Source organism: Pseudomonas sp. p106, from assembly GCF_003936645.1.
Taxonomy (GTDB): domain Bacteria; phylum Pseudomonadota; class Gammaproteobacteria; order Pseudomonadales; family Pseudomonadaceae; genus Aquipseudomonas; species Aquipseudomonas putida_E.
In genome coordinates, this window is sequence record NZ_RHQR01000006.1 from 1 (window position 1) to 115343 (window position 115343).

Genomic DNA, 115343 nt, shown 5'->3' on the forward strand with positions numbered 1-115343 from the left:
GTTCGATCAGCCAGACCAACTTCCTCGGTACCGGTAACAAGGTGTCCATCGGCCTGACCCGTTCGGAATACCAGACCAAGTACAACTTCGGCTTCACCAACCCGTACTTCACCGAAGATGGCGTGAGCCTGGGCTACAACCTGTTCTACAGCAGCACCGACTACAGCGATTACTACGATGACGGCGTTTCCTACTACGCCATCAACAGCTATGGCGCGGGCGTGAGCCTGGGCTACCCGATCAGCGAAACGTCGCGCCTGACCTACGGCCTGACCCTGCAACACGATGACATCTCCCCCGGCACCTATAGCGCCGACGAGATCTATGACTTCATCCAGCGCGAGGGCGAAAGTTTCAACAACCTCAAGGCTTCGATCGGCTGGTCCGAGTCGACCTTGAACAAGGGGGTGCTGGCGACCCGTGGCCACTCACAGAGCCTGACGCTGATGGCCACCACGCCAGGCAGCGACCTGTCCTTCTACAAGCTCGACTACAGCGGCCAGACCTACCTGCCGCTGAGCGAACGCACCACATTGCGCCTGCATACCAGCCTGGGCTACGGGGATGGCTACGGCTCCACCGAGGGCCTGCCCTTCTATGAGAACTACACAGCCGGTGGCCAGGGTTCGGTACGCGGCTTCAAGGATGGCTCGCTGGGCCCGCGCAATACGCCGGCGACCGGTACCTATGCAAGTGCCGGTCAAGCCTATTACTCCGACCGCGATACCGATGCACTGGGCGGCAACATCCTGGTGACCGGCGGCGCCGAGTACATCTTCCCGATGCCCTTCATCAAAGACCAGCGCCAGCTGCGCAGCTCGGTGTTCGTGGACGCGGGCAACGTGTTTTCCGACACGTGCTACCTGTCCACCACGCAGGGTTGCGGCAGTGTGGGCCTTGACCAGCTGGCGGTGTCGCTGGGCGTCGGCGTGACCTGGTACAGCCCCATGGGGCCGCTGACGTTCAGCCTTGCCACACCGGTAAAGAAGCCGGAGAACGCCGAGACGCAGATATTCCAGTTCTCGCTGGGGCAGACCTTCTGACTTATCCAGGAGCGGGTTGTGTCGTGCCGGCAGCGGTCGCGAGCAGGCCGCTTCACGGGAAGCGGGTCTTACCCGCTTTTACCCCGGCTTAACCCAAGTTGACAGTCCGTTTGCCTAAGCTGACTCCCCCTAGAACTCGCCTGGCAGGTACCCCTTCATGCTGCAAGAACAACTACCCACCCCGCTGCTGGAGCAGGTGCAGCAACGCCTGGCCAGGTTGCTCGGCCCAAGCTGCATCGTGACGCTGGCCAGCAGCGAAAACGACCAGGGCGTGAGCCACTACCATCTGGCGATCCAGCACGAAGGTCATGGAATATCCCTGGAAGACAGCGGCATCATCAGCGCAGATTTCGCCGATCGCCTGCTTGCCATGGTCGGCCAGGTAAGCACCTTGCTCGATTCAGAAACACTCAAGCGCATGGCCAGCGCTGAGCCATCGCGCCCGCTCGTGTGGATCAGCGACCGGTCAGGACCGTGTCAGACGCAACCTTCGGCCAGCACCTGAGCCCGGGTGATGACATTACCGAAGTGATGCTTCCACAGCTCGATGCCCATTTTCCCTGAACGATCCAGGGAAGACCCCACCGTCAGGTCGGTAATCAACGTCGGCATGAGCCCTTCGTCGAACAGGGCAAAGCCGGCGGCAAGCACGCACGTCTCGGTCTGCAACCCGCAGACCAACACCCGCTCCGCGCCCAGCCCCCTGATGTACTCGATGGTCTCGGCAGTCTGCCTGTAACCCTGTTTGACAAAGACCTTGTCAGCCTCGACAAGGCACTCGTCTTCTGCTGCAGGGTGCCAGCCAAGCTGCCGCTCGAACGGCGTGACCTGTTCATCATGCAACTGGACCGAGGCAATGGTCGGGATCGTCGCAGACAACGCGCGCACACCATCGACCAGCCACTCGGGCGGGCTGAAGGTGGACTGTACATCGACGATGAGTAAAACCTGCCGCATGGCTGTCTCCGGGGCGCTGGCAAAGGTACGGAGTATACCGTTGCTGGTAACCGATGACGCCCTTGACCAGCACCCCGCGTTGCACCACTGATGAGTCAAGTTGCGGTTTTCTAGAACTTTTTTCGGTTTGAAGGTCTATGTGAACAGGCAGATGAAGATTGCCGGCTCCCTCAGGGTTTGCCCGCGACGTCATGGCCAACGTCCCAATGTCTATCAGAGGTTGTCTTCGCTCATGAAAATCCATGTCCCACGGATAGTGCTCCTGGGCCTGTTCGCGTTCGCGGCAATGGGCTCGGCATCTGCAACACCGGCGAAGGCGTCAATGCCGCTGCTCGCAACCAAGGCCACCTCTTCTCAGGCCCACATCGAGGACGCCAACAGCCCTTGGCCGAGCCTGGCGAGCGTAGCAGCCGCGCAACCCGCTACGCTGCTTGCCCATGATGACCGTTACCGGCGCGACGGCCACTGGCACGACCGTAGAGACGACTGGCGTCGTGACCAATGGCGGCGCGACCAATGGCGCCGTGAGCAGGCGCGCCGTGAAGCGGAACGCCGCCGCGACTGGCAGCGCCGCCATGAGCGGGCCATGCACCACCGCTACGAAGCCGATCACCACTACTATCGCCGCTGATTGTGGTTGGAATCAAAGCCTCATGGGTCTTTCGTGCAGCCTGGTCCCGAGCACCACGCCTTGAGATTTGAGATTTATCAACAGTTCAAGTCCCAAGGTTTCAACGGTGCCCGGTTCGATGCCGGCACGTGCTGCCAACCCTGCCAGGTGTTCACGCCCGCTCACTTGCCTTTCCTGCAAAGACACCAGCAACGCATGGGCCAGCGGCGCAAGGCGCGAGAAATGCACCTTGTGGTCTGCGCCGCGGCAGGCCAACAGAAGGGTCGGCGTTGTCGGCACCTGCGATGGAATACGCCCAGGGCCGATATGGCTGACCGGCCACGCGTAGGCAAGTGGTGCAGCAAGGCAGGACAATAACGGTACGCCCTGAAGCAGGTCACCGTTCGGGTCATGCGCCAGGTCTGTGCCATCACTGAGCATCAGCACCGTCTCGATCCATTCATAATGGGCCAGTTCGGCCACCCAGCCCCGCTGGTCGGCACGGTTTTGCAGGTATTCGACCAGCTCGCCAGCCACTTCGGTGAACAGCGGCATCTGGCAGCGATGGTTGGCGTAGAAGCTTTCAATCAGCGCCAGCCACCGCTCAGGTCCCAGGCTAGCCTGCAGCACCGGAAAGCTGCCGGCCAGCAGCGACTGCACATTGCCGAAGAACAGCCGCCGATACACCGCCAGGCGCCGCGCCTCGATGCCCGGTGGCGGCGGGTTGGACTGCGGGTCACGGATGAACCGGGCCATCCGCATCTGCTGCTCGCGCAAGGTATCAGCCATGGCGCACCTGCGGCGCGCTTGCAGCGGTTTGCAGGTCGCGAATGTAATCCACCTCAAGCAACAGTTCGGCCAGCGGCGGCAGGTTGAAATCGCGCTCCAGCAGGGTCGGCACAGCACCCAAATGCTCATAGGCACGGGCCAGCAAGCGCCACACGTCCTCCTTCACGCTCGCACCGTGGGTATCGATCTTCAGATCCGGTGCTTCATCGTAGTGCCCGGCCACGTGCAGGCACACCACCCGCTCGGCCGGCACGCGGGCGAGGAAATCGGCAGCGTCATAGCGGTGGTTGCAGGCATTGACGATCAGGTTGTTGATGTCAAGCAACAGGTCGCAGCCGGCTTCTTCGAGCACGGCGCTCAGGAACTCGATTTCGCTCATCGCCTGGTACGGTGCAGCGTAATAGGAGATGTTTTCCACCGCGATGCGCCGGCCGAGCGCGTCCTGCACCTGATGGATGCGCTCAGCGGTATGGCGCACGGCTTCGTCGGTGAAGGGCATGGGAATCAGGTCGTAGAGATGACCGTCATCGCTACAGTAGCTCAGGTGCTCGCTGAACAGTGGCACGCGATAACGGTCGAGAAAATCGCGGATCTGCCGTAGAAAAGCGCGATCCAGAGGCTCAGGCCCGCCCAACGACAGGGACAAACCATGACAAGCCAGCGGGAAACGCTCAGCCAGGCGCTCCAGGCCTTTGCCATAACTGCCGCCTACACCGATCCAGTTGTCAGGGGCGCATTCGAGAAAGTCCACGGCACCGGGGGCCATGGTCAGCAACTCAGGCAGCAGCGCCCGGCGCAGACCAAGGCCGGAGCCTTGCAAGGGAAGGGATGTGCTCATGGCGTGCTCCTTGAAGCGACCACCCTCCCGGGCCTATCAGCGCAGGGAGGATAGCGCTGGTGGTCAGTCCTGGCCTGGCTCAGTCAGCTACAGATGGGGCACGCGAGGCATCGCCACACTTGCCTTCACCACACTTGCCTTCGGCCTGGGTAGCCTTGGCCTTGGCATCGCTGGCGCCACATTTGCCCTCGCCGCATTTACCTTCGGTCTGGGTGGCCTTGGCATGGGCGCTGTCGGCGCCGCACTTGCCCTCGCCACATTTGCCCTCCCCGGCCTTTTCGGCAGCAGCGAGCTGGTAGCCCTGCGGCAGTGCTTCGACAGCAAAGGCCGATGCGGTCAGGTTGATGCCGCCCACCAGTGCGATGCTGAGCAGGCCAAGGCGGGTCTTGTTGGGGAACTGGATACGGGACATGGTGCTTCTCCGGATAGGTGCGCGGCCAAGCCGCGCGGTCATGCCTCAAGGGCGATTGCGCCAGAACTACAGGCCGTCGGGCTGTTCATTCGGGTTGGCTCATTTGGCCTGAGGCATGTATCCGTGACGTATCGGCAGAACGAGGCATTTGTAAGCAAGTGGCTTGGCAAAGCGCCTTGATACAGAGTGATACACAGGCGTGTCTGCCAAAGCGAAACCGACAGGCCGCGTCAGGCCCTCACAACACCCATCATCGAGTGCCTCTATCAAACCATCCAGCCTATCGATTTGACTGCGTCAAATTGCCTCAGATAACGTGCGCCGCTCTACGAAGTCGATCGAGCTTGTCTGTTTTGCCCTTCTTCTGAATACCTCGCTAACTGCCCTGCGCGCTCTCTGTTAATCCCGACCCGCTGCATGCCTCACGGCGTGACCGTCGTCCTTGTGTTCGAGTTACTGAAATGTCCGTCAATACGCCCTCCCGCATCACCGAGCTGGTCATCGAAGCCGGCACCCGCAAAGCCCACCTGCCCGCCCGCGCCACGCTCATCCTGGGTTTTCTGGCGGGCGCATTCATTTCAATGGGGTTTCTGCTGCACATCCATGTCAGTACCATGATTCCTGCCCCCTGGGCCTCGTTGGGCAACTTGCTGGGCGCCGCGGTATTTCCGATCGGGCTGATCCTGGTCATCCTGGCCGGCGGCGAATTGCTCACCGGCAACATGATGAGCCTGCCCCTGGCGATGTTCGCCCGGCGCATCCGCCTGGTGGACGTCGCGCGCAACTGGCTGCTGGTGACCGTGGCAAACCTGCTGGGCGCGCTGTTCGTGGCGTACTGCTTTGGCCACTTGCTGGGGCTCACTGAAGGTGCCTACCTGAACAAGACGCTGGCAGCGGCAACCAGCAAGACCAGCGCCGACTTCCTCCACGCATTCGTTTCGGGCATCGGCTGCAACTGGCTGGTGTGCCTGGCAGTGTGGCTGGCGTATGCCAGCCGTGAGATGAGCGGCAAGATTCTCGGCATCTGGTTCCCGATCATGGCCTTCGTCGCCATCGGCTTCCAGCACGTGGTGGCCAACATGTTCCTGATCCCGGCTGCGATCTTCGCCGGTTACCTGAGCTGGGGCCAGCTGGTGCACAACCTTGCAGCAGTCTTCCTGGGCAACGCCGTGGGTGGGGCGATCTTCGTCGGGTTGGCGTACTACGTCTCCTTCGGCACCTCGGTAGAAGAACAAGCCGCCACGCGTTAAGCCCGCCGTTTGCCATGGATGGCGCAGCCTGCGGTCAAGCAGTGGCCGAGACTGCACACTGCCGCAAGCCCCGAATAAAACCTGAACGTTTGCCGAAAGCCTCCAGTCGCAGGAAATAGACGCACTTGATTGCGCGAATGCATTCCTGACCGTGAGGTTTTCCCATGAACACCAACCCCCAACAGGGTGTCGATGGGCATCCCATCAGCCTGACACTCAACGGCGAACGCACGTCGCTCCACGTCCAGCCCTGGACGACCCTGCTCGATCTGCTGCGTGAGCAACTCGATCTGATCGGCAGCAAAAAAGGTTGTGACCATGGCCAATGCGGCGCCTGCACGGTGCTGCGCGACGGCAAGCGGATCAATGCCTGCCTGACCCTTGCCGTGATGTGCGACGGCGCCGACCTGGTCACGGTCGAGGGACTGGCCCAAGGCGAGCAACTGCACCCCATGCAGCGTGCCTTCATCGCCCATGATGCTTTCCAGTGCGGCTATTGCACGCCCGGCCAGATCTGTTCGGCAGTCGGCCTGGCCCATGAAGGCCGCGCCGTTACCCGTGAAGCCATTCGCGAACACATGAGCGGCAATCTGTGCCGCTGCGGCGCCTACAGCAATATCCTTGCTGCGGTCGAAGAGGCATTGCCGCTGGTGCAGGCGACCGCCAAGCCTCAGGGAGGGCCGAACCCATGACCCCTTTCAGCTACCACAGGCCTGCATCGGTCAGTGAAGCGGTAAACATGGCGGACGAATCCACCCGCTTTATTGCCGGCGGCACCAACCTGGTCGATCTGATGAAGGAGAACGTGGTTAACCCGCAGCGCTTGATCGACATAACCGCCCTGGACCTGCACGGCATCGAGCCCACCGCCAACGGCGGCGTTTTGATTGGCGCATTGGTCAGCAACGCCGACCTTGCCTGGAATGCGGTGATCGAACAGCACTACCCGTTGCTGTCACAAGCCATCCTTGCAGGCGCATCACCGCAGTTGCGCAACATGGCAAGTACCGGGGGCAACCTGTTGCAGCGTACGCGCTGCTATTACTTCTATGACACCGGCACCCCCTGCAACAAACGTGAGCCAGGAAGCGGTTGCCCTGCCCGCTCGGGTCTCAACCGCATCCACGCCATTCTCGGCGCCAGCGATACCTGCGTTGCCACGCACCCCTCGGACATGTGTGTGGCGCTGGCAGCACTCGATGCCGTTGTCCACGTGCAAGGCCGCGCCGGCTCACGGCTGATCCCCTTTACCGACTTCCATAGCCTGCCAGGCAACACGCCGGAGCGTGACAACCAGCTGTCAGCCGATGAGCTGATTACCGCGATAGAACTGCCACCTGCTGAGTTTGCGCAGCACTCCCACTACCTGAAGATTCGCGACCGTGCCTCGTACGCGTTTGCACTGGTATCGGTCGCTGCCGCGTTGAAGTTCGATGGCGACGTCATCCAGGAAGCCCGGGTGGCTCTGGGAGGCGTAGCGCACAAGCCTTGGCGAGACACAGCTGTGGAGAAGACCTTGCAAGGTCAAAGGGCTTCCCACGCCCTCTTCGCGCGCGCGGCCCAAGCATGGCTGCAGATGGCAAAACCGCTGAGCCACAACGCTTTCAAAGTGGAACTCGCCAAACGTGCGATCGTCCGTGCGCTCAGTGAAGCCGCAGGCGACGCCAGCATTCAGAGGACGACGCCATGACCCAGACGACCAATGTGGTGGGCAAACCCCTGGACCGCGTGGATGGCGTTGCCAAGGTCACTGGCAAGGCGCGGTACGCCGGTGAGTACCCCGAGGCCGGGCTGCTTCACGCCAGTGTGGTATCGAGCACCATCGCCCGCGGCCGGGTGCGCTCGATCGACGCTAGCCAGGCACTGCAGTTACCCGGCGTGGTCGCGGTGCTGCACCACGCCAATCGCCCACGCATTTCCAGCTATGACGACGACTACAGCGATGCCGACTCAGCCGAAGGCTCCCCGTTCCGGCCGCTATTCAACGACCGTGTGCTGTATAGCGGGCAACCGTTGGCACTGGTGGTCGCCGAGAGCCTTGAACTGGCCCGCCATGCCGGCGCCCTGGTGCGCATCGACTACAGCGAAGAGCCGCACCAGACCGACCTGTTCGCGGTGCTCGACCACACGCACCCGGCACCCGCCCAAACGCCAGAGCCGCGCGGTGATTTCGCAGGTCATTACGCTCAAGCCGCAGTACGTGTCGATGCCACCTACGACACGCCCATCGAGCATCACAACCCGATGGAGCCCCACGCGTCGACCGTTTTCTACAAAGCTGGAGACTCCCTGGAAATTCATGACAAGACCCAGGGTACGCAGAACTGTCAGGACTACCTGCACAAGGTATTCGGCCTGCCCAAACAGAACATCAGGGTGCTCGCCGCCTTTGTCGGCGGTGCCTTTGGCTCTGGGCTGCGGCCGCAATACCAGTTGCCGTTGGCAGTCATGGCAGCCCTGCACCTGAAACGTTCGGTGCGCCTTGCCCTCACACGCCAGCAGATGTTCACCTTCGGCTATCGTCCCCGTACGCAGCAGCGGCTGCGCCTGGGTGCGGCGGCGGATGGCAAGCTGCTGGCAATTGCCCACGACGCGCTCGGCCAGACATCGCGCTTCGAAGACTTCACCGAACACCTGGTGGAGTGGAGCGGCATGCTCTACCACTGCGACAACGTTGCGCTCGGTTATCGCCTTGCGCCGCTCGACGTCTATACCCCGCTGGACATGCGTGCGCCGGGTGCTGCGTCCGGCGTGCTCGCACTGGAGTGCGCGATGGATGAGTTGGCATGCGCTGCGAACCTCGACCCGCTCCAATTGCGTCGACGCAATTTTGCCAGCCACAATGGCAACGACGGCAAACCCTATTCCAGCAAAGAGCTGTTGGCCTGTTATGACCAGGGCGCCGCGCGCTTTGGCTGGGGTAAACGCACCCCACAACCGCGCAGCATGCGTGACGGTAACCAATTGATCGGCTGGGGCGTGGCCGGCGGAGTCTGGGAAGCGCTACAGATGAAGGCCAGCGCCAAGGCCTGCTTCGACAGCCGCGGGCATTTGACCGTTAGTAGCGCCACCACCGACATAGGTACCGGTACCTATACGGTGATGACGCAGATTGCTGCGGACGCCGCTGGGGTCTTGCCACAGGATGTAACCTTCCTGCTGGGCGACTCCTCACTGCCGACAGCGCCGTTGCAGGGTGGCTCGTTCACGGTGTCTTCAGTGGGTTCGGTAGTGCAGCAGGCCTGCCAGATCCTGCGCACCAAGGTGCTGGAACTCGCGCGCCAGAATTTCCCCGAAATAGCGGCGACGCCGGCAGAGAATGTGGCGTTCGCGCAAGGCTACCTGCAAGCGGGGAAACACCGTATTGCCATCGCCAGCATCGCCGCAACGGCCAAGGACGGCGAGCTGCAGGTGCAGATCGACGCCGAGCCCGGTGCCGGACGCCAGCCGTTCTCCACCGCTACCCATTCGGCCGTCTTCGTAGAGGTACACGTTGACGAAGACCTGGGTACGATCAAGGTCATGCGGGTGGTCAGCGCGGTGGCCGCCGGGCGTGTGGTCAACCCGAAAACCGCCCGTAGCCAGATCCTCGGAGGCGTGGTCTGGGGGTTGGGCATGGCGTTGCAGGAAGAGACGCAAACCGATCATGAACTCGGTCGCATCCTCAACCACAACCTGGCCGAGTATCACATCCCGGTGCATGCCGATATCGCTGACATCGAGGTGATGTTCGTGGAAGAGCACGACGACATCGTCAATGACCTGGGCTCCAAGGGCGTAGGCGAGATCGGCGTCGTTGGAGTCGCGGCGGCGGTTGCCAATGCCGTTTACCATGCTACCGGCAAACGCGTAAGAGCGCTTCCGATAACGCTGGACAAAGTGCTCTAGCAGCGGGCGGGGTTTGCGGGATCGGGCGCCGCGCAGGCGGCGCTCGAGTCAAGGATAGCGAAGAACTCCAGGCATACCTCCACCGCGCCTGAACATCAGAGTTTAAAGCGAACGTGAATGGTGCTTTTATCTGTGCCCCCATCAATCGAGATCGCCGAGCTGCCATAGCCTGAATAACTTCTGACAAGCCGCATGCCAAGGCCCGTTCCGCTAGGTTTGGGATAATTTTCGGGAAAACCGTCACCCTCGTCAGTGACGGTGATCAACGCGTGGTCACCTGCATCCCGCACGCTGACCTCGATGGTGCCTTTGCCGTATTTCAAGGCATTGGTGATCAGCTCGGAAATGACCAGGCCCAACGGCGCCATTCTTGCTGGCAGCAGGGTGAACGCGTCAGCGTCAAGGACGATCTTCCGGTCGGCCAGTGCCCTCCCCAGGTCACCGAGCAAGGCACCAAGGTAGTCGCCGGCAAGCACCTCTTGATCGGCCGTCTGATAGAGCCGTTCATGCACGCTGGCAATGGTCACAACCCGACCCGCTGCCGTTTCCAGTTGCAGCTTGACCGCGGCATCCGGCGTCAGGTTCGCCTGCAATAGCAACAGGGTATTGACCAGATGCAGGCTGTTCTTGACGCGGTGATGGATTTCTTCCAGGTGCAGGTCGTTCTTGTTGAGCCTGGAGTTCTGTGCATCGATCAGCGACAGCAACTGAGCCTCATAATGGTGCCGTTCGGTGATGTCTCTGGATACCGCAATGAGTTTTTCGACCTGGCCATCGGCGTTCAACACGGGGGCAACGGAGACATCCCACCATTTAGGCGCCTGCTGACCGGTAGGGCAGAACCCTTCGAAGCGGGTCGACTCGCCTCTGGCGACTTTTTCCAAGGCCTCCTGGACGACCGGGCCCGACTCGGCGGGCCAAAGCTGCAACCATGGCTGCCCTTTGATCTCTGCCAGGTCGGCGATATGCATCAACGCCAACCCGGCGTCGTTCATGAACTCGATGTGACCGCTGCTGGACAACACGTTCACACAGTCCGGGCTGGCGTTGAGCATGCTTTCCGAATAGGGGTCGGCCAGTTGAGGATCATCCCCAGCGGTCAGCCGCTCAACCGCCATGGAGATAACGTTGGAGATCCCTTCCAGGAACACCAGATCGCTTTCGATGAAATCCTCACCATCGCTACTGTCTGCCTCAAGTACCCCAAACGGCATCAATGCGCCCCTGATAGGCACGTTGATGGCACGCTCGATACCATACTTTTTCAGCAATTCTGGCGTTCTGAAGCGCTGTTCCTGGCCCAGGTGGTTCGAAATCACAGGCCGATAGGTTTGAATGGCAAACCCGGCAGGGCTGGCCTCGTCGGCCCCCACTGTCGCGTGGCCAATATCGGACTCATCCCACCCTACCCCATGCGACAGCAGAAACCTGTCGCTATCGGGAATCGGCATCAGGACCTTGGCGAATCGGGTGTGCATGCCTTTGGCCACCAGTGTGCAAGCCTGGTCAAGCACGTCATCCAGGTTGGTGGATTTAAGCGACATGACCGCGTACTCGACCACCAGCTCGTGCTGCCTGTGCAGCCGGGCTTGGGATTTCCTGAGTGCGGCACGAATGGTCTCGTCAGGGGGCAGCTGCTGCATCAATAGTCTTCCAGGGCGCTGAGAAATGCCGTTCTAAGGTTAGCCTTTGCAGAAACGGCCGTAGGCTACATCAGATCTGGTGTAACACCGCTGATCGCTTCGGTGCAACCACCAACATTGATGTATGCATGCCCCTTGCCTGCGCTTTGATCATGCAAGCTGGATATAAACCGAATAACTGCCCAGCAACAGCCAGAACCCAAGAAAGATCCAAGGCGTACGCAGCGAAAAAAGCAGGGACTTGCGATGCCCTGCACGGGAGGTTTCCGCCTCGCAAAACAGCGGAGATTCGTCATAGGCCAGGCCCATCATGGGTTCACTGAGCAGAAGATGGCTTTGCTTGAGCTGCCAGTGATCGATGATCCGATAGGCCGCGCGAATGCCAGGCCATGCATTGAGCGTACTCATCACGCCCAGCAATGCGAGAAAGGCGGGCACCAGCAATGTGAACATCTCACCCCAGCTCTGGTTCAGGTTGCCCATGGACGACACGTAAGCGATGACCAGAAACGACTGGGCGGCCAGGTAGGCATCGGTGCGGTTGGCCAGGATGGTGGTCTCGTACTGAATTTCCCTGCGGTAGAAGTCCAGCCGCTCCTTAGGCGAACCGAACATCCTCGCATTGTGTTCATCGATCTCGTGTTCAGGGGTGGTAGGGGTGATGATTCGAGGCACGTGGCGACTCCTGGTGTTCGCTGAGCCATACCGGGTGGCGGTAGGCGCTTGAGCGGTAGAACAGCGCGCACAACGAAAATTCAGTCGCCATGCCCAGGCCAACCGTCCGTCGTTCAAACACCGGATCCCGTCCAACAAACCCTTGTCACATCTTTCGAACAGGTATGAGCCTTCCAACTGCAGGAGCTTGCACCATGCGTGACTACCCTACCCCTCCGTTTCCCTCACAACCGCAAAGCGTCCCGGGTTCGCAGCGCAAGATGGAACCCTCCCCGGACTGTGGCGAGCACACCTACACCGGCAACGGCCGACTCAACGGCAAGATAGCGCTGATCACTGGCGCCGACAGCGGGATCGGGCGTGCAGTCGCCATCGCCTACGCCCGCGAAGGCGCAGACATTGCCCTCGCCTACCTTGATGAGCACGACGATGCGCAGGAAACCGCCCGTTGGGTCCAGGCTGCGGGCCGGCAATGCCTGCTGCTGCCCGGGGATCTGGCGCGCAAACAGCACTGCTACGACATCGTCGACAAGACCGTGGAGCAGTTTGGTCGTATCGACATTCTGGTCAATAACGCCGCGTTTCAGATGGCGCACGACAGCCTCGATGAAATCGACGATGACGAATGGGTAATGACATTCGACGTCAACATCACGGCCATATTCCGCATTTGCCAGCGGGCGCTGCCATCGATGCCCAAAGGCAGTTCGATCATCAACACCAGTTCGGTCAATTCCGATGACCCATCGCCCAAACTGCTGGCCTATGCCACCACCAAAGGCGCCATCGCCAACTTCACCGCCGGGCTGGCCCAATTGCTGGGAGACAAAGGGATTCGGGTCAACAGCGTGGCACCAGGCCCGATCTGGACCCCACTGATCCCTGCCACCATGCCCGATGAGGCAGTGAAAAACTTCGGGTCGAGCTATCCGATGGGCCGGCCGGGCCAACCGGTTGAGGTAGCTCCGATCTACGTCTTGCTCGGCTCCGATGAGGCCAGCTACATCTCTGGCTCACGCTATGCCGTTACGGGCGGAAAACCCATTCTTTGACCTGCAAGGCCGTGATTCCACAACCGCGATGAGGTGCACCATGAACGCTATCGATCTGCTGATTCAAGACCACAAACTGGTTAAAAAGCTGCTGGACGAACTGTCTTCAACCACCGAGCGCGCCGTCAAGAAGCGTGCCGAACTCCTGCATCGGATCGAGCAGGAGTTGCAGATCCACACCGCGCTTGAAGAAGAGATCCTTTACCCGGCCATCAAACAAGCCGGGGGCAAGGAAGAAGCGAAGATGTACTACGAGGCAAAAGAGGAACACCGCACGGTCGATGCGCTGGTGTTGCCGGACCTGCTGCACACCGAAACCGGCACGCTCGAATTCGCAGGCCGCGTCAAAGTGATGAAAGAGTTGCTTGAACACCATATCGAAGAGGAGGAAGACGAGTTGTTTCCCACGGCGAAAAAGCTGTTGAGCAAAGATCTGCTGGAAGAAATGGGCCAAGCCATGGAAGCGCAAAAAAAGATGCTCAAGGGTGAGCAGCGTGCCGCTTGAATTCAAAGCAGCCAAGCAAAAGGCATGAAATGCCACTGGCAGATGCTGCAAGGTGCCGCGGGCAGGACTATGACCCCATACGCCTGCCCTGGCCTCAACCTTTGCCTAGCATTCTCGCCAACACGAACGTTGCCAGCACGGCCAGCACCACTGCGCCAGTAATGGACGGTACCGTACCCAGCGGCTCGATCGAGCTTTTCACCGCCAGGTAAAAGCCCAACACCCCCACAGCGCCAATGGCATTGCCACGCACGATCGCACCCAGCTCTTGGTGACCGCCCTGAACATGGGCGAACACCGCCAGCGGCCAGGCAATCACCGGGATGGGTGCCAGCAGGCCGCTGGCCACCGGCCCAAGCCATTGGGCACTGGCAGTGATCGCCACCAACAACAGGGTTGCCGTGAGCATGCGCATGGGGATCACCCAGCGAGGCAGCGGCACAACCTTCGCGGCACCGGCCTGCGCATTGTTCGAGGTAAGGATGATGATCAGCGTAAGCAGGAGCAACGTCACGCCGACTGACACCGCCACCATGCCCAAGCGGCTCATCACAAAGGCGGTGACCGCGTAAACCGCCACGCCCGTGATGCAGCCGATAAAAGCGGACACATGCCGGGTCACCAGGTAGTAGAACAGGTAGGTTGCCTGTACGGCGGCCAACCCCGCCAATGCGCCAGGCACCGCCTGCAACGCAAAACCAGGCCCCTGTTCGAGGCTGAGAAACAACATGACCAGGGCCGAGGTGACCGGCAGCCCGGAGAGCAGCCCACCGATCTGGGTACCCCAGCGCCTGGCTGCCAGCGAGATGGCCAGCATGAGGGTCGGGGTGATCAGGAACTTGAGGTAGAAGGCAGTCATTGAGGGCGGCATCGGGTTCAAAAGACAGGAGTGGGCTTATCGTGCCTGACAGGCGGCCGATAAGCGCCCAATGCTAATGGAACCGCTGGGGCATTACTCAGATTATTAGCGCCCGTTAATAAAGTAGAAAGTCGCCAACCCTGCCCCAGTCATCAGCAAGGAACCTGTGACGTGCAAAGCGATAGAGCCCAGAGCCCATGAAATACGCCCCTCCTGGATGAGAGACACGACCTCTGCGGAGAAAGTGGAGAACGTGGTCAATCCACCGCAAAAACCAGTGATCAGCAGCAGGCGCCATTCGGGGCTGAGCGACGGCGATGCGGAGAAGAATGCGATGGCCAAGCCAATGATGTAGCCACCAAGGAGGTTGGCCAGCAGGGTACCTGGCGGCACGGCGGGGAAAAGTGCATTGAGCTTCATGCCCAGGCCCCAGCGAAGCCAGGCACCGACCATGGCACCAATCCCGATGGCCAATAGCGACTTCAACATACAGCATCGCGCTCCGGGCAAAGAACTGGCAGGCATTCGGTACCGGCATCAGCCGCCAGCTTCAGCCGATCGGCCTTGCAGATGTATTTAGGCTTGTTTCGCGGTGCCAGCTTGGCGGCGGCCTTTTTCTGGTGTGCTTGCAGCAACTGCTTGATCTTCTTGCGACGGTTCATGGTGCCACTCGGTACGGGGTTGATCAGGTAGAACACATCATAAATGATGGAACCAGGCCCTGGGGGCGCGGGTGAATCACTCGTTGCCCTGGCGCTTGGCGTTTTTCTTGACGATGGCCTTCATCCGCGTCGCAGCGCGCTGCACGGTGGCCATCTTCTCCGGGCGTTTCATGCCGCGCCACTTGCGGATTTCCTCACGGGTTCGGCCACAGCTCACGCACAGCTCGCTGTTGAGCTGGCAAAGCGAGACGCAGGGGTTTTCGATGTCTTTGGCCATGGGCTGCTCCGGTCGTGGCCGCGGATGATAGCGCACGACGGCCAGATGCGCCGAGAACAGGGCGCTCCACAGGCCCTCAAGCCGCTGCGGCCCTGTCGGTATCGCTGCTGACCTCGAACTGCCCGACCAGCTTCTGCAGCTTGCTGGCATTGGCCTTCACCGTCTCGGCACTGCTCTGCAGCACCACCGCCGTCTGGCGCATTTCGCTGGAAGACTGGTTGACCTGCTCGATGGTCTTGCCATAAGCCAGGCTGCGCTGGTTGAGCTGCTGAATGATCTGGAACATGCTCTCTACCGCCTGGTGCAACTGTACGTTCTCCGAAGAGGCATCTTCGGCCAGGCGCAAGCTGTCGTCGACGTTATGTACCCCCTCCTCCATGAAACTGACGGCTTGCTGGGTTTCATTCTGCAGGCCTTCGACCATGTGCCGGATATCGTCGGCCGCGCGCGCCGTGCGCGAAGCCAGGCTGCGCACTTCATCGGCCACCACCGCAAAGCCCCGGCCATGCTCACCCGCGCGTGCGGCCTCGATGGCGGCATTGAGGGCCAGCAGGTTGGTCTGGTTGGTGATGTCGCTGATCAGCCCGCTGATGTTGCCGATCTGCGCCATCCTGCTGTCGAGCAACTGCACACTGGAAGCAGAACGCGCTACCACATCCCGAATCGACTGGGTGCCGGCCTGCACCGCCAGGTACTGCTCGCGGGCACGGCTGACCACCTCGTCCATGGCCTGCTTCATCTGCTCTGCGCTGACCGAAGCCTGCTGCAGTTCGCCCAGTTGCTCCTCCATGATGATCATCATCTGGTGCACCGCCTCGGCCACTTCGCTGGAGGTGACGCTCGCTTCGTGGCTGCGCCCGAGCATCATCTGATTGGTGGCGCCCACCGTGCGGCTGGCCTTGACCACTTGGCCCACCACCGAGTCCAGGCGGTCGATGAAGCTGTTGATCCAGCGCGCCATGTCGCCACTTTCATCGTTGGCCATGGTCGTGGTGTCCAGGCGTTGGCGCAGGTTGCCCTCGCCCTCGGCGATGGTGCGCAGTACATCGGTCATGCCATTGAACCTGGCTGCCAGCCGCCTTGGCCCCAGCGCACTGAAAAGCAGTGTGGCAGCCAGCATGCTCACGGCCAGCAGCGCATCGTTGATGCCTTGCGCCAAGCCCGCGTAGTGCTGCACCAGGAAGTTGCAACCAAACAGGCCGGCCATGATCGCGATGTACGGCTTCATCAACCCGTAGCTGAGTGAGCGTCGCCGGTAGACCTCCTCCAGATCGGCTTCGCACATCATGCCCCACCGGTCCGGCGAGCCCGGCAACTGGAATGTGACGCCTTTGCCCACCACTGGCACATGGCGATAGTCCGAATAGCCAGGGTAAGTCACGAACAGGTTGGCGCCCTGGCGGATGGTTTCCCGAACGCCGGGGTGAAGCTCGCGGGTGGCAGGGTCGGTAAAGCGCAGCTCAAGCTCGGTATGGCGCTGGACCTGCACGGTGCTCCATGGCGTATGCACCCCGCTCTTGAGGTTTTCCCCGTGGGTGAAGGTGCCGTCCTCGAAACGTGAGCGCGACAGGGCGGTACCCGGTTTGATAGCGGGGTCGAAATGCGATTGCGCCATGAACAGGTAATTGTCACCGGACTCGGCATAGATATGCCCGGCCTCACGCTGGATCAGGTCGCCCAATACATCGTTGGGCACCCGGCCGCAGAGGCAGCCGTAGACCTTCCCTTGCGCTTTGAGCGGCTGATAGAACATCAGTGTCACTTCGTCGTGAAACCGCGACGACGAGGGGCCGATCTGCAAGGTCAGCGGATCACTGTAGGGGCCGTGCAAAAACGGCGCCTTCAACCCCTGGGCCAAGGCGCCCAGTTGCCCGATGCGTTGGCCGTTACTGCGTTGCGCCCAACTCGACAACACAACCGTGCCACTGGTGTCGATGATGAACAGTTCCGAGAAGTCGTTCGCTTGGGCGAGCTTGTCCAGCAATGGCGTGCGGTCGTGAGCCAGGGCCGGGCCAAGGTTTTCAGCAAGTTCCGCCAGGTGTTCCCACTGTTCTCTCGCCCAGCTTTGCAGCAACTGCATGCGGGTCTGGGCTATGGCTTCGAACGTCTGCTCGATGACCGGATAAGTCGATCGGTTGAGCCCGCAGGACCAGCGCATGCTGAGCTTGCCGGTTTTTCCGAACCACGGCAGCCAATGCTTCTCAGCCGATGACAACTGCATGGAACCACTTGAAAGCGACATTATCTTCACCATACGCGACATCACAGTAGCAAAGTGATAGCAAGTAATACGCCAACTCGTATGCAAGCTAATGATTAGGCAGGTAGCCATGCCTTGAGGTGCGCGGGCCCCGCACCAACGCAGGGCGGATATCGCGAAGCGCGCCAATACGGGGCACCCCTCAGATCCAAAGCAACGGCCCCGTTGTTATTCGAACTCCAGGCTATACCCCACTCCGTACACCGACCGGAGCGGGTCATGCCCCGGTGTGATGGCAGTCAGCTTGCGCCGCAGGTTCTTCACATGGCTGTCCACGGTACGGTCAGCCACCACCCGGTGGTCCTGGTAGATGTGATTCATCAACTGGTCGCGCGACAGCACCTGCCCCGGGCGCGCCGCCAAGGCGGCAAGCATGCGGAACTCCACCGGCGTCAGCTCCAGCGCCACCCCTTTGTAGCGCGCCTGAAACGACCGGGTATCCAGCTCCAGGCCCAGGCTCGGTGCCTGCATGCCACCGCGGCGCAGCACCGCCTTGACTCGGGCGACCAGTTCACGGGGCGAAAACGGCTTGCAGATGTAGTCGTCAGCGCCCAGCTCAAGGCCGAGCAGGCGGTCGATCTCATCGACGCGGGCAGTCATCATGATCAGCGGCATATGGCTGAAACCGCGCAACTCCCGGCAGATATCCAGGCCGTCGCGCCCCGGCAGCATCAGGTCGAGCAGCATCAGGTCGTAATGGCCCTGGCGGATCGCCGGGATGACCGCCAGGCCGTCGGCCATGTGCTCGACCGTGTAGCCGCCCGCGCGCAGGTAATCGGCCACCAGCGCGGCAAGCTTGGGCTCGTCCTCTACCAACAGAATCTGGCTCATGCCTGCTCGCCTGCGCCAGGCAGCGCCACGGCCAATAGTAACCCGCCCATGGCCGACGCCTTGGCCGTGAGCTTGCCACCATGCACTTCGGCGATGCCACGGCAAATCGCCAGGCCCAGGCCGGTGCCGCCACTGGCACGATTGCGCGAGCGCTCGGCGCGGTAAAAGCGTTCGAACAAGCGCGCCAGCGAGGCACTGTCGACGCCGGGGGACGTGTCTTCGCACTGCACCACCACCTGGTCACCCTCCTGGAAGGCGCGCAACACGGTATGGCCACCCGCATCGGTGTAACGACGGCTGTTTTCCAGCAGGTTGTGCAGCAGCTGGCCAAGGCGCGACTCGTCGCCCATCACCCACAACGGCTGCGCCGGCAGTTCCAGGCGCAGTGCCAGGCCACGCTCGGCGAAGCTTGCGCCAAAGGCTTCGGCGACCACCGGCAACAGCACACACAAGTCGATCCGTTCGCGGCGATAAGTCGGGCCACCAACCTCGGCCAAGGACAGGTCGAACAGGTCATCCACCAGCTTGCTCAAGGCCGCTACCTCGCCCTGCAAAGAACGCAGTGCATTGCCATCGAGCGGGCGAATGCCGTCCTCCATGGCTTCAAGCTCTGCCCGCATCACCGCCAGCGGTGTGCGCAGCTCGTGGGAGATGTCGGCCATGAAGTCGCGGCGCAGGCGTTCGTTGCTGGCCAGGGTGGCCGCCATGCGGTTGAAATCACCGGCCAGTTGGCCGGCCTCGTCGGCCGAACGGACCGGCAACTGGATGGCATAGTCGCCCGCCGCCAGGCGGTGGGTGGCACTGGCCACTTCACGGATCGGACGCAGCAGCGCGCGGCTCAGCCACCAGGCGATCACCGCAGTGGCCAGCAGGCAGGCCAGGCCGATCAAAAGGCTGGAGCGCAACTGGTTGAGCTGGAAAAGCCGATCGCCCACGCTGGTGACCGACTGCAACGGCGCCAGCGCCATCCAGCCTACGATCTGCCCCTGGTGGCGGATGGGGCGCAGCAGCATGTCGCTGCCGACGGGCTGGTAGCCGATGATCGGCCGGCGCTGCGCATCGAGCAAGGCAAAGCGCACGAACGCACCGGTGAGGTCCGAGACGGTCAGCAGCCTGGGGTCGAAGGTCTTGTCCGGCTGCGCGTCGTCCGGGCGCAGCAGCTCGAACCACTGATCCTTGTCGCGGCGGATGAAGTCCCAACTGCCATGGCGGGCATAGGCCTGTTCGACGCGCGGCACGATGCGCTCCATGCGCTCCTCCGCCTGCTGGTTGAGGTAGCCGAGAAAGCCGTACTTCAGGCTCAGGTAGGCGGCGAACACCATACCCAGCACGGCGAACGCACAGACGGCGAGCATGGCGCAGAAGAACTTGCTTGACAGGCTGACTTTCATGACACCGCCGACACGCTGGGAATGCCGCCATTGAAGCGCGCCCCTCGTGGGCCCGCAAGGCGTACCGGCCAATCTCCCAGATTTCTGCACATTGCCTGCACAATTGCCGCGCACGCTGGCGCCATCGAAATCATCTGGCTCGGAGCCCGCGATGCCTACTTTATTACAATCCCTGATTCTTGTTCGCTCGCCCCTGGGGCGCGCCCTGCTGCTCACTGCCGGCATTATCGTCATCGGTGGTTGCCGCGAGGGCGACGCCACCGCTGCGCCTGCACCGCTGCAGGCGGTTGCGGTGTATCACGTGAGCAGCGCCCCGCAGGCCGTGAGCACCACCCTGCCCGGCCGCGCCAATGCCCGCCTGATTGCCGAGATCCGCCCGCAGGTGGGCGGGATCATCCAGAAGCGCCTGTTCAATGAAGGCGATACGGTCAAGGCCGGCCAGGCGCTGTACCAGATCGACCCGCAACCCTACCAGGCCGCGCTGGACCAGGCCGATGCCACGGTAAGCTCCGCGCGCGCCACGCTAAAGGCATCTGAACTGAAAGCCCGGCGCGATGCGCAACTGGTGAAGATCGATGCGATCAGCGCCGAAGACAACGAGAGCGCCCAGGCCACCCTGCTCGAGGCACGCGCCAGCCTGCAGTCGGCCCAGGCTGCGCAACGCACCGCCCGCATCAACCTTGACTACACCCGCATCAACGCACCGATCGATGGCCGTACCGCCACCTCGTCGGTCACCCCCGGTGCGCTGGTCACCGCCGAGCAAACCACGGCCCTGACCACGGTGCAGCAACTGGACCCGATCTACGTCGACTTCACCCAGCCCAGCGGTACCCTGCTGCGCCTCAAGCGCGAGCTGGCAGAAGGCAAGCTGGCGCCCAGCGAGCAAAAGGACGCCGCGCGCATCAGCCTGGAGCTGGAAGACGGCAGCACCTATGCCCACGAAGGCACCCTCACCTTCAATGGCGTGAGCGTCGATGAAAGCACCGGCAGCGTAACCTTGCGCGCCCTGGTGCCCAACCCTGAGGGCCTGCTGCTACCAGGCATGTACCTCAAGGCGACACTGCAGGAGGGTGTGCAACAGGACGCCATCCTGGTACCCCAGCAGGCCGTGAGCCGTGATGAACGCGGTGACGCCACCGCGCTGGTAGTGGTGGACGGCAAAGTGCAGCAACGCGCGCTGACCCTGGCCCGGGCCGTGGGCAACCGCTGGTGGGTCAGCCAGGGCCTGGCGGCGGGCGATCAGCTGATCGTGCAAGGCCTGCAGAAGGTTCGCGTTGGCCAACAGGTCCAGGTGCAGGACAGCGCCCTGACCGCCCACAACGAAAGCGACCGAGGCCTTTGACATGGCACGTTTCTTCATTGACCGGCCAATTTTCGCCTGGGTTCTCGCCATCCTGGTGATGCTCGGCGGCGGCTTGGCCATCTTCCAGCTGCCGCTGGCCCAGTACCCCAATATCGCGCCGCCCCAGGTCACCCTGAGCGCGACCTACACCGGCGCCTCGGCCAAGACCATGGAAGACTCGGTGACCCAGGTCATCGAGCAGCAGATGACCGGCCTTGACGGCCTGACCTACATGGCCTCGAGCAGCAGCTCGGCCGGCAGCGCCAGCATCACCCTGACCTTCGAGGCCGGCACCGACATCAACACTGCGCAGATGCTGGTGCAGACCAAGCTGGAACAGGCCAAGGCACGCCTGCCGGATACGGTGCAGCAGCAGGGCATCAAGATTCGCAACTCGGCCAGCGATTTTCTGATCATCCTCTCGCTGGTGTCGGACAACCCCGACGTCAGCGCCACCGACATCAGCGACTTCATCTCCAGCACGCTTTATGACCAGATCAGCCGGGTCAGTGGCGTCGGCCAGGTGACCACCTTGGGCTCGAGCTACGCCATGCGTATCTGGCTCGACCCGGACAAGCTCAAGCAGTACGCACTGATGCCTTCGGACGTGAGCAGCGCGCTGCAGGCGCAGAACATCGATACATCAGCCGGCCAGCTTGGTGCCCTGCCCGCTCGCGCCGGCCAGCAGCTCAATGCAACCATCAGTGCCCGCAGCAAGCTGCAGACCGCCGCGCAGTTCCGCGAACTGGTGCTCAAGTACGCCAGTTCTGGCGCAGTGGTGACCCTGGCCGACGTGGCCCGGGTAGAGCTGGGCAGCGAAAGCTACGACGTGGTCGCCGAGCACAATGGCCGCCCTTCTGGTGGCCTGGCCGTCAGCCTGGCAACCGGGGCCAACGCACTGGATGTGGCCGAGGCGGTACAGGCCAAGCTCGGCGAACTTGAGCAGTTCTTCCCCAGCAAGCTGCAACTGCATAGCGAGGTGGCTTACAACACTGCGCCATTCGTAAAGATTTCAATCGAAGAAGTGGTCAAGACCCTGTTCGAGGCCATCGTGCTGGTGGTGCTGATCATGTACTTGTTCATGCAGAACCTGCGCGCCACGCTGATCCCGGCGATTGCCGTACCGGTGGTATTGCTGGGTACGTTCGGCGTACTGGCTTTGCTCGGTTACTCGATCAATACCCTGACCATGTTCGGCATGGTGCTGGCCATCGGCTTGCTGGTGGACGATGCCATCGTGGTGGTGGAAAACGTCGAACGCATCATGGCCGAAAAGGGCTTGTCGCCCCGCGAGGCGACACGCCAGTCGATGGGCGAAATCAGCGGCGCCCTGGTGGGCATCGCTGTGGTGCTGTCGGCGGTGTTCGTACCCATGGCCTTCTTCGGCGGCTCCACTGGGGTGATCTACCGGCAGTTCTCGGTGACCATGGTCGCAGCGATGGCCCTTTCGGTGCTGGTGGCGATGACCCTGACCCCGGCGCTTTGCGCAACCTTGCTCAAGCCAGTGCGGGCCCATGGCAAACCGGCCGGTGGCTTCTTCGGCTGGTTCAACCGCACCTTCGAACGTACCTCGCTGCGCTACCAGCAAGCCGTGGGCAAGGTGCTGATGCGGCCGTTGCGCGGCCTGGTGGTGTACGTCATGGTCCTTGGCGGCGTCGCGCTGATGTTCCACAAACTGCCTAGCGCGTTCCTGCCAGAGGAAGACCAGGGCATGCTGATGATGCAGATGACCCTGCCTGTGGGCGGCACCGATGAACGTCTGCAAGCCGTCAGCCGTCAGGTCCAGGACTACATGTTGCAACAGCCGGAAGTGGCCTCGTTGCTGACCGTGCGCGGCCTGGGCAACGGCGGCAACGCGCAGAACGCCGGGCGCGCTTTCGTCAAGCTCAAGGACTGGAGCGAGCGCCAGGGTGAGGCGCACAGCGCCGCAGCCGTGGCGCGGCGGGCCAACATGGCCTTGTCGAAGATACTCGACGCCAATGTGTTCGTCATCGCCCCGCCGGCCATTCAGGGCTTGGGCCAGAGCTCCGGTTTCGACGTGCAACTGCAGGACCTTTCCGGCCTCGGCCACGCTCAACTGCTCAAGGCACGTGACCAGTTCATCGCCCTGGCGGCGAAGGACCCGCGCCTGGCCAACGTGCGGGCACAAGGCTTGGAAGATACACCGCAACTGAATGTCGCCATCGACGATCGCAAGGCCGGTGCCATGGGTGTTGCGGCCAGCGACATCAACGACACCCTGAGCACGGTGATGGGCGGCAGCTATGTGAACGACTTCCTCGATGCCGGCCGGGTCAAGAAAGTCTACCTGCAAGGCGAAGCCGACCAGCGCATGCAGGCCGAGGACATCGGCGCCTGGTATGTGCGTAACGACAGCGACGCCATGGTTGCGCTGTCAGCTTTCACCAGCACGTACTGGGGTACCGCCTCGCCACTGCTGGAACGCTTCAACGGCTTTGGCGCCTACGAACTGGTGGGTGAGCCGGCCGCCGGGGTCAGCTCCGGAGAGGCCATGGCCGCCGTCGAGCAGATCATGGCGCAACTGCCGGATGGCATCGGCTACGCCTGGGCCGGGCAGTCGTATCAGGAGCGCCTGGCCGGCAACCAGGCGCCATTGCTGTACGCCATTTCGATCCTTTTCGTGTTTCTGTGCCTGGCGGCGTTGTACGAAAGCTGGTCGGTGCCGCTCGCGGTGATGCTGGTGGTGCCCGTAGGCATCCTCGGGGCATTGCTGCTGACCGGCCTGCGCGGGCTGTCCAACGATGTGTACTTCCAGGTCGGCCTGCTGACCACGGTGGGCCTCGCGGCGAAGAACGCCATCCTGATCGTCGAGTTTGCCAAAGAGGGTTACGAGCGTGGCCAGGACCTGCTCAGTGCCACGCTGGAAGCGGTGCGCATCCGCCTGCGCCCGGTACTGATGACCTCGCTGGCATTCATCCTCGGTGTGCTGCCGCTGGCGCTGAGCACCGGGGCCGGCGCTGGTGGGCGCCAGGCAATCGGCACCGGTGTGCTTGGCGGGATGCTCGCCGCCACCGTGCTGGGCCTGTTCTTCATCCCATTGTTCTATGTGCTGGTGCAACGCCTGGCAGGCCGACGCGCAGCCACCGTTGATACCGTTGCAGGAGAAGCCTGATGCGTCTACCCCCTCTTTTTCTGGCGCTGGCCTTGTCCGGCTGCGTCAACCTGGCCCCCGACTACCAGCGCCCGGCTGCGCCTGTGGCCGACCAGTGGCCGGCCACCAGCGCCAGCAAAACCAGCGCCGATATCGGCTGGCAGGCCCTGTTCATCGATACCCGCCTGCGCGACACCGTGGCCCTGGCACTGGCCAACAACCGCGACCTGCGGGTCGCAGCGCTGAACGTCGAATACCAGCGTGCGCAATACCGCATCCAGCGCGCCGAGCTGTTCCCGGCGGTTTCCGCCAGCGCTGACGGCACCCGCCAGCGCGCGCTGTCCAACGGCAGCACGACGGTCAGCAGCCAGTACAGCGTGGGCCTTGGCATCAGCAACTACGAACTGGACCTGTTCGGGCGGCTGGGTAACCTCAAGGACGCCGCCCTGGAAGACTACCTGGCACTGGAGCAGACCCGCCGCAGCACGCAGCTCAGCCTGGTGGCCGAAGTGGCCAGTGCCTGGATGACCCTGGCTGCCGACCAGCAACTGCTCACGCTGGCCAACGACACCTACGCGAGCCAGCAGAAAACCTATGCCCTGGTGCAGCAGAGCCACGGCCTGGGCGGTGAGTCAGGGGTGAGCCTGGCTCAGGCGCGCAGCACCGTGGAGTCAGCCCGCGCCGATGCGGCGAACTATGCCAGCCAGGTCGAACAGGACCGCAACGCCCTGGAGTTGCTGGTCGGCCAGCGCCTGGGTGACGCCCAGTTGCCGGGCATCACACCGCTCGATGCAGCGTTGCTGGTCAGCGTTCCGGCGGGCCTGCCGTCGACGCTGCTGCAACGTCGCCCGGACGTACTCGCTGCCGAGCACACACTCAAGGCGGCCAACGCCGATATTGGCGCGGCGCGAGCGGCGTTCTTCCCCAGAGTGACCCTGACGGCCACCGGCGGCAGCGCCAGCAGCGAGTTGTCCGGGCTGTTCAAGTCGGGCAGCGCAGCCTGGAGTTTTGCCCCGTCGATCAACCTGCCGATCTTCAATACCGGCAGCAACCGCGCCAGCCTGGATGCTGCCAAGGTCAGCCGCGAGATCGAAGTGGCCACCTACGAGAAGACCTTGCAGACCGCTTTCAGCGAAGTGGCCGATGCCCTCGCCGTGCGCGCCCACGTCAACGAGCGGCTGGACGCCCAGCGCAACCTGAGCGAGGCCACCCATACCAGCTACGACCTGGCCATGGCCTTGTACAAGCAGGGTGCGAACAGCTTTCTCGATGTACTGGACGCGCAGCGCTCCCTGTATTCGGCGCAGCAGGGGCTGATCAGCCTGCAGCTCGCCGAGCAGGTCAACCGGGTGACGCTGTACAAGACCCTTGGAGGCGGCTGGCAGGGATGATTCAGCGCTCTGAGCCTGCCGGTGACAGGGCCGGCATCGACTCAGCGCCAGTACTGCGTGTCATCGACAATCTGTTCATGCCCTGCAAACAGCGCCGGCAACTGCTCCTTGAGGTAATCGATCCAGGTCCGCACCTTGGCATCCAGATAGTGCCGCGACGGGTACATTGCGTACAACGCACACTCACGCAACCGGTAAGGTGCCAACAACCGCCGCAAGCGCCCTTGCTCGATCGCCTGGCTGGCCGTGTAGAACGGCAGCAGCCCGATGCCCATGCCCAGTTCACTGGCCACCAGCATCGCGTCGGCGACGTTGGTCAGGAAGCTGTCGCGCGGCGCGATCACGCAATGGTCCAGCCCTTGGGGAAACACCCAGTCGCCCTCATACATCGGGTACGCCATGCGCAGGCAGCGGTGCTCATGCAGGTCTTCGGGCCGCTCGGGCACACCATGGGCCTCCAGGTAACTGGGCGCGGCGCAGGGGATGCTGAAGATGGTACCCAGCGGCACAGCGATCAGCTGCGAGTCGGGCAACGCGTCGTCCACGGTGATCACCACATCGTGCCCTTCGGCCAACGGGTCGGGGTTGCGCTGGGACAGGGTCAGCTCCACCACCACCTCCGGGCATAGCGCGTTGTAGCCGGCCACCAGCGGCATCAGCAACAGGCCAAGGCCGTGCGGGCAATGCAGGCGCAGCCGGCCACGGGGGGTCAGGTGCGCGCCACGCGCTTCGCCCACCGCCTCTTCGGTCAACAGCATGATTTGCCGCGAGCGCTCCAGAAACCGCTCGCCGGCCTCGCTCATGCGCAAGCGCCGGGTGGTGCGGTGCAGCAGGCGAGTCTGCAGCTGATTCTCAAGCTCGGCGACGATCCGCGATACCTGCGCGGCTGAAATGTCCAGGGCATTGGCAGCCGCAGCGAAGCTGCCGCACTCCACTACCCGGGTGAAGGTGCGCATGGCGTGCAGCATGTCCATGGGGCTCGGCTCCTTGTTCGTTCTTATTCGTACGTTCCAGGCAGGAATCTATCACGGCTTAGCCCATTTATTGTGCACAGCCAAACAATACATCATTGGTAAAACATTGAAGAAGGAGCCTGCCATGAACATCAAACGCTCGATCGCGCTGCTTGCGCTCTCTGCCACCTTCGCCTCGTTCGGCGCCTTGGCCGCCCCAGGCGCCGCCCAGCCGGCCGCCAACGACAGCGCCAACTACGAATACGGCATGCCGCTGGATGTAGCCAAAGTGGTGTCGATCTCCCCGGCCAGCAACATTGCCGATTGCCAGGTGGGCACCGCGCACATGGTCTATGTCGACCATCAGGGCCAGACCCACGAGGTCAACTACCAGGAGATGGGTAACTGCTCGCAGCAGTGATTCAGGCCAGCACCTGGGTGATCCAGCCAACCTGCCTGGCAAAGTCCTGCAGCTTGTGTTGCGCGATCGCATCCCGGGCACGTTCGAAGTTGGCCAAGGTCTGCTGCTTCTGACGCAGCATGCGTTGCCATTTAGTGAGGAACGCCGGGCTTTTCTCCCGCATCAGCACCGGGCCGAAATACAGCTCTTCGGCGCTATAGACGACTGCCTCGCCCGGCTCGGCAACGATGATCTCGTAGTCGAAACGGTTCTCGCGCAACACCTCTTCGCAGACAATCCGGTAGCCGTTGGCCATCAGCCAGGCCCGTAGTTCACCCTCACCGCCATTGGGCTGCAGGATCAACCGCTCGCTGCCGCTCAGGCGTGCCTTGCCCCGCTCCAGGATTTCGCACATGGTGTCGCCGCCCATGCCGCAGATACTCACCGCCGAGATGCGGTCCTGCGCCTGGATCGCCTCCAGGCCATCGGCCAGGCGGATGGTGATGCGCTCCTGCAGGCCGTTGCGGCGTACATTGCGCTGGGCCGAAGCATACGGCGTTTGCGCCACTTCCCCGGCCACACCTGCTTCGATCGCGCCACGCAGCGCCAGCGCCACCGGCAGGTAGCCGTGGTCCGAGCCGATATCGGCCAGGCGCGCGCCTTGCGGCACATGCGCCGCCACACGCTCCAGGCGCATCGACAATGTCTGTTCGTTCAACTCAAGCCCCTTGCTCAACAATCGGCGCGATTCTGACCGCCGTGGCGCGGTATTACAATGCGCGCGGGCCAAGCGGTGCCCTGTGGCTCGACCCCTGCGCCGTGCTCGCGTAGGCTTGCGGCTTTCCTTCCGTCGCAAGTGCACCCTCGCCTACCTCACCCCGCCTAGTACGGTGATCTCAGCGCAAGCCACCTGATTGCATACCCTCAAATGCATTACCAGCGCGGGAGCGACCAAGATGAGCCAAGCCGAAGTCACTGAAAGCCAACGCACCGTCGATGAACTGCTGCCCACCCGCCTCGTCGAGAAGGCGACTGGCCTCGAACGCCAGACACTGGTGCGTTTGCCGGGCTTCCCGCGGTTCGTGGTGCTCTCCATGCGTGCCGATGGTCGGCCGGCCAAGATCGCTTGGCTGAAAAGCGAGGTCGATGCCTGGATCCTCGCCCGCGCAGCGCAGAGGAAACCCACCCAGGCACCTACAGAACCCGCATGAACCGTATTTGCTTCACCACGACAGTGCCGTAAGAGCGCAGCGACACCCCCAGTCCGCTTGGCGTTGGACCCTAGGCGGGGGCGTGTTTTGGGCGGCGTTCGCGGCGCTGTTCGCCTGGATAGCTGACGCCACACCGACGAACATCATGGCCGCTGGTGCATATGGCTTCGCGGCTTGCTGCATCCTCATGCCAGTTTCGTTTGCCTGGAGCTGGGTGGTGCGCAACGTTCAGCACTTCGCCGAAGCGTTCGCGGCGCTACTGGTGGGCGCGCTGCTGTGGGCACATGTATGGCTTCTGGCGTACGTGCTGATGGGGCTGGAGTTTGGTCTGTACTCGATGCCGAACATTGCGGGCTGGTTGCTGGTCAGCCTGTGGTTGTTCATGCGACGGGTCAGGTAGGCGTGGGTTTAGCTTTCGACGAGGTATGGCATGGCAAGGCCGGGAGGGGCATGCCGGGGCCGGGCGTGGCAAGGGCTGTAATCAGCGGTTAGCACATTGACAGCAGTGTGCTCCCCGGTGGCATCAGTCACCACCAGCGGCGTCGATTGAAGGGCACAGGCGGTATCCCAGTAGTGCAAATAGATCGGCTACAATCGCAGTACAAGCAGCCAAAGGTATGGATATGGAAAAGCTCAGTTTGGAAGCCAAGAAAGCGTGGTTCGCCAAGCACCGCAAGGCCAACTATGCAGCCAGCCTGCGCCTTGAGGGTGTATGGGTGCAGAAAGGTGAAGACGAGATCAAGCTGCCAACCCGTGCCGCAGCGCTCAAGGCTGTGCGGCAGATCAAGGCTTGAGGCGGGACAAGTACGGTTCCGGCCAAGACACGGACTGCTATCCGGGCACGGACGTCCTAATCAACCTGCTCGACTTGCGCGACCCTGACGACTTAGAGGACGCCGAGCGCTATCTTAGCGCAGTGGCAGCATCCACCATGGAGTTCACGCCACCGCCCTACAGCCTGAACTCCCTCAAACAAATCCACCGTGCTCTGTTTTCTCAGGTCTATAGCTGGGCCGGCGAGGTCCGTTTCAGCGCGATCAGCAAGGACGAAACCCGCTTCTGTAGCCCCGAGCGCATAGCGCCGGAAGCGGCAAGGGAATTCACGAAGATGGGTGCTGTTGGATGGTTTGAAGGGTATTCGCGAACCGACTTGGTGGTTGCAGTAGCGGAGTCTTACGGCACACTAAACGTTGTGCACCCTTTTCGGGAAGGTAATGGGCGCACACAGCGAATCCTGTTTGAGTGGCTCATTGTCAATGCCGGATACTCTATCAACTGGGAGCTGGTGGATAGCGAGGAATGGGTCAATGCCAATATACGGTCTTACCTTGGTGACGACGGGTGGCTGGCTCACATATTCGACCGATGCATCGGAGAGCCGATCACAGAGAGTGAGGCATTGTAGATGTTCCCTGCGCGGTATACCTCTGCACATGTGCCAAGCCGAGAGTAGCGGACGCCTGCCCCCTGCCGCTATGATCGCTGGCTATTTGCCACGTAATGGTCGCGGTGCTGGTGGAGAGGGTAATGGCAGGATTGTGGGAACCATCGGCGGGCGTGTTCTGGAGCACACCACCCGTTGTGCCTGAACCGGCGCTACCGCTGTCGACAGAGATCACTATTGGCGTGATTGTCGCCGTCCTGGTGACCGCGCTGCTGAAACTCTTCGCGCTCTACTGCTGGCCGAAGCGCTGGCGTGTGCGCAACCACCTCGGGGCAATCGGCACCGCACTTACGCTGTCCTACTTCGCCTTTGTGCTCCCACTGATCGGGGGCCGCGTCGACTCACTTATGACCATGCCCTTGAACGAGGTCGGCGACTTCCTCGCCGGTGCTTTCGGGCCGGTAGCATTCATGTGGTTGGTGCTGGGCTTTCTGCAACAAGGTGAGGAACTGCGCCAAGGCACCGAAGCGCTCCAGCTGCAGGCCGTAGAGTTGAGGAGCATGGCGGAAGCCGCAAGCCAGCAGATCGAGGCGCAGCGAGAGGCGTTCGAGCACCAACTCGACGAGAAAGACCGAGCGCTTAGGGCTGTCTTCACAGCCAAAGTCAAGATGGTTACGGGTGGCACTGGGCACATGTCGAACACCATAAACCTCACGAACACCGGGGCCAACGCCTACGACGTTGAGGTTTCTTTTGAGCCACCTTTCCCTGACTGGAGCGGTGGGTATCTTGATGGCATCCGCACAAACAGCAGCGCTCAGTTCTCGATTCATATTCGACCGGAAGACCGCCACCGAGAGGGCATTATGCTTGTGGCTTACAAGGACGCCGAAGGTAGGACGCGAGCTGAGAGCTTTGACTACTCGCTGTTTGACGACTGGATCATGATCGCAAAGACACAATCCACGTCTGGGTGACGGCGCCATCCCTAGCGCCACATGTGCACATCAGTCATCCACCATCTTCCCACGTGGTGCAGGCTTCTGACTTTCCCTGACGGCAGGCCAGGCGCTCGGCGCGAGTGAGCTTCAGCAACCAACTGAGCAGTGTGCCCTCCGCCTCAGGTGCAGAGCGGCACTCAACAATGGACGGCCCCTTCTCGTCGGTCACGCTGCTGATGTTCCACACCGGTCGTGGCAAGTGCACAGCGAACACGTCGCCAGTGCCCCGCTCGATCTTGGCGCGTCTGGTGTCAAGGCTGTGCAGCTTCGCGTCGAGGCGCAACTGCTGTAAATGTTCATGCGTGGAGTGAGTCACGATGCAATACCTCCATTGAGGGCGTCCAGCTGGGCGCGCATATGGTCGAGTTCGGACTTGCGGGCGTTGGACTGGAGGCGACTGTCAGCGGACTTGAGGCGCTGTAGTGCTGCGTGCGCATTTCGCAGTGCAAGGCGTGCGACTTCGCGTTCGGCATCCAAGAATTTCTGCGCGTCCATCAGTTCGTCGACGCGTTTCTGTGCGGCCTCAATGGCTTGTTGTGCTTCGCCGTAGGGGTTCATTTGCGGGCCTCCCGCTGCTGGATGGCTTGCTTCAAACGGTCGAGCGGGCCGCGTTTGCCAGCCGTGACCAGGGGAATCAGCGTGACCTTGACCGCGTTGCGGGCTTTAGTAACGACCTTGTCCAGGGCCTGCCACGCCTTGCTGTGCATCAGGGCGTTAGCATCGCGGAGGATGAGCTGGCCGGTGATTTCGTCGCGTTCGTGGAGCTATTCAGGGGTCAGCACATGCGTGACCTTGACGGAAGTGAATTCGCCTTTCTGCTTTCCCGGTGCCCATCCAAGGCGACCAAGCTCGACGCGCACTGGGTCATCGGTCTGCTGCGACTGCGCGATGGGGGCGGCGATTGAGAGCGGACCGCCAGGATAGGTGCGGTTCGGCATAGGTTCGCCAAGGGCATCGAGCTTTGGCGACAGGCTTTGGCGCAGGCCTGGCAAGCGGTATTTGATCAGGTCCAGTATCGAGTTGGGACCTCGGGCGTGGGGGTCATTCTCGCTGGCGATGTTCGACAGCAGTGTCACCGGCTGCGCCAGCGTTCCAGCCATCTGGCGGGTGTACCACGTACACATCCATCATTTGGTAATATGATGTAGTCACGGCAAGCGCAACCCCCGTTTCTGTTGGCTAAAATCGACAGTCTCGGAAAGTCAGGCGAAAATTCTTACTTCCGTCGCAAGGCAAAACACTTTATGGCCAACATTATCTTCACCCCGGATTCCGATGCCGAGTCCATTTCTTCCGACGTCGCCGAGTTCAACGGCGTGCTGGTCACCACCCAGATTCCAGCCGATCTGGACGGCGATATCGTGCAGCAGAGCGAAAGTACCCTGCAGGCACTGAAAGAGGCCTTGGAAAAGGCCGGCAGCGGCATGGACCGCGTCATGCACCTGACCATCTACCTCACCGACATGGCCGACCGCGCCGCCTTCAACGAGGTGTACCAGCGTTTCTTCAGCAAGCCATGGCCGGTGCGCGCTGCCGTGGGCGTGGCGGCGCTGGCGTACCCGCAAATGCGTGTCGAAGTGACCGCGATGGCGGCCAAGGGCTGACACAGCGGTTGCCTCACCGCCAGGGGCTGCAAAGCGGCCCCAACCCAAGCGGGAAGCCGTACCGGCAAAACACCTCTGGGCAGCCAAAGCATGCCACCCGCCCATTTCCCCGCTACAATGCCGCCCTACCGTGACAGCCCGAACCTATAACGACATGTCCCTTCCAAAGAATCACCTGGAACTGCTCAGCCCTGCCCGTGACGTGGCCATCGCCCGTGAAGCGATCCTGCACGGCGCTGACGCCATCTACATCGGTGGCCCGAGCTTCGGCGCACGCCACAACGCCTGCAACGAAGTGGGCGAAATCGCCGAGCTGGTAGAATTCGCCCGGCGCTACCACGCCCGCGTGTTCACCACCATCAACACCATCCTGCACGACAACGAGCTGGAACCGGCGCGCAAGCTTATCCATCAGCTGTACGACGCCGGCGTCGATGCGCTGATCGTGCAGGACCTGGGGGTGATGGAACTGGACATCCCGCCTATCGAGCTGCATGCCAGCACCCAGACCGACATCCGTACCCTGGAACGGGCCAAGTTCCTCGACCAGGCCGGCTTCTCCCAGCTGGTACTGGCCCGTGAACTGAACCTGCAGCAGATCCGCGCCATCGCCGCCGAAACCGACGCGGCCATCGAGTTCTTCATCCACGGCGCGCTGTGCGTGGCCTTCTCCGGCCAGTGCAATATTTCCCACGCCCAGACCGGCCGCAGCGCCAACCGTGGCGACTGCTCGCAGGCCTGCCGCCTGCCGTACACCCTCAAGGACGACCAGGGCCGTGTGGTGGCGTTCGAGAAGCACCTGCTGTCGATGAAAGACAACAACCAGACCGCCAACCTGCGCGACCTGGTCGATGCCGGCGTACGCTCGTTCAAGATCGAGGGCCGCTACAAGGACATGGGCTATGTGAAGAACATCACCGCCCACTACCGCAAAGAACTCGACGCCATTCTCGAAGACCGCCCGGGCCTGGCCCGCGCCTCCAGCGGCCGCACCGAGCACTTCTTCGTACCCGACCCGGACAAGACCTTCCACCGCGGCAGCACCGACTACTTCGTCACCGACCGCAAGGTGGACATCGGCGCCTTCGACTCACCAACCTTCACCGGCCTGCCGGTAGGTGTGGTGGAAAAGGTCGGCAAGCGCGACCTGCAGGTGGTCACCGAAGTGCCACTGACCAACGGCGACGGCCTCAACGTGCTGGTCAAGCGTGACGTGGTGGGCTTCCGTGCCAACATCGCCGAGCCGCGTGGCGAGTTCGAAGAAGACGGCCACAAGCGCTACCGCTACCGGGTCGAACCCAACGAGATGCCCGAGGGCCTGCACAAGCTGCGGCCCAACCACCCGCTGTCGCGCAACCTGGACCACAACTGGCAGCAGGCCCTGCAGCGCACCTCGGCCGAGCGCCGGGTAGGTGTGGAGTGGCACGCCGTGCTCACCGAGCAGCGCCTGATGCTCAGCGTCTGCAGTGAGGAAGGCGTCAGCGTGCAGGTCGCCCTGGATGGCCCGTTCGGCGCAGCCAACAAGCCGCAGCAGGCCCTGGACCAGTTGCACGACCTGCTCGGTCAGCTGGGTACCACGATGTACCACGCCAATGCCATCGTGCTGGACGCACCGCAGGCGTACTTCATCCCCAACTCGCAGCTCAAGGCCCTGCGCCGCGAAGCCATCGAGGCGCTGACCGAGGCGCGCATCAAGGCCCACCCGCGTGGCGGGCGCAAGGCCGAGACCACGCCGCCGCCGGTGTACCCGGAGTCGCACCTGTCGTTCCTGGCCAACGTCTACAACCAGAAGGCCCGCGACTTCTACCACCGCCACGGCGTGCAATTGATCGATGCTGCGTACGAAGCGCACGAGGAGCACGGCGAAGTGCCGGTGATGATCACCAAGCACTGCCTGCGTTTCTCGTTCAACCTGTGCCCCAAACAGGCCAAGGGTGTGACCGGCGTGCGCACCAAGGTGGCGCCGATGCAGTTGATCCAGGGCGATGAAGTGCTGACCCTGAAGTTCGACTGCAAGCCGTGCGAAATGCACGTGGTCGGCAAGATGAAGAGCCACATCATCGACCTGCCGACACCCGGCAGTGCGGTGGCTCAGGTGGTCGGGCACATCAGCCCGGAAGACCTGCTCAAGACCATCCCGCGGGCACCGCACTGAGGGTGACACGCCCCTGTGGCCTGTAGGAGCGGCCTTGCCGGGGCGCCGGACCGGTCGGAAAGGGCTGCGAAGCGGCCCCAGCTGACCAGCAGCGATGCAAAAACCTGGGGCCGCTTCGCGGCCCTTTCGCGACACAAGGCCGCTCCTACAACAACCGCGAGACCTGCGCAGCGGCCGCCTTTACACCATCACAGAATCCCCAGCCCCCGTGCCGTCCGGTCCACGGCAATGCGCGTCTTGTCCACCAGCTCATCGAGCTCGCCATGCGTGGCCACCAGCGCCGGCGCCATGATCATCCGCCCCAGCGTCGAACGGATGATCACACCTTCCTCGAACCCGTAGGTGCGGCACTGCCAGGCCAGGTCGTTCTCGTTGGCGTAACGCTTGCGGCTGCCCTTATCCTCGGCGAACTGCAACGCCGCCACCAGCCCCGCGCCCTGCACCTGGCCAATCAACGGATGGTTGGCAAACGCCTCACGCAGGATGCGCTGCAGGTACGGGCCGGTATCGTCCTTGACCTGGCGCACGATGCCTTCGTCGCGCAGCGCCTTGAGGTTGGCGATGGCCACTGCGGCCGCCACCGGGTGCCCGGAATACGTCAGGCCGTGGGCGAATACCCCGCCCCGCTCCACCAGCGCTTCGGCGATGCGCTTGCTCAGCACCAGGCCGCCCATGGGCACGTAACCCGACGTCAGGCCTTTGGCGATGGACAGGGTGTCCGGCTCGAAGCCAAAGTACTCGTGGGCGAACCATTCACCGGTACGGCCAAAGCCACCGATCACCTCGTCGGCGCACAGCAGCACATCATACTGGCGGCAGATGCGCTGGATTTCCGGCCAGTAGCTTTCTGGCGGGAAGATCATGCCGCCCGCGCCCTGGAACGGCTCGGCCACAAAGCCTGCGACATTCTCTGCGCCCAACTCGAGGATCTTCTCTTCCAGCTGCAAGGCGCAGCGGCGGCCGAACTCGGCCGGCGTCAGCTCGCCACCCTCGGCGTACCAGTACGGCTCGTCGATGTGTGCCACATCCGGAATCAGCCCGCCCATCTCGTGCATGAACTTCATGCCGCCCAGCGCTGTGGCGGCCAGGGTCGAGCCGTGGTAGCCGTTCCAGCGGCCGATCATGACCTTCTTGTTCGGCTGGCCGACCACCTGCCAGTAACGGCGCACGGTGCGGATCAACACCTCGTTGGCCTCGGAGCCGGAGTTGGTGTAGATCGCGTGGCTGTAGTGCCCGGGCAGCAAGCTGAAGAGCAGTTCGGACAGCTCGATCACCGCCGGGTGGGTGGTGTGGAAGAACATGTTGTAGTACGCCAGCTGGTCCATCTGCGCGGCGGCGGCGGCAGTCAGGTCCTTGCGCCCGTAACCCAGCTGGGTGCACCACAGCCCGGACATGCCGTCCAGGTAGCGCCTGCCGTCGTTGTCCCACAGGTACAGGCGTTCGCCGCGGGTGATGACCCGTGGGCCTTCGGCGTTGAGCGCCTTCTGGTCTAGGAAAGCGTGGATGTGGTGGGCCGCGTCGCTGGCCTGGTAGTCGCGGGTGTCGCGTTGCGGCTGGAAGGGTGCGTTCATTGTTGTTCTCCGTGAGTGAGGGTCAGCGCAGCTGGAACCAGGTGGTCTTGAGCTGGGTGTACTTGTCGAAGGCGTGCAGCGACAGGTCGCGGCCAAAGCCCGACTGGCGGCCGCCGCCAAAGGGCACCGCCACATCGAGGGCATCGACCGTGTTGACCGAGACGGTGCCCGCCTTCAACTGCCGGGCCACCCGGTGGGCGCGGTTGAGGTCGTCGCTCCACAGCGAAGCGGCCAGGCCATAAACGCTGTCGTTGGCCAGGCGTACGGCCTGCGCTTCGTCGTCAAAGGCAGTGATCGCCAGCACCGGGCCGAACACTTCTTCGCGGGCCAGGGCCGAATCCGGGCGCACGTCGGCGAACACCGTCGGCGCGATGAAGTTGTTCGAGCCGTTGAAGGTCAGCCGCTGGCCGCCGCACAACAGGCGTGCGCCGTCGCCCTGGGCCTGCTCGATGGCAGCCATGACACGTGCGCTCTGGGCGTCGTCGACGATGGCACCGGCGCGGCTGGCCGGGTCCAGGGGGTCGCCGGGCAGCCACTGGCGGGCCTTGGCCAGCAGGCGCTCGACGAACTCGTCGTGGACCGAGCGCTGCACATACAAGCGCGAATTGGCAGAGCACACTTCGCCCTGGTTGAAGAAGATGCCGAAGGCCGCTTTCTCCGCTGCCAGGTCCAGGTCCTGACAGTCGTCGAACACCAGGTTCGGGCTCTTGCCGCCACACTCCAGCCATACCTGCTTGAGGTTGGATTGCGCCGAGTACTGCATGAAGTACTTGCCCACCTGGGTGGAGCCGGTGAACACCAGGCAATCCACATCCGGGTGCAGGCCAAGGGCACGGCCAGCGCTTTCACCCAGGCCCGGCACCACGTTCAGCACACCTTCGGGCACGCCTGCCTCAAGCGCCAGTTGGGCCAGGCGCAGGGCCGAGAACGGCGACTGCTCGGCGGGTTTGAGCACCACGCTGTTGCCGGCGGCCAGCGCCGGGGCGACCTTCCAGGCAGCCATGTCCAGCGGGAAATTCCACGGCACCACGGCGCCGACCACGCCCAGCGCTTCGCGCGTGACCGTGGCCAGGGCATTGCCTGCGGTTGGCGCGACCTGATCGTAGACCTTATCCAGCGCCTCGCCGTACCAGGCGAATACGTTGGCCGCGCCGGGCACATCGATGGTGTAGGCGTCCATCACCGGCTTGCCCATGTTCAGCGAGTCGAGCAACGCCAGCTCCTCGCGGTGGGCCATCATCAGTTCGGCCAAGCGCAGCAACACGCCCTTGCGTGCCGCAGGTGCCATGCGCGCCCAGGGGCCTTGCTCGAAGGCGCGACGCGCCGAACGCACAGCCTGGTCGATTTCGGTATCGCCGCAAGCGGCGACCTGGGCCAGCAACTGCCGGTTGGCCGGGTTGATGGCATCAAAGGTCACCCCTGACTGCGCCGCCAGCGGGCGGCCGTCGATCAGCGCCGTGGTGATGAAGCTTTGCCTTGCAGCGCGCTGCTGCCAATCGCTTTTCGTATGCACGCAGGTCTCCCTTGCGGCCGCGCGGGCGGCCGGTTGCAGTTGTTGTAGGTCTGGGTGGACGTGGCGCCGTCAGCGCCTTCGCAGGTAGCTTTCCAGCGGGTCCTTGCTCAAGCCTTCCTGGGCCTGGGCCAGCGAATCGATGAACAGCGAGAACAGCTCTGACTGCTTGGCGATGTCGAGCTTGGTGTAGAGGTTCTTGCGGTGGGTCTTGACCGTGTCTTCACTGATGCCCAGGCGCTCGGCCAACGAGCGCGTGGAGTGGCCGCGCAGCAGGTACTGGGCGATGCGGCACTCGCGCTCGGTGAGCAGCGAGGAGCCGAAGTTGTTCAGCGCGGCGTTGATCTGCCGGCCCAGGGCACTTTCGAAGCGCCCGCCCACGGCATCGACATCCAGGTGGCTCCACTGGCGCCGCACCACGGCCACCACCCAGGGCGCCACACATTTGAGGTCGCTGACCTGCTGACGGTCCAGGCGTCGGGTACTGGCCAGGGCCACGGCGATGGTCAGGTGTTCATCCAGAGGGACGATGAAGTTCAGTTCGTCCTCCAGGTGTGCGTGCTGGTAGAACGACAGGTAGTACTCGCTGCGCTTGAAATGGTCGGGGGCAACGTCGCTGAGGCGAAAGCAGCCGGCAGCCACACCGTCCATGCAGGCACGGTAGAACGGGCACAGCAGGTAGTAGCCTTCCAGGTAGCGCTGCACGTTGCCTTCGGGCAGCCATGGGCCCTCCTCGTCCTTGACGAACAACGCCGAGGGCAGGCCCTTGCGTGGGTAAAGAAACACCGTGATGGCCTGGCACGGCGCAAGCAACTTGAGCGCGGCGAACAGCGCCTCGACGAAGCCCGGCGTGCCTTGGGCGTCGATGACACGGGCCATCTGCGCGTACCAGTCGGGCGATTTCAGCCGGTCTTTGCTCATTGTCGTCGTCCCATGCCGGGGTGGTCATGGTTGGGATTCTTGCATGGGATGCCGGGGGCGGCCATCACCCTTCGGGGTGAGGTTGTGGCATGCTCTGCAGCTCTTTCATTTCAGGGCCTGAACATGCTGATCGACGAAGAACTGACCCTGAAAAAACTCGAGACCTTCCTCGCCTTCATGCGCAGCGGCAACCTCGGGCGCGCCGCCGCCGAGTTGTCCACCAGCGCGGTCAGCGTGCACCGGGCCATTCATTCGCTGGAAAGCGCCCTGCGCTGCCCGCTGTTCAAGCACGAAGGCCGTCAGCTGATTCCGCTGGAAAGCGCCTATGTGCTGGAAAAGAAAGCCCGCCAGTTGATCCAGGACGCTGAGCAGATGGTGCGCCAGACCCGCGAGGCGGCTGGTTTCTACGCCGAGCGCTTCCGCCTCGGGGCCCTGTATTCGCTGACCGTGAAGACCGTGCCCAAACTGGTGATGGGCCTGAAGCTGCGGCGCAGCGAGCTGAACATCGACCTGACCCTGGGCTCGAATGTCGACCTGCTGCAGCGGCTGAAGAACCATGAACTGGAAGCGGTGCTGGTGTCGCTGGATGAAAGCGCGGCCGACCCTGCCTGCGAGCAATTGCCGCTGTTCTCCGACGATATCTACCTCGCCGTGCCCACTGATTCGCCGTTTGCCGAGCAGCAGGAGGTGGACCTGGCGGACCTGGCCGAGTCCACCTTCATCACCCTGACCCAAGGCTTTGCCACCCACCGCGATGGCGCACGGGTGTTCCAGCAGGCCGGGTTCGAGCCGAAGGTGGCGATGCAGGTGAACGACATCTTCACCCTGCTCAGCATGGTCAGTTCGGGGGTGGGCTTTGCACTGTTGCCGGGGCGCATTGCTGCGGTGTACGAAAACCGGGTGAAGCTGATTGCGCTGCAGCCGCGTTACCGGCTGCAGCAACATATCGGCGTGGTGTTCCTCAAGGCCCGGGAGCGCGAGCCCAACCTGCTGGCGCTGCTGGCGGAATGCCGAATGTACAGCCGGGAAAACTGAGCGGCGCACACCGCGGCGGTTCGCCAGAACCACCGCGACAAAGCCGGCCTACGCCACCAGGCCACGCATGCAGAAGTACAGCAGCGAAGGCCCCAGCAGGCAGCCCAAGGCGGTGTAGAACGCTGCGGTCAGGCAGCCATAGGGCACCAGCTTGGGGTCGGTCGCCGCCAGCCCACCGGCCACACCGCTGGAGGTGCCCATCAAGCCACCGAAGATCACCGCAGTGCGCGGGTTGTTCAAACCGATCATCGGTGCCACGAACGGCGTCACCACCATGACCAGGATCGCTTTGACCAGCCCGGCGGCAATCGACAGCGCCATCACCTCGGAGCTTGCGCCAATCGCAGCGCCCGTCACCGGCCCGACGATATAGGTCACTGCCCCGGCGCCGATGGTGGTCAGGCTGACCGCATCGGTGTAACCAAAGGCCATGGCCACCCCTACCCCTGCGACGAACGAGGTGCCGATGCCGAAGAACAGCGATATCACCCCGGACACCCCGGCGCGCTTGAGTTCTTCGATGTTGACGCCAAAGGCCGTGGCGACGATGGCGAAGTCCCGCAACATGGCCCCGCCCAGCAGGCCGATGCCGGACAGCAGCGGAATGTCCACCAGCCCTTTTTGCCCGCCCGTCATCACCCCGCCGACGTAAGACAACGCCAGGCCCAGGAAAATAGCGATGGCAGAGCCGTGCAAACGCCCGCGGGTCAGCTTGTCGGAGAACCAGTAGGACAGCCACATGGTCACGCCGATCACCGCGAAACCACTGACCAGGCCATAACCGTTGATCACTTTCATCATGGATTCGTACATGGCGGTCACCGTTGCGAAGCAGTCAGGGGTTTGTCGGTGCCCGCCTCAGGCTTCTTTTGCCCGATGCGGTCCAGCAGCGGCACCATGGCAAAGCTTGCGACCACCGCCACGACGCCTGCCGTTATCGCCATCGGCCCACCGGACAACGCGCCCAGTACATTCTGCTGGGCGGCCATGGCCACCACGATGGGGATGTAAATGGCGCTCCAGAATTCCACGCCCTGTTCGGACTTGGCCTTGATCAGGCCACGCTTGTTGAGGTAACTGCCGATGAAAATCAGCAGCAGCATGGCGATGCCGACACCGCCGACGTTGGCAGGTACGCCCAGGAGCTTGCCCAGGAGTTCACCGATAAACAGGCCTACAAGGGTACACAGGGCCAGAAAGGCCACACCGTAGATGATCATTGTTGTTGTCCTCGCGTTGGGTCGAAGTTGCTTGTTGTTGTCCTTCGAAAAACACGGCATTTATGGGCGCTGGCTGACCTCCTGACGCAGCAGGGCGTCCACTGTATCGAGTCGGGTTTGCTCCAGGGCAAGCACGCGCCCCTGTTCGAACACCGGGCGGGCCAGGCCGGTCAGCACGCTGCCGGGCGGTAGCTCCAGGTGCAGGCGCACGCCGCGCTCATAGGCGTTGCGCAACGTAGCACGCCAGTCGACGAGCCGGGCCATGTTGCCGGCCAGGTCGTCACGCAGGCGTTGCGGCTCGAACAGCGGCCGCGCGCTGCTGCCACTGAGGTAGGTGATGCGCGGGCGGTTGATCTTAACGCTGGCAAACGCGTGTGCCAGTTCGGCCGCCGGGCCGTCGAGCAAGCGGCAATGGGAGGGCACGCTGACCGCCAGGCGCCTGGCCACGCCCTGGCCACGGTTGCGCGCCCTGGCGGCAACCTCGGCCATGGCCGTGTCGCTGCCGGCGATGACGATCTGGTTATCGCTGTTGAGGTTGGCCAGGTACACCTGGCCGCCCACCTGCGCCAGCAAGCGCTCGACACTGGCCAGATCCAGGCTGCTCAAGGCGGTCATGCCGTAGCCTTGGGGGTAGGCACGTTGCATGAGCTCACCACGCAGGGCCACAAGGCGTACGGCATCGGTAAATGCCAGGGCGCCCGCGGTGACGGCGGCAGGGTAGGCGCCTATCGACAGCCCTGCCACATAGTCGGGCGCCGGGCTGCGTTGCAATAACGTGCGCGCCCAGGCCACCCCGGCCAACAGCAGGCACAACTGCACGGCCCGGGTCGATTGCAATGCCTGCTGGCTGTCCAGGGCCAGCACCTGTTCATTGAGGGTGTCACTGGCCTCTTCCAGCAACACTGCCGAGCCTTCGGGCAGGCGATGCAGCATCCCCGCCTGCTGCGCGCCCTGGCCAGGGAAGGCGAACAGGCTGCTCACGCTGCGCACTCCAGCAGGTTCCACGGGTCGGCCACCAGCCGTGCGCCAAGCGCCGACTTGAGCAGCACGCGCTGCCCCACCCCGGCCCATTCGCGAAGGGCGATGCCACCTGCAGGGGTTTGCAGTTGCACGTCGATACGGCAAGGGCCGCAGTCGAGGCTATCGAGCAACTCACGCGCCTTTGCCCGGCTCATGGGCCGCGGTGTGCGTAGCAGCAGGTCGAGGTCGCTGGCCGCGTGCAGCACCTCAACCCCTGTAGCCAGCTGGTAACCCACCCCGCCCGTCGGCCCCCAGGCCAGCCCGCAGGCGTCGAGCACAGGGGCCACGCTGGCCAGCGCCTGTAGCGCGGCCCAGGGGCTCGCGCCCTGCCCGCGCAAGGCTTCGGCGCGCAGTTGCCGGCGAATGTCCGCCACGCGCATCTGAACACCCAGGCGCTGCGCGCGCCCCTCCCCGCGCAGCCCCACCGCCACCCAACCTGCCGCGCCGCAGGCACGGCGCACCACCACCGGCTGCCCGGCCGCCAGTACCTGCGTGGCCCAGGCAGGGGCATCGACAGGCAGCGCGGCCGGGGTCATCCCCCAGAGCAGGTCATGTGGCTGCGGCGCGCTCATCTCAGGCCTCCTGCCACTGGCTGCGCAAGCGTGCACGCACTTCGCGGGACGCACTGCGGTGCTCGCCGGCCAACCGTGACGTCAGGTCGGTCGTGTTGCCGATATCGCGCAGCGCTTCGGCCAGGCACGCACGCACCTGGGCCAGATCGCTTGCGCTCGGGGTATCCGCGTTGTCCACACTCAGGCGCCGCCACAAAAGACCCAGCGAGGCATAGCTGGCCAGGTCGTAGGCCATCGGCGGCACCTCGGCGGCCAAGGTTTCCAATTCTTCGACGCTGCGCAAGGTGATCCGCGCCGCCGCCGCCTTGCCCATCGCGTGCACCATCACCCCGCTGTCATCCAGTGCAATCAGCCGCTGGGCCTGGTAGCCGTGGGCCAGAAACGCACCGGACATGGCCTTGCCCACCAGCAGGCCGATGACCGGGTGCCCGGCCAGGCGTGCCTGGGCATAGGCCTGCACCGCAGCGGCCAGCGCCTGGTGGATGCCCAAGGCTTCCTCGCGGCGGCCATAGGCCTGGCTGGGCACATCGATGACCGCGACGATGGCGCGCTTCTCGCCATCGCGGTCCAGCTCAATCGCCTCGCTCACCGCCTTGGCCAAGGCCCAGCCTTCGAGCAGGCCGACTTCACCGTTGCGCGCCCGGGGGAACGGGTTGTGCGCATCCGGCACCACGGCAATGAAGCGCGCCGTGCGGTTGTCCAGCTCGCCGTCGATGACCCGCAGCGAGGCGGGATATCCTGGCAGTGCTTCGCTGCCGGCCAGGCCTGGCAGCCAGTTCAGGGCACGGTTCATGAGGCATCTCCTTGGTAAAGGGCGCGTACGGCGGCGGCGTCCAGTTGCGGGCAGTCATTGCCCAGGCTGGCAAGCCGCTCGAGGTACCAGGCGTGGCGGCCTGCACGGTTGGCGCTGGGTACGTCGAGCAACTGCAGCAGCTGCTGGCGAATGCTGTCGACGTCATCGGCCACATAACCATCCACCAGGCCGCTGGCATATCGCTGCTCGCCACCGGTCAGGCTCCAGATGAAGGGGCGGTCCTTGGCGTCGTACTCGGCGATGCCAGCTTCCTGCTCGATCACCTGCGGGCCGTTGAGGCCCAGGCGCGCCTCACGGGTCACCAGCAGGTGGCTGCACAGCCCCGCTGCGATGGACATGCCGCCAAAGCAGCCCACCGAGCCTGCGACCAGCCCGACCACCGGCTGATGGCGGCGCAGCTCGACGATGGCCGCCTGGATCTCGGCGATCGCCGCAAGGCCCAGGTTGGCCTCCTGCAGGCGCACCCCGCCGGTCTCCAGCAGCAGCACGGCGCAGGTCGGGATGCCGTTGCGGTTGTCTTCTATGGCCAGCTCCAGCGCACCGGCAATCTTGGCCCCGCCCACTTCGCCCATGCTGCCGCCCTGGAACGCGCCTTCGATGGCGGCGATGACCGTGTTGCGGCCACCGAGCAAGCCCTTGGCGATGACCACGCCGTCGTCGGCCTGGGGCACGATGCCCTGGCGCGGCAACCACGGCGACATCAGCCGCTCGAACGGGCCTAGCAGTTCGCGAAAACTGCCTGGGTCGAGCAAGGTGCGGGCACGCTGGCGCGCTCCCAGTTCGACGAAGCTGCGGCTCTGCAGCAAGCGTTCGGTGTCAGTCATGGGCGATCTCCTCGAAACCTTGCTCAAGGCGCAGGCGTACCACGCCAGGCGTGGCGCCGAAATCATGGATGTCGATGTTCACCGCCGGCCACGTGCGCCCTTGGAACAGGCGCTGGAACAGTTGCTCCCAGCGGGCGCCGCTGCCGTTGACCGAGGTCACCACCTGGATGTTCAGGCTGCCGGCCGTGCCGGGCTCCATCAGGACTTCCAGGTCGCCCGAGCTGACGCAACCCACCAGGGTGCGGCCACGGCCAGGCTCGGCGGCAGGGAATTGAAAGGTCAGGGTTTCCATGTCACAGGCTCCCGGCTTTGTCGAGGAACAGGCAGGCGGCCAGCAGGTCGGCGGCACCGCCCGGTGAGGCGTTCAGTTGCAACAGTTGGGTGTCCAGCAGGCGCAAGTGGCGGCGGCCGTCGAGGGTGGCACTGCCACCGGCAGCGAGCACATGGCGTGCGCCCTGTTGCAGCGTTTGCAGGCCCTCGGGGCCGGCGCGCCAGAGCACGCAGGTGTCACTCAGCGCGGCCATGATCGCCAGCAAGGCATCGAGGCGTGCGTGGTTTTCGCTGACACCGTTGGCGCGGCTGCGGCGCAGTTGCGGCAGGCCGTGTTCGATCACGGCAGGAAAGCCCTGTTGCGCCTGTTCGCGGGCACCGCCGGCGCCGTAACGGTGGCGCACCTGGGTGCCGTGGCTGTCGTGGGCGGTGGCGGCCGGGTCATCGATCAGGGCGATGCGCCCGGCACGGGCTGCGACGGTACTCGCGTCAGCCCGGGCATCCAGGGCCCGGGCGGCCACCAGCAAGCCAAGGGCCCATATCGCGCCGCGGTGGGTATTGACCCCGGCGGTGGTGGCCAGCATCGCAGCCTCCCCTTCACGGCCGATACGGCCCAGCTCGATGCGCAGCGCCAGGCCAACCTCGCCATGGGCCTGGGCGGCGTCGGCCATTTGCCGCAAGCAAGGCCAAAGGGCAAGCGCCGAGGCATGCATAAGGGCCAGCGTCATGTCGCTGTGCGCGCCGCTGCTGCGCCGGTCCACCAGGCCGGGCTTGGGTGACAGGTCGGCCTCGTCCAACAGGGCTTCAACGGCCAGGTCGGCCAGCCGGTCGGCAAGGGATATTGCGTTTTCAGGTGCCGGCCTGATCGCCGGCAAGCCTGCCCCCACAGGGATCGGGCAGTTTTCAAGCGGGCGGCCGGCCCGGTGAAGGGGACCATAGGGTTGCAGATCGAATAGTTGCATCACCAGCTCCTGAACCGTGCGGGCGGGTTGTACAGGCCACCGGACCACTCCACCAGGTCGGCGATGCTGCGCGCAGCGAGCAGTTCACGGCTGGCATCGGTACGGCGGATGCCCAGGTCTTCGGGCAAGGCCACCAGGCCTTGCTGGCGCAAGCGCAAGGTGTCCTTGGGGTCATGGCGCAAGCCGATGGCGGTGACCCCGGCCACGGCGGCGATCATCTGCTGGCGCTCTTGCAGGCTGCGGGCCTTGTACAGGTACGCGATACCCTCTTCGGTCAGCAGGTGGGTGACGTCATCGCCGTAGATCATCACCGGTGCCAGCGGCATGCCGACCTTCTTCGCCACGTCCACGGCGTCCAGGGTTTCGACGAACGTCGGTTTGCCGCCTTCCTGGTAGGTTTCGACCATCTGCACCACCAGCTTGCGGCCGCGTTCGAGCAAGGTGTCGGGCACCGTCATGTCGAGCCAGGCCGGGGTGGCGTGGCGCCTGCCGCGGGGGTCGTGGCCCATGTTGGGTGCGCCGCCGAAGCCGGCCAGGCGGCCGCGGGTGACGGTCGAGGAATGGCCATCACCATCGACCTGCAAGGTGGCGCCGATGAACAGGTCGACCGCGTACTGCCCGGCCAGCTGGCACATCATGCGGTTGGAGCGCAGCGAGCCGTCGCGGCCGGTGAAAAACACGTCCGGGCGTTGCGCGATGTAGTCTTCCATGCCCAGTTCGGTACCGAAGCAATGCACGCTTTCGACCCAGCCGGTCTCGATGGCCGGGATCAGCGTGGGGTGCGGGTTGAGCGTCCAGTTGCGGCAGATCTTGCCCTTCAGGCCCAGCGACTCGCCGTAGGTCGGCAAGATCAGCTCGATGGCGGCCGTGTTGAAACCAATGCCGTGGTTGAGCGACTGCACGTTGTGTTTTTCGTAGATGCCGCGGATGGCCATCATCGCCATCAGCACGTGCACCGGTTTGATGTGCCGTGGGTCGCGGGTGAACAGTGGCTCGATGTAGAACGGCTGGTCAGCGACCACCACGAAGTCCACCCAGGAAGCCGGAATGTCCACGCGCGGCAGGTCGTCGACGCGGTCGACCAGCTGGTTGACCTGGGCGATCACCAGGCCATCGCTGAAGGCGGCCGGCTCCACCAGTGCCGGGGTGTCCTCGGTACTGGGGCCGGTGTACAGGTTGCCGTCACGGTCTGCCATGAACCCGGCGACCAGGGTTACATTGGGGATCAGGTCGACCAGCAGGCGCGAATACAACTCGATGTAGGTATGAATGGCGCCGACTTCGAGCAGGCCGTCTTCCAGCAACTGGCCGATGCGCAGGCTCTGCGGGCCGGCGAAAGAAAAGTCGAGCTTGCGGGCGATACCCCGTTCGAACAGGTCCAGATGCTCGGCACGGCTGACGCTGGGCATGATCATGTGCAGGTCGTGCAGGCGCTCGGGGTCGGCCTTGGCCAGCGAACGGGAGAGGAAGTCAGCCTGCTTCTGGTTGTTGCCTTCGAGCACCACCCGGTCCCCTGGGGCGATCAACAGCTCCAGTGCCTCGACGATGCGCTCGGTTGGCAGCACCACACCGTCGGCCAGGTGACGGACCCGCTCCAGGCGGCGCTGCTTCTCGGCGCGCCGCCTGGACCATTGCGGCGGTGGATTCTTCGTTATGGTCATGGGTGACTCCACGGGTTCGCTGTCGTGGGGGCACAGTAGGACGCGGGGGTTGGGTGATCAATCAAGCTGGGGGCGTGATCGTTACGGTCAGGGTAATGGTTGCAAGAGGGTTGCCTGCAATGCGAGACCCTGAAAAACTCAAAGCCGTAGCCATGGCAAAAACGCACGCCTCACCTGCAGATATATCCATTGTGCAGGGCAATTTTGCATGACAGGATCCACCGATCCTCCAGCGCACTCCAGACTTCACTTGGAAAATCAATAACAAAGCAGGGAGAACGCGATGACCGCGCACGCTCATACCTCGGCAACGGCCCATGTACTGGCCGAGGTCCGCAACCAGATTGGCCACCTCACCCTCAACCGCCCCAGTGGCCTCAACGCCCTGACCCTCGACATGGTGCGCAGCCTGCGCCAGCACCTGGACCACTGGGCCGACGACCCGCAAGTGCAAGCGGTAGTGCTGCGCGGCGAAGGCCCCAAAGGCTTTTGCGCCGGCGGCGACATCCGCTCGCTGCATGACAGCTACAAGGCTGGCGACACGCTGCACGAAGACTTCTTCGTCGAGGAATACGCCCTTGACCTAGCGATCCACCGCTACCGCAAACCGGTGCTGGTGCTGATGGACGGCTTCACCCTGGGTGGCGGCATGGGCCTGGCACAGGGCTGCGACCTGCGTATCGTCACCGAGCGCAGCCGGCTGGGGATGCCCGAAGTCGGCATCGGCTATTTCCCCGACGTTGGCGGCAGCTACTTCCTCTCGCGCATCCCCGGGGAGCTGGGCACCTACCTGGGCGTCAGTGGCGCGCAGATCCAGGCGGCCGACGCGCTGTATTGCGGGCTGGCCGACTGGTACCTGCCAAGCGAAAAACTCGCGGAACTGGATGAAGGCCTCGACCAACTGGACTTCGGCGCCCATCCGCTCAAGGCGTTGCAAAACCTGCTCGCGAAGCTGGGCAGCCAGGTGCTGGACGACGCGCCGCTGGAAAAACTGCGCCCGGTCATCGACCACTTCTTCGCCCTGCCTGATATGGCAGCAATCATCGAGCAACTGCGGGCAGTCAGCATCGGCGACAGCCACCAGTGGGCGCTGGCCACCGCCGACCAGCTGGAAAGCCGCTCGCCACTGGCCATGGCGGTTACCCTGGAGATGTTGCGCCGCGGCCGTTACCTGCCGCTGGAAGCGTGCTTCGCCATGGAGCTGCACCTTGACCGCCAGTGGTTCCAGCACGGCGACATCATCGAAGGTGTGCGCGCCCTGATCATCGACAAGGACAAGCAGCCACGCTGGAACCCGCCGACCTTGGTGGGCCTGCAACGCCAGCGCGTCGACCAATTCTTCGAAGGCCTGTGAGCCGGGGAGTACACAGATGCAAGACCTGGAACTGAGCGAAGAGCAGATCATGATCCGCGACATGGCCCGGGACTTCGCCCGCGGCGAAATCGCCCCGCATGCCCAGGCCTGGGAAAAAGCCGGCTGGATCGATGACGGCGTGGTGCGCAAGATGGGTGAGCTGGGCCTCTTGGGCATGGTGGTGCCGGAAGACTTCGGCGGCAGCTACACCGACTACGTGGCCTATGCCCTGGCCGTCGAGGAAATCTCCGCAGGCTGTGGCGCCACCGGTGCGATGATGAGCATCCACAACTCGGTGGGCTGCGGCCCGCTGCTGGCCTATGGCACGCCCGAGCAGCAGCAGGCATGGCTGCCGCGCCTGGCCAGCGGCGAGGTGATCGGCTGCTTCTGCCTGACCGAGCCACAGGCCGGTTCCGAAGCGCACAACCTGCGCACCCGCGCCGAGTTGATCGACGGCCAATGGGTGATCAATGGCGCCAAGCAGTTCGTCAGCAACGCCCGCCGCGCGGGCCTGGCGATCGTCTTTGCCGTGACCGACCCAGAGCTGGGCAAGAAAGGCCTCTCGGCATTCCTGGTACCCACCGACAATCCGGGGTTCAAGGTCGATCGCAGCGAACACAAGATGGGTATCCGTGCATCCGACACCTGCGCCGTCACCTTCGACAATTGCCGCATCCCCGCCGCCAACCTGTTGGGCGAGCGTGGCAAGGGCCTGGCCATTGCCTTGTCCAACCTCGAAGGCGGGCGTATCGGCATCGCGGCCCAGGCCCTGGGCATCGCCCGTGCCGCGTTCGAGGCTGCGCTGGTCTATTCCCGCGACCGGGTGCAGTTCGGCAAGCCGATCAACGAGCACCAGAGCATCGCCAACCTGCTGGCCGACATGCAGGTGCAGGTCAATGCCGCACGGCTGCTGATCCTGCATGCCGCGCGCCTGCGTAGCGCAGGCAAACCCTGCCTGTCGGAGGCGTCACAGGCCAAGCTGTTCGCATCGGAGATGGCCGAGCGGGTGTGCTCGATGGCGATCCAGGTGCATGGCGGCTATGGCTACCTGGAAGATTACCCGGTCGAGCGCTATTACCGTGACGCACGCATCACGCAGATCTATGAAGGGTCGAGCGAGATCCAGCGGATGTTGATTGCCAGGGAGTTGAAGCACTATCCGTTGTGATGTTCCTCGCTGGGGCCCACAGGTAAAGCCCTGCCCGCCAGGCTGGCAGGGCTCCTGTGGGAGCAACTGGCTTGCCAGCGATTGTGCCCGTCAAGTCAGCGCCGTTGCTTGAAGGTCTGCGAAGGCAGCTGCCCAAAACGCTCGCGGTAGGTCTCGGAAAACCGCCCCAGGTGCAGGAAGCCGTAATCCATTGCCAGTTCCGTCACACTGCGCACCGCGCAACTGCCATCACTCAGGCACGCATGCACCCGCTCCAGTTTGCGTTGGCGTACGTACTGCTTGGGCGTGGTGCCCAGGTGGCGATCGAACAACGCATACAATGAACGCACACTCATGCAGGCCTGTTCGGCCAGCGTTTCGGCTGCCAGCTCCAGTTTGAGGTTGCGGTCGATGTAGTCCAGGATCCGCTCCAGGCTGGCCCCCGGCGTAGCCAGGCTTTCCCGGCGGATGTTGGTGCTCATCAGCGTCAACAGCTTGCTGGCGACTATCTGGCTGTAGTGCCCCTGAACACGCGGCAGCGAATCACTCACCTCGGCCTCATGGCAGACCATGGCCAGCAGGTTGACGAAACCGTCCAGCTCTTCGAGCCGGTAGTGGTTGCGCAAAAAGCGTACCCCTCCCTCAGGCCGTTGCCAGCGCTGCTCCTCGCAGATCGAGTCGAGCATGTGCGTCGGCACCTTGAGGATGAACTTCTCGCAGTCTTCGGAATAGGTAAGGTCCACCGGGTCGTCGGGGTTGATCAGCAGCAGCTCGCCCGGCACCAGGTGGTGCTCGCGCTGATGCCCGCGCCACAGGCAATTGCCGTTGAGCAGCACCTGCAAGTGATAGATGGTTTCCAGGGCTGGTGAGGTGACCCGCACGCTGCCACCGTAGCTGATGCGGCACAGGTCGAGCTCGGCGAACTTGCGGTGGCTGAGGCTGGCCTGCGGATGCGTGGTGCGCGACAGGCCAATGCAGTGCTGGCCCACATGACGGTTGACGTAATCGGATACCGCATAAGGGTCGGCGTGATGGAACACGCTACTGCGCTCGCTCAGCAGGCGGCTTTCCATAGGCAAGGCACTCGGCATCGTTATTGTTCTGGGCGCCGCGCCCTACTGGCCTGGGGCCTGTGGTTGCGGTCGTTCACGGTCATTCTACCGGGCCGGGGTCGGGTTTCTAAAGGCAGCTGACCGCCGGTGGCTTGGTCCCACACTAAGCAAAAGATGGGGGTTGGGCAATGAGATGTTCGGATTGGCCGGGCGGCTATCGGACAGGCGCGAGCAGCGCTTGGGCGGTTATCGAACGAAACAGCTTGCAACCAACCTGCACGTCCACCCGGTAACTTTTCCCACATCAGAACCTGCGGATCTGTTAAAAAACCGCATGCCCACCTACTTCCTTACGCACCTGCGCCGTCGCTGGCTCACCTGGCTGTGTGCCACCTTCCTGATGGTCGGCCTGCCGGCCGGCTGCGCCGTGCTGCAGCACAAGGAACGCGAACTGGTATTCCGTATCGAGCCTGGCCAGGCCAGCTGGTTCCGCGGCCTGCCCAGTGGCGTGCAGGAACTGGACCTGCGCCCGCGCAGCTTCGCCGCCAATCAGAGCCTGCACGCCTGGTGGTGGCCGGCCCGCCGCGCCGATGCGCCGGCCATCCTCTACCTGCACGGCGTACGCTGGAACCTCACCGGCCAGCTGTTTCGCATCGAACAGCTGCATGCCATGGGGTATTCGGTGCTGGCCGTGGATTACCGAGGCTTCGGCCAAAGCCGCGGCGGCCTGCCGTCCGAAGCGACAGTTTACGAAGACGCGCGCATTGCCTGGGAGCGTTTTGCCCAACTGCAACCCGATGCAGGCAAACGCCTGATCTTTGGCCATTCACTGGGCGGCGCAGTGGCGGTGGAGCTGGCTGCCGACCTGGCGCGCCAGGCGCAGAAAGACGGCGGTACAGCACCGGCGCGGGGGTTGATCCTGGAGTCGACCTTCACCTCACTGGGCGATGTCGCCGCTGCCGTGGCCGATACCACCCTGCCGGTGCGCTGGTTGCTGTCGCAGAAATTCGATTCGCTGGACAAGATCAAGGACGTCGGCCTGCCATTGTTGCTGGTGCACGGGCTCGACGACCGTTTCGTGCCGCCGCGTTTCAGCCAGCAATTGTTCGAAGCGGCGCAGGAGCCCAAAACCTTGTTGCTGGTACCAGGGGCCAGCCACAACAACAGCATGAGCCGCGCCGGCCAGCGCTATCAGCGTGCGATTCGGGCATTGCTGTAACGGGGTTCACTGCACCGGCAGGAAATTCATCAGCAACAGGCTTTGCGCGTAGTTGAGCCCGATCCGCCGGTAGCGCTCATCTAACAGTTGCGCCAGCAGATCCAGCCGCGCCACGATCTTGCCGAACTCCACTGCAAAACTCAGGTTGCTGCCCTCCTGCGAAATCTCGTTGGAAAATAACAGCAATACCCCATTGGCATCCTGGCGCTGGCTGAGCATCCAGGTGGCCTTTTCGATGTTGCGAGCGGCGTTGTTGACGAACAAAGGGTCGATGGTGTCCGTCATGTAGAACTCGGTTCGCCCACCGTGTGCGGTGATCAGCATGCTGCCGATGGCGTAGATGAACGCACCGACCCGGTCACCGCGAAACTCCGGGCTCAGGGCATAACTCAAGGCAACGAGGTCGCGACGGTTGCCAAGCTGCGCCAAGGGTTGACGCTGTTCGATGGCAATGCGGATCTGCCGCTCTGCAGTGGCGGCATCGAGGTAACCGGACATCTTCCACTGGCTGGGGTTGCGCAGGTACAGCTTGTTCATCAGCAGGTACAGGCTCTGCAGGTTGTCGCGCATGGCCAGCGTCGCCATGCGGTCGACACTGGTCTGGAACAGCTCGCTGGGCTTGCCATTGCCGAACTGGCTGACGATGTCCTGGCCTTGCTGCTGGGTGCAGGCGCCCAGGCAGACCAGTGTGCCTGCCAGCAGCAGGCGCGGGAAGAATACGGGTTTGCTTGCAACCATCGGCACCGGGTCGAAATCGGCGGCCGTGCCGGGGATCGGCGCGGCCTGGCCAAGCATAGAGCCCGCAAACCGGAAAAAGTGCGATGACGGGGCTACCGCAAGTCAGTGCACCTGCTCGCCGGCTTGCTCAGGTCTACCAGGCTGGCGCCCATGAAAGCCTTACAAGCAACAATCACATTGCGTGGCGCAGCAGCTCCACGACCTGCGCGTGCAGCACCGGATCACCGCACGCCACCACACAGCCGCCGTGCTGTGCCGAACTGCCATCCCAAGCGGTGATCACCCCGCCCGCCCCTTCGATGATCGGCATCAGCGCCTGCACGTCATACGGTTGCAGGCTCGCTTCGACGATCACATCGACAAACCCCGAGGCCAGCATGCAGTAGGCGTAGCAATCGCCGCCGTAGCGCATCAGCCGCGCCTTGTCAGCCACGGCCTGGAACGCAGCCTTGCGCTCTGGGGTATCGAACATGTCTGGCGTCGTGCACATCAAGGTTGCCGCCGCCAGGTCTGCACAGGCGCGGGTCTTCAATGGCGTGCCGCTGCGCCACGCACCTTCGGGGGTACCGACGAAACGCTCACCGGTGAAAGGTTGGTTCATCACCCCCAGCACGGGGCGGGTACCATCGTTCAGGGCGATCAGCGTGCCCCACAGGGGCAGGCCGGTGATGAAGGCGCGAGTGCCATCGATGGGGTCGAGCACCCAGGTCAATGGGCTGCTGCCGATTGCCACCCCCTGCTCTTCGCCAAGAATGCCGTGTTCCGGGTAACGCGCCTGGATCAGCGTGCGCATGGCGTCTTCGGCAGCCTTGTCGGCCACGGTCACCGGGTCGTACAGGCGCCCGCCCTTGTCCTCGACGTCCAGGCTGGCACGAAAGTACGGCTGGATCGCGGCTGCAGCGGCATCGGCCAACTGCTCGGCGAAGGCGCGGAATTCGCCGGTCTGTTCAGCACTCAGGGACATGAAACGGGCCTCGTGAAATGATGGGGCTGGCATCATACCCGACAAACCCTTTGGCAGTAGACGCCTGCGTATTCGCGGGCAAGCCCGCTGCCGCCTAGACTGAACAGACCAGATCAACAGGCATGAACCGGGGGGCTGCCCACACGTGGAGGTGTGCGATGAGCCAGTTCAAGCGTTTGTTAGTCGTGCTCGGCCCGCAGATGCGTTACACGCCCGCGCTGCAACGCGCGGCGGCGTTGGCTGAATCCAGCGGTGCCCTGCTGGATATCAATGTCTTCGTCGACGATGTCGACACCTTTGGCCTGATGAGCGACGGCCGTGAACGCGAGCGGCTGCTTGCCGACAACCGCCAGTGGCTGGCCGATGCCACCGAGCAATTGCGCGATGACGGCCTGGATGTGTCCACCGAACTGCTGCTCACCCGTGACCCACTGGGCAGCGTGATCGAGCGCATCGAGCAGTTGGGCTGTGATTTGCTGATCAAGGATGTACAGCACGAACCGGTGCTCAAGCGCCTGTTGGTCACACCGCTGGACTGGCAACTGCTCAAGGACAGCCCGGTGGCCGTGCACCTGGTCAGCGACATTCGCCTGCCGCTGCCCCGGCAAATCGCCGTCGCCGTCGACCTCAACAGCCACGGTGCCGGCGAACACCTGGACGAGCAGGTGATCCACTGCGCCCATGCCTTGGCCCTGCAGTGCAACGCCGAACTGCACCTGTTGCATGTATGCGATGCGGCCAGGACCCATCTCGCCGACTTCGGCGCCGGCACGGTGACCATGCCCGGTTTCGAGGGCAGTGTGCGCACCGCGCAACGGGCAGCGTTCAATCGCCTGGGTGACCATCACCAGGTCCCGCTGGAACGCCGACACTTTCTGGAAGGTGCAGCGATTCGGGCGATTGCCCAGTTCGTCAGCCACGGCCGGGTCGATGTGATCGTGATGGGCAACCACCGGCATGACGCCATGCAGACGTTCCTGGGCGGGACCACGGCGCATGTGCTGGAGCATCCGCTGTGCAATGTGCTGGCGGTCAAAGGGGTGCGTTGAGGCATCAGCTGAGATTTTTGGGCTGTCGGATCGAGCGCCGGCTGCGCGGTGCTTGATCTGACAGCCCAAAAATCGCACGACCAGCACCAAACTGGTACTCCCGACCCACTTAAAAATAATGCATTTGATAATGATTCGTAGTACTTTCGCGACGTATCAGTCCCCTTCCTAGCGCCCTACTTCAGGATCGTACCGTCGATGCGTCGCACGTTCGTTTCGCTTTGTGTACTACATGCTGTCTCCCCGTTGGCTTTCGCCGAGTCCGAATCACTCGGTAACCCCGCCCAGATCGAACTCCAGGCCTTGAACATTAACGGTACCGCCGACAGCGAACGCGCCGATGGACCGGTCGAGGGCTACAAAGCCAGTCGTTCGGCCAGTGCCACGCGCACAGACACCGCGCTGCACGAAATACCGCAGTCGATTAGCGTCGTACCCAAGGATGTACTCGAAGACACCGGCGCCACGCGGCTGCAGGACGGCCTTGACTACGCAGGCGGCGTTGGCCGCGCCAACAACTTTGGCGGCCAGGGCCTGACCACTTTCACGGTGCGCGGTTTCACCACGGGCGAGTTCTACCGCAATGGCTTCCCGATCAACCGTGGCTACCCCAACGCCCCCGATGCCAACAGCGTCGAGCGGCTGGAAGTGATCCGCGGCCCGGCCACCAGCCTCTATGGCCGTGGCGACCCGGGCGGGACCTTCAACGTGGTCAGCAAGCAGCCACTGGCCGATCCCAAGGTAACGCTTGGCAGCCAGCTCGACGACCAGGGCATGCACCGGGCAACGCTCGATGCCACGGGGCCGCTCAATGAAGATGGCTCGCTCGCCTACCGCCTGAACGTGCTGGGTGAAGGTGGTGATAGCTTCCGCGACGATGTCGAGAGCGAACGCTATGACGTTGCGCCCGTGCTGAGCTGGCAGGTCAATGACGCCACGAAGATCGTCTTCGAGGGCGACTTCATGCGCAACAACCACCCGCTGGACCGGGGCCTTACCCGCCTGCCCGGCCAGCGCGGCACCGCCTCGCGTGACACCAATATCTGGGAAAAAGGCAGCGACAACCTGCTGCACAACGACAACAACATGGCGCAGTTGCGCTTCGAGCACGCGCTCAGCGAAGACTGGACCTTGGGTGGCGGCATGCAGTGGCTGGACGGCTCACTCAAGGGCAACGCCGTGGAAGCCAATGCGTTGCAGGCTGATGGCCAAACCCTTGGCCGCAACTTCAACTACCGCAAGCTCGAATGGACCGACCGCGACTACCAGCTCAACCTGACCGGACACTTCGACACAGGTGGCTTCGCCCACACCCTGCTGACCGGTATCGAATATGAAGACTACGACTACAGCTCGATCATTCAACGCTCGGCCGCCGGTGCCGGCGCCTATCCGATCGACATCTTCGACCCGGTGCTGGGCCAGCCGCGCCCTGCCCTGACCCGCACGACTACCCACGACAAGGAAAACCTCAAGACCTGGGCCGCCTTCATCCAGGACCAGGTCGCCCTGACCGAGCGTCTGAAGGCACTGGCCGGGGTGCGCTTCGAGCGTTACGAGCATGACTACGACAACAAGCTGAACAATGCTGGTGACTTCAGCAAGGGCGAAAACGGCGTCACCCCTCGTTTCGGCCTGCTGTATGACATCACCGACACGCTTGCCGTGTACGCCAACACCGCGCGCTCGTTCAAACCCAACAGTGGCGCCAGCCTGCAAGGCAGTGGTTTCGACCCTGAGAAAGGCAAGTCGTATGAGTTGGGTGTGAAGTGGGAAGCGCCCGATCGCCAGCTAAGCATCGACGCGGCTGTCTACCACATCGTCAAGGAAAACGTGCTGACCCGCGACCCCAATGACCCTTCTGGTACCTACAGCATCGCCGCCGGCGAGGTGCGCAGCCGCGGGCTGGACATCAACATTGCCGGCAACCTCACCCCTGAGTGGCGTGTGATCGGTGGCTATGCCTATGTCGACGCCGAGGTCACCCAGGACAACACCGTGCCCAGCGGCACGCGCCTGGCGAACATCCCGCGCAACAGCTTCAGCCTGCTGAACACCTACGAGTTTCAGGATGGACTGGCCAAGGGCCTGGGGCTGGGGGTTGGGGTGAAGTACATCGATGACCGTGCCGGGCAGACCGCCGCGACGACCTACACCATGGCGAGCTACAGCGTGGTCGACCTGCACAGCTTCTACAAGGTCAACGAGCATGTACGGCTGAACCTGGACGTGAAGAACGTGTTCAACAAGGGCTATGACGAAGGGGCGTTCAACACTTACGTGTACCCAGGTGCACCGCGCACGGTGCAAGCCGGGGTTTCGTACACCTTCTGAATGGCCGGGGCCGCTGGCGCGGCCCGCCGTTTCAGAACGCCTTGCTGTAGAACAGCGAGTAGGATTCGATGCCGTCGTTCGGCTGTTTGATACCGGCGTTGGAGTAGTGCATGGCACGGATGCCGACTTTCTGCTCGCCCGGCAACTTCAGGCCGAAACCGATGCGGTCCTCGAAATTGACTGACGAACCCAGGTGTTGATCGCCGACATCGGTCTTGGAAAATGCTGCCAGGCCGATGCCTGCCTCGATGTACGGGGTGTAGGTGAAGCCGCTGAACTCGTAGGTGAACACCGGGCTGAACGACAGCGAGTGAGCACCGCTGGCCTCGCCACCTTCCCAGTAGGTGTAGGCCGCATCCCAATAACCGGTCACGAAGCCGGTGCTGCTTTGCAGCCATTTTTTGTCCCAGTCGAAGGCCAGGCCTACACGGTAAGTCATGTCGCCCTGGCTGGTGGCGCCCACGGCGCCGGACACCTGCGCGGCCTGGGCCAGATTGGCCCCGGCAACGGCCAATGCGGCGGCTGCCAGCATAGTGGCAAGACGGGTTTTCATCGATGACATCTCCTGATGGTCAACACGGGCAAGCGGGGGCTTTTGCCCCTCGATTTTTACGGTGGCCGGTGCATCCAACCGGTCACACGAGGTAATACTTTTCTGATTATTGTCCAATTAATCAGAAAGTTGGAAGTGAATTGCCACCAATGGCTAATGTTCAGTACGGTCCGAGCCAGCGCGCCGCTCCTCAAGCAGCTTAACGAACATGCTCAAGCTGCGCGACACGGTACCGCGGCGCCACACCAGCCAGGTCTTGAGGTAGCGAAAATCCTCCGACATGGGCCAGGCGCTAACCGTGGTGCAGCCGGGCATGTTGTCGAGCATGCTGCGTGGCAACATGGCCAGGCCGGCACCTGCGCTGACGCAGGCGAGCATGCCGTGGTAGGACTCCATTTCATGGATCTTGCCTGGTACCGCCTGGTCCTGGACGAACCAGTTCTCGAAATGATGGCGGTACGAGCAGTTGGCACGGAAGGCGTAGATACTCGCACCGTTGACGTCCTGCGCACGGGTTACCGGGGCATGGTTGAGCGGCGAGATGATCACCATCTCCTCCTCGAATACCGGCATGCCTTCGAGCGTGGGGTGCAACAACGGGCCATCGACGAATGCTGCCACCAGGCGCCCGGACAGCACACCTTCAAGCATGGTCCCCGACGGCCCGGTGGAAAGGTCCAGGTCGACTTTCGGGTAGCGCTGGTTATAGGCGGCCAGCAATGCCGGTATACGCACGGCTGCGGTGCTCTCCAGCGAACCCAGGGCGAAGGTGCCTTGCGGGTCTTCGCCCGCCACCGTCAACCGGGCCTCGTGCACCAGGTCGAGGATGCGCCGGGTGTATTCGAGGAAGTTCCAGCCAGCCGGCGACAGGCGCAGGCGGCTTTTTTCACGGATGAACAACTCGACACCCAGGTCTTCCTCCAGCTGCTTGATGCGCGTGGTCAGGTTAGACGGCACCCGATGGATGTGCTGGGCGGCGGCGCTGATGCTGCCCTGTTCGGCCACTGCCTTGAAGATCTCCAATTGCACCAGATCCACAGTCATTCTCCAAACGTGAATGTTTCGCTCATTATTATTCAGTTTTCATTAAACCCCTAGCCCACTAGTCTGGCCTCACTGATGAACAACAACGAGTGTGCAGCCATGAGCCAGATCAGCAGCCTGACCCACGCCATCTCCATCGACCCGCACAGCGGCGAGCAGATCGGCAGCTACCCTTTCGACACCGACGCCGCACTGGAAGCGGCGCTGCAACGTGCCAAGGCTGGCTATCGCCAGTGGCGCCAGGTGTCGCTGGGTCAGCGCAGCGAGTACCTGCTTGCCCTGGCCGACACCCTTGAGGCCAAGGCCGAAACCTTCGCGCAGATGATCAGCCGCGAAATCGGCAAGCCGATCAGCCAGGCCCGAGGTGAAGTGAGCAAGTGCGTCGGCCTGTGCCGCTGGTACGCCGAGCACGGCCCGGCGATGCTTGCGGCTGAGCCGACCCAGGTCGAAAAAGCGCGTATCGAATACCGCCCGCTGGGCGCGATCCTGGCCGTGATGCCGTGGAATTTCCCGATCTGGCAGGTGCTGCGTGGCGCCGTACCGGCGATCCTGGCCGGCAACACCTATGTGCTCAAGCATGCGCCGAACGTCATGGGCAGCGCCTATCTGATGGGCGACCTGTTCAAGGATGCCGGCTTGCCCGAAGGCGTGTTCGAGGTACTCAACGTGACCCCGGACGGCGTCACCCGCGCCATCAACGACCCGCGCATCGCTGCCGTGACGTTGACCGGCAGCGTGCGTGCCGGCATGGCGATCGGCGCTCAGGCCGGTGCCGCGCTGAAGAAATGCGTGCTCGAGCTGGGTGGTTCCGACCCGTTCATCGTGCTGGCCGACGCCGACCTGGATGCTGCGGTGAAAGCCGCCGTGGTTGGCCGCTACCAGAACACCGGGCAGGTCTGCGCCGCGGCCAAGCGCTTGATCGTAGAAGAGAGCATCGTCGAGGCATTCACGCGCAAGTTCGTCGAGGCGACACGCCAGTTGAAGGTCGGCAACCCGCTGGAAGATGACACCTACATCGGCCCGATGGCGCGCTACGACCTGCGCGACGAGCTCGATGGCCAGGTCCAGGCGACCCTCGCCGAGGGCGCCACCTTGCTGTTGGGCGGCAACAAGGTCGAAGGCGTGGGCAACTTCTACGCACCGACCGTGTTCGCCAACGTCACCCCGGACATGACCGCGTTCAAGCAGGAGCTGTTCGGCCCCGTGGCTGCGATCATCACTGCCCGCGATGCCGAACATGCGGTGGAGCTGGCCAACGACAGCGAATTCGGCCTGGCATCGACCATCTACACCGCAGACTATGCCCTGGCCGAGCGCATGACGGCAGCGCTGGACACCGGTGGGGTGTTCATCAACGGCTATTGCGCTTCTGACCCCCGCGTGGCCTTTGGTGGGGTGAAAAAGAGTGGCTTCGGGCGTGAGCTGTCGCATTTTGGCGTGCGCGAGTTCACCAACGCGCAAACCGTGTGGCTGGATCGCAACTGATTTCGTGAGCCGGGGCTGCTTTGCAGCCCCGGCACGCTCAATCGCGAACCTGGTCCTTGACCCAGTCCAGCATCCCCCCTGGCACGATCAGCTCGTGCCGCGCCCGCGAACATGCGGTGTACAGCCCGGCCAGCATCCGTGCCCGCTCGTTGCGGTTGCCGGCCGTTACCGGCGCAACCATCAGCTCCGGCGAGACCATTACCCGGGCGAACTCCATGTTCTTCACATCGCGTACACGGCCAAGGAACAGCTTGGGCGCCTTGTCCCAGCGGTAGCGGCTCTTGGCCTTGGCAAAGTGCTCCGGGGTGTAGCCCTTGCGCAGCATATTGGCCACGGCAACGAACGCCTTGTCGTCCCCCTTGTCTTGCTCAAGGGCCTGCCAGCTTGGGTATCGGAACAGCATCGGGTGACGCGGCCGCGTGCCATAGCGGTACAACTCGATGCAATCCTCGACGAACAGCTCGAAATCCTTGCGTGCGCTTTGCAGCAGCACGAACGGCACACCCTGGTGGGTCAGGCGCTGGAACCAACCGAACAACCCCCACTCGTCATCGACGATCAACGCGGTGGGCTGCTCGGGTACCGTCACAGCATCGAAGAAACTGACCCGCGTGTAATGCTCGGCACTGCCGCTGAAGGCTGCCTGGATGGCCGCCGGGTGGGCCTGGATCAACGGGTTGAGTACGCTGTCCATGGCAGGCCCTGCGCGTAATGAATGGTCGATGTAACGCTGGCGGATGAAGCCGCCATGGTGCGGGCTCAAGCCATTGAGGTTCTGCAGCTCATCGCCCAGGGCAATGACAGATTGCGGGCTGCGGTCCAGCACGGCGACCATGGGTGCGGACAACTCGTGGGCTTCATCGACGATCACATGGGTATAGCGGCTGTCGATCAGTTCGGCCGTCAGCGACAACAGTTTGACCCGATGGTAATCGCGCACCGGCAACTGGATCTCGCGCGACGATGGGCGGATCAGTTCCTGCCAGTACAACCTGGCCTTTTCCAGCAGCACTTCCTGATCCAGCGGCGAGGTCCCCGGGCCGGCCCAGGGCAAGTGATGCAGCTGCAACTGGCTGTCGCCACTGCGGCAGAAGCTGCGCACGGCCTTGATACACAGGGCGACCACATCCCGAGCGGCCAAGGGGCCGATATCGGGGATGGCCAGCCATTTCACCACCTGTGCCTCCTGCGGGCGCCACGACAACTTGGTCCGGTACGGGTCGCGCAGGCGCCAACCGTTACTGGTGAGGTCACGGTTGAGAATCTCGTCGGCCAGTTGGCCAAAGGTCATCGCCGTGTACGCCTCAGCATCCTTGACCCGCGCCCGCAGTGCCCTGAGCTGGCCTTCGGTGAGGGCCAGCAGCAAGGTGCGTTGCGGGTCGAGCAGGCGCGCGAACTGGTGGATCAGGAAGGTTTTGCCGGTACCGGCGAACCCCTGCACCGCCACCGACTCGTCCACCCCGGACAAGAACTCGCGCAGCAGGCGGTTCTGCTGGTCGCTGAGCATGAGGTCGCTGGCCAACGACGGCAGGTACACCGGGTGCAACGGCGTGACCCGCTGCCGGTAGCTGTCGGCGAACTGGAAGTTCCACTGGCCTTCGGCGTCCTGAAATTCTTCTGCCGGGTAGTCGACTTCGGGTGATACCAGCGCGACGCCGTTCTCACCCAGCATGCCGAGCCCCATGGCAAACGCCTCGCGGTCGAAATGCTGCGCTACCTGGCCCTGAAAACGGCCAGGCGCCGCCGTTTCGACCTCATTGGCAATACGCACGATTTCAGCGAAGCGGCGTTCCTGTGCGTCAGCCGAAACGCTGGCAGGCTGGCGCGGCAGGTTCTGCACGAACAGCACGGCGGCCGCCTGCAGCACGCTGGCGCCAGGGAAAAAGTCGGTGGCTGGGGGGGCGCTGGCGAGGCGCTCGGCCTGGTCGCTGGGCAAAGGCAGGTAGAACATCGGGACCTCGGGTGAACACTGCCGGGCACGATAGCAACTTTCCCGAAGCAATGCTGGGTTTAACCGCGAACCGGCCGGCCCCGCTTGAGCGTCTCGCTGGGCAGTTCCCGGAACAACTGCCGATAGCTTTCGGAAAAGCGCCCCAAATGCCAGAACGACCAGCGCATGGCCACTTCGGCAACCGTCACCTCGCCACCGCGCAACAGGTCGCGCCGCGCCCCATTGAGCCGGCGAAGCCGCAGCCAATGGGCCGGCGGCATGCCGGTAAACGCCTTGAATGCCTGCTGCAGCTGGCGCAGGGAAACGCCGGCAACGTCTGCCAACTCCAGCAGGTTAAGGGTTTCTTCGGGGCAGTCGGCAGCCCACTCACTGACCCGCTGCATGATCGCCCGCTCCTCTCCCCGCCGCCCCAGCGCTCCGCCCTGCAGCTGCTGGCAGGCGTTATCCAGGATGAACAGGCAGTCTTCCAGCAACTGTTCGGCCAACGCTTGCCCCGCAAGTGGGCAATCGGCTTGCCCCAGTCGCGTCAGGGTAGCGCTGAGCCAGCTGCCGAACAGCGCATTCTGGCCGCTGCCCAGCGGCACCATGAACAAGCCGTCAAGGCGCTGCGGGTCGAGGCCGTGGCTGGCCAGGAAGGCCTGGTCGAACACCACCGCCACCTCCTGGTAGTTCTCCGGTGTGATCCAGATATTGCGGCTCTGTTCGTTGAGCAGGTACAGGCTGTTTTCGCTGCGGTCGAAGCAAAATGCCAACGCGCCGCTGGGGGCACGGAAAAACTGCTCGACCCGGGTGTTCAGGCGCTCTTCGTACACCTGCACGCCATCCAGGCCCAGGCAACGCAACTGGCCGCTGAAGTGGCCGGGCGACATCTGCCGGTACTGCTGCTGCCAACCGGGGGTGGCGCGCACCTGTTCGGTCACATCGGTGGTGTGGAAGGCCTGGACCTGCAAGGCATTGGGCGTTGTCACGCTGCGTCCTAATTGCACTCTTTTGGTGCATTCATTGCCGAAGAAAGTGGATAGATTGCCCCTGGGGGCTGCGCCCAAGATAGCCCTCAGCACGGCATGTGGGAAGGCTCCTGCACACCAGTGCCACAAAAACCCAACCAAGAGGTCTGTATGAACGCCCCCTTCGATCAGCTTTCCACCTGGCTGAAAGAACACCGGATCACCGAAGTCGAATGCGTGATCAGCGACCTGACCGGCATCGCCCGCGGCAAGATCGCACCGACCGCCAAGTTCCTCCATGAGCGTGGCATGCGCCTGCCCGAGAGCGTGCTGCTGCAGACCGTCACCGGCGACTACGTCGACGATGACATCTACTACAGCCTGCTCGATGCCGCTGACATCGACATGGTCTGCCGCCCCGACCCGACTGCGGTGTATCAGATCCCCTGGGCCATCGAACCGACCGCCATCGTGATCCACGACACCTTCGACAAACAGGGTAACCCCATCGAACTGTCGCCGCGCAACGTGCTGAAGAAGGTGCTCAAGCTCTATGCCGACAAGGGCTGGCGGCCGATCGTCGCTCCGGAGATGGAGTTCTACCTGACCAAGCGTTGCGAAGACCCGGACTTGCCACTGCAAGTGCCACTGGGCCGCTCCGGCCGCGCCGAAAGCGGGCGCCAGTCGTTTTCCATCGATGCCGCCAACGAATTCGACCCTTTGTTCGAAGACGTCTATGACTGGTGCGAACTGCAAGGCCTGGACCTCGACACGCTGATCCACGAAGACGGCCCGGCGCAGATGGAGATCAATTTCCGCCATGGCGATGCGCTGGACCTGGCCGACCAGATCACCGTGTTCAAGCGCACGATGCGTGAGGCGGCGCTCAAGCACAACGTGACGGCCACCTTCATGGCCAAGCCGATCACCGATGAACCGGGCAGTGCCATGCACCTGCACCAGAGCGTGGTCGACATCGCCAGCGGCAAGCCGGTGTTCGCCAACGACGATGGCAGCATGAGCGCGCTGTTCCTGCACCACATCGGCGGCCTGCAGAAGTACATCCCCAAGCTGTTGCCGATGTTTGCCCCGAACGTCAACTCCTTCCGCCGCTTCCTGCCGGACACCTCGGCGCCAGTCAACGTCGAATGGGGCGAGGAAAACCGCACCGCCGGCCTGCGCGTGCCGACCTCGAGCCCCGACGCCATGCGCGTGGAAAACCGCCTGCCGGGTGCCGACGCCAACCCCTACCTGGCGATCGCCGCGAGCCTGCTGTGCGGCTACCTGGGCATGGTCGAGAAGGTCGAACCCAGTGCGCCAGTGCAAGGCCGCGCCTATGAGCGGCGCAACCTGCGCCTGCCGATCACCATCGAGGACGCGCTGCAGCACATGGAGGACTGCCAGACCGTACAGCGTTACCTGGGCAAGCAGTTCGTCCAGGGCTACGTGGCGGTCAAACGTGCCGAGCATGAAAACTTCAAGCGTGTGATCAGTTCGTGGGAGCGTGAATTCCTGCTGCTCAGCGTCTGATCTGCGGGGGCTGCCGTGCAGCCCCTCACACACCACTCAAAGAACAAGACCAACGAGGTGTCGACATGCGTCATCTGCAAGCCCTGATTCCTGCAGCATTCACCCTGCTGTTCGGTGCAGCCGCCCAGGCTCAGCCCACGGTCAGCGTGTACAACTGGACCGACTACATTGGCGATACCACCCTGGCCGACTTCCAGGCCAGTAGCGGGATCAAGGTGGTCTATGACGTGTTCGACTCCAACGAAACCCTGGAGGGCAAGCTGCTTGCCGGGCGCACCGGCTACGATGTGGTCGTGCCGTCCAACCACTTCCTCGCCCGCCAGGCGCAGGCCGGTGCCTTCCTGCCGCTGGACCGCAGCAAGCTGCCGAACTGGAAGCATCTGGACCCGAAACTGCTCAAGCAACTTGAACAGAACGACCCCGGCAACCAGTACGCGGTGCCGTACCTGTGGGGCACCAACGGCATTGGCTACAACGTTGAAAAGGTCAAAGCTGCACTGGGCATCGAGCGTATCGACTCCTGGGCGGTGCTGTTCGAGCCAGAGAACCTGAAGAAACTCAAGCAGTGCGGGGTGGCCTTCATGGACTCGCCCGACGAATTGTTCCCGGCCATGCTCAATTACCTGGGCATGGACCCGCGCAGCGAAAAGCCGGCTGACTACGCCAAGGCCGAAGCGCACCTGCTTGAACTGCGCCCCTATATCACCTACTTCCACTCGTCCAAATACGTTTCGGACCTGGCCAATGGCGACATCTGTATTGCCTTCGGCTACTCCGGCGATGTGTTCCAGGCCGCCAACCGCGCGGTCGAGGCGAAAAACGGCGTGAAGATCGCCTACAGCATCCCCAAGGAAGGCAGCAACCTGTGGTTCGACCTGCTGGCCATTCCCAAGGACGCCAGCAACCCCGAGCAGGCGCTGGCCTTCATCAACTACCTGCTCGAACCACAGGTGATCGCCAAGGTCAGTGCCACCGTCGGCTATGCCAATGCCAACCCCGACGCCAAGGCCTACATGGATGAGTCGCTGGTCAACAACCCCGAGATCTACCCACCCCAGGAGGTGCTGGACAAGCTGTACATTTCCAGCACGCCGAGCCCGAAGATCATGCGGGTCATGACCCGCTCCTGGAGCAAGATCAAGTCCAACCGCTGAGCCGAGAGCGCGCCATGCCATTCGACACCCAACACACTGCGTCGTACTACGCCGCTACCGCGCGTGATACCGCGCCCTACCCCAGCCTGGACGGCGAACTGACCGCTGATGTGTGCGTGGTCGGCGGTGGCCTGACCGGGGTCAATACGGCGCTGGAACTGGCCGAGCGTGGCCTGTCGGTGATCCTGCTCGAAGGCCGGCGCGTCGGCTGGGGCGCCAGCGGGCGCAACGGAGGCCAGTTGATCCGCGGCATCGGCCATGACGTCAGCGGTTTTGCGCGCTATGTCGGCCAGGACGGCGTGCGCTACCTGAAACAGGCCGGCATCGACTCGGTGGCCCTGGTGGCCAGGCGTATCGAGCAGTACGGCATTGCCTGCGACCTGCGCTGGGGCTTCTGCGAACTGGCCAATACACCTGCCCAGTTCGCGGCGTTCAAGGACGAGCAGCGCGAGCTGGCGGAGCTTGGCTATGGCCATGAAACGCGCCTGGTCGGCCCTGAGCGACTGCATGAGATCGTTGCCAGCGATCAGTACGCCGGCGGGCTGGTGGACATGGGGTCGGGCCATCTGCACCCGCTCGACCTGGTCCAGGGTGAAGCGCGCGCGGCCCATGGCCTGGGGGTACGCATTTTCGAGCAGAGCCCGGTGCTGCGCATCGAGCATGGCACCACGGTCACCCTGCACACCGCTCGGGGCAAGGTCAGGGCACAAAGCCTGGTGCTTGGTTGCAATGCCCACCTGGACGAACTGGAGCCACGCCTGAGCGGTAAAGTGCTGCCTGCCGGCAGCTACGTGGTGGCCACCGAGCCACTACCCGAGGCCGTGGCCAAGGCGCTTATCCCGCAAAACATGGCGATGTGCGACCAGAAAGTCGGCCTGGATTACTACCGCCTCACCGCAGATCGTCGGCTGTTGTTCGGCGGGGCCTGCCATTATTCAGGGCGCGACCCGAAGGACATCACCGCCTACATGCGGCCCAAGGTGCTCAAGGTGTTCCCGCAACTGGCCGACGTGCGCATCGATTACCAATGGGGCGGGATGATCGGCATCACCGCCAACCGCTTCCCTCAGGTCGGGCGGCTGAGCCAGTACCCGAATGTCTACTACGCCCAGGGCTACTCTGGGCATGGCCTGAATGTGACGCACTGGACGGCCAGACTGCTGGCTGAAGGGATCGCTGCCGGGCACAGCCAGGGGCTGGATGTCTTCAGCGCCGTACCCCACCTTACCTTCCCGGGCGGCAAGGCGTTGCGCTCGCCGCTGCTGGCGTTGGGGATGCTGTGGTATCGGGTGCGCGAGGTGCTGGGTTGACTCAGCACTCGACGAACGCCACCGCCAAACCACCACGCGAGGTTTCCTTGTAATTGGCATGCATGTCGGCACCGGTATCGCGCATGGTGCGGATTACCCGATCAAGCGAGATGAAGTGCTCGCCATCACCGCGCAGGGCCATCTGCACAGCATTGATCGCCTTGACCGCGGCAATCGCATTGCGCTCGATACACGGCACCTGGACCAGGCCTGCGACCGGGTCACAGGTCAAGCCCAGGTTGTGTTCCAGGGCAATTTCGGCGGCGTTTTCCAACTGCGGCGGTGTAGCGCCCAGCACTTGGGCGAGGCCTGCCGCGGCCATCGAGCACGCCGACCCCACCTCGCCCTGGCAACCCACCTCGGCACCGGAGATCGATGCATTTTTCTTGCACAGGATGCCGACAGCGGCAGCGGCCAGCAGGAACGCCACCACATCGTCGTCACAGGTAGCGGGGTTGAATTTCATGTAGTAGTGCAACACCGCGGGGATGATGCCCGCCGCGCCGTTGGTCGGCGCTGTAACCATGCGCCCGCCAGCGGCGTTCTCTTCATTGACCGCCAGGGCGAACAGGTTCACCCACTCCATGGCACTCAGGGTCGAGCCGATCACATTGGGTTTGCCCAGTTCCTGCAGGCTGCGATGCAGACGTGCAGCGCGGCGCTTGACGCCAAGACCGCCAGGCAGGATGCCCTCATTGCGCAGGCCGTTGTCGACGCATTCACGCATCGCCGCCCATATCCGCAGCAGCCCTTCGCGCACCTCGGCTTCAGGGCGCCACGCGCATTCATTGGCCAGCATCAGCTGGGCAACGCTCAACTGGTGGGCCTTGCACAGCGCCAGCAACTGGGCGGCACTGGAGAATTCGTAGGGCAGCGGGACTGCAGCCGCCTGGTTCTGGGGCGCGTCGATTTCACCCTGCTCGACAATGAAGCCGCCACCGACGGAGTAGTAGGTCTGGCTGAGCAGGCTGCCCTGCTCGTCCATTGCCTCCAGGGTCATGGCGTTGGGGTGGTACGCCAGGTTTTCCTCCAGCAGCAGCATGTCGCGTGCATAGATGAAAGTCAGCGGGTGGCTGGCGTCGAGCATCAGGCATTGCTCCTGCATCACCTGGCCGATGCGTGACTCGATGGTGGCCGGATCGATCCGGTCCGGCCACTGCCCCATCAGGCCGAGCAGGCAGGCGCGGTCAGTGGCATGGCCCACACCCGTGGCGGAAAGCGAACCATAAAGCCGCACTTCGATACGCCTTACCTGGCCCAGCAAGCCCTGGGTGCGCAATGCCTGGGCAAAGGTGGCGGCTGCCCGCATGGGGCCGACGGTGTGGGAACTGGATGGGCCGATGCCGATTTTGAAAAGGTCGAAAACACTGATAGCCATGCTAATGCCTGACCGCGCCGGGCTGTATCACCGTTACGCGGCTGTCTGGATAAATTGAACGCTATTGCGGATTTGCGCGATACTGCCGCGCTCACCTGTTGATGACCAACGAAACTTTCTAAGCAAGGCTTTAGCAGAACTAAACAATGCGACGACAAATGAACGGCCAGATGTTCGTCTGGCTGCATGTTTTTTCCTGTGCGGCACGGCATCTCTCTTTCACCCGCTGCGCCGAGGAACTGCACATCACCCCCGGTGCGGTCAGCCAGCAGATGCGCCAGCTGGAGGAGCGCCTTGGTTACCGCCTGTTCCTGCGCCGGGCGCGGGGGGTAGAGCTGAGCGCCGAGGGGCAGCGCCTGGCGCAGACCGTGGCCGAGGCCTACGGCAGTATCGAAGCCGAACTGCTGCGCCTGGACGCCGGCGAGATCCGCGGCACCTTGCGCGTACGCTCGATTCCCTCGTTCCTGGCCAAGTGGCTGACACCGCGCCTGCCGCGCTTCCAGCAGCGGTATCCGGATATCGAATTGCGCCTGGTGGCCGAAGACAGTGCGCAGGCGTTGAACCCGGGCGACTTCGACCTGGCCATTGACCTGAATGATGGCAGCTACCCGGGCATGCTCTCGACCCCGCTGCTGGACGAACAGATCTTCCCCGTCTGCTCGCCAGCCCTGCTGCGCGGCCGCCCGCCACTGCACGGGCCTGCGGACCTTGCCCACTATCCACTGCTGCACGACATCACTGCCTGGCGCGGCAGTTCGGACTTTGCCGAATGGGAGTTCTACCTGGAGGGCATTGGTGCGCCACGGCTGGATGTGCGCCGGGGGCATACCTTCAACCGCAATCACCTGACGATAGAAGCGGCGATTGCCGGGATCGGCGTGGCCATAGCCCGTCGCACCTTACTCAATGATGAACTGGAACGGGGTGCGCTGATCGTGCCCTTCGGTGTGCCGATCGCCAACCACAAGCGCTATGTAGTGCATTACCCGCCAGGCGGGCTGAACCAGCCGGGCGCTCGTGCGGTACACGACTGGCTGGTGGAAGAGGCCAAAAGCTTCCTCCTGCAGCACCCTGTTCAAGCCCGTACCGCGTCCACCCGCACACCCGCGTAGTCATTCGACTGCAACGCGTTTCACATCGAAATCAAACGAGGGAACGTACTCACCGGCCAGCAAATGTGGGCATTTGGACGAGACAAAGTTGTCGCTCAACAGGTCTTGGGCGCTGTCATAACCCGGCATGGAAATGCCTGTGATGTTCAACAACGTATGCGGGAGAGAAGAAATACTGACGGTCTGCCCTTCCCGCTGCTTGAGCTTTTGCAGCGTTTGCGCCTGCCGCTGCAGCAGGCTGCCTGAAGCCCAGAAAAACGCCGCGACCGAAAGGTCATACTCATTGCCCATACCGTGCCCTAGCAGGCCGCGGCTGTCATCCAGCAAATTCTCGCCATGGTCTGACGAATAGACCAACAGCGCCTTGCGCTGGCTGCTTTTGAGTTGATCGATGATCCTTCCCAACAGCCAGTCGGTGTACAAGATGGAGTTATCGTAATCTGCGGTGATCCGGTCCTTCGCGCTGTCGGTCGCAGGCTTGAATGTGCCGAACTCGCGTGGGTAGCGGCGAGCGTAATCGAAATGGCTGCCCTTGATATGAATAAAGATCGCCTGTTTTTGCGTGCCGCCTTGCTCGACGATGTTTTCGTAGGCCGACATCAATGCACCGTCGTAGCTGCGCTCAAAGTACTGCCGGCTCTGGGCCTCGGCAGCAATTTGCGGAATGATCCCGCCAAAACTGTCGACTTCCTGGGAAGACAGCCAGTACGTCTTGTAGCCGGCGGCGCGGTAGATGCCAACCAGCGATTTGGTCGAGGCGATCAGGTCCCAGTGCTCGATCGGCTCCAGGCTGAGCATCGAGGGCACCGCGACCGACGTATGCGGCGCCGTGGTGCACATGCTGTTGAACTTGAACACCCCCGACTCTTTGTCAAGGTTCGGCGTGGTGGAATGGTGGTAACCATACAGCGACCAGTTGTGTGGCCGTGAAGACTCGCCGATGACGAACACGAGGGTCTCCACGTCAGCGGCGTCCGATACTGCTGTTATTTTTACCTCGGACTCCAGGCGCTGTTTGATATAGCGCTTCGACTCGGCATACAACGTTACCGTCAAGCCGATTTGCGACAAATAACCCACAGGGGTACTTTGGTCCTTCGCAGCCAAGTCCAGGACTGCACTCTTACCCAGCGAGTTGAGCTTTACGGTTTTATAAAAATAGGCGCCATACCCCAACACCAAGGCACTTATCGTCAAACCGAAAATTGCCTTGTTCTTGTAAAACGTGCGCCCGTGCAACCCTGCCAGCCCAACGCCGTAGCACAGCACGAATACCAGCAGCACCGCGCTGATCGAATGCCAGTAGGTACTGAGGAAATCAGTAGCCTCTTTGTAATTGGTCAGCCCGATAAAAAGATAGGCCGCCGTCAAGCGTGAACCGAAGTTCAGCACCAGAAACAGGTCCACGCTGGCCGCCAGATAAAATGGCAACAACAGAAGATGAACCTTGAATTGATTGGTTGAAACGAAACGCGTGGCCAGCAGCCATAACATTGAAATGGCAAACGTATAGATAACCAGCAAATCCGTTTTCGAGCAATTGCACTCAGCCAAAAGCCTTACAAACAACGGCGACAGCAGAAACGACCATAACAGCAGAACCGGCCACTCTGCCTTCACTACCCTCGAGGCAACACCGCCCAGCCGAGACATGGTTTTCATTGATCACTGACCCTCTGGATGGCGCGCGGTCGAGTACCGGCCTTCAATAAGCCTGCTTGCCGGTAAAGGCATTGAGCGTTCGTACCAGAATCACGAAATCGAGCCAGAGCGACCAGTTGTTGATGTACTCGATGTCCGAGTTCACCCGCTGGATCATCTGTTCGATGTCCTTGGTTTCGCCCCGGTAGCCACGTACTTGCGCCAAGCCTGTCATGCCGGGCTTGATGTTGTGGCGGGCGAAATAATCGACGATGTCCTGGGAGTACAGTGTGTCGTGTTGCAACGCATGCGGGCGTGGGCCCACCAGCGACATCTCGCCGGTCAGAACATTGAACAGTTGCGGCAATTCATCCAGGCTGGTGCGTCGGATGAAGGCACCGACCCGGGTCAGCCTGGGGTCATTCTTTTGCGCCTGCTGGACCACGCCACTGTCGGGTTGGTGAACGCGCATGCTGCGAAACTTCCAGATGCGAAAAGACTCCCCCGTCCACCCGGTACGTTCCTGGCGGAAGAACACCGGCCCGGGGCTGTCGAACTTGATGACGACGGCGACCACCAGCAGTACCGGCGACGCACACAGCAGAATGAACGCGGCCAGCACGCGGTCTTCCAGGTTCTTCAGGAACAGGCTCATGCCCGTGAGCGGGGTTTCAGACAACGTCAGTACCGGGATGCCGGCAATTTCACGGACGCTGTGGTTGATCAGGCGCAGCGAGAAAATGTCGGGCACCCAGTTGACCGCAATGCACTTGTCCAAAAGTTTCAGGTAGACATCGTTGATCAGCTCAGAGCCGCCGAGCGGCGTCACCAGGTACACCGTTCGGATAGCCTGCTTGGCGATGATCTCGTCCAGGTCGGCAATACGGCCCAATACAGGCAAGCGCAATTTTGCATCGGCAGTGCCCTGCCCATCGAGCTGTTCATCGATCAGCACACAACCCACCACGCGCTCTCCGAACCAGGGGTTATTGCTTATTTTCTGGTAGAGGAAGTTGGCCAGGTCGCCCCCACCGATAATCAATGCGTTGTCCTGGCGAGCATGGGCAGTAAAACGCTTTTGCAGTTCGCGCACGACAATATGCAACAGCAACTGCACAGCGTAACCAAATATAAACAACTGCCCCACCAACAGCCGCGAATACGTTTCGCTTTGTTTGGTAAGAAAAGCGATAACCACCAGAAAACAAAACGTCGCAGACCACGCCTTGAACAGCCGGAAAGCTTTGACGGAAAGGCCAACGTTACTTCGATAAATGGCATAGTGGTCATAAATGACGGCCAGCGCACCGATCAGCAACAGCAGCATGATGACGTAGTCTGAAGTAATATAACCAAACTGATCGTAAATCAGATACCACGCGACACTGGTGACCGCTATGCCATCGAGGCCGGCTTGAATGGCGTTACTCACGCTACTTCTTCGCTGGAGCAAGGAACGGCTGCTTCTAGGCTCGAATACCATTATGAGGCCTCTTTTTATGTGCGTGACCCACGCGTCGCCATTACACCCGTGCGATAAAACCAACCTTAGGTTCAATACCAAATCATTAAAAAGCTGCCACGCCACCCCACGCCGCTTGATATCACTGTAGCAGTACCCGGCAGCCCGTGCGGGGCTGAATCCTCCTCGCTCAGGGTTCTGGCAGGGTCGCTTTGCTGCACAGCAGCGCCCGCAGCAGGAACAGTGGGTTGCCGACCACATAGCGCACGAACAGACGCCTGGGTTCCCTGCTCAGCCTGTACACCCATTCGCCGCCCAACCGGCGTAACCAGTCCGGGGCCCGGGTGACCTTGCCGCCCATGAAGTCCAGGATCGCTCCGCCGCAGACGATCAGGCAGGGCCTGCCCAGTTCAGCCAGGCGGGCCGCGACGTTCTCCTGCTTGGGCATGCCCATGCCCAGCACGATCAGCTCCGGCTGCTGCTGCCGCGCCAGATCAATGTAGGTGTCGATACTGGCGAAACCGTCATGCAGCGACACGACATTAACCCCGTAAAGCGCTTCACCCTGTTCGGCTGCCTGGCTCAGATACGGCTCCTGGGTGCCCCAGAACGCTACCCGCCTGCCGTTGTAAGCTGCGAGCAGTTCGGGAATGAAGTCGGTGCCGTTCATGTTCAGCCCGGGCGCCAGCCCCAGGCGCCGATACAGTATCGCGATGCCGGAGCCGTCGCGCAGCAGCACGTCCGCTGCCGCCAGCGCTGTGCAATAGTCGGGGTTGGCAGCCACCAGGTTCATGGCATGGGCATTGACGAAGCCGAGCACCGTTGCCGTTCGCGGAGCGCTCAGTGCCTGCAGCACCTTCTGCTCATCAGCCGCGTCATCGACCACGCGCAGCTTGCCGATGATTGTCTTCCAGCGTTGCAACCAGGGCCATGCGTCCATTCAGTTGTCATCCCGTTTCGAGCGCACCCATTCAACCTGGCGCTTGAGCAGAAAACCGAGGTACAGGGGAATCTTCTTCGCCGCGTAGAACGGGGCATACAGCAATACGGAAAACGGGATCACCTCACGCGAGAAGCGCCACCAGGCCAACAATACCGCGGCCACCAACAGCACCAGGTTGACGGTGGCAAGCACTGCCGGCAGTAAAATGCCGAAGAACAGAAATGCCAGCCATGCCACGCTGAAGACCACCATCATGGCCAATGCCAGCAACGCCAGCGGCGGTACCAGCAGGTCCACGGCCATGGCCAGCAAAGGCCAGTTACCCTGCGCCAGCGAGCGGCGAATCAAACCGGGGCCCTCCGTCAGCAGCAGCCCCAGATGGCCATGTTCCCAGCGGGTGCGCTGGCTGGTGAGGCCTTCCTGGCTGGTCGGGAACTGGCTGGTGACCGTAGCAGCCGGGCAGAACAGCGGCGGTTTACCATCGCGGCACAGCTCCAGGCCCAGCTTGATGTCTTCGACCAGATGGCCGGTCGCCAGGTTGGCCGCGGTCACATCCTGCCAGCTGAACGCCATGCCCGCCCCCATCAACTGGCACGGCAAGCCTGCCCGAGCCCATCCACGCGGGCGCACGAGATTCTTCACGCGCCAGGCGAATTCGGCGACCTGCACTTTCAGCCCGGCGCCTGCAGGCGCATGCATCAGGTACAGGGACTGCACAGGCCGGCCGGCCTCGATGCAACAGTGTGCCAAGCGCTCGACGGCACCGGCACTGACCTGGCAATCGGCGTCGATGATCAGCACCACGTGCGGCGGGTTGTGCGCCAGATGCCGTACACCGTAGTCCAGCGCATAGCCCTTGCCCCGCAGGTGCGCGTCCTGGCGCTCGATCACCTGCGCACCGGCAGCACGCGCCAGTGCGGCGGTATCGTCGGTGCAGTTGTCCGCCACCACCAGCAACTGGTCGCCCTCGCGCAATTGCGCGCCGATGGCCGCAAGTGCCGACTCGATGACCAGCGCCTCGTTATGCGCCGGTACCAACACCGCCACCCGTGGGCGTGCGCCCTTGGGCTGTGGCATCGGCCGCGCCGGCAGGCAGGCCAACAGCACCTGGACCAACAGCACCAGTACCGGCAGAAGCACAAGCAGTGCCACGATGCCCAGCAGCCAACTCAATAAAGTAATCATGCAATTGCCTTGAAATAGCGAACCAGCCTGGCCGCTTCGGTATCGATATCGTGGCGCTGGAGCACGCGCTCGTAAGCCGCTTGCCCCATCCGCTGCAGGGCTTCGGCAGGCTGCGCCAGGCAGTCGGCCATGGCCGCAGCCAACTCCTGCACTTCGCCTGCCGGGAACAGCCAACCGTTTTCCCCCTGCCGAACCAGCTCGGGTATGCCGGCCACATAGGTAGTCAATACCGGCCGACGCAGGGCCATGGCCTCCATGATGACCACTGGCAACCCTTCGGCGAAACTCGGCAGCACCAGTGCGCGGGCGGCCAGGATTTCTTCACGTACCTGGGCGCTGCTGATCCAGCCAGTGACGCGCACCTGTGCCTGCAAGCCATGGCGGGCGATCAACGCGTCGATCTGCTCACGCATTTCACCGTCGCCGGCCAGCACCAGTTCAAACGCTACGCCCTTGGCCAGCAGGATCCGGGCCGCTTCGAGCAGTAGCAGCTGGCCCTTCTGCTCGCACAGCCGCCCTACGCACACCAGCCGCGGCGTTGCCGGGGGCGCAATGGCAGAGCCTTCATGGAAACTGCGCTCCAGGCCGCAATGCACCACCTTCACCTTGACCCAGTGCTCATGTGCCACCCAGCGAAACAACTGGCTGCGCCCGTAGGAGCTCACCGCAGCGACGAATGCTGCGCGGCGGACCTTCTCTTCCATGTGCAGGAATTGCGGCTTGTCGAACTCCTCGGGCCCATGCACGGTGAAACTGTAACGGGGGCCACCGAGCGCGTTGGCCAGCATGACCACTTCGGTGGAGTTGGTGCCAAAGTGCGCGTGCACGTGCTCAGCAGCAGCGCCTTGCAACCACTGCACGACACGGCAGGCTTCCGCCAGGTAGACCAGGTGATAGGGCCAGGGTCGGTCGGCGCGCACCCCCATGCGCAACGCCAGGCGCAACGCTGACATGAAACGCCGCGGCTCGGCGCGCGCTACCTGCAGCATCGGTTTGAGCAGGCCCTTGACGCCCCCTTGCAGCACGTAGCCGGTCTTGCCCCGCTCGGCGATGTCTTCATCGTCCTGCAACTCGGCGTCCCAGCCGCGCAGGGCGATGCGTTGAACCTCCATGCCTTGACGTTCGAGCGCCAGAATTTCGCGACGAATGAAGCTGTGACTGACCTTGGGATACTGATTGATGAAATAAGCAATGCGCATACGCCCCCAAATCGAAATCCGTTTACTGATAGGGTCGGGCCGCTTCTGCGACGCCCTGACCTTTACCTCATGCTGTGGCTCACTGACTACAGGCTAGCTGAGGATGCAACGGCAGCTCTGTTTGCGCGGCGGTGCCGGGCAGTGCTGCTTCTATCTTGGCGAAAACGTCGTCCAGTAGCGCGTTACGCCGTCGGTACATGGCCCGTTTCTTCGGCGCGATGTCCTCCAGGTTACGCCTGGCAGCTGCCAGGGGGACCACAAAGAAGTCCTCACGCTCCGACGTTTCGGCACCGCTCTCCTGCCATATCACATCATAGTTGGCTGCCAGGTCCTGAGCCTTCTCAACCCCGAAATACGGGTGACGGTGGTGCCGGCACTGATCGCCGACAGCATAGATGCGGGCGACCCCGGCCGCTCTGGCCAGGCACTTGAGGGCTTCTAGCAGAAAGCTTCTGGGGCGCAACCCTTCGAAATCCTTGGTCAGGTCGCGGTAGATGTTCAGCGAGGTTTCGCTGTCGATGCCTTTATGGATGCCCTGCACGGCACCAATGAACAGGCACAGCTCGCCCTCTGTGCGGCACAGCGTGAACGCCAGCGACGCCACACGCAGGTCAGCCTGGAACAGGTTGATCACCAACTCCCCTTCCCGCTTGAACCAGATGGGCCGATCCAGCACCAGGGTGCACCCGTTGGAGTAGGCGGACAGGTCGCAGACAACCTGGCGCTCCTCGCGCTCCAACAGCAACAGTGCCGGGCAATGGCTGGCGACCACTTCATAGTGCGATGCCACCACATCGAGCCGTTCACGGGCGTCCCAGCATTTGCTGATGTAGGGCCACTGCACCACCCCGATGCAGTCCACGCCCAGCCTGGCGAAGCGCTCGTTGCCCAGCGCACCTGACATGCGCTGCATGAACGTGCGCAAGTCCGGCCACTGCCTGATCATTGCTGTGGCCAGCTTGTACTTGTTGTTAAACGCCCGCAGCGAATAGCCGGGTTGCAAGGTGAATACGCTTCTGGCTAACGATCCGAGCATCTTAGGCATCTCATTTGTACTCGATCAACGCCGGGTTACCGGCCGTGAACCTGTTCAGCACAAACCTCATCTGGCCCAGCATCTCCGGGAATTTGCCCAGCACCAGAAATACCGCCTGTACTGCGTTTTCACGCGCCGACCTACCGCCACGGCGCGCCAGGCGCAGCATCTGCAGCGGGTAGACCAGCAGCAGTACCAGTGCCCACAGGCCCATCCAGATGCTTGCTAACGCGACCAGCAGTGGAATGCCCAAGCCCCAAACCCAGGCACGGCGCGACTCGCGCAGCCAATGCCGCTCCGGCGGTGCGCCATGCAGTGAGGCGCCCTCGGCATAGGCATAACCTGCGCGTACGCTGCGCCGCCACCACTGGCCGAAGCGCGTCATGGCGGCATCGTGCAGGGTCATTTCAGCAGCCAGGCGCCAGACCTTCCAGCCGGCCGCCCTCAGCCGCACGCACAGTTCGGGCTCTTCCCCGGCGATCAGTGCAGAGCGATAGCCTGCGACGGCCACGAAGGCATCGACACGCATGAGCGCATCACCGCCACAGGCTTTGGTTTCCCCCAGCGGGGTATCCCACTCCAGGTCACACAGCCAGTTGTAGACAGAGTGCTGGGGAAAGCGCTCGCGGCGCCGCCCACACACCACCGCCACCTGCGGGTGGGTGTCGAGAAAGGCTTGCGCCGTGACGAGCCAGCCGGCATGCACTTCGCAATCGCCATCGACGAACTGCACATGGCGCACTGCAGGCAGGGCCTTTTGCAGGCAGGCAAAACCCTCATTGCGTGCACGCGCGGCGGTGAAAGGTATGGTCATGTCCAACGTCAGCACCTCGACGCCCAAGGCCGATGCTCGTTGCACGGAGCCGTCCGTGGAGCCTGAGTCCACGTACACCACCTTGTCCGCCCGCCCCGCCAGCGACGCCAGGCAGCGTTCCAGGCGAAGGCCTTCGTTACGGCCGATAACCACCACTCCAATGCCTGTCACCTTGAGCCTCACTCGCAGCGCTTGAGGGAACCACCCCGGGTACGGTCAGCCATTGCCTGGCTCATGTGAACTCCATCGCTTCGCTGGGTTTTCGGGCCTTGATGGTCGCAGGCACGCCCACAGCCAGTGAATTGTCCGGCACATCGATCAACACTACAGCGTTGGAGCCGATCGACACGTTGTTGCCGATGCGAATGTTGCCCAGCACCTTGGCCCCGGCGCCGATATCGACGTTGTTGCCAAAGACGGGAGCAATCGGTTCATTGACATTCTTCAGGCCGACCACCACACCATTGCGAATCCGACAGTCATCACCGAATCGCGCATAGCCGCTGATGACGATGCCGCCGAAATGGTCGATGACGAAGTTGCGACCGATCACCACTTCACACGGTAACTCGACGCCGGTGATGATCTGTACGAACTTGAACAGCACCTTGTAGACGAACGACAGCACTTTACGCAAAGGTGCCGGCCGCACGCCGTAGCGCCAGCGGCCAAAACGATAGACCAGCAGTACCCAGAAGCCCTGAGCACCCCAATCTCCACCGTGTGCACGCAAGTCCGCGCGTATGTTCTGGAACATGGCTTCACCTACCGTGTGGGTTGGCTGGCAAACTGGGTCTTGAGCAACAGTGACCAGGTGGCGCGCGTGTGCAGCCAACAGGCCTTGATCGCGCCCCAGCCTCGCCCCTTGAGCAATGCCTTGAGCGCCAGCACCAGGTCACCCAGGCTCACCAGCAGCATGTGCAGGATCAAGCCCGGCACGCCATGGTGCTTGCGAAAGTACAGCAGCTCGCTCTCGATCTGGTAGCTGGAGATCTGCCGGCTCGCGGCCTCCAGTTCGGCGACCGACTTGGAGCTTTCCCCGCCAATGTGCACCACGGTGGTGTGCGGGTAGAACACCACCTTCCAACCGGCCTCCTTCACTCGCTTGCAATGGTCGACTTCCTCGTAATAAAGAAAGTAGCGCGGATCGAACAGGCCCACCTGATCGAGCACCTCGCGGCGCACCAGGTAAAAGCAGCCCGGCAACCAGTCGCATTCACGCACCGAGGCATGGTCCCAGGCCATCTCGTCGACCATCTTCAGCCCGGGGAAAAAGCGCCCCAGGCCGGTACGCGCGACAAACACATTCAAGGGCGTGGGGAAGTAGCGGCAACTGGGTTGCAGGTCACCGTCGCGCCCCACCAGGCGCACGCCCAGAACGCCACAGTCCGGGTGCGCGTCCATGTAATCGACGGTTTTTTGCAGGCTGTCAGCAGCGACGAAGGCGTCGGTGTTGAGCAGCAGCGCGTACTTGCCCTGCAGGTGCGCCAGCAACTGGTTGTTGGCGCGGCCAAAGCCGACATTATGCGTGTTGCTCAGCAGCACAGCTTCCGGGCAGACCTCGGCCAGGCGCTGCACCGAATCATCGACGGATGCGTTGTCCACTACCAGATAGCTGGCCAGCCGTTCACTCCCGGCCTGGCGCAGCGCATCGAACATCGGCTGCAGCAACGATGCGGTATTGAAATTGACGACCATCACGTCGACGGGTTTGCTATCCATTGCTGCCGTCTCCGAAGAAATACTCGCTGCGTTGGCGTGCCAGCGCAGGTTCCACGGTCGGGTCGTAAGCGCCTTTGCGTTGCTTGACCGTCTCGATCCAGGGGTAGGCATTGCAGCGCGCCTCGACCCGGCTGATCAGTTCTTCAGTCGTACAGATGACTTTGGCCGGGTTGCCCCCGACCACCGTGCCGGGTGGAACATCCTTGGTGACGACAGCGCCTGCAGCGACCACAGCGTTCGGCCCTATGGTCACGCGCGGCATGACGATCGCACCATGCCCGACAAAACAGTTGTCCTTGATGTCAATGTAGCCGACCGAATCCAGGTGCTTGCCGTAACAGATCTCGATCAGCGCAACCACACCGTCGTGGCCGATCAAGGTGCAGTCCGACAGGCCCACATTGCTACCGATGCGTACCAGAGTGGGGTCGGTGACATTGCAGCCGCAATTGATATAGACATTGCTGCCCACCGAGTGGAATTTGCCCCACCGTGCCAGGTAGGTACCCCACTCCAAGGGCGTCGGGTTGCAGAATTTCTTGTAAGCCGAGCCTCCCCTTCCTGTTGAGTAGACATACTGCGTCATGGCATTGCGTATCCATCCAATCATTCTGCTACCCTCGCACGTCAAGCGGTCCTGGACTGTCCCTGAGGCGAACCGGTCTCGTTCTTCTTTATGCTGACCGTATCGCGCTCAACCCTTTCCCCACATTGCTCATCCCTTCGAACAACTGCCCCACTGGCCGCCTTCATCTTCGTATCGAGGTGGTCGGCCAATCTGAGTGCGAACTGCAACAGCGGCATCGTCGGGTTCGAGGCGCCACCTGTGGCAAAAATGCTGCTGCCCGCTATATAGAGGTTTTCACTGCCGAACACCTTGCAGTTGGCGTCGACCACGCCGAACTCGGGGGATGCCGCCATGCGTGTGGTGCCCATGTGATGGGCATGGGGCGACAGTTTCAGGGGCAACTCGGTGTCATAGACAAAATCGTTGAGCTTGACGAAGCCGAGCCCCGCCTGGGCGAACTGCTTGGCCAGTTCAGCGCCGATGCACTTGATGGTATGCCTGTCGGTGGCACTGAGTACCCAATTGACATTGACCTTGGCCACGCCCAGCTCATCTGTTTCGTCGAGCAGCGAAATGCGGCTTTGTGCATCCGGGAACTGTTCGATCATCGTGGTCATGACGCCATCGCCGGGGCAACTGAACTTGGCGACGAACTCGATCTTGCTGGCCAGCCCCATCTGACACGCCAGGGTTTCCAGAAAGTATTTGACCTCGGCCGTTCTGCCGTAGGTCTGCACATCGGAGAGCACCGTAGCGGAAACATTGCCCTTGCCGGCATGGTACTCAGCGACGAATGCATCAGTGGTGTAATACTGGCGCGGCTCGGTGCCCAAGCCATCTTTGAGTATGAAGGTACCCAAGTCGATGTTCAGGTGTTCCATCAGGCAACGCCCGGTCAGGCCCTCCTTTTTCACCACGCCAGCACCCACCAGCGAAGCGCTGTTGAGCAATTGCCTGGCATTCTCGATCGCCCCCATCGCCAGGACGAACTGATTGGCCGCGACACGCTCGCGATGCTGGTCGTAATCGGACACCACCGCTGCCTTCAATTGCCCTGAAGCCTGATCGAATTCGAGGTCGACACAGTTGCAGTTGATGAACACCTCCAGCCCGGGCGTCTCGTTGAGCGCCGATGCGTACTTTTGCGCGAACCGTGTTGGCGGGCTCAGCAGAAAACAGTCAGCATCGAATTCGCCACCGTTCAAGCCGGTGTTCACGGTTTTAAAGCCAGCCCCGTGCGGCAGGTCAACGATCGCCATGGCCGCCGGCAGGTAGCGCTCGATCTGCGCATAGTCGATCGGCCAGCCTGGCAGGCCGACAGGCGGCGCTACGGCAAAATCGGACGAAGTGAAGGGGCGGCAACGGCCTGCCCAATGATTGGAGGTGCCGCCCAGGTAACGCAGGCGCGTCTGTTCGGCATACAGCTCAAGGCCGGTCGAGGTGCACGCGTAGAGTTCCTGCGAGCGCGGCTCATACTCACGCCCTCCCCCCTCGAGCAGCACCACGCTCCACCCCGCCTGCGCCAGCTGCAGGGCCAGGGTGATGCCGGCCGGGCCGGCACCGATGATGCACACGTCGTAGGCTTCGCGCAGGGTTTTCTCAGCCTCGAAGTCCTTGATCATGCTCGACCGTCCTTGAAGTATTCCGAAGGCAAGACCCAGCCGTTGATCACAACGAACCCGCCCTTTTCAGCCGGTTTGCGCCCAGCGCCAGGGACGATACCGAAAACAGCTACGCCGACGCCCAGCAACACGCCATTGCGAAGAAAGCCGCGGCGACCCGATTGCCGATCAAGAAACTGTAGCTTCCCCATGATCACAAGACCTATGCCGTTGATTTTATCTAGCCCGGTATCGTTATGTGCAGCCTGCCGGGAAGGCTTCAGAGCCAGTCGAACAAACGCGTGATCAGGAAGCCACACAATGCGCCGACCGCAATCATCGGTAGCACCACAAGTTCACGCCTCATACTCCAGATATTCAGCTTGGAATTGACATAGACGATCAGTGCCAGCGTCGGGAAGGTATGCAGAGCGGCCCCCCATATGGCGTATTTCACTCCGCCAATGGCCAGCAACAACGGTATCAGTGCCCACAAAGAGACGAGCCGGATGATGTTGTCCATCGCCTGGTACTTGGTATGGCCCAAAGCGATCCACAACTGATGTGCCAAGGTATAGCGCAAGGTGAAGAACGACAGCGACAGGATGGCCAGCATCGGGCCTGCGTCGGCATAGCGCTCATCGTACATCCAGCCGATCAGCAGCGGGCTGGCAGTCAGGAAACCGCCACACAGGAACAGCATGACCAGATCGACCAGCAGCCTGAAGTGGAAGTAGAGTTTTTTCAGGCGCGCCTGGTCACCGGCCCTGGCCGCTTCGCTGAAAGCTGGAAGTGCCACTGACCCGACCAGTTTGAGCAAGCCGGTCTGGATCGACCCGAGAATCAGCACGGCAATGGAATACACCCCAAGCTGCGCCACCGTCATCGTGCCGCCGAACCAGATGCGGTCGCCATACATGGCCAATACCCCAACCATCGAAGACAGCAGTATCCAGCGACCGAACACGATCAGTTCGGTGAGCGCTGCGCGGTCCCATTGCAGGCGGTTGTGCGGGCCATGCAAGGCGAAATGGCCCAGTAACGTGCCAACCAGCGCCGAGGCCAGGCCGGCGACCACCAGAGACCAGATAGACCGGGTGAAATAGCCGATCACCAGCATCGTGACCAGCCCGACGACCTGCGATGCGAGCTCTATCAGCACCACGCGCTTTTGCTGGAAGGCGCGTACCGCGACGTCTATCTTGGTGGACTGGAAACCCCAGATGATCGCTGAAATGCCGGTCACCGCCAGCACCAGCGGCAGCTCTGGCGCTGCATAAGTGGAATGCGCCGGCCACAGATCGGCCAGTTGCGCCCACCAGGCGCCGAGGGCCAGCAGCAGCGTCAGCGCGAACAGCACAAAGCCGCGCACGATCTGCACCGTCCAGGCGGTGTTGAGGAACAATGGGTCGTCGCCGCGGTGGCTCTGGATGATGTTCTGCCGCAGGCCGACATCGGACAGCAGGTGCAGCAGCACAGAAACGGTGGTGGCAATGACCATCACCCCAAACATTTCCGGCAGCAGTATCCGCGCCATGATCAGGTTGCCGCCCAAGCGCAGCACCTGCGAGGCCACCAGCGAGACCAGGTTCCATGCGCCTGCGCCCATGGCACGCTTGCGCAGACTGGCAGGTGCTTGCACATCAATCGACGGCATGACTTGAATCTCTGACTGAATGGCTAGAAGTCACTATAGTTTCAATTAGCCATGATGCTAGTGCCCATCCACCCAGGGACAGGTGACCTCTCCCATGCCCGAACATTTACGTGCGCTGATCGTCATTTTGTTCCTGGCTTGCGTGGTGTTCTTTCTCGCACGCAGCCCGGCAAAGGACCTGATTGCCGAGAGCGATTTCAAGCGCCGCCGCAACCTGTGGTTCGCGTTAACACTGGTGGCCTTTTTTGCACACAGCTACTGGATCTACACCGCCGTTGCTGCCGTCATGCTGCTCACGGCCAGGCGCCGCGAGCGCAACCCCATGGCGCTGTTCTTCCTGTTGCTGTTCGTCATACCGCCCGCGTCGAAAGAGGTGCCCGGCTTTGGCGTGGTCAACTACCTGATCGAGCTGAACCATCAGCGCATCCTGACCCTGTGCGTGCTGCTCCCCGCCGCACTGGTGCTGAGCAAGCAGAGCGATACGCTGCGTTTCGGCCGCCTGTGGGCCGACAAGCTGCTGGCCGCCAGCCTGTTGCTGATGGGGCTGCTGTACCTGCGCGAGACCACGATTACCGATACCCTGCGCCAGGCGGTGTACTTGTATGTCGACGTGTTCTTGCCGTACTACGTCGCCAGCCGCGGGTTGAGGGAGCTGAGCGACTTCAAGGACGCGATGCTGGCCTTCGTCATTGCCGCTTTGGTCTTGTCGCTGCTGGCCGTCGCTGAGTACGCGCGCCACTGGCTGCTGTACAACGCGTTGCTCGACGCCCTGGGTGTGGAGTGGAGCATGAAAGGCTACCTGAGCCGGGGCGGTTCGTTGCGCGCCAGCGTCACCGCCGGCCAGGCCATTGCCCTGGGCTATGTGATCACGGTTGCGATTGGTCTGTTCCTGTTCGTGCAGGGCTTCGTGCGCAGCCAGCTGCAGCGCAACCTTGGGGCCTTGCTGCTGGCCGCCGGCCTGTTTGTGCCACTGTCACGCGGCCCATGGGTGGGCGCGGTGGTGATGATTGTCGTGTTCATCGCCATGGGCAAGCGTGCAGTCACGCGCCTGTCCCTGCTGGCACTGGCAGGGGTGCTGAGCATTCCGCTGCTGACCATCGTGCCCGGCGGCGAAAAGATCCTCGACCTGCTGCCGTTCATCGGCAGCGTGGACAATGAGAACATAACCTACCGCGAGCGACTGCTCGACAATTCGTGGATCGTCATTCAGCGCTACCCGTTATTCGGATCGTTCGATTTCCGCAACACGCCGGAAATGCAATCGATGATCCAGGGCGAGGGCATCATCGACATCGTCAACACCTACATCGGCCTGGCGCTAAGGATCGGCCTGGTAGGGCTGGCGCTGTTCGTGGGGTTCTTCGCCTGCGTCCTGATGGGCATCAACAAGAGCATGCGTACCTTCCCCGACAAGAGTGACCCTTACCGCCAGCTCGGCAGGGTGCTGTTGGCGACATTGCTGGGCATCCTGGTAACCATTTTCACGGTAAGCAGCATCACGGTAATCCCGGTGGTGTACTGGTCGATTGCCGGGCTCGGCATCGCCTACATCCAGATGGTCCGCAGGCACGCTTTCGCCGATGCCGAACACCCTGCCAACGCCAGCCTGCAACCGAGGTAGTTCAATGACCTGCACTTCATTCTGCCCCTTGACCCGGGCAACGGCACTGGTTGGCCTGCTGATGCTGCCGCTGGCCGGCATGGCCTCGGAGTGGGTCGTCAGCGTCGACGAACAGAACGGCCTGCCCAACCTGACGCGCGGAGGCGGCCCTGCCTTTGCCTCAAGCTTCGACTTCTGGGGTGAAGACTGGAGCTGGACGGGCTTCTACCCGACACTCAAGGTTCAGGGGCCTTACCGCTACACCTTGACGGGGCGAAACAAGGACCTTGATTTCGACCTGAAAGCCGATATCCAGAAGGACCAGGGGCAAACCCTGACCTGGCACTTCGACCTGCAGGCACAGAGCAAGCAGGCCGATGTGATGGGCGGCGGCATCGTCTGGCGCTTCGACCCGGCGCTGATCGCCGGGGAAATGGGCGACCCGGTGCTGTTGCCCGGCAACCGCGGTTGGGCCTGGGGCAAGAACAGCGGCGGGCCACGTGTGCAAATGCGCTTCGATCCCCCGTTGGCCAAGGTCTATTTCGAGCGGGGCGATACCAGCCAGGTGCGAACCTTCTTCTACACCGACCCGATTCTGCCTGGCCGCCAACAGATCAAGGCGGTGCTGACCGTTGCCGGGGATATCGCCATAGGGCCCACGCCCAGCGAACGCTTCGGCCTGGCCGACCCCACGCAATGGCCGGATGACCAGTTGGACTGGCGCACGTCACCTGTGGACCTGTCGTTCCTCAACGCGGGGGAAATACCAGCCGGCAAACGTGGTTTCGTCAAAGCATCCGGTGAACAACTGGTGTTTGCCGACAACACCCCGGCGCGCTTCTGGGGCACCAACCTGTCGGCTTATGCGCTGTTCAAAACGCCTGACGAGGAAATCAAAGCGCAGGCCAAGCGTCTATCGGCACTGGGCTTCAACCTGGTAAGGCTGCACCACCACGACTCCCCGTGGGTGAGCCCGAACATCTTCGGCGATCTCACCCAGCTCAAGAACACCGAGCAACTCGACGCCGAAGCGCTAAGGAAGATCGACTGGTGGATCAAATGCCTCAAGGACGAGGGCGTGTATGTCTGGCTCGACATGAACGTGTCACGCATCCTGACCGCCAACGACAACATTTACGCCTTCGATGAACTGCCCAAAGAGCAAGGCGTTGCCGCTGTAAAGGGCTATGCCTACGTCAACGTCACCATTGCCCAGGCCATGAAGCGCTTCGCTGAACGCTACATGACCCACATCAACCGCTATACGGGGCTTGCCTACAAGGACGACCCGGCAATCGCGGCCATTTTGCTCACCAACGAAAACGACATCACCCAGCACTTTGGCAACGCGCTATTGCCGGACAAGGGTGTGCCCCGCCACAGCCGGCTATACATGGACGAAGCCAAGGCCTTCGCCGCCCGCCAGGACCTGCCGGCGGACAAGACCTGGCGTGCCTGGGAGCACGGCCCCTCCAAGCTGTTCCTCAACGACCTGGAGCACCGCGTTTTCGCTGACATGATCAAGGACCTGCGCAACATCGGGGTCAAGGTACCCATCTCCACCACCAGCACCTGGGGCGGCAACGGCTTGTCCTCACTGCCGTCGCTGACCACGGGTGACGTCATCGATGCCCACAGCTATGGCGGCATCGGGCAGCTGGAGAAGAACCCGTTGACCAGCGACGGCATGATCGACTGGCTCGGCGCCGCTCAGGTGGTGGGGCTGCCGATGACGGTCACCGAGTGGAACGCCGAACCCTTCCCGCTGCCTGACCGCCACTCACTGCCGCTGTACGTGGCAGCGACGGCCAGCCACCAGGGCTGGGACGCAATCATGCAATACGCTTACAGCCAGCAGGGCTTCTTCAGCCAGTGGCGCCGCGCAGACAACTGGAATGCCTACAACGACCCGGCGCTGATGGCCACCCTGCCCGCCGCCGCCCTGCTCTACCGCCGCGAGGATGTGCAGCTGGCGAAAACCCGTTACGTCTTCGCACCCACTCCAGACACCTTGTTCAACAGGCCGATCACACCCAATACCTCGGTGCTGCTGCGCACCGCCATGGAAAAGGGCCAACTGCAGATCGCCATGCCCCAGACAGCGCAATTGCCGTGGCTACAGGCCAGTGCCATCCCGGCCGATGCGCAGGTGCTGCGTGACCCAGACCACTCACTGCTCGATGCCAACGCCAGCGAGTCGGTCACCGATACCGGGCAACTGCGGCGCAACTGGCAACAGGGCGTCTACACCATTGACACGCCCTCGACCCAGGCCGCGACTGGCTGGCTGGGTGGCCAGGCAATGGACCTTGGCGACATCCAGCTGCAACTGAAAACCGCGTATGCAAGCGTGGTGGTACAAAGCCTCGATACCAAGCCGCTCAACCAGTCGCGTAGCCTGCTGATTTCACTGGGTACCCGTGCTGTGCCCCGCCCCGACGACATGACTCCGTTTCACGTCGAGCCGCTCGAAGGCACCCTGAGCGTCAAGGCGCCAGTAGGCTTGAAACTCTACGGCCGCACGGCCGATGGACAGGAGCAGGTGCTGGCGTCGAGCTACGAAGAGGGGCGCTACCTTATCCGTTTCGACGGGCGCAGCATGGCCAACTGGCTTTTCTTGAAATAGGGCATATCGCCATCTAGAGTCAATTCAGACCTGTATTCCAGGCATTCGACGCTGCTTCTGTTCCAGGAGGATTGGATGAAGTACTTGGTTGTCGGGGGTTCAGGCTATATCGGCTCACACATGGTCAAGCACCTGTTGGCCGCAGGGCACGAAGTGGTGGTAGCGGATACCGTGGCCACCGGCCCTGATATCGAATGGGTCGAGCTGGATATCGCTGATGCGCTCGCGCTAGATGCGCTGTTCGACGACTGCCACTTCGACGCCGTTTTCCATTTTGCCTCGTTCATCCAGGTGGCAGAATCGGTCACCGCCCCGTGCAAGTACTACCAGAACAACGTCGCCGCCACGCTGACCCTGCTCGATGCCATGGTGCGAGCCGGGATCAGGCACTTGGTCTTCTCCTCTACAGCAGCCGTTTACGGCGACCCACAGTACATCCCCATCGATGAGCAGCACCCCAAGGCGCCGATCAATCCCTACGGGCGCAGCAAGTGGATGGTGGAGCAGATCCTCCAGGACTTCGACCGTGCCTACGGATTGCGGTCGGTGTGCCTGCGTTACTTCAATGCCGCGGGCGCCGACCCGGAAGGTTCGCTGGGTGAATGCCACGAACCGGAAACCCACCTGATCCCGTTGATCCTGCAGGCGGCCTCTGGTCGGCGCGAGGCGATCACCGTGTTCGGCCATGATTACGACACACCCGACGGCAGCTGTATCCGTGATTATGTGCATGTGGCCGACCTGGCGTCGGCACACGCGCTGGCGGTGGACTACCTGTTGGCCGGCGGCGCAAGTACGGCGTTCAACCTGGGCAATGGCCTTGGGTTTTCGGTGCAGGAAGTGATTGATACCGCCCGGGTCGTGACCGGGCGGCAGATCAACGTGGTCGAGGCAACGCGCCGCGATGGCGACCCGGCCAGGCTGGTTGCCGATGCTGCCCGGGCCAGGGGGGTGCTGGGATGGCAGCCACGGTTCGATTCACTGGAGCAGATTGTGCGGCACGCCTGGGACTGGGAGCTTCAGTACCCCTGGCAATGACGTGAGCGCAATAGCAAGCAAGGAGCAAGCATGGCTAGCCAGCTCCTTGCATCAGCAATCAAAGGCTCAGTAGTAAGGCCGCGGTTGCTCATCCGCCTTGTTCAATACCGCCCCGATCAAATTCGCCGTCGCCAGATGATGCAGGCAGTCTTCGATATCCTTCTTGCTGTTCACCCCGTTGGCCACTACCAGCAGCACACAGTCGAACTTCGGCAAGACGGTCAATGCATCGTCGGAACTCAACAGCGGTGGCAGATCGAAAATGCAGATACGCGAGTCGTAGCGGTCGCGCAGGTCGCTGATCAGGCTGTTGACCTTGGGCGATGACAACATCTCGGTAGACATCGGTATCGGTTCACGCGTGGGCAGCACCACGAACCGCGGCAAGGTCGGGTTGACCAGTACCTCTTCCAGCCAGGCCTCGCCTTTGAGCAGCTCGTTCAGCGCTTTGTCCATGGGCAGGCCAAGGCTGCTGCCAACCCTTGGCCGACGCAGGTCGAAGTCGACCAGCAGCGCGGTCTTGGTGGTGTGGTGGGCGATGCTCATGGCCAGGTTGACCGCCAGCACTGTCTTGCCCGCCTCGGGTGTCGGCGAGGTGATCGCCAAAGTCCGCCAGCCGTTTTCTTCCATGGCCTGCAGCACTTGCGTGCGCAGCAGGTCGATGGCCCCGCTCATGTTCGAGTTCTTGTTGTAGGAGACGATCCGGTTGCGTTCCAGATGCTCCGCACGCAGCGGCACCACCTTGGTCTGCACGTAATCGAATTGCCCCAAGGCTTCGGGCTGCTCCGACACAGGCGCCGCCTTTGGCGTTTCAGCGGGAGTGGGAGAAACCTGATGAATGTTCTTTCCGATAGCCGGCGTAATTCTGTCCATCGCTGCGCTTCCCTATTCAAACCGAGCCATAGCTTTAAACAGCAAGAGGTCCAGTGGCATGTAGAACACATGGACGACCACCATCAGCATAGCAACCAGTAACAAGCCGCCGATGACCAGCAGCACCCGCCACTTGCGGCGCCTGGCCACATCGGCCTGCGTGGAAATGTACGGCACGGCCACCAGCACCCGCTTGCCCAGCACGCTTTCCAGCGCACCGACACCCCGTATACGCTGGTTCAGCATTTCCAGCAGCATCACCAGCGCGCCGCCTACTGCCGGCGCCAACACCAGGCCAAGGGCGACAATTTTCTTGCGGTTGGGCTTGACCGGTTTTTCCGGCATCAAGGGCGGCTCCAGCAGCACAAAGCGCTCAGCCTTGTTTTCCTGCTCCAGACTTTCGGTAATCTTCGCGCCCATTTCCTTGTCGCGGATTTCTTCATACTTCTTGCGTGCGTTGTCATGGTCACGCATCAGTGTTACCAGGCCGCGCTCCACTTGCGGAGCTTCGAGGATATCGGCCTCATAGCCTTCCATTTTGGCCGTCAGCTGACGTTTCTGTTCGGCAAGCGATGCGATGCGTGACTGCGTAGCCGCCATTTTGGTACGTACCCTGGCAGCATCGAGGTTCATGGCCGCCGCAGCGGCGATGCCCTTCTCGCCCGAGGCCTTGAGCAAGTCGATCTTGCGCTTGACGGCCACCACATCGGGGTGCGCCGGGGTGTATTTGGTCAACAGCCGGGCATACTCGGCCTTGAGGCTGGCCAGGTCCTGTGGTTGGTCCGCCGAGGCAGGCCTGCCGCCAGCCGCCTGCGCGGGCACCCCCGCATTGGCGGCCGCCAGCTCCAGTTCGAGGTAACGCAGCTCTTCCTGGGCGGCCTTGTAGTCGCGATCGACCTCGCGGAACTCCAACTCCGAACGCGACAACATGCTCATGCGCAACTGCTGGTTCTCAGGCAAGGCATTGGCGTGCGCCTGCTTGAAATCCGCCAGCTTGTTCTCGAGCGCAGCCAGCTCGGCGCCCAGCTTGTTCGCCTCCTGGGTAAGGAATTCGGTGGTCTCGGTTGCGCGCTCGGTGCGCTGCTTCATGTTTTCGTTGAGAAACAGCGTCACCAGTTCGTCGGCCACTTCCTTGGCAACTTCAGCGCGCTTGTCCTCGTAGGAAACCGTGAACGCGACCGTCGCCTCGCCACGTCCTTTGACGTAGGTGCTGAGCGTGGCCACGACGATCGCACTGCGCATCTGTTCGATCTTGTCGGTCTCACTGAACCGCCTGCCCTTGTCGGCGAACAGGTTGTACTTGTCGATGATCTTCAGCAGGTTCTCGCGGGTCATGACGCGCTGACGAATGACCTCGATACGCTCATCGGCAAAACTGTTGTTGTTGGCCGAGACCAGCTCTGGCGAAATCTGCTGCGACTCCACCAGGATGGTGCCGGTCGACTGATAAAGGGGCGGCACCGTGACGGCGACCCCGACGGTTGCCGCAATCACGACCACGATGCTCACCCCCAGCAACAAGGCGCGGTCCTTGATGATGGCGATGTAATCTTTAAGGGAAAGCTCGTAGTCCGTTTTCATGGTGGCCACCCGTGCGAGAGTCAGATGTCGGGATATCTGTACGTCAGCGTCAACCCGGCAATGGTCGCGTCAGCATCGGGCAAGCCGTCTTGCTGGCGCTGCTTGTACATCAACGAGAAGCGCAGGTCCCAGGCCGGTGAAAATGCGCGGCTTGCCCAGATGCCATACGTTTGTAACGTGTTTGGCGAGACCCCTTTGCTGTCCTGCCAGGACGCATCGACGCCTACGCGGTCGACCTCGGTGACCAGGTAGCTCCAACTGCCGCGTACCATATCGAGTTCGGCAAAGCCGCCCTCGGCGTTGGCAACGGTGCTGCGCTCAGCGCTGAAGGTGGCATCGGCACGATCGCCTCGGTAGAACAGCGACATGCCACCTTCACCGCGGCGCCCGCCGCCAGAACCCGTGGTCTTGTTCACGCCGATATGCATCTCGCCTTCAAAACGTTCGGAAAACCGGTGCCTGACACCGATATTCGGGCTGTAGCTGTTGGAGGACACCGCGGTGGTATCGTCCTGCGGTTCATAACGCCTGGCGTCAAAACCGGTGATGATGTCGGTGCGCTCGCTCCAGGCGTAGGTCCATGTCGATGTGTTGTACAGCTCGTCGTAACCGGTCAACGAACTGATGTCATAACGGGCATGTGAGTAGGTCAGGACGTTGGCCAGCGTGCTGCGCTCGGTCACCGCGCTGCTCCAGTTGGCCTCGAGCGTGGACATCTCCTGCGTGCCGTCGGTGGTGACCACGCCGGTGTCCTGCACAGCACCGGACAGCGTGGAACTCTCCTCGTAGCGCGCCAGCAAGCCAAAGCCACCGGTCTCGGTCTCGCGCTGCCACCCCAGGCTCACCTTGGGGTCTTCTCGGTCATCGACGATCGACCGGTCGGATGAGCGCAGCACGTTGACACCCAGGCCCAGACGCAACTGGTCGCGGTCGAACTGACCGATCAGGCTGTAGTCGGGCGCAATGATGGTACGTGTCACACCTTTCTCCTCGGACGTCAGGAGCAATGGGTTGCTGTCGTACTCGACAGACGTGGGCACCACGACTGAAGACTGCCAAATGGCGGCGTGAACCACCCCAGACAACGGCAACATCATGATTGCCGTCGCAATATTCGTTGGTCGGAAAATAGGCACTAGAGATTCTTATATATTGGTAGGGTCAAGGTACGACCAGCGTATCGCCAGCCTGAAGTTGGAAGTTGGTGGACATGTCGCGCCCGGAAACCAGATCCTTGTAGCGCACCGGCAATACCTTTTGTGAAGGGCCGCTGCCGCGGATGACCTTGATGGCACTTTCGTCGGCGAATTTGTCCATTCCACCCGACATGCTCAGCGCCTGAAGCACCGCCGTAGGGCCTGCCATGGGCACCGGGCCTGGCTTGATGACCTTGCCTTGCACATACACAAGGTTGCCCGCCGTACCCGTGACAACGACGCTTACATTAGGATCTGCCAGGTAGGGTTTGAGGCCGGCAGTGACCTTGTCGGCAACCGCAGTGACGTCCAGCCCGGCCACATCGATTCGGCCTGCCAGGGGGAAGGTGATGCTGCCATCGGGTAGTACGACGGTTTCCTGGCGAAGGGTGTCCTCTTGCCAGACCGAAATCAGCACCCTGTCACCGGGGCTGAGCAGGTACGCCGGGTTGCCTTGATCGGCCACGCTGGTGCCGGACCAAGTCACGAATACGCAAAAGATGCAAATCAGCAAACGCGCCATGAGGGATCCCTCCGGCCTTGCGGCCCAGGTTCAAGAGCACTGAATGAGAACGACACTAAACCTCTCGCTCCACTTCGCAGCCGTTACAGCGCTGCGACGGCCTCAAGCATCCAGGAGGCCCTTTACCGCAATGCCGCTTCGCCTGCCACTGCCAATTTGCGTCTGGGGCGTCAGCTACTGGAATATAGCAACAGCTGTAAAATTGACAAGCGGCTAATCCCGTCTTCGACGCAAACACCCTTTATTTAGCGTCAATTCACTGGCAGTACGGTTAAGTTGATCGTAATGGTAACAACAGCGTCCTCAAATTTTCTTTCTGTTGGCAACTGCGACAAAGCCGATCACCGCAAACGCAAACACCCAGCCTGCCGTTGCCAAGGGAACAATATTTGCCTGGCTCATATAAGAATCAGCCGCCCGTGCCGCACCACTCAATAACACCAACAGAAAGATGGATTTGATGAACAGTGTTGAGCGCATGGTCCCCTCCTACGAAGAGGAAAATTTATTATGGGTTTTTGGCGGAGGAATGAATCGCTGTTGATTGGAGCTTATGGGCACGATGCCATTACGTCAACGTTCCGACACCATAATAAATCTCAATCGACTGCCCCTCGACTCGTCAAATTATCGACATGCAGAAGATGCAGGCACTTTTCACCCGCTCGCGCTTCAAGCAACTCATTGATATGCCATAAAAATAAACTGTCATCAGCGCCCCACCCTGGCCAGCATGCGGGTAGTCGAACCGGGGCACGACTTGAACGATGTGTTTCATAGGCGAGAAACAGTGAGAATCATTGCGCTTAGCGTCACGCTTATGACGGAAAAAGATCGAGGGTACGTTCGACCTCATCAATATCGATCGTGAAGCCATCACCCTGCGGCGTGCCGACGACGAAGCCAAAATGCTGATGGTCACGGTCCGTCAGGTACTTGTAGTAGCTGACGAAGCGGTTAGGCGGCTGCAGCGCCAGCAGCGAGCCGCCTGAACGCAGCACATTGACGCCGTGAACCAGCTGGCTGCCTTCCACGCCAATCACCGTCCTGGCCCCCGCGCATGCCGCGACGATGGTCGGCACATCGCACCTGAGTGGGTCGATCACGCGAAAGCCACGGTACTTGCGCAAGTGTTCGGCGACCTCAAGTTCGTTGCGCATCAAGCGCAATTGGCCTTCACAGCCGCGCAGAATGAACACGCCAGGGTGCGTTACAGGGTCAACATGCGACAGCAACTTGTCGCCCATGGCACGGTAGCGCTGATGCCGGCTGCGGTTGTTGCTCACGTCGTCGAACAGCACCAGTTCCTTGAAAAATGCGCTGCGCAAGCGCAAGGGTTGCATGTCCAGCCACGCCTCATAGCCGGGGGCCTGGGTAAACAATGGAAACCTGGCCGATGGTGCCGTGGTAACAGGGATGCCCTCGTTGCAGGCCAGTGCGTAGGTCGGGCAATCTTCCATCAACCAGGTACCAAACCAAGTGTTGCCGTTTTGCGTGCAATACACAGCACCCCGCTCTATCTCGTAGTCCACCGTTACCCGCGGGAAAGTGCTGGGCTTCAACGACAGCCAATGGCTGGCGTCGTCTTTGTATAACGCCCCGTCAATCAGCCAGACATCCTTTAGCAGGTAGCCGCGCGTCGGGCCTTGATGCGCACGGATACCGCCTTCCATGGTGAGCGCGGGGTGTACATGGGGAAAAAAACGCTTGGCCTCCCAACCGGTCACGCGTTCCAGCTGGTTGGGCAGAAAATACGCCGGTGGAGAGGCGGTGGTTTCGCCGGGCGCGATGTCCCAGGTTTTAACCGCCCGACTTTTTATGTCGATATCGGCTTTACGGGCAAGCCGCTTTCTGGCCATGTGTTTGTAGGCGGCCAGTGTCCAGACAGTTTCGCTGGTAATCAGCGTTGAATTGAACTCAGAAATATTACTACCCATGGCAAGCCCCCTATGATAAGAACGCCAAAAAGCTCGCAAGCGACGTCCTTATCCAGGCCGGCCCTGACGCTAAGTTAGTTGGACAACACCCTTTCCATCGTGGGCGGTGATTTCAAGTTGGCATACCGTTCGCGCAAGTTCTCGAAGAACAACTCACCCGAACTTCTATCCCCATAGAGGTATATCTTGTGCAGGCCGCCAAACACCATTTCGTGGTAGCGGCTTGCAAGCGCTTCATCACTGGACCCTTCTGGTAAACCCAGGTGCAGCGTCAACTTGTTGCCCTCAACCGCAAACAGCGGCGTGTCCCAAAGAAACCGGGCCACGCCCGTCTTGGGTAGACGGATGAACATGTAAGCGTGGTTGCCCAGCGAGTCGATATCACCCCCGCGCCGCCGCTTCCACTTCAGTAACCCGTCATCCGGGCGCGCCAGACAAAGACCGATGTCGTAATAGTCGTAGCCATTGGCCAAGGCCCACTCCAACGCCAGGTAGGTGGTGATGGAGTTGACCTCACGCAGTTTCTTGGCATCGGAAAACACGGCTTCGCAGTAACCGAAACGCAAGGTGCTCCAGTAGCGCTTGCCAGCCCGGGTTATCTCACAACCCAGGTGACAGGCCACCACCTCGCCATCCAAGGTGATCAAGTCCAGGCGGCCTACCCCCTTGGCCAAACGAAACACCTCCTCGGTGGGGAACTGTGCCGCATGAATGCCTTGCCGTGCGCTGGCATAAGGCCGAAGCAGGTCACGGTCGGCCATGGCAATTTCGTCATCCGAGAGCGTTTGCCTCATCTGGTACAGCGGTCGGTTCTTGCGGATACTGCGGCGCAACTCACTGTCATAGCGCGCGGTGATATCGTCCAGCGAGCGCCCAAGCGGTACGACGGCACTCAGGTAGTGCGGTACGGACAGTGCCCCGAGGGTGGGTAACTCACTGACTACTACGCGGCTGGGCACGCTGCCCGCCGGGTCCTCGGGTGCTGGTGCCTGCTGTTGCGCTTTGCCGCCTATCAACAGCTTGGCCATTTCGCGCTGTTGCTTCCTGCCGATGTAGAGAATTTCGTAGGGGCTTTGCTGCTGCAGCCTGAACCGGGCGACCTCCCAATGCCAGAAGCACGCCCGCCCAAGCATGTCGCGTAACACGTTTGATACGGTTCTGATCTCGTAACGCAGCGAAGGTGAGATGAGTTTTCGAGCTATGGCCATCATGTGCGCTTTCATTTCTTCTTCGACGTCCTTTGAATTCAAACGGCCTTATCGGAAGAGAAGCGGGTTATTGCTCAAGACAATGACGTAAGCGACTGATAATCCGACAACATTGCCCCTTGCCGGCCTAACATTCAGTAACAATTTAAGATGCAAGCTCGCGTATTAGCAAGCGGCGTTTTGCAATCGCCTGCCTTCATTTCATGACGTCAATTTTCTTTCCTGTACGCGTTGGGTCATTGATTGTTGCAATGGGTAATTAACTACCTCACCGCTACGATGCAAACGGCGCCTGCTATCGGCTCTTTCTCTCATGCAGGTACCGACGATGACTGATTTCGCCCTTCAAAACCCTCATCAGCAACTGATCCAGGAACAGCTACCGGCCTGGGCCAGAACGATGCAACCTGAGCACTGGCGGCGCTTGCGCGAGAGCGTGCAGCCCGAGCAAGGCCTGGAGGGTCAAGCACCATGGTTCGCCAATGCTGCACCCGATCTGCGCGAAGCAGTGCTTGCCAGCCAGCGCCGCCTGGACGACTCGCAGTACCAACTGGCGCGCGCCATGGCGGGCCTGCAGAACGTTGCTGAATTCGCCGAAGCCTTGCTCGAGCAACGACTGAAGGCCGAGCACCAACTGTCGGTGCCGCTGCGCAGTACCCAGCTCATCCATATTCAACACAGGTTCAGTTTCGGCACCTACGTCACCGGCCACAAAGCGACCAGCCTGCTCGAAGCCGCCCTGCACAACTTCGAAGAGCAGCCCACGTTCAGCCACGACAGCGCCCTGGTACTGGACGGTGATGCGCAGTTCGAAGCCACCACGGTCGTCGGCCAGACCACATTGGGCGACAGCGAAACGCTGGTCGATATCGACCTGCCGTCCGAGTCATACCGTATCGACCCGCTGCCGCTTGCTCCCAGCGGCTTCGCCCGCAGTTGCCGGGACCTGGACATTGGGCAACGTTATCAGGAACACCTGCAGGCGATCTTCGAAACGCCCTCAAGCCCGGTACGCGCGGCCTTCATGACGACCCTGCGTGACCGCCTGCGCCTTGCCGCCGACATGGCCTTGCTGCGCCACACCATTACCGGCGCCGGCCGTGATGTCATTGACCAACTGCTGGCACAGGCCCCCGTACGCTGCTGGCAGCCATCGCTGTTCGGCATCGCGCTGCACGAAGTGCTGATCATCGACGCCGGCACGGCGGGTTTGTTGATGTACCTGCCCGGTGATGAGCAGCGCCTGCTGCAGTTTCCCGGCCTTGCCGGCGTGCATGCACATCTCGCCACCCACTTGCTGCAAGCGGATTACCGACGGGGTTTCCAGCGATACGTCTCATCGTTGCAGTGCTATCGTTTCCTCGACCTGTTGCACCAGAACCTCGACGCCGCAGGTAACAGCCCCGCAGATCAATGGTGGTCGATGCGCGAGGGCGCCGACCTGCACCTGGCCCTTGCCCCCATCGAGGCGCCACTGCTGGCTTTCCTCTATGGCGATCATGTGGCACGCCTGAAGGCCGAGGCCGCAGCCGTGGCAGTGCCAACCGCAGAGGTCGACAGGCAAGCGCACCAACGGCGCATCGCCCAGTGGCAAAGCATGGGGCTGGACGCACTGATGGTTGCAGGTTTCTTCATACCCGGGGTTGGCACCCTGTTGACAGGGGTCATCGCCTGCCAGTTGCTTGGGGAGGTGATCGAGGGTTACCAGGCTTGGAGCATTGGCGACCGTCACCTGGCCTTGCAGCACATTGAAGCGGTAGGCCTGAACCTTGCTGCGATCGGCGGTTTGCATGCAGCAGGCAAGGTGCTGCCCAGGCTGTTCAACAGCGCGCTGATGGAAAGCCTTGAACCGGTGAAACTGCGGGACGGCAGCCGACGGCTCTGGCGTGCAGACCTTAAGGGCTATGCGAGCAACGTGCAGTTACCAGCAGAACTTGAAGCCAACCCGCAAGGGTTGCGAACCCACCAGGGCAGACAATTCATCCACCTGGATGGCCAACACTATGAAATTGCCCTGGACGGCACCGACCAACGCTGGAGGATCGTCCACCCCAGTGACCACGAGGCCTACCGGCCGCTGCTGGAACACAACGGCGAAGCCGCCTGGCGCGCGGAACACGAGGCACCTCAGGACTGGTCCGACAGCCAGTGCGTGCGCCGCCTGGGCTTGCCTGTGGATGCACTGGACGATGCGCAACTGCAACAGGCCATGATCATCAGTGGTGTGGACCGGGCTCGTTTGCAGGCAGTACACCTGGCCGGTGAAGCCACCCCTGCACTGCTTGCCGATACGCTGGAGCGTTTTACGCTGGCGCAGCAAATGCCCGAGCTGGACGGCGCAGCACTGACGCGTATTTACGGGCGTACGGCAAGCGCCGCCGAGCAGCGGATGTGCGATACCTACGCGCCATTGACCCCACCGCTTGCCAGGCGTCTGCTGGCTCGGCTCTCACCTGAGGCGTTGGCCAATTGGCAAGCGCAAGGAACGTTACCGGCCTGGCTGCACCTGGAAGCCGAACAGATCACCCGGGATCTGCCATTGGTCCGTGCCCTGGAAGGCCTGTATCAGCCGCGCCTGGCCAACCGCGACAGCGAACGCTTGCTGCTCGCCTGCATGCAACGGTACTCCGGCTGGCCACAGCAGTTGCGCGTTGAGATCCGCGAGGCCACGCCAGAGGGCACCGTGCTGGCAGCCATCGGCGACGAACAGGCCAGCGAGCGTTGCCTGTTGCTCAGGTCGGGTCAAGGCTACGAGGTCTTCAATGGCGAACGCCCGGTTGCCAGGCCAGTGCATGCCGATGCGTACCAGGCGCTGTACGCCGCAGCGCCACCAAACCTCAAGCGCGCGTGGGGCAGTGCTGGCGCGCTGGGCGAGCGCACGCAGCGCCTGGCCGCTGCCGAGCGGCGCAAGTGGCCGATGCGCCTCTGGGGGCCACAGGCCAAGCGCCCTACCCCGCGCCACAGGTTGCGCGGTGGCGCACCTGTCACTCCACTGGCACCCGCCTCACCGTTCTTCAACCAAAGCGTGCCGGCGCGCTTGCGCAGGCTCTACCCCAGCATCACCCAAGAGCAGGCCGAGCGCTTACAGGCAGACTGGCGTAACACGATGCGCTCTGCAGAGACAGAATTGCGCATTCGTGAAGACACCTTGACACAGTTGCGCACCGACCTCGATCGATGGGCAACGGCCGTTCTCCGGCGCCAGCCCGCCGTGCGCAGGATTCTCAACGCCTGGCAGCAAAATTCGATACGTGTGCTGTCCACCGGCCAACGTATCCACTCCCTGGACCTGAAAAACTTCGAACTGGAAAACAGCGACTTGGCGACCCTCACGTTGCCAGCAGGTTTTAGCCACGTCGCGGACCTTGACCTCAGCGGTAACAGCGCACTGAGCGAGTTGCCCGCACAATGGCTGCAGTGCCTGCCCGAACTGCAGCGCCTGACCTTGAGCCGTTGTCGCTTCGCCGCGGTTCCAGAGGTTCGGGTACCTGGCAACCTGCAATGGCTTGACCTTGAACATAACCGCATCAGCTGGGACGCACGCTCACAGGCAGCACTGGAGCGACTGGACGGGTTGAGGGTGCTGGATCTCTCCGAGAACCCGTTGCTCCACGCGCCGAACCTGCAGAACCTTCCAGGGCTCGGCTCGGTGTTCATGGTCAACTGCGGCTTGACCGAACTCCCCCAAGGCCTTCAACGACTGGAGTCGGTGTTGATCATCGACCTGTCCGAGAACCAGTTCCAGCGCCTTCCACAGGGGTTTACCCTGCCCGCTGCCAGCGCCAATGCCTTGGCCCTGGAAAGCCCGGCGCTAGGGCTGCCCATTCGCGAGCAGATTGAGGATTACTTCCAGCTTCATGGAGCTGACCTTCTGGTATCCGATATCGACTACCAGCCGCTGTTGGCCAATGCCAGCGCACAGCGACTGCGCTTGTGGGCGCGCGTGCCGTTGCACTACCGGCGAGAGCTGCGCCAGCTGATCGAGGACATCGCCGATTTCGATGACTTCGATGCAGGCCTGGAGGCACTGTGGCGCTGCCTCGAACGCATGGACGCAGACCCCGCTTTTCGCGATCTGGCGCTAGACTCGCCGGCGGCCTTGCTGCTGGATCTCTGAGCCGCTTCAGGCACTGCCCTGGCGGCCCCGCTCGGCACGGGTCGCCAGCCAGCGCGCAAGGTCCGCCGCCGGCATTGGCCGGGCCAGCAGATAGCCCTGCCCCTGGTCGCAACCGGCGTTGCGCAAGAAGTCATACTGTTCCTGGGTTTCAATGCCCTCGGCAGTGATCCGGAAGCCCAACGCATGGCCCAGGTCGATGATGGCCCGGGCCACCGCCACTGCATCGTCATCGTCCGGCAGGTCTTTGATGAACGCACGGTCGATCTTCAGGTGATCGATCGGCAGCGCTCGCAAATAAGCCAGTGACGAATAACCCGTGCCGAAGTCGTCCACCGCCGTGGTCACGCCCATGGCCTGTAATTGGGCCAGTACCTCACAGGCCTGTTGCTGGCTTTCCATCAGCAGACTTTCGGTGATTTCCACTTCCAGCAGGCTCGGCGCCAGGCCGTGACACTCCAGCGCCTGGGCCAGGCTGGAGACATAGTCGCTGCGCTCGATCTGCAGCGCCGCCACGTTGATCGCCATTGGCCCGGGTACCCGGTCCTCGTCGCGCCAGGCGGCCATCTGCGCGCATGCCAGCGCCAACACGCGCTCACCCAGCGGAATGATCAGGCCCGTGCGCTCTGCCAGCGGGATGAACTCGGCCGGTGACACCAGGCCATGAACAGGGTCCCGCCAGCGCAGCAATGCTTCGACACCTTGCAGGCAGCCGCTGAACAGGTCGACCTTGGGTTGATACCACAGCTCGAACTCGTTCGCCTGCAAGGCACGGCGCAGGTTGCGCTCAAGCTCCAGGCGCTGCTGCAGGCGGGCAGTCATGTCGGTGTGGTAGGGGCGCCAGGCGTTGCGCCCGCTTTCCTTGGCTGCATACATCGCCGTATCGGCGTGACGCAGCAGGCTGCCGACATCCTCGCCGTGCTGGGGGCACCTGGCCAGGCCGATACTGCCGGTCACCAGTGCGGTACTGCCATTGAGATCGAACGGGCGTTGCAGGCAGCGCAGCAGGTGAGCCACCTGGTGGCTCACCTGGCCCTGGGTGCCGCGCAACATGAAAACGAACTCGTCGCCGCCAAGGCGGCACACCCGGTCAGGCGCGTCCAGCTCCTGCAAAAAACGCGCGGTGGCTTGCTGCAGCAACAGGTCGCCCATGGCATGGCCGAGGCTGTCGTTCACCTGCTTGAAGCCATCGATGTCCAGCATCAACACAGCCAGACCATCGCCCTTGAGAATGGCATCGGCCAGTTGCTGCTGGAACAACACTCGGTTGGGCAAGCCGGTGATGGTGTCGTAGTGGGCCAGCCGCTCAAGTTGCGCCTGGGAGCTGCGCAGTTCTCGATTGCGTTGCTGCAGCTGGCGTTGCTTGCGGTTGATCAGGGCCAGGAACAGGCTGGTCAAGCCTGTACAGGCCAGGGCGAACCAGAGCAGCGGCGAGACCAGAGGGCTGGCCATCAGGCCGTCAGGCTGGCGCTGCACGTCCAGATGGCCCAGCAGCACCGACAGGGCGATCCCGGCCAGGGCGAAGCCCACCGGCATCAGGCTGCCAAGGGAGCGGCGCAGCTGGCCGGTGGGCGGCGGTTCATCAGGTAGTGGGGTATTGGACGGGGTCATAGGCCTTCGTATGCGCTCGATTGCTTATGTATCGGCGCACTGCGGGCAATATTGAGCCAGACTGGTATTTTTCTTTCGCCGGGTGCATCCTCGAAGCTGAAGCGATTCACCTACCCAGACTTGTGAGGTGCAGTACACATGGACCACCTGCTCGATTCGCTGTTCCCTGCTGCCGAGGATGTCCCCACCCCTTGGCAGCTGGGTGCCCCCCTGGAGCAACGCGATTACCTCGTCAATGGCGAACTGAGGCGCTGGGACGGCCCGCTGGCCACCGTGCGCAGCCCGGTTTGGCTAAAAGAAGGGGACGGCGAGCGACAGGTCATCCTCGGCAGCGCCCCGCTGCTCGATGCTGATACGGCACTGACGGCACTGGACGCCGCCGTGCAGGCCTATGACAAAGGCCGCGGCGCCTGGCCGAACATGCGTGTCGCCGAACGCATCCAGCATGTCGAAACCTTCCTTGCGCGCATGCGCGAACAGCGCCAGGCCGTGGTAAAGCTGCTGATGTGGGAGATCGGCAAAAACCTCAAGGACTCCGAGAAGGAGTTCGATCGCACCTGCGACTATATCGTCGACACCATCAACGCCCTGAAAGACCTCGACCGCCGTTCCAGCCGCTTCGAACTCGAACAGGGCACCCTCGGCCAGATCCGCCGCGCACCGCTTGGCGTGGCCTTGTGCATGGGGCCTTACAACTACCCGCTCAATGAAACCTTCACCACGTTGATCCCCGCGCTGATCATGGGCAACACCGTGGTGTTCAAACCGGCCAAATTCGGCGTGCTGTTGATTCGCCCGCTGCTCGAAGCGTTCCGTGACAGCTTCCCGCCGGGGGTGATCAACGTCATTTATGGCCGCGGCCGCGAAACGGTCAGTGCCTTGATGGCCAGCGGCAAGGTCGACGTGTTCGCCTTCATTGGCACGCACAAGGCCGCCAGCGACCTGAAAAAGCTCCACCCGCGCCCGCACCGCCTGCGCGCCGCGCTAGGGCTCGATGCCAAAAACCCCGGCATCGTGCTGCCCCAGGTAGACCTGGACAATGCGGTCGAAGAAGCGGTCACCGGCGCGCTGTCGTTCAACGGCCAGCGTTGCACCGCACTGAAAATCCTGTTCGTCCATGAAGACGTGGTCGAACCGTTTCTCGACAAGTTCCAGCGCAAGCTCGCCGCGCTCAAGCCTGGCATGCCCTGGGAGCCGGATGTGGCCCTGACGCCGCTACCGGAGCAGGGCAAGGTCGATTACCTCGACGCCCTGGTGGCCGATGCCACGGCCAAAGGCGCGCGGGTGGTCAACGAGGGTGGCGGGAACAGTCGCGGTTCGTTCTTCTACCCTGCCCTGCTCTACCCGGTAACCGGTGACATGCGGGTGTACCACGAAGAGCAATTCGGCCCCGTGGTACCGGTGGTGCCCTACCGCGACCTGCAGACGGTGATCGACTACGTGCTCGATTCCGACTTCGGCCAGCAGTTGAGCCTGTTCGGCAACGACCCCAAGACCATCGGCAGCCTGGTCGACATCTTTGCCAACCAGGTGGGCCGTATCAACCTCAATGCCCAGTGCCAGCGCGGCCCCGACACCTACCCCTTCAATGGTCGCAAGAACAGCGCCGAGGGTACCTTGTCGGTGCATGACGCCCTGCGCGTGTTCTCGATACGCACCTTGGTCGCGACCCGCTTCCAGGAAGCCAACAAGGAGCTGATCAGCGAGATCATCCGTAATCGGCAGTCGACCTTCCTCACCACCGATTACATCTTCTGAACGGGCCCTGCTTATAGACAAACGATCTACCTGAGCTGTCGATTCTCGAGCTGCCTGACCGACTCCATGCAACAGGGGCGCAACCTGCCCCTTTCGCATTCATTTCAGAGGAGTGTCGAACATGGCAGCCCGCCCCATTCCCGAAGGCCAGCACAGCATTACCCCGTATTTGGGCATCAAGGATGCCGCCAAGGCCATCGACTTCTACAAGCAAGCCTTCGGCGCGGTCGAAATGTTCCGCCTCGAAGGCCCGGACGGCCGCGTAGGGCACGCCGAGCTGAAGATCGGCGATTCGTCGCTGATGCTCGCCGACCCTTGCGACATGGCGGGCGGCCTGACCTCCAGCCAGTCACTCAGCGGTGTCGCCATTGGCCTGCACTTGTACGTGGAGGACTGTGACAAGGTCTACGCCCAGGCCATTGCCGCCGGGGCCACCCCGTTGCATGAGGTAAAGGACCAGTTCTACGGCGACCGCAGCGGCACGTTGAAAGACCCGTTCGGCAACATGTGGTTCGTCTCTACCCACAAAGAAGACCTCAGCCCCGACGAAATCCGCGCCCGCGCCGCCAAACTGTTCGCAGGCAACCAAGCGACTGGTTGAAAGCGGCGCGACTTTGCCTGAAGCTTGTGGCTCGTAGCTTGGAGCTGCTTCATGCGAATCATCGACAAAACCGCCGCGCAGGTACGTAGCCTGACCCCGGCCGAAGAGGAACTGCTGCAGGCATTCGCCACAGGCACTCTCATTGGCCCCGGCCTGTTACAGGCCAACCAGCTACTGATGAAGGTGCGCAGCGCCAACCAGTGGCTGGCCTGCGATTGCCGCAAGGACGCCCTGCCGGTGCTCAATGTCACCCTCAATGGCAACACCGGCACACTGTTTCTCAAGAACAACCCCGGCACCGCCGAGCATGCGCCCGGCTGCCCGTTCAGCAAAGACGAGCGTGAGGCCGCCGAACGCGAGCAAGACCCCGCCCCGCCCGCCGCCTGGCTGACCCCTGACACGCCACTGCGCCTGCTCGGTGATTTTCGCAAGGCCAGCGAAAACAGTGGCGCTGCCCAGGATGGCAACGAACGCCGAGAGCAGCAGCGCCTGCTCTCGCTGCTGCTGACCTGGATCGAAACCAGCGGCCTGAACCTGTATGCCACGCACTTGAAAAAGGACCTCACCGCGCAGTTTGCCGAGTTGCGCAGTGTCGCCAGCCGTTACCCCCTGCTCGAACGCGTGCCCGCCAGCAACTACCTTGAAACCCGGCTGGACATGAAGCACATGATGATGCTCAAGGCCCGCCTGCGCGAAGCTACCGTATTCGGCAACCATCGCCGCCATGGCCTTTTGCTCGACTGCGTCGAGCAGATCAAGGGGCGCAAGCTGTTCAACAACCGCAGTGAGGATGGCTTCGACTTCCAGGGGCATCACCTGTACTGGGGTGGCAGCCGGGTGTCAGGGCCGCTGCTGGCGATGATCCTGTACTCGCCCACCAGCGCAGGCAGTCACTTCTACGAGCTGATCCACGTGGCCAGCGTGCCAGTGTTGTCGCGCGCTCACCTGTTCCCGGTTTACCGCGACGAGGAACGTGAACCGCTCAAGGCCTTGGTGTCGTTGATCGACTGGATGGCCAGCAAGGGGGTCAAGGTGCAGATGCGAAGGCCCGTGATCGGTGGCCAGGTGATGGATGAACTGGTGCTGACCTCCGACCAGGACCGCGTGCTGTCGGTATCGCTGCTGGAGCAGCCGGTCGGGCCGGAACCGGATGCCGAGAATTTCAAGCGGTACGCCGATTTCAAGAGCCTGGAGACATTCCGCAAGTTTGTGGCCGGGTTCTTCATGCGCGAGCGCTGAGCTAGCAGTCGAGGCGGGCCGGCCTATGGCCAGGATGTTGCTGGGCTGTTGCGATCGAGCGCGGCCCGCGCGGCGCTCGATCGCAACAGCGCCCGATCACCCAAGAAACAGCTTGTAAGCAGGATTCTCGGTCTCATCCCAGTACCGATAGCCCATCTCATCCAACGCCAGCGGCAGCCCTGCCTGCTCATCCTCGGGCACCTCCAGCGCGGCAAACACCCGGGCTTCGGCCGCGCCGTGGTTGCGGTAATGGAACAGGCTGATGTTCCAGCGCTTGCCCAGCCGCTCCAGGAAGCCCAACAACGCTCCCGGACGCTCCGGGAACTCGAAGCGCAGCACCCGCTCATCGGCTCCCGGCGCCGCATGGCCACCCACGGTATGGCGCACATGCAGCTTGGCCAGCTCGTTGTCGGTCAGGTCGAGCACGCTGTAACCCTGCTCGGCGAGGTGTGCCAGCAGTTTCTCCCGGGGGTCGTGCAGCGGGTGCGTTTGCACCCCGACAAACAGGCGCGCTTCCTTGCCGGGGTAGTAGCGATAGTTGAACTCGGTGATCTGGCGCTTGCCCAGCGCCTGGCAGAAGGCCCGGAAGCTGCCTGGCTGCTCGGGGATGGTCACGGCAATGATCGCCTCGCGCTGCTCACCCAGCTCGGCACGTTCGGCCACATGGCGCAGGCGGTCGAAGTTGACGTTGGCACCGGAGTCGATCGCCACCAGCGTCTGCCCCCGTGCGCCTTCGCGGGCCACGTACTTCTTGATGCCAGCGACCGCCAGCGCGCCGGACGGCTCGGTGATCGAACGGGTATCGTCATAGATGTCCTTGATTGCCGCACACAGCTCATCGCTGCTGACGGTCACCACCTCATCGACGAAATGCCGGCACAGTTCAAAACAGTGCGCACCGACCTGGGCGACCGCCACGCCATCGGCGAAGGTACCTACCTGCGGCAGGATAACCCGCTCCCCCGCAACCATGGCGGCCTGCAGGCAATTGGAGTCTTCCGGCTCGACACCGATCACCTTGACCTCGGGGCGCAGGTACTTCACGTACGCGGCGATCCCTGCCACCAGGCCACCGCCCCCGACCGGCACGAAGATGGCATCCAGCGCACCCGGCTGCTGGCGGAGGATCTCCATGCCGACCGTGCCCTGCCCGGCGATCACGTCGGGGTCATCGTAAGGTGGCACGAAGGTAGCGCCTTCGCTGTCGGCCAGGGTCAGTGCATGGGCCAGGGCGTGGGGGAAGCTTTCACCGTGCAGCACCACATGCCCACCCCGCGAACGTACACCTTCGATTTTCAGCGAAGGCGTGGTGGTCGGCATGACGATGGTCGCCTTGATGCCCAGATGGGAGGCCGCCAGCGCCACACCCTGGGCGTGGTTGCCTGCCGATGCGGTGATCACCCCACGCTCGCGCTGAGCGGGGGTCAGGCGCGCCAGCCGGGTGTAGGCACCGCGGATCTTGAACGAGAACGTGGGCTGCAGGTCTTCGCGCTTGAGCAATACCTGGTTGCCCAGGCTGGCGGACAACGCCGGCGCCGCTTGCAGTGGGGTCTCGATGGCCAGGTCGTACACCGGCGCAGACAAGATGCGCCGCACCTGCTCCGACAGCAGCTGCTGAGGGGTAAGCGGGGTACGGGGGCTGACGTTGAGGCTGGTCATCGGGTGCAACTCCTTGGCTGTTTTCACGTTGCCCAGGAGTCGAAGAGTAGAAACCCGCCTCCAGGGCGGGTTCGGTGCACGTACGCGCTAGCCCGCCAAACTGATAATGGCGGTAATAATAATGGCGTTCACATGCGGGAAAGTGTTCATGGGGTGGGAACTTATCCCGCTGTACCTCGGCGTGTCAACACTTGGCTTGCTGTGCCGAGAGCGGCACATCGAACACCTTGTCGAAACCCCACTGGAACACGAAGGCATAGACGAAGAAGAACACGAACAACGCCATGTTGGTGAGCAACGCTGCCCACAGGCTGACATCCAGCCAGTACGCCACCAGCGGCAGCAGGATCACCACCAGCCCGCCTTCGAAGCCCAAGGCATGCAGCAGCCGGCGCATGAAGGTCCGTTCACGCTGGTGCTGGCGCGCCTCCCAGCGCTCGAAAGCCCAGTTGAAGCCCATGTTCCAGCTCATCGCAATGCCCGACATCAACACTGACAGCACGGTCGACTGGGCCATGCCGGCACCGAACGCCAGTTCCAGTGCCGGCGCCACACAGGCCACGGCGATGGCTTCGTAGAGGATGGCCTGGACGATCTTGCGTGCCTTGCCTTGCATCTTCAGCTCCCTGTCGAAAAGGCCTACCACGTTACTAGAAGCCGCTGGCAAGCAAAAGCCTGAATACCTGGCCCGGCCACGCACAACCGTGCATTGGACAACCCGGCACCTGACTGCTTGTATCTACCCATTGCAAGTGGCGCGAGGTCGTACACCTTCGTCCAGGGAATCGTACGAGGAACAACACGATGGCCAACACCGTCATGATGGTATTCGGTACCCGCCCAGAAGCGATCAAGATGGCCCCACTGGCCAGGGTCCTGCGTGAGTGGCCCGACATCGACCTGCACATCTGTTCCACCGGCCAGCACCGCGAGATGCTTGAACAAGTGCTGACCGCCTTTGGCCTGAGCGTCGATCAGGACCTCAAGGTAATGACCCAGAATCAGACCCTGAACGGCCTTGCCCGTGACCTGCTGGACTCGATCGACAAGGCCTATGAACGGGTCAGGCCAGAGATCGTGCTGGTCCACGGCGACACCACCACCAGTTTCATCGCCGGCCTTGCCGCCTTCCACCGGCACATCCCCATCGGCCACGTCGAGGCCGGGCTGCGCACCGGCAACCTGCAGCAACCCTGGCCTGAGGAAGCCAACCGGCGCCTGACCGGGGTGATCGCCGACCTGCACTTTGCGCCCACCACCAAGGCCCGCGACAACCTGCTGCGCGAAGGCGTGCCGCTGGAACAGATCGAGGTCACCGGCAACACCGTCATCGACGCCCTGCTGTGGATGCGCGAATACCTGATGGAAACCGCGTGGCAGCCCGCCGCCGACTCACCCCTGCACAAACTGCACGACGATCAGCGCATGGTGTTGATCACCGGCCATCGTCGGGAAAACTTCGGCGCCGGTTTCGAACGTATCTGCCTGGCCCTGGCCGAACTGGCACTGCGCTACCCCGATGTGCAGTTCGTCTACCCCGTTCACCTCAACCCGCAAGTGCAGAAAGCGGTCTACGGCCTGCTCTCGGGGCGTGACAACATCCACCTGATAGCCCCGCAGGACTATCAGCACTTCGTATGGCTGATGAACCGCGCCCACATCATCCTCACCGACTCCGGTGGCATCCAGGAAGAAGCCCCGGCACTGGGCAAGCCGGTGCTGGTGCTGCGCAAGGTCACCGAACGGCCGTCGGTGCTCGAAGGCGGCACGGTGAAGCTGGTCGGCACGCAGACCGAGCGCATCGTCAAGGAAACCAGCCAATTGCTGGACGATGGCCAGGCCTACGCGCGCATGGCCCGCGTATTCACCCCCTTTGGTGACGGCCACGCCAGCGAAATCATCGCCGAGCGCCTGAGCCGCTGGTTCGAGGAAAGCGTAACCAAACGGGATGACGCATGAGCCTGGCTTTCATCGATTTCGTTACTTACGTACTGTTTGGCCTCAAGATCCTGGCGATCATCCTCGCCGCACTGATGTTCCTGCTCGGCCTGGACGACCTGTTCATCGACCTGTGCTACTGGTGCCGCAAGCTGTTCCGCCATTTGCGTATCTATGACAAGTACGCCAGGGCCGACGAGAAGCGCCTGTTCGAGGTGCCGGAAAAACCCCTGGCGATCATGGTCCCGGCTTGGAACGAAGTGGGCGTGGTGGGTGAAATGGCGCGCCTGGCGGCCTCGACCATCGACTACGAAAACTACCAGATCTTTGTCGGCACCTACCCCAACGACCCGCAAACCCAGGCCGACGTCGATGCCGTGTGCCTGCACTACCCCAACGTGCACAAGGTGGTCTGCGCCCGCCCCGGCCCCACCAGCAAGGCTGACTGCCTGAACAACATCATCGATGCCATCCTGCGCTTCCAGGACGACGCACGTATCGAGTTCGCAGGCTTCATCCTGCATGACGCCGAGGACGTTATCTCGCCCATGGAGCTGAGGCTGTTCAACTACCTGCTGCCCGCCAAGGACATGATCCAGATCCCGGTGTACCCCTATGCGCCGGAGTGGAAAGGCTTCACCGCCGGGCACTACGTGGACGAGTTCGCCGAGAACCACGGCAAGGACGTCATCGTCCGCGAAGCGCTGACCGGCCAGGTGCCCAGTGCCGGTGTCGGCACCTGTTTCAGCCGCCGCGCCATCAGCGCCCTGCTCGAAGACGGTGACGGCATCGCCTTCGACGTGCAGAGCCTGACCGAGGATTACGACATCGGCTTTCGCCTGAAGCAAAAGGGCATGAAGTGCATTTTTGCCCGCTACTCGGTCACCGACCCTGCACTGGCCCTCAAGCACGAGTGGCGCCCCGGCATGAGCCGCGAGTTCGCCCAGGTGATCTGCGTGCGCGAGCACTTCCCGCGTGACTGGCAGCATGCCATCCGGCAAAAGTCCCGGTGGATCGTCGGCATCGTGTTCCAGGGCACCAGCAACCTGGGCTGGAGCCGAACAGGTGCGCTCAACTACTTCCTCTGGCGGGACCGCCGGGGCTTGTTCGCCTACCTGCTGGGTTTTTTGGTCAACCTGTTGCTGCTGGTGCTGCTGGCCATGTGGCTGGTTACGGTGATTGCGCCGCAGTCCTGGCGCTTCATGTCGATCCTCAGCGACAGCCAACTGCTGACCACACTGCTCTGGCTCAACGGCCTGATGCTGATCAACCGCCTGTTCCAGCGCGGCTGGTTCGTCACCCGCTATTACGGCATCGGCGAGGGGCTGCTGTCGGCCCCCCGGATGATGTGGAGCAACTTCGTCAACTTCTTTGCCAACCTGCGCGCCCTGCGCCAAGTGATGGAGATGGGCGATTCACGCCGGGTGGCCTGGGACAAGACCACCCACGAGTTCCCCGCCATCGCCTCACCGGCCCGCACTCCGCTGGGCCACCGCCTTGTCGCCAAAGGCTACATCAGCGAAGCGCAGCTCGAACAGGCCATCACCAGCCCGGTGCGGCGGCGCCTGGGCCGCGAGCTGCTGCTGCGTGGCTGGCTGACCAGCGAACAGCTGGTGCAGACCCTGGCCGAGCAACTCGACCTGCCATGGGCACCGCTCAACCCGTTCAAACTCGACCCGCAACTGATCGCCCTGCTGCCGCGCCGGCTGGCTACGCACTACGGCGTGCTGCCGGTGGCCGAAGACGGCAATACGCTGGTGCTGGCCAGCGAGAGCCCGGTCAGCCAGGTCTCGCTGGGGGTGATCAGCCGCCAGCTCAAACGCCCGGTCAGCTGCCGCCTGGCCCCCCAAGGCCGGGTGACCCTGGGCCTGCGCTACCACTACCCCAGCCCCTGGCAGACAGACCAGACCCGGCAGATGCTCGACGTGCTCGAACGGCACCAGGACAACGCCGAACTGATCGAGCAGGTGAGTATCCACCAGGTCATGCTCGGTGCGTTGCTGCAGGTGCGCGGCATGGTCCCGGTGACCCTGTTCAACCAGGCCCTGATCGATTTTGATCCCGAGCGGCAGAGCCTTGGCGAACACCTGATCGCGCGCGGCATCATCACCGAGCTCGTGTTGCAACAGGCGCTCGAAGAACAGGCCAGCGAACAGCAGGCCGCCTTTGACCTGATCAGGGAGGTGGCATGAAGCCGCGCGTTACCCTCACACTCACCGGCCTGTTGTTGTGCACCACCGCCCTGCCTGCCCTGGCCGCGCCCATGACCGATTTCCAGCGGTTCACCAGCTACCCGTTCATGGAGCGCGGTTACCGCGAAGCAAAAAAGGACAATTGGGCCGAAGTCGAGCGCCTGACCCGCCATGTACTCGGGCGGGTGCCGAACAACGACGAAGCGCGCGCGCTGCTGGTCGAGGCCCTGGCCCACCAGCGCCGCTACAAGGAAGCAGAAGCACTGGCCGAGCAGCTTGGCAGCGGCACGGAGCATGCCGACGCCCTGCTTGAACTGCGCCTGACCTGGATCGAGCAGGACCCACCCGCGGCCAGCCAGGTGGAGGGCTGGTTGGCCACAGCTGACGGCGCACACCGGGTACGCCTGTGGCAGGCCTACAGCCTGAGCCTGGCCAAATTCGGCGGCGCCGGCAGGGCCCTGGACTGGCTGAACCAATTGCCACCACGCGGCGATGGCCAGGTGCTGCGCCTGGCCAGGGCCAATTTCGCCGAACAACTGCGCAACTGGAACGCCACCATCGATCAGCTGCAGCCTCTGGCCGACAAGGGGCAATTGCCGGTGGATGCCTGGCAGCGCCTGGCCAACGCCTACGTCCAGCAGGTCGATGAAAAAGGCCTGACCCGATTGCTGCAAAGCGCGCCTTCCCCCGAGATGGCCACCCAGACCCGGCTGGCCATGGCCAACCGCGCCATCGCAATGGGCTACAGCAAGCAGGCCCAGCGCTGGCTGCAAACGCTGCCCACCGAGCAGTTGCAACAGCCCGAACAGCGCCAGCAGCTCTGGGAGCTGGCCCGCGAAGGCAACGATGCGCCGCTGCTCAGGCGCCTGAGCAACGAGCTGCAGCGGCCCTGCCTGGAGACGGTCGACTGGCTTTCACGGCACGACCCGAACATTGCCCGCGAACAGTTCAAGGACTGCTCTGCAGGCGCCGAACCACGCGCTTACGCAATACTCAAGCAGCGCCTTTACGGCGACCCGGCAGCGCCGCCACAACCGCGCACGGCCGCCGAGTGGGAGCACCGTTACCGGCGCACGGGCGAGCTGGCCGCGCTTGAGCAAGCGACCTTCCTGCTGGTGCGCCAAGGCCACGACGAGCGCGCCCGAACCTTGTTGGAACAGGCCTACGACCGGCGCCAGGGACGGCTGACACCCTCACTGCTGCAGCGCCTGGGCAATCTTTATGCTCGCCAGGACGGCCAGCTGGACAGCCGCAGAATGCTCAGCCTGATCCCCCAGGTGGATGCCGATAGCCGTGCCCAACTGCTCGGCCGCTTGGCCGAGGCCGGGCAATGCGACACCGTGCGCCAGGCCGTGCCGGCAAGCCCCAGCGAAGCCGGGCAATACCGTGCACTGGGGCGCTGCGCCATGCCTGAACAGCCGGGTGAAGCGGTGGTCTATTACCAGGCCGCCGAGCGCCTGGGCGACAGTGCCAACCGCCTGCCACTGGCCTATGCCCTGGAAGCTGCAGGTGACTCTGCCGCAGCCCTGCCCATCTGGCGCAGCCTGCCGGACAGCGCCTGGAACGACAACGCCCGCCTGACCGCCGCCGCCGGCGCGCTGAACGCGGGCGACCCGCAAGCCGCCCGCCGCTACTGGGACGCCGCTGCGCACACCCGCGCTGATGACTGGGCACTGGGCGCCGCCATCGCCCAGCGCCAGGGTGACCTGCAGGCCGCCCTTGGCTTTCAGCGCCAGGCACTGGCACACAACCCGCGCGCCGACCACTACTACGCAGCCGCCAACACCGCACAACAGGCCGGCGACAGCGCCCAGAGCACTGCCTGGCTGGCCGAAGCGGTGCGCCTGGCCCCCGACCAGCCACGCTATGGCGCCGACTACGGCATGCGCCTGGCCAGCTCGCCAGACAAGACCGACCGCCGCCAGGCGATCCCGTATCTGCAGCGCGCCACCCGCGATTTCCCCGAGGACTACCGCCTCGGCGAAACCCTGGCCGTGCGCTACGACGAAGCCGAAGACAGTGCCTCGGCGCGCCGCGAGCTGCGCCGGGTGATCGATGTGGAGCAGGACCTGGTCGACGGCGATGATGAATACGGCAGCCTCGATGCCCGTAAATACCGCCAGCGGCGCGCCCACGAAACCTTGGCGCGGCGTGACACCGTGACACTGGCCAGCACCTGGTCGCCAGCCGGCATCTCGACCAACGACAGGTTCCTCGACGACGGCGTGCGCAGCGGCAGCTCGCGCCGGGCACAGTCGCAGAACGTGCAACTGGCCATGTGGGACCATGCCTTGGGCGAAGAGCCCAGCCGCAATGGCAGCACGCTGTCGGTGTACGGCCGCGTGCTGTTCGGCGGCCAAAGCCGTAGCGACTACGCGCAAAGCATGGGCACCGGTGTCGGCCTGCGTTACAAACCGATAGGCCAGGCCAACCTCAACCTGTACGCCGAGCTCTACCATCAACGGCAGATCGACACCGAGCACTACAGCGGCCTGAGCCTGGGTGAGCTGCTCAGCCCGGCCAAGGTCGGTGGCAACTGGGGTGACCTGCGCCACAACGCCGAGTCGAGCAACGACCTGCTGCTGCGCGCCACTGCCTCGTTTCTCGACCAAGGCGACTGGCGCAACGACTGGCGGGTAGACGAGGACGACTGGAACGAGCGCTTCCTCTACCTCGACGCGGCCTGGTGGACCCGTGCCGGTGACCACGCCTGGCTGTCCCGTTACCAGCAGGGCCATGCCTGGAAATTGCCCGGCACTTCGCCGCAAACCCTGATGCCCTATGGCTTCTTCGAGTATTCCAGCCAGGACCCCAGCAACGACTGGCGCCAGGATGCCCGCGCCGGCGTGGGCGTGCGCTGGCAATGGTGGTTCGACGATGACCGCTACAACGCCTACCGCAGCTCGCTGAAAGTACGCGCCGAGTATCAGCAGTCGTTGGGTGGCAACCTTTACCAGCGCGCCAATGGTGTGCTGGTCGGCGCGGAGATGAACTTCTGATGCGTACCTTTCTGGCCATCTGCCTGTTTGCGTTGAGCCTGCCGGCTGTGGCCGACCAGCGCCTGTTCTATCAACCGCTGAACCGCGACGCCAGCGTCAGCCCCGCCCAATGGCAGCAACTGTGGCGTACCACCGTGGCCCAGGGCGGCAAGACCGTGATCGTGCAGTGGAGCGCCTATGGCGACAGCGATTTCGGTGGTGCCCAAGGCTGGCTGGCCAACAGCTTGCGCGAGGCGCATGCCCAAGGCCTGCAGCTGGTGCTCGGGCTGTACATGGACCCGGCCTATTATCAGCGCATCGAAGCACTCGACGGTGATGGGCTGAGCAGCTACTGGAAAGCCCAGCTGGGCAGGTCCCTGAGCCAGTACCGGCAGGTGCGCCAGCACTGGCAAATAGAGGTGGCTGGCTGGTACCTGCCGATGGAGCTGGACGACCTGCACTTTCGCGACACGGCCCGTCGTCAGGCGCTGTACAGCCAGTTGCAGGCGTTCAGCCGGCAGTTGGACAAACCGCTACACATCAGTGCCTTCAGTGCCGGCAAGCTGGCGCCGCGGGTCAACGGCGCCTGGCTGGACCAGCTCGCAGGCCTGGGCGTGAGCGTCTGGTGGCAGGACGGCGCCGGCACCGGACGGCTGCCGGCGCTGGTGCGCCAAAGCTATGAACAGGCCTTGCCTTGCCGCGTGGGCGTGGTGCGTGAAGCATTTCGCCAGGTGAGTGGGCCGGGGCAGGCTTTCAAGGCGCAGGCTGCGCAACCGAAGCTGACCGGCGGATGCCATGCCGAGGCGGTGTTTGCCCTGCGCTACCGGCCTTGGGCGCGGGGTGTTCTGACGCAGAATTGATACTGTCTGCACCGGCCTCATCGCCGGCGAAGCCGGCCCACAAGTACCCCGCTGCTCTCAAGCTCAGCGCAAACCCAGTGGCCGGCTTGCCGGCGATCATCGGCGAAGCCGGTGCCATGGACTAACCTGCTGGCAAGCGAATCATGAACTGTGCACCACCCAAGGCCGACTGCGCCACCGTCAGCGAGCCACCCTGCCCCTCGATGGCTCGCCGACTGATCGCCAACCCCAGGCCAAACCCGCCGGTATTGCGATCACGGCTGCGGTCCAAGCGGTAGAACGGCTGGAAGATGCGCTCACGCTCTTCGACCGGAATGCCGATACCGTCATCCTCTACCGTCAACAGGCAAGCACCGCTCTCTTCCAGACGCAAACGCAGCAGCAGGCTCTGATCGCAATAGCGCATGCCATTGCGCACCAGGTTCTGCACCGCGCGGGCCGTCAGGCGCGGGTCAAGCACGAAGCGCGGCAGAGAACCTTCGGCGCGTACCTCCCACTCAATGCCACGGCTGTCGAGCTCTTCGGCAAAGCCGCCGAGCACACTGTCGACCAGCTCAAGCAACGACACCTCGACCCGCTCACGGGCTTGGTCGGCGTTGTACAGCCGGCTGTAGGACAGCAGTTCGAGCACCAGTTCGTCCAGCTCGCGCACGTGCCCGACCAGCTCCAGCAGGCGCTTGCGGCTGGTGGGCGGCACTTCGTCGAACAACAGCACCAGGCCGAAGTCCAGGCGAGTGAGCGGCGTGCGCAACTCATGGGACACGGCGTTGAGCAGCTCACGCTG

The 115343-nt window shown here is 62.7% G+C and carries 103 protein-coding genes and 2 pseudogenes (1 of these 105 running past the window's edge); 42 read left to right on the top strand and 63 right to left on the bottom strand.

The window, feature by feature from the left end; translation table 11 throughout:
• Nucleotides 1–1043 (top strand): outer membrane protein assembly factor BamA (bamA, locus tag EGJ09_RS09350; protein ID WP_125923667.1); only part of this gene is annotated, 1043 nt, incomplete at its 5' end.
• 157 nt (nt 1044–1200) lie between these two features.
• On the top strand, nt 1201–1548 hold the full coding sequence (locus tag EGJ09_RS09355) for a hypothetical protein (protein WP_046786050.1): 348 nt from the start codon (nt 1201–1203) through the stop codon (nt 1546–1548).
• On the opposite strand, the gene EGJ09_RS09360 is transcribed toward EGJ09_RS09355, so the two are convergent.
• On the bottom strand, nt 1521–2000 hold the full coding sequence (locus EGJ09_RS09360) for an isochorismatase family protein (protein WP_119687118.1): 480 nt from the start codon (nt 1998–2000) through the stop codon (nt 1521–1523). The two genes, EGJ09_RS09355 and EGJ09_RS09360, sit on opposite strands and share 28 nt — an antisense overlap.
• A 322-nt stretch (nt 2001–2322) precedes the next feature.
• On the opposite strand from EGJ09_RS09360, the gene EGJ09_RS09365 reads away from it, so the two are divergent.
• Nucleotides 2323–2631 (top strand): hypothetical protein, encoded by a 309-nt coding sequence (locus EGJ09_RS09365; protein ID WP_305955515.1) that lies wholly within the window; start codon nt 2323–2325, stop codon nt 2629–2631.
• Between the two features lie 12 nt (nt 2632–2643).
• Here EGJ09_RS09365 and EGJ09_RS09370 read toward each other — a convergent pair whose 3' ends face one another.
• The 3 genes and pseudogenes from EGJ09_RS09370 to EGJ09_RS09380 all read right to left on the bottom strand — a co-directional run.
• Complete coding sequence (locus tag EGJ09_RS09370) at nt 2644–3399, bottom strand: DUF2063 domain-containing protein (protein ID WP_125923668.1); 756 nt, start codon at nt 3397–3399, stop codon at nt 2644–2646.
• Nucleotides 3392–4237: a DUF692 domain-containing protein gene (locus tag EGJ09_RS09375; protein ID WP_125923669.1), complete on the bottom strand. Its 846-nt coding sequence runs from the start codon at nt 4235–4237 to the stop codon at nt 3392–3394. The genes EGJ09_RS09370 and EGJ09_RS09375 overlap by 8 nt, the downstream gene beginning before the upstream one ends.
• 82 nt (nt 4238–4319) lie before the next feature.
• Nucleotides 4320–4649: pseudogene (locus tag EGJ09_RS09380) on the bottom strand (hypothetical protein); the annotation flags it as partial.
• Between the two features lie 461 nt (nt 4650–5110).
• On the opposite strand from EGJ09_RS09380, the gene EGJ09_RS09385 reads away from it, so the two are divergent.
• The 4 genes from EGJ09_RS09385 to EGJ09_RS09400 all read left to right on the top strand — a co-directional run bounded on the left by EGJ09_RS09385 (nt 5111) and on the right by EGJ09_RS09400 (nt 9787).
• Complete coding sequence (locus tag EGJ09_RS09385; RefSeq protein ID WP_046786045.1) at nt 5111–5899, top strand: formate/nitrite transporter family protein; 789 nt, start codon at nt 5111–5113, stop codon at nt 5897–5899.
• Between the two features lie 164 nt (nt 5900–6063).
• Nucleotides 6064–6591, top strand: coding sequence for a (2Fe-2S)-binding protein (locus EGJ09_RS09390; RefSeq protein ID WP_125923670.1), 528 nt, complete (start codon nt 6064–6066; stop codon nt 6589–6591).
• Complete coding sequence (locus EGJ09_RS09395; RefSeq protein ID WP_115274648.1) at nt 6588–7589, top strand: xanthine dehydrogenase family protein subunit M; 1002 nt, start codon at nt 6588–6590, stop codon at nt 7587–7589. Before EGJ09_RS09390 ends, EGJ09_RS09395 begins: the two co-directional genes overlap by 4 nt.
• Nucleotides 7586–9787 carry a xanthine dehydrogenase family protein molybdopterin-binding subunit gene (locus EGJ09_RS09400; protein WP_125923671.1) on the top strand — a complete coding sequence of 734 codons (2202 nt, stop codon included), beginning with the start codon at nt 7586–7588 and terminating at the stop codon, nt 9785–9787. Before EGJ09_RS09395 ends, EGJ09_RS09400 begins: the two co-directional genes overlap by 4 nt.
• Before the next feature lie 95 nt (nt 9788–9882).
• Here EGJ09_RS09400 and EGJ09_RS09405 read toward each other — a convergent pair whose 3' ends face one another.
• From EGJ09_RS09405 to EGJ09_RS26735, 3 genes are all read right to left on the bottom strand, one after another.
• Nucleotides 9883–11430 (bottom strand): sensor histidine kinase, encoded by a 1548-nt coding sequence (locus EGJ09_RS09405; protein ID WP_125923672.1) that lies wholly within the window; start codon nt 11428–11430, stop codon nt 9883–9885.
• Nucleotides 11431–11580: 150 nt separating this feature from the next.
• Nucleotides 11581–12105 carry a hypothetical protein gene (locus EGJ09_RS09410; RefSeq protein ID WP_046786040.1) on the bottom strand — a complete coding sequence of 175 codons (525 nt, stop codon included), beginning with the start codon at nt 12103–12105 and terminating at the stop codon, nt 11581–11583.
• Nucleotides 12074–12196 carry a hypothetical protein gene (locus tag EGJ09_RS26735; protein WP_256658422.1) on the bottom strand — a complete coding sequence of 41 codons (123 nt, stop codon included), beginning with the start codon at nt 12194–12196 and terminating at the stop codon, nt 12074–12076. The genes EGJ09_RS09410 and EGJ09_RS26735 overlap by 32 nt, the downstream gene beginning before the upstream one ends.
• Before the next feature lie 103 nt (nt 12197–12299).
• Between EGJ09_RS26735 and EGJ09_RS09415 the strand changes: the two genes are divergently transcribed.
• Both EGJ09_RS09415 and EGJ09_RS09420 read left to right on the top strand, forming a co-directional pair.
• Entirely contained in the window at nt 12300–13157 is an 858-nt protein-coding gene (locus EGJ09_RS09415) for an SDR family oxidoreductase (RefSeq protein ID WP_115274645.1), read from the top strand.
• A 40-nt stretch (nt 13158–13197) separates the two neighbouring features.
• Complete coding sequence (locus EGJ09_RS09420) at nt 13198–13662, top strand: hemerythrin domain-containing protein (RefSeq protein ID WP_046786038.1); 465 nt, start codon at nt 13198–13200, stop codon at nt 13660–13662.
• Between the two features lie 94 nt (nt 13663–13756).
• On the opposite strand, the gene EGJ09_RS09425 is transcribed toward EGJ09_RS09420, so the two are convergent.
• The 7 genes from EGJ09_RS09425 to EGJ09_RS09455 form a co-directional block, all read right to left on the bottom strand.
• Nucleotides 13757–14521, bottom strand: coding sequence for a hypothetical protein (locus EGJ09_RS09425; protein ID WP_115275535.1), 765 nt, complete (start codon nt 14519–14521; stop codon nt 13757–13759).
• Nucleotides 14522–14626: 105 nt separating this feature from the next.
• A complete protein-coding gene (gene crcB / locus EGJ09_RS09430) occupies nt 14627–15010 on the bottom strand; it encodes a fluoride efflux transporter CrcB (RefSeq protein WP_125923673.1) in 384 nt (127 codons plus the stop codon).
• On the bottom strand, nt 15004–15183 hold the full coding sequence (locus tag EGJ09_RS09435) for a DUF2986 domain-containing protein (protein WP_115275534.1): 180 nt from the start codon (nt 15181–15183) through the stop codon (nt 15004–15006). Before EGJ09_RS09435 ends, crcB begins: the two co-directional genes overlap by 7 nt.
• A gap of 76 nt (nt 15184–15259) precedes the next feature.
• Nucleotides 15260–15460: a DUF1289 domain-containing protein gene (locus tag EGJ09_RS09440; protein ID WP_012314714.1), complete on the bottom strand. Its 201-nt coding sequence runs from the start codon at nt 15458–15460 to the stop codon at nt 15260–15262.
• Between the two features lie 76 nt (nt 15461–15536).
• Complete coding sequence (locus EGJ09_RS09445; RefSeq protein ID WP_371928074.1) at nt 15537–17792, bottom strand: methyl-accepting chemotaxis protein; 2256 nt, start codon at nt 17790–17792, stop codon at nt 15537–15539.
• 96 nt (nt 17793–17888) lie between these two features.
• Nucleotides 17889–18551: a response regulator gene (locus EGJ09_RS09450; RefSeq protein WP_125923674.1), complete on the bottom strand. Its 663-nt coding sequence runs from the start codon at nt 18549–18551 to the stop codon at nt 17889–17891.
• On the bottom strand, nt 18548–19942 hold the full coding sequence (locus EGJ09_RS09455) for an ATP-binding protein (protein ID WP_125923675.1): 1395 nt from the start codon (nt 19940–19942) through the stop codon (nt 18548–18550). Before EGJ09_RS09455 ends, EGJ09_RS09450 begins: the two co-directional genes overlap by 4 nt.
• Nucleotides 19943–20093: 151 nt before the next feature.
• Here EGJ09_RS09455 and EGJ09_RS09460 point away from each other — a divergent pair, with 151 nt between their 5' ends.
• From EGJ09_RS09460 to EGJ09_RS09470, 3 genes are read left to right on the top strand one after another with little or no spacing between them, the layout of a single operon-like run.
• Entirely contained in the window at nt 20094–21287 is a 1194-nt protein-coding gene (locus tag EGJ09_RS09460) for an efflux RND transporter periplasmic adaptor subunit (protein ID WP_125923676.1), read from the top strand.
• A gap of 1 nt (nt 21288) precedes the next feature.
• A complete protein-coding gene (locus EGJ09_RS09465; RefSeq protein WP_125923677.1) occupies nt 21289–24420 on the top strand; it encodes an efflux RND transporter permease subunit in 3132 nt (1043 codons plus the stop codon).
• Nucleotides 24420–25790 (top strand): efflux transporter outer membrane subunit, encoded by a 1371-nt coding sequence (locus EGJ09_RS09470; protein ID WP_125923678.1) that lies wholly within the window; start codon nt 24420–24422, stop codon nt 25788–25790. Before EGJ09_RS09465 ends, EGJ09_RS09470 begins: the two co-directional genes overlap by 1 nt.
• A 41-nt stretch (nt 25791–25831) precedes the next feature.
• On the opposite strand, the gene EGJ09_RS09475 is transcribed toward EGJ09_RS09470, so the two are convergent.
• A complete protein-coding gene (locus EGJ09_RS09475) occupies nt 25832–26764 on the bottom strand; it encodes a LysR family transcriptional regulator (protein ID WP_046786027.1) in 933 nt (310 codons plus the stop codon).
• A gap of 130 nt (nt 26765–26894) precedes the next feature.
• On the opposite strand from EGJ09_RS09475, the gene EGJ09_RS09480 reads away from it, so the two are divergent.
• The gene (locus EGJ09_RS09480; protein ID WP_115275533.1) at nt 26895–27164 is read left to right on the top strand and encodes a DUF2790 domain-containing protein; all 270 of its coding nucleotides are present in this window, start codon (nt 26895–26897) and stop codon (nt 27162–27164) included.
• A gap of 1 nt (nt 27165) precedes the next feature.
• On the opposite strand, the gene EGJ09_RS09485 is transcribed toward EGJ09_RS09480, so the two are convergent.
• Nucleotides 27166–27861 carry a tRNA (adenine(22)-N(1))-methyltransferase TrmK gene (locus tag EGJ09_RS09485; RefSeq protein ID WP_125923679.1) on the bottom strand — a complete coding sequence of 232 codons (696 nt, stop codon included), beginning with the start codon at nt 27859–27861 and terminating at the stop codon, nt 27166–27168.
• A 238-nt stretch (nt 27862–28099) separates the two neighbouring features.
• Between EGJ09_RS09485 and EGJ09_RS09490 the strand changes: the two genes are divergently transcribed.
• The 5 genes from EGJ09_RS09490 to EGJ09_RS09510 all read left to right on the top strand — a co-directional run bounded on the left by EGJ09_RS09490 (nt 28100) and on the right by EGJ09_RS09510 (nt 30715).
• Nucleotides 28100–28354: an AlpA family transcriptional regulator gene (locus tag EGJ09_RS09490; RefSeq protein WP_125923680.1), complete on the top strand. Its 255-nt coding sequence runs from the start codon at nt 28100–28102 to the stop codon at nt 28352–28354.
• Nucleotides 28355–28541: 187 nt separating this feature from the next.
• Entirely contained in the window at nt 28542–28754 is a 213-nt protein-coding gene (locus EGJ09_RS09495; RefSeq protein ID WP_125923681.1) for a hypothetical protein, read from the top strand.
• A gap of 223 nt (nt 28755–28977) precedes the next feature.
• A complete protein-coding gene (locus EGJ09_RS09500) occupies nt 28978–29148 on the top strand; it encodes a YhfG family protein (protein WP_119687129.1) in 171 nt (56 codons plus the stop codon).
• A gap of 137 nt (nt 29149–29285) precedes the next feature.
• Complete coding sequence (locus EGJ09_RS09505) at nt 29286–29759, top strand: Fic family protein (protein ID WP_305955516.1); 474 nt, start codon at nt 29286–29288, stop codon at nt 29757–29759.
• A gap of 122 nt (nt 29760–29881) precedes the next feature.
• Nucleotides 29882–30715 (top strand): hypothetical protein, encoded by an 834-nt coding sequence (locus EGJ09_RS09510; RefSeq protein WP_125923683.1) that lies wholly within the window; start codon nt 29882–29884, stop codon nt 30713–30715.
• Between the two features lie 34 nt (nt 30716–30749).
• Here the strand turns inward: EGJ09_RS09510 and EGJ09_RS09515 are convergent, their stop codons facing one another.
• The 4 genes from EGJ09_RS09515 to EGJ09_RS09525 are packed head-to-tail and all read right to left on the bottom strand — an operon-like array spanning nt 30750 to nt 31839.
• Nucleotides 30750–31055 (bottom strand): hypothetical protein, encoded by a 306-nt coding sequence (locus EGJ09_RS09515; RefSeq protein WP_119687132.1) that lies wholly within the window; start codon nt 31053–31055, stop codon nt 30750–30752.
• Nucleotides 31052–31297: a hypothetical protein gene (locus EGJ09_RS09520; RefSeq protein WP_125923684.1), complete on the bottom strand. Its 246-nt coding sequence runs from the start codon at nt 31295–31297 to the stop codon at nt 31052–31054. Before EGJ09_RS09520 ends, EGJ09_RS09515 begins: the two co-directional genes overlap by 4 nt.
• The gene (locus EGJ09_RS26435; protein WP_158621131.1) at nt 31294–31446 is read right to left on the bottom strand and encodes a hypothetical protein; all 153 of its coding nucleotides are present in this window, start codon (nt 31444–31446) and stop codon (nt 31294–31296) included. The genes EGJ09_RS09520 and EGJ09_RS26435 overlap by 4 nt, the downstream gene beginning before the upstream one ends.
• 57 nt (nt 31447–31503) lie before the next feature.
• Nucleotides 31504–31839, bottom strand: a complete 336-nt coding sequence (locus tag EGJ09_RS09525; RefSeq protein WP_125923685.1) for a hypothetical protein — start codon at nt 31837–31839, stop codon at nt 31504–31506.
• 144 nt (nt 31840–31983) lie between these two features.
• Between EGJ09_RS09525 and EGJ09_RS09530 the strand changes: the two genes are divergently transcribed.
• Together EGJ09_RS09530 and EGJ09_RS09535 are read left to right on the top strand one after the other, a co-directional pair.
• On the top strand, nt 31984–32343 hold the full coding sequence (locus tag EGJ09_RS09530) for a RidA family protein (RefSeq protein ID WP_012314719.1): 360 nt from the start codon (nt 31984–31986) through the stop codon (nt 32341–32343).
• 154 nt (nt 32344–32497) lie between these two features.
• The gene (locus tag EGJ09_RS09535; RefSeq protein ID WP_115274640.1) at nt 32498–34498 is read left to right on the top strand and encodes a U32 family peptidase; all 2001 of its coding nucleotides are present in this window, start codon (nt 32498–32500) and stop codon (nt 34496–34498) included.
• A 188-nt stretch (nt 34499–34686) separates the two neighbouring features.
• On the opposite strand, the gene EGJ09_RS09540 is transcribed toward EGJ09_RS09535, so the two are convergent.
• The 3 genes from EGJ09_RS09540 to EGJ09_RS09550 form a co-directional block, all read right to left on the bottom strand.
• Complete coding sequence (locus tag EGJ09_RS09540; RefSeq protein WP_125923686.1) at nt 34687–36069, bottom strand: aspartate aminotransferase family protein; 1383 nt, start codon at nt 36067–36069, stop codon at nt 34687–34689.
• A gap of 22 nt (nt 36070–36091) precedes the next feature.
• On the bottom strand, nt 36092–37582 hold the full coding sequence (locus tag EGJ09_RS09545) for an aldehyde dehydrogenase (RefSeq protein WP_115274638.1): 1491 nt from the start codon (nt 37580–37582) through the stop codon (nt 36092–36094).
• Between the two features lie 69 nt (nt 37583–37651).
• Nucleotides 37652–38500 (bottom strand): helix-turn-helix transcriptional regulator, encoded by an 849-nt coding sequence (locus tag EGJ09_RS09550; RefSeq protein ID WP_119687137.1) that lies wholly within the window; start codon nt 38498–38500, stop codon nt 37652–37654.
• A gap of 123 nt (nt 38501–38623) precedes the next feature.
• On the opposite strand from EGJ09_RS09550, the gene EGJ09_RS09555 reads away from it, so the two are divergent.
• Complete coding sequence (locus tag EGJ09_RS09555; RefSeq protein ID WP_125923687.1) at nt 38624–39535, top strand: LysR substrate-binding domain-containing protein; 912 nt, start codon at nt 38624–38626, stop codon at nt 39533–39535.
• 48 nt (nt 39536–39583) lie between these two features.
• On the opposite strand, the gene madM is transcribed toward EGJ09_RS09555, so the two are convergent.
• The 9 genes from madM to mdcA are packed head-to-tail and all read right to left on the bottom strand — an operon-like array spanning nt 39584 to nt 46878.
• Nucleotides 39584–40348: a malonate transporter subunit MadM gene (gene madM, locus EGJ09_RS09560; RefSeq protein ID WP_012314725.1), complete on the bottom strand. Its 765-nt coding sequence runs from the start codon at nt 40346–40348 to the stop codon at nt 39584–39586.
• Nucleotides 40349–40353: 5 nt separating this feature from the next.
• On the bottom strand, nt 40354–40755 hold the full coding sequence (gene madL / locus EGJ09_RS09565) for a malonate transporter subunit MadL (RefSeq protein WP_115274637.1): 402 nt from the start codon (nt 40753–40755) through the stop codon (nt 40354–40356).
• A 60-nt stretch (nt 40756–40815) separates the two neighbouring features.
• Nucleotides 40816–41736, bottom strand: coding sequence for a malonate decarboxylase subunit epsilon (gene mdcH / locus EGJ09_RS09570; protein ID WP_125923688.1), 921 nt, complete (start codon nt 41734–41736; stop codon nt 40816–40818).
• Nucleotides 41733–42347, bottom strand: a complete 615-nt coding sequence (locus EGJ09_RS09575) for a malonate decarboxylase holo-ACP synthase (RefSeq protein WP_125923689.1) — start codon at nt 42345–42347, stop codon at nt 41733–41735. The genes mdcH and EGJ09_RS09575 overlap by 4 nt, the downstream gene beginning before the upstream one ends.
• Before the next feature lies 1 nt (nt 42348).
• Nucleotides 42349–43140, bottom strand: coding sequence for a biotin-independent malonate decarboxylase subunit gamma (gene mdcE / locus EGJ09_RS09580; protein ID WP_046786020.1), 792 nt, complete (start codon nt 43138–43140; stop codon nt 42349–42351).
• On the bottom strand, nt 43137–43985 hold the full coding sequence (locus tag EGJ09_RS09585) for a biotin-independent malonate decarboxylase subunit beta (RefSeq protein ID WP_125923690.1): 849 nt from the start codon (nt 43983–43985) through the stop codon (nt 43137–43139). Before EGJ09_RS09585 ends, mdcE begins: the two co-directional genes overlap by 4 nt.
• Nucleotides 43978–44277, bottom strand: a complete 300-nt coding sequence (locus EGJ09_RS09590) for a malonate decarboxylase subunit delta (protein WP_012314731.1) — start codon at nt 44275–44277, stop codon at nt 43978–43980. The genes EGJ09_RS09585 and EGJ09_RS09590 overlap by 8 nt, the downstream gene beginning before the upstream one ends.
• Before the next feature lies 1 nt (nt 44278).
• The gene (locus EGJ09_RS09595; protein ID WP_256658423.1) at nt 44279–45217 is read right to left on the bottom strand and encodes a triphosphoribosyl-dephospho-CoA synthase; all 939 of its coding nucleotides are present in this window, start codon (nt 45215–45217) and stop codon (nt 44279–44281) included.
• Nucleotides 45217–46878 carry a malonate decarboxylase subunit alpha gene (gene mdcA, locus EGJ09_RS09600; RefSeq protein WP_125923691.1) on the bottom strand — a complete coding sequence of 554 codons (1662 nt, stop codon included), beginning with the start codon at nt 46876–46878 and terminating at the stop codon, nt 45217–45219. The genes EGJ09_RS09595 and mdcA overlap by 1 nt, the downstream gene beginning before the upstream one ends.
• A 283-nt stretch (nt 46879–47161) precedes the next feature.
• Here mdcA and EGJ09_RS09605 point away from each other — a divergent pair, with 283 nt between their 5' ends.
• Nucleotides 47162–48232 (top strand): enoyl-CoA hydratase/isomerase family protein, encoded by a 1071-nt coding sequence (locus EGJ09_RS09605; protein ID WP_125923692.1) that lies wholly within the window; start codon nt 47162–47164, stop codon nt 48230–48232.
• 16 nt (nt 48233–48248) lie between these two features.
• The gene (locus EGJ09_RS09610) at nt 48249–49400 is read left to right on the top strand and encodes an acyl-CoA dehydrogenase family protein (protein WP_125923693.1); all 1152 of its coding nucleotides are present in this window, start codon (nt 48249–48251) and stop codon (nt 49398–49400) included.
• Between the two features lie 95 nt (nt 49401–49495).
• On the opposite strand, the gene EGJ09_RS09615 is transcribed toward EGJ09_RS09610, so the two are convergent.
• Nucleotides 49496–50452, bottom strand: coding sequence for an AraC family transcriptional regulator (locus tag EGJ09_RS09615; RefSeq protein ID WP_046786014.1), 957 nt, complete (start codon nt 50450–50452; stop codon nt 49496–49498).
• 313 nt (nt 50453–50765) lie between these two features.
• Here EGJ09_RS09615 and EGJ09_RS09620 point away from each other — a divergent pair, with 313 nt between their 5' ends.
• Complete coding sequence (locus EGJ09_RS09620) at nt 50766–51650, top strand: alpha/beta hydrolase (protein ID WP_125923694.1); 885 nt, start codon at nt 50766–50768, stop codon at nt 51648–51650.
• Nucleotides 51651–51656: 6 nt separating this feature from the next.
• On the opposite strand, the gene EGJ09_RS09625 is transcribed toward EGJ09_RS09620, so the two are convergent.
• Together EGJ09_RS09625 and hisN are read right to left on the bottom strand one after the other, a co-directional pair.
• Nucleotides 51657–52388: a hypothetical protein gene (locus EGJ09_RS09625; RefSeq protein WP_115275530.1), complete on the bottom strand. Its 732-nt coding sequence runs from the start codon at nt 52386–52388 to the stop codon at nt 51657–51659.
• Between the two features lie 172 nt (nt 52389–52560).
• Nucleotides 52561–53352 carry a histidinol-phosphatase gene (gene hisN, locus EGJ09_RS09630; RefSeq protein ID WP_046786399.1) on the bottom strand — a complete coding sequence of 264 codons (792 nt, stop codon included), beginning with the start codon at nt 53350–53352 and terminating at the stop codon, nt 52561–52563.
• Between the two features lie 158 nt (nt 53353–53510).
• Here hisN and EGJ09_RS09635 point away from each other — a divergent pair, with 158 nt between their 5' ends.
• Both EGJ09_RS09635 and EGJ09_RS09640 read left to right on the top strand, forming a co-directional pair.
• Nucleotides 53511–54401, top strand: a complete 891-nt coding sequence (locus EGJ09_RS09635; RefSeq protein WP_125923695.1) for a universal stress protein — start codon at nt 53511–53513, stop codon at nt 54399–54401.
• A 198-nt stretch (nt 54402–54599) separates the two neighbouring features.
• The gene (locus EGJ09_RS09640) at nt 54600–56735 is read left to right on the top strand and encodes a TonB-dependent siderophore receptor (RefSeq protein ID WP_125923696.1); all 2136 of its coding nucleotides are present in this window, start codon (nt 54600–54602) and stop codon (nt 56733–56735) included.
• Nucleotides 56736–56766: 31 nt separating this feature from the next.
• On the opposite strand, the gene EGJ09_RS09645 is transcribed toward EGJ09_RS09640, so the two are convergent.
• The gene (locus EGJ09_RS09645; RefSeq protein WP_125923697.1) at nt 56767–57288 is read right to left on the bottom strand and encodes an acyloxyacyl hydrolase; all 522 of its coding nucleotides are present in this window, start codon (nt 57286–57288) and stop codon (nt 56767–56769) included.
• A 153-nt stretch (nt 57289–57441) separates the two neighbouring features.
• Complete coding sequence (locus EGJ09_RS09650) at nt 57442–58326, bottom strand: LysR family transcriptional regulator (protein WP_046786398.1); 885 nt, start codon at nt 58324–58326, stop codon at nt 57442–57444.
• Between the two features lie 105 nt (nt 58327–58431).
• Here EGJ09_RS09650 and EGJ09_RS09655 point away from each other — a divergent pair, with 105 nt between their 5' ends.
• A complete protein-coding gene (locus EGJ09_RS09655; protein ID WP_125923698.1) occupies nt 58432–59817 on the top strand; it encodes an aldehyde dehydrogenase family protein in 1386 nt (461 codons plus the stop codon).
• A 37-nt stretch (nt 59818–59854) separates the two neighbouring features.
• On the opposite strand, the gene EGJ09_RS09660 is transcribed toward EGJ09_RS09655, so the two are convergent.
• Complete coding sequence (locus tag EGJ09_RS09660; RefSeq protein ID WP_125923699.1) at nt 59855–61768, bottom strand: AAA family ATPase; 1914 nt, start codon at nt 61766–61768, stop codon at nt 59855–59857.
• A 59-nt stretch (nt 61769–61827) separates the two neighbouring features.
• The gene (locus tag EGJ09_RS09665) at nt 61828–62736 is read right to left on the bottom strand and encodes a helix-turn-helix domain-containing protein (protein WP_125923700.1); all 909 of its coding nucleotides are present in this window, start codon (nt 62734–62736) and stop codon (nt 61828–61830) included.
• A gap of 150 nt (nt 62737–62886) precedes the next feature.
• Here EGJ09_RS09665 and EGJ09_RS09670 point away from each other — a divergent pair, with 150 nt between their 5' ends.
• The 3 genes from EGJ09_RS09670 to EGJ09_RS09680 all read left to right on the top strand — a co-directional run bounded on the left by EGJ09_RS09670 (nt 62887) and on the right by EGJ09_RS09680 (nt 66709).
• Nucleotides 62887–64245 carry a glutamine synthetase family protein gene (locus tag EGJ09_RS09670; RefSeq protein WP_046786007.1) on the top strand — a complete coding sequence of 453 codons (1359 nt, stop codon included), beginning with the start codon at nt 62887–62889 and terminating at the stop codon, nt 64243–64245.
• 65 nt (nt 64246–64310) lie between these two features.
• On the top strand, nt 64311–65399 hold the full coding sequence (locus EGJ09_RS09675) for a polyamine ABC transporter substrate-binding protein (RefSeq protein WP_046786006.1): 1089 nt from the start codon (nt 64311–64313) through the stop codon (nt 65397–65399).
• A gap of 14 nt (nt 65400–65413) precedes the next feature.
• On the top strand, nt 65414–66709 hold the full coding sequence (locus tag EGJ09_RS09680) for an FAD-binding oxidoreductase (protein WP_125923701.1): 1296 nt from the start codon (nt 65414–65416) through the stop codon (nt 66707–66709).
• 1 nt (nt 66710) lies between these two features.
• On the opposite strand, the gene EGJ09_RS09685 is transcribed toward EGJ09_RS09680, so the two are convergent.
• Nucleotides 66711–68087, bottom strand: coding sequence for an L-serine ammonia-lyase (locus EGJ09_RS09685; RefSeq protein WP_115274625.1), 1377 nt, complete (start codon nt 68085–68087; stop codon nt 66711–66713).
• Nucleotides 68088–68233: 146 nt separating this feature from the next.
• On the opposite strand from EGJ09_RS09685, the gene EGJ09_RS09690 reads away from it, so the two are divergent.
• Entirely contained in the window at nt 68234–69199 is a 966-nt protein-coding gene (locus tag EGJ09_RS09690) for a LysR substrate-binding domain-containing protein (protein WP_046786003.1), read from the top strand.
• On the opposite strand, the gene EGJ09_RS09695 is transcribed toward EGJ09_RS09690, so the two are convergent.
• From EGJ09_RS09695 to EGJ09_RS09755, 12 genes and pseudogenes are all read right to left on the bottom strand, one after another.
• Complete coding sequence (locus EGJ09_RS09695; RefSeq protein ID WP_115274624.1) at nt 69200–70861, bottom strand: phosphoethanolamine transferase; 1662 nt, start codon at nt 70859–70861, stop codon at nt 69200–69202.
• Between the two features lie 43 nt (nt 70862–70904).
• Nucleotides 70905–72323: an undecaprenyl-phosphate glucose phosphotransferase gene (locus EGJ09_RS09700; protein ID WP_115274623.1), complete on the bottom strand. Its 1419-nt coding sequence runs from the start codon at nt 72321–72323 to the stop codon at nt 70905–70907.
• A gap of 169 nt (nt 72324–72492) precedes the next feature.
• Nucleotides 72493–73242, bottom strand: a complete 750-nt coding sequence (locus EGJ09_RS09705; RefSeq protein WP_046786000.1) for a WecB/TagA/CpsF family glycosyltransferase — start codon at nt 73240–73242, stop codon at nt 72493–72495.
• A complete protein-coding gene (locus EGJ09_RS09710) occupies nt 73243–74430 on the bottom strand; it encodes a glycosyltransferase family 2 protein (RefSeq protein WP_125923702.1) in 1188 nt (395 codons plus the stop codon).
• Nucleotides 74427–75629, bottom strand: coding sequence for a glycosyltransferase (locus EGJ09_RS09715; RefSeq protein WP_125923703.1), 1203 nt, complete (start codon nt 75627–75629; stop codon nt 74427–74429). The genes EGJ09_RS09710 and EGJ09_RS09715 overlap by 4 nt, the downstream gene beginning before the upstream one ends.
• A gap of 79 nt (nt 75630–75708) precedes the next feature.
• Nucleotides 75709–76665: a VirK/YbjX family protein gene (locus EGJ09_RS09720; RefSeq protein WP_125923704.1), complete on the bottom strand. Its 957-nt coding sequence runs from the start codon at nt 76663–76665 to the stop codon at nt 75709–75711.
• Between the two features lie 10 nt (nt 76666–76675).
• Nucleotides 76676–77650 carry a glycosyltransferase family 2 protein gene (locus EGJ09_RS09725; RefSeq protein WP_046786396.1) on the bottom strand — a complete coding sequence of 325 codons (975 nt, stop codon included), beginning with the start codon at nt 77648–77650 and terminating at the stop codon, nt 76676–76678.
• A 61-nt stretch (nt 77651–77711) separates the two neighbouring features.
• Nucleotides 77712–78236 carry a serine O-acetyltransferase gene (locus tag EGJ09_RS09730; protein ID WP_046785996.1) on the bottom strand — a complete coding sequence of 175 codons (525 nt, stop codon included), beginning with the start codon at nt 78234–78236 and terminating at the stop codon, nt 77712–77714.
• 8 nt (nt 78237–78244) lie between these two features.
• Entirely contained in the window at nt 78245–79201 is a 957-nt protein-coding gene (locus EGJ09_RS09735; RefSeq protein WP_046785995.1) for a glycosyltransferase family 2 protein, read from the bottom strand.
• The gene (locus tag EGJ09_RS09740; RefSeq protein ID WP_046785994.1) at nt 79194–79811 is read right to left on the bottom strand and encodes an acyltransferase; all 618 of its coding nucleotides are present in this window, start codon (nt 79809–79811) and stop codon (nt 79194–79196) included. Before EGJ09_RS09740 ends, EGJ09_RS09735 begins: the two co-directional genes overlap by 8 nt.
• 122 nt (nt 79812–79933) lie before the next feature.
• Nucleotides 79934–81391, bottom strand: a pseudogene (locus tag EGJ09_RS09745) (FAD-dependent oxidoreductase); the annotation flags it as partial.
• 259 nt (nt 81392–81650) lie between these two features.
• The gene (locus EGJ09_RS09755) at nt 81651–83027 is read right to left on the bottom strand and encodes an oligosaccharide flippase family protein (protein ID WP_125923705.1); all 1377 of its coding nucleotides are present in this window, start codon (nt 83025–83027) and stop codon (nt 81651–81653) included.
• 94 nt (nt 83028–83121) lie between these two features.
• Between EGJ09_RS09755 and EGJ09_RS09760 the strand changes: the two genes are divergently transcribed.
• The 3 genes from EGJ09_RS09760 (at nt 83122) to galE (ending at nt 88291) form a co-directional block, all read left to right on the top strand.
• Nucleotides 83122–84648, top strand: coding sequence for an O-antigen ligase (locus EGJ09_RS09760; RefSeq protein WP_046785991.1), 1527 nt, complete (start codon nt 83122–83124; stop codon nt 84646–84648).
• A gap of 4 nt (nt 84649–84652) precedes the next feature.
• Nucleotides 84653–87253: a glycosyl hydrolase family 5 gene (locus EGJ09_RS09765; RefSeq protein ID WP_125923706.1), complete on the top strand. Its 2601-nt coding sequence runs from the start codon at nt 84653–84655 to the stop codon at nt 87251–87253.
• Between the two features lie 75 nt (nt 87254–87328).
• The gene (galE, locus tag EGJ09_RS09770) at nt 87329–88291 is read left to right on the top strand and encodes a UDP-glucose 4-epimerase GalE (RefSeq protein WP_125923707.1); all 963 of its coding nucleotides are present in this window, start codon (nt 87329–87331) and stop codon (nt 88289–88291) included.
• Nucleotides 88292–88357: 66 nt separating this feature from the next.
• Here the strand turns inward: galE and EGJ09_RS09775 are convergent, their stop codons facing one another.
• From EGJ09_RS09775 to EGJ09_RS09800, 7 genes are all read right to left on the bottom strand, one after another.
• Nucleotides 88358–89164 (bottom strand): CpsD/CapB family tyrosine-protein kinase, encoded by an 807-nt coding sequence (locus EGJ09_RS09775; RefSeq protein WP_046785988.1) that lies wholly within the window; start codon nt 89162–89164, stop codon nt 88358–88360.
• A 12-nt stretch (nt 89165–89176) separates the two neighbouring features.
• The gene (locus tag EGJ09_RS09780) at nt 89177–90745 is read right to left on the bottom strand and encodes a Wzz/FepE/Etk N-terminal domain-containing protein (RefSeq protein ID WP_046785987.1); all 1569 of its coding nucleotides are present in this window, start codon (nt 90743–90745) and stop codon (nt 89177–89179) included.
• A gap of 20 nt (nt 90746–90765) precedes the next feature.
• Nucleotides 90766–91881 carry a hypothetical protein gene (locus tag EGJ09_RS09785; protein WP_115274613.1) on the bottom strand — a complete coding sequence of 372 codons (1116 nt, stop codon included), beginning with the start codon at nt 91879–91881 and terminating at the stop codon, nt 90766–90768.
• 25 nt (nt 91882–91906) lie between these two features.
• Entirely contained in the window at nt 91907–92464 is a 558-nt protein-coding gene (locus tag EGJ09_RS09790) for a polysaccharide biosynthesis/export family protein (protein ID WP_125923708.1), read from the bottom strand.
• Between the two features lie 303 nt (nt 92465–92767).
• Nucleotides 92768–92944, bottom strand: a complete 177-nt coding sequence (eppA, locus tag EGJ09_RS26555; RefSeq protein WP_168216558.1) for an EPS-associated small membrane protein EppA — start codon at nt 92942–92944, stop codon at nt 92768–92770.
• A 338-nt stretch (nt 92945–93282) separates the two neighbouring features.
• Nucleotides 93283–94401 carry a glycosyltransferase family 61 protein gene (locus tag EGJ09_RS09795; RefSeq protein WP_125923815.1) on the bottom strand — a complete coding sequence of 373 codons (1119 nt, stop codon included), beginning with the start codon at nt 94399–94401 and terminating at the stop codon, nt 93283–93285.
• A 74-nt stretch (nt 94402–94475) separates the two neighbouring features.
• The gene (locus EGJ09_RS09800; protein WP_125923709.1) at nt 94476–95624 is read right to left on the bottom strand and encodes a hypothetical protein; all 1149 of its coding nucleotides are present in this window, start codon (nt 95622–95624) and stop codon (nt 94476–94478) included.
• Nucleotides 95625–95937: 313 nt separating this feature from the next.
• On the opposite strand from EGJ09_RS09800, the gene EGJ09_RS09805 reads away from it, so the two are divergent.
• Nucleotides 95938–99726 carry a dermonecrotic toxin domain-containing protein gene (locus EGJ09_RS09805; RefSeq protein ID WP_125923710.1) on the top strand — a complete coding sequence of 1263 codons (3789 nt, stop codon included), beginning with the start codon at nt 95938–95940 and terminating at the stop codon, nt 99724–99726.
• A 6-nt stretch (nt 99727–99732) separates the two neighbouring features.
• Here the strand turns inward: EGJ09_RS09805 and EGJ09_RS09810 are convergent, their stop codons facing one another.
• On the bottom strand, nt 99733–101334 hold the full coding sequence (locus EGJ09_RS09810) for a bifunctional diguanylate cyclase/phosphodiesterase (RefSeq protein ID WP_046785981.1): 1602 nt from the start codon (nt 101332–101334) through the stop codon (nt 99733–99735).
• Nucleotides 101335–101472: 138 nt separating this feature from the next.
• Here EGJ09_RS09810 and EGJ09_RS09815 point away from each other — a divergent pair, with 138 nt between their 5' ends.
• The 3 genes from EGJ09_RS09815 to EGJ09_RS09825 all read left to right on the top strand — a co-directional run bounded on the left by EGJ09_RS09815 (nt 101473) and on the right by EGJ09_RS09825 (nt 104932).
• A complete protein-coding gene (locus EGJ09_RS09815) occupies nt 101473–103092 on the top strand; it encodes an NADP-dependent glyceraldehyde-3-phosphate dehydrogenase (RefSeq protein WP_125923711.1) in 1620 nt (539 codons plus the stop codon).
• A 121-nt stretch (nt 103093–103213) separates the two neighbouring features.
• Nucleotides 103214–103693 carry a VOC family protein gene (locus tag EGJ09_RS09820; protein ID WP_046785979.1) on the top strand — a complete coding sequence of 160 codons (480 nt, stop codon included), beginning with the start codon at nt 103214–103216 and terminating at the stop codon, nt 103691–103693.
• 51 nt (nt 103694–103744) lie between these two features.
• Complete coding sequence (locus EGJ09_RS09825) at nt 103745–104932, top strand: hypothetical protein (protein ID WP_125923712.1); 1188 nt, start codon at nt 103745–103747, stop codon at nt 104930–104932.
• Between the two features lie 96 nt (nt 104933–105028).
• On the opposite strand, the gene ilvA is transcribed toward EGJ09_RS09825, so the two are convergent.
• On the bottom strand, nt 105029–106591 hold the full coding sequence (gene ilvA, locus EGJ09_RS09830; RefSeq protein WP_080952106.1) for a threonine ammonia-lyase, biosynthetic: 1563 nt from the start codon (nt 106589–106591) through the stop codon (nt 105029–105031).
• A gap of 184 nt (nt 106592–106775) precedes the next feature.
• Entirely contained in the window at nt 106776–107207 is a 432-nt protein-coding gene (locus EGJ09_RS09835) for a PACE efflux transporter (RefSeq protein WP_115274604.1), read from the bottom strand.
• A 188-nt stretch (nt 107208–107395) separates the two neighbouring features.
• Here EGJ09_RS09835 and wecB point away from each other — a divergent pair, with 188 nt between their 5' ends.
• From wecB to EGJ09_RS09855, 4 genes are read left to right on the top strand one after another with little or no spacing between them, the layout of a single operon-like run.
• Complete coding sequence (gene wecB / locus EGJ09_RS09840) at nt 107396–108550, top strand: non-hydrolyzing UDP-N-acetylglucosamine 2-epimerase (protein ID WP_125923713.1); 1155 nt, start codon at nt 107396–107398, stop codon at nt 108548–108550.
• Entirely contained in the window at nt 108547–110721 is a 2175-nt protein-coding gene (nrfB, locus tag EGJ09_RS09845; protein WP_046785976.1) for a cyclic di-3',5'-guanylate-activated glycosyltransferase NrfB, read from the top strand. Before wecB ends, nrfB begins: the two co-directional genes overlap by 4 nt.
• Nucleotides 110718–113720, top strand: coding sequence for a phage receptor (locus tag EGJ09_RS09850; protein ID WP_125923714.1), 3003 nt, complete (start codon nt 110718–110720; stop codon nt 113718–113720). The genes nrfB and EGJ09_RS09850 overlap by 4 nt, the downstream gene beginning before the upstream one ends.
• Nucleotides 113720–114559 (top strand): DUF4434 family protein, encoded by an 840-nt coding sequence (locus tag EGJ09_RS09855; RefSeq protein ID WP_125923715.1) that lies wholly within the window; start codon nt 113720–113722, stop codon nt 114557–114559. The genes EGJ09_RS09850 and EGJ09_RS09855 overlap by 1 nt, the downstream gene beginning before the upstream one ends.
• Nucleotides 114560–114680: 121 nt before the next feature.
• Here EGJ09_RS09855 and EGJ09_RS09860 read toward each other — a convergent pair whose 3' ends face one another.
• On the bottom strand, nt 114681–115343 hold the 3' portion of the coding sequence (locus EGJ09_RS09860; RefSeq protein WP_046785973.1) for an ATP-binding protein. Its footprint extends 636 nt past the window's final position; only the last 663 of its 1299 coding nucleotides appear in the window; its start codon lies beyond the right edge, outside the window — the gene reads right to left on this strand; it ends in the stop codon at nt 114681–114683.

Coding starts and splice junctions, on each gene's coding strand:
- EGJ09_RS09355 (WP_046786050.1), top strand. CDS start 1,201: ATGCTGCAAGAACAACTACCCACCCCGCTGCTGGAGCAGGTGCAGCAA.
- EGJ09_RS09360 (WP_119687118.1), bottom strand. CDS start 2,000: ATGCGGCAGGTTTTACTCATCGTCGATGTACAGTCCACCTTCAGCCCG.
- EGJ09_RS09365 (WP_305955515.1), top strand. CDS start 2,323: ATGCCGCTGCTCGCAACCAAGGCCACCTCTTCTCAGGCCCACATCGAG.
- EGJ09_RS09370 (WP_125923668.1), bottom strand. CDS start 3,399: ATGGCTGATACCTTGCGCGAGCAGCAGATGCGGATGGCCCGGTTCATC.
- EGJ09_RS09375 (WP_125923669.1), bottom strand. CDS start 4,237: ATGAGCACATCCCTTCCCTTGCAAGGCTCCGGCCTTGGTCTGCGCCGG.
- EGJ09_RS09385 (WP_046786045.1), top strand. CDS start 5,111: ATGTCCGTCAATACGCCCTCCCGCATCACCGAGCTGGTCATCGAAGCC.
- EGJ09_RS09390 (WP_125923670.1), top strand. CDS start 6,064: ATGAACACCAACCCCCAACAGGGTGTCGATGGGCATCCCATCAGCCTG.
- EGJ09_RS09395 (WP_115274648.1), top strand. CDS start 6,588: ATGACCCCTTTCAGCTACCACAGGCCTGCATCGGTCAGTGAAGCGGTA.
- EGJ09_RS09400 (WP_125923671.1), top strand. CDS start 7,586: ATGACCCAGACGACCAATGTGGTGGGCAAACCCCTGGACCGCGTGGAT.
- EGJ09_RS09405 (WP_125923672.1), bottom strand. CDS start 11,430: ATGCAGCAGCTGCCCCCTGACGAGACCATTCGTGCCGCACTCAGGAAA.
- EGJ09_RS26735 (WP_256658422.1), bottom strand. CDS start 12,196: ATGGCGACTGAATTTTCGTTGTGCGCGCTGTTCTACCGCTCAAGCGCC.
- EGJ09_RS09415 (WP_115274645.1), top strand. CDS start 12,300: ATGCGTGACTACCCTACCCCTCCGTTTCCCTCACAACCGCAAAGCGTC.
- EGJ09_RS09420 (WP_046786038.1), top strand. CDS start 13,198: ATGAACGCTATCGATCTGCTGATTCAAGACCACAAACTGGTTAAAAAG.
- EGJ09_RS09425 (WP_115275535.1), bottom strand. CDS start 14,521: ATGACTGCCTTCTACCTCAAGTTCCTGATCACCCCGACCCTCATGCTG.
- crcB (WP_125923673.1), bottom strand. CDS start 15,010: ATGTTGAAGTCGCTATTGGCCATCGGGATTGGTGCCATGGTCGGTGCC.
- EGJ09_RS09435 (WP_115275534.1), bottom strand. CDS start 15,183: ATGAACCGTCGCAAGAAGATCAAGCAGTTGCTGCAAGCACACCAGAAA.
- EGJ09_RS09440 (WP_012314714.1), bottom strand. CDS start 15,460: ATGGCCAAAGACATCGAAAACCCCTGCGTCTCGCTTTGCCAGCTCAAC.
- EGJ09_RS09445 (WP_371928074.1), bottom strand. CDS start 17,792: ATGGCTACCTGCCTAATCATTAGCTTGCATACGAGTTGGCGTATTACT.
- EGJ09_RS09450 (WP_125923674.1), bottom strand. CDS start 18,551: ATGAGCCAGATTCTGTTGGTAGAGGACGAGCCCAAGCTTGCCGCGCTG.
- EGJ09_RS09455 (WP_125923675.1), bottom strand. CDS start 19,942: ATGAAAGTCAGCCTGTCAAGCAAGTTCTTCTGCGCCATGCTCGCCGTC.
- EGJ09_RS09460 (WP_125923676.1), top strand. CDS start 20,094: ATGCCTACTTTATTACAATCCCTGATTCTTGTTCGCTCGCCCCTGGGG.
- EGJ09_RS09465 (WP_125923677.1), top strand. CDS start 21,289: ATGGCACGTTTCTTCATTGACCGGCCAATTTTCGCCTGGGTTCTCGCC.
- EGJ09_RS09470 (WP_125923678.1), top strand. CDS start 24,420: ATGCGTCTACCCCCTCTTTTTCTGGCGCTGGCCTTGTCCGGCTGCGTC.
- EGJ09_RS09475 (WP_046786027.1), bottom strand. CDS start 26,764: ATGGACATGCTGCACGCCATGCGCACCTTCACCCGGGTAGTGGAGTGC.
- EGJ09_RS09490 (WP_125923680.1), top strand. CDS start 28,100: ATGAGCCAAGCCGAAGTCACTGAAAGCCAACGCACCGTCGATGAACTG.
- EGJ09_RS09495 (WP_125923681.1), top strand. CDS start 28,542: ATGCCAGTTTCGTTTGCCTGGAGCTGGGTGGTGCGCAACGTTCAGCAC.
- EGJ09_RS09500 (WP_119687129.1), top strand. CDS start 28,978: ATGGAAAAGCTCAGTTTGGAAGCCAAGAAAGCGTGGTTCGCCAAGCAC.
- EGJ09_RS09505 (WP_305955516.1), top strand. CDS start 29,286: ATGGAGTTCACGCCACCGCCCTACAGCCTGAACTCCCTCAAACAAATC.
- EGJ09_RS09510 (WP_125923683.1), top strand. CDS start 29,882: ATGGCAGGATTGTGGGAACCATCGGCGGGCGTGTTCTGGAGCACACCA.
- EGJ09_RS09520 (WP_125923684.1), bottom strand. CDS start 31,297: ATGAACCCCTACGGCGAAGCACAACAAGCCATTGAGGCCGCACAGAAA.
- EGJ09_RS26435 (WP_158621131.1), bottom strand. CDS start 31,446: ATGCACAGCAAGGCGTGGCAGGCCCTGGACAAGGTCGTTACTAAAGCC.
- EGJ09_RS09525 (WP_125923685.1), bottom strand. CDS start 31,839: ATGGCTGGAACGCTGGCGCAGCCGGTGACACTGCTGTCGAACATCGCC.
- EGJ09_RS09530 (WP_012314719.1), top strand. CDS start 31,984: ATGGCCAACATTATCTTCACCCCGGATTCCGATGCCGAGTCCATTTCT.
- EGJ09_RS09535 (WP_115274640.1), top strand. CDS start 32,498: ATGTCCCTTCCAAAGAATCACCTGGAACTGCTCAGCCCTGCCCGTGAC.
- EGJ09_RS09540 (WP_125923686.1), bottom strand. CDS start 36,069: ATGAACGCACCCTTCCAGCCGCAACGCGACACCCGCGACTACCAGGCC.
- EGJ09_RS09550 (WP_119687137.1), bottom strand. CDS start 38,500: ATGAGCAAAGACCGGCTGAAATCGCCCGACTGGTACGCGCAGATGGCC.
- EGJ09_RS09555 (WP_125923687.1), top strand. CDS start 38,624: ATGCTGATCGACGAAGAACTGACCCTGAAAAAACTCGAGACCTTCCTC.
- madM (WP_012314725.1), bottom strand. CDS start 40,348: ATGTACGAATCCATGATGAAAGTGATCAACGGTTATGGCCTGGTCAGT.
- madL (WP_115274637.1), bottom strand. CDS start 40,755: ATGATCATCTACGGTGTGGCCTTTCTGGCCCTGTGTACCCTTGTAGGC.
- EGJ09_RS09575 (WP_125923689.1), bottom strand. CDS start 42,347: ATGAGCGCGCCGCAGCCACATGACCTGCTCTGGGGGATGACCCCGGCC.
- mdcE (WP_046786020.1), bottom strand. CDS start 43,140: ATGAACCGTGCCCTGAACTGGCTGCCAGGCCTGGCCGGCAGCGAAGCA.
- EGJ09_RS09585 (WP_125923690.1), bottom strand. CDS start 43,985: ATGACTGACACCGAACGCTTGCTGCAGAGCCGCAGCTTCGTCGAACTG.
- EGJ09_RS09590 (WP_012314731.1), bottom strand. CDS start 44,277: ATGGAAACCCTGACCTTTCAATTCCCTGCCGCCGAGCCTGGCCGTGGC.
- EGJ09_RS09595 (WP_256658423.1), bottom strand. CDS start 45,217: ATGCAACTATTCGATCTGCAACCCTATGGTCCCCTTCACCGGGCCGGC.
- mdcA (WP_125923691.1), bottom strand. CDS start 46,878: ATGACCATAACGAAGAATCCACCGCCGCAATGGTCCAGGCGGCGCGCC.
- EGJ09_RS09605 (WP_125923692.1), top strand. CDS start 47,162: ATGACCGCGCACGCTCATACCTCGGCAACGGCCCATGTACTGGCCGAG.
- EGJ09_RS09610 (WP_125923693.1), top strand. CDS start 48,249: ATGCAAGACCTGGAACTGAGCGAAGAGCAGATCATGATCCGCGACATG.
- EGJ09_RS09615 (WP_046786014.1), bottom strand. CDS start 50,452: ATGGAAAGCCGCCTGCTGAGCGAGCGCAGTAGCGTGTTCCATCACGCC.
- EGJ09_RS09620 (WP_125923694.1), top strand. CDS start 50,766: ATGCCCACCTACTTCCTTACGCACCTGCGCCGTCGCTGGCTCACCTGG.
- EGJ09_RS09625 (WP_115275530.1), bottom strand. CDS start 52,388: ATGGTTGCAAGCAAACCCGTATTCTTCCCGCGCCTGCTGCTGGCAGGC.
- hisN (WP_046786399.1), bottom strand. CDS start 53,352: ATGTCCCTGAGTGCTGAACAGACCGGCGAATTCCGCGCCTTCGCCGAG.
- EGJ09_RS09635 (WP_125923695.1), top strand. CDS start 53,511: ATGAGCCAGTTCAAGCGTTTGTTAGTCGTGCTCGGCCCGCAGATGCGT.
- EGJ09_RS09640 (WP_125923696.1), top strand. CDS start 54,600: ATGCGTCGCACGTTCGTTTCGCTTTGTGTACTACATGCTGTCTCCCCG.
- EGJ09_RS09645 (WP_125923697.1), bottom strand. CDS start 57,288: ATGAAAACCCGTCTTGCCACTATGCTGGCAGCCGCCGCATTGGCCGTT.
- EGJ09_RS09655 (WP_125923698.1), top strand. CDS start 58,432: ATGAGCCAGATCAGCAGCCTGACCCACGCCATCTCCATCGACCCGCAC.
- EGJ09_RS09660 (WP_125923699.1), bottom strand. CDS start 61,768: ATGTTCTACCTGCCTTTGCCCAGCGACCAGGCCGAGCGCCTCGCCAGC.
- EGJ09_RS09670 (WP_046786007.1), top strand. CDS start 62,887: ATGAACGCCCCCTTCGATCAGCTTTCCACCTGGCTGAAAGAACACCGG.
- EGJ09_RS09675 (WP_046786006.1), top strand. CDS start 64,311: ATGCGTCATCTGCAAGCCCTGATTCCTGCAGCATTCACCCTGCTGTTC.
- EGJ09_RS09680 (WP_125923701.1), top strand. CDS start 65,414: ATGCCATTCGACACCCAACACACTGCGTCGTACTACGCCGCTACCGCG.
- EGJ09_RS09685 (WP_115274625.1), bottom strand. CDS start 68,087: ATGGCTATCAGTGTTTTCGACCTTTTCAAAATCGGCATCGGCCCATCC.
- EGJ09_RS09690 (WP_046786003.1), top strand. CDS start 68,234: ATGCGACGACAAATGAACGGCCAGATGTTCGTCTGGCTGCATGTTTTT.
- EGJ09_RS09695 (WP_115274624.1), bottom strand. CDS start 70,861: ATGAAAACCATGTCTCGGCTGGGCGGTGTTGCCTCGAGGGTAGTGAAG.
- EGJ09_RS09700 (WP_115274623.1), bottom strand. CDS start 72,323: ATGGTATTCGAGCCTAGAAGCAGCCGTTCCTTGCTCCAGCGAAGAAGT.
- EGJ09_RS09705 (WP_046786000.1), bottom strand. CDS start 73,242: ATGGACGCATGGCCCTGGTTGCAACGCTGGAAGACAATCATCGGCAAG.
- EGJ09_RS09710 (WP_125923702.1), bottom strand. CDS start 74,430: ATGATTACTTTATTGAGTTGGCTGCTGGGCATCGTGGCACTGCTTGTG.
- EGJ09_RS09715 (WP_125923703.1), bottom strand. CDS start 75,629: ATGCGCATTGCTTATTTCATCAATCAGTATCCCAAGGTCAGTCACAGC.
- EGJ09_RS09720 (WP_125923704.1), bottom strand. CDS start 76,665: ATGCTCGGATCGTTAGCCAGAAGCGTATTCACCTTGCAACCCGGCTAT.
- EGJ09_RS09730 (WP_046785996.1), bottom strand. CDS start 78,236: ATGTTCCAGAACATACGCGCGGACTTGCGTGCACACGGTGGAGATTGG.
- EGJ09_RS09735 (WP_046785995.1), bottom strand. CDS start 79,201: ATGGATAGCAAACCCGTCGACGTGATGGTCGTCAATTTCAATACCGCA.
- EGJ09_RS09740 (WP_046785994.1), bottom strand. CDS start 79,811: ATGATTGGATGGATACGCAATGCCATGACGCAGTATGTCTACTCAACA.
- EGJ09_RS09755 (WP_125923705.1), bottom strand. CDS start 83,027: ATGCCGTCGATTGATGTGCAAGCACCTGCCAGTCTGCGCAAGCGTGCC.
- EGJ09_RS09760 (WP_046785991.1), top strand. CDS start 83,122: ATGCCCGAACATTTACGTGCGCTGATCGTCATTTTGTTCCTGGCTTGC.
- EGJ09_RS09765 (WP_125923706.1), top strand. CDS start 84,653: ATGACCTGCACTTCATTCTGCCCCTTGACCCGGGCAACGGCACTGGTT.
- galE (WP_125923707.1), top strand. CDS start 87,329: ATGAAGTACTTGGTTGTCGGGGGTTCAGGCTATATCGGCTCACACATG.
- EGJ09_RS09775 (WP_046785988.1), bottom strand. CDS start 89,164: ATGGACAGAATTACGCCGGCTATCGGAAAGAACATTCATCAGGTTTCT.
- EGJ09_RS09780 (WP_046785987.1), bottom strand. CDS start 90,745: ATGAAAACGGACTACGAGCTTTCCCTTAAAGATTACATCGCCATCATC.
- EGJ09_RS09790 (WP_125923708.1), bottom strand. CDS start 92,464: ATGGCGCGTTTGCTGATTTGCATCTTTTGCGTATTCGTGACTTGGTCC.
- eppA (WP_168216558.1), bottom strand. CDS start 92,944: ATGCGCTCAACACTGTTCATCAAATCCATCTTTCTGTTGGTGTTATTG.
- EGJ09_RS09795 (WP_125923815.1), bottom strand. CDS start 94,401: ATGGGTAGTAATATTTCTGAGTTCAATTCAACGCTGATTACCAGCGAA.
- EGJ09_RS09800 (WP_125923709.1), bottom strand. CDS start 95,624: ATGAAAGCGCACATGATGGCCATAGCTCGAAAACTCATCTCACCTTCG.
- EGJ09_RS09805 (WP_125923710.1), top strand. CDS start 95,938: ATGACTGATTTCGCCCTTCAAAACCCTCATCAGCAACTGATCCAGGAA.
- EGJ09_RS09810 (WP_046785981.1), bottom strand. CDS start 101,334: ATGACCCCGTCCAATACCCCACTACCTGATGAACCGCCGCCCACCGGC.
- EGJ09_RS09815 (WP_125923711.1), top strand. CDS start 101,473: ATGGACCACCTGCTCGATTCGCTGTTCCCTGCTGCCGAGGATGTCCCC.
- EGJ09_RS09820 (WP_046785979.1), top strand. CDS start 103,214: ATGGCAGCCCGCCCCATTCCCGAAGGCCAGCACAGCATTACCCCGTAT.
- EGJ09_RS09825 (WP_125923712.1), top strand. CDS start 103,745: ATGCGAATCATCGACAAAACCGCCGCGCAGGTACGTAGCCTGACCCCG.
- ilvA (WP_080952106.1), bottom strand. CDS start 106,591: ATGACCAGCCTCAACGTCAGCCCCCGTACCCCGCTTACCCCTCAGCAG.
- EGJ09_RS09835 (WP_115274604.1), bottom strand. CDS start 107,207: ATGCAAGGCAAGGCACGCAAGATCGTCCAGGCCATCCTCTACGAAGCC.
- wecB (WP_125923713.1), top strand. CDS start 107,396: ATGGCCAACACCGTCATGATGGTATTCGGTACCCGCCCAGAAGCGATC.
- nrfB (WP_046785976.1), top strand. CDS start 108,547: ATGAGCCTGGCTTTCATCGATTTCGTTACTTACGTACTGTTTGGCCTC.
- EGJ09_RS09850 (WP_125923714.1), top strand. CDS start 110,718: ATGAAGCCGCGCGTTACCCTCACACTCACCGGCCTGTTGTTGTGCACC.
- EGJ09_RS09855 (WP_125923715.1), top strand. CDS start 113,720: ATGCGTACCTTTCTGGCCATCTGCCTGTTTGCGTTGAGCCTGCCGGCT.